Source organism: Lentzea sp. JNUCC 0626, assembly GCF_043632865.1.
Classification (GTDB): Bacteria; Actinomycetota; Actinomycetes; order Mycobacteriales; family Pseudonocardiaceae; genus Lentzea.
Window position 1 is genome coordinate 7,710,791 of record NZ_CP171635.1, and the last position, 110,373, is coordinate 7,821,163.

Consider the following 110,373-nt stretch of genomic DNA (forward strand, 5'->3'; position numbering starts at 1 on the left):
GAGCACGATCAGCCACAGGTGCGGGTTGATGCCGTGGTCGGTGACGAACAGTCCGGCCGCGGTGAGCACGGCCGTCAGCACGCAGCCGGTCAGCAACGCCTGCTGACGGAATCTGGACATGCGTCGAATCATGACGCACCGCATCCGCCCGGGGTCGATTCAGTGACCCGTGTCGTGACGTTTGGTTGTTGATCACAGATGCCAGTGCAGTTCGCCCAACGTGAGGTGCTGGGCGTCGCCGGTGATCGTGATCCCGAAGTCCGCGCGGCGGGGTTCGCCCAGGTCGTGCCACTGCGCGGCGGCCTGCTCGGCGAGGTCCCAGAGCCGGCGCGGGCCGCCCTGGTCGACGTGCGAGCCGCGGTGATGCACCCACGAAGAGTCCGAATGGGCTAGCCAGTCCTGACCCGCCACGACGCCGGGCAACGCGATGCCGGCGAAGAACTCGAACGGGCTCGCCGGATCGGTGACGGTGTTCAGTCGCATCGAGGTGGCGCGACGGTCGTAGTCGCCTGCTCCGGCGAGCGCCGTCGGCAGGGCGTGCGCGCGCAACGGCATGAACCGGCCGTCCTCGTTGAGCACGCGGCCCTCGCCGGTGCCGTCGCCGTTCGAGACGATCCGGACCAGGCCCGCGCCGATCGGGCGGTGCAGCGTCGTGACGACCAGGCCGCCCGGCCGCGTCTGTTCCAGCCAGGCGTTCGGGACGGTCGCGACGGAACAGGTGGCCAGCACGCGGTCGTAGGGCGCGTGCCCGGGATGGCCCCTTGCGCCGTCACCCGTCACGCAGGTTGGGTGGAAACCGTTGGCGTGCAGGCGTTCGCTGGCCCGTCGCGAGATGTTCGGGTCGACGTCGATCGTCGTCACGTTGCCGGAACCCACGGCGTGGCAGAGGAGAGCCGCGTTGTAGCCCGTGCCGGTGCCCACCTCGAGCACCGACTGTCCGTTGTGGACTTCCAATGCCTCCAGCATGATCGCCATGATCGTGGGCATGCTCGACGAGCACGTCGGTGTGCCGCCGGTCACCGTGTCGTCGCCGTCGAACTGGGTAACCCAGACCCGGTCGGCGTAGACCAGGTCGAGCCAGCCGGGATGGGCGCTGGTCACCCGTTCCCAGTCGCCGGTGTGCAGCTGGCGGTAGAACCGGGGCAGGAACACGTGCCGCGGGACGGCCTTGAAAGCCTTGTGCCACTTGGTTTCGTGCAGGGCTCCAACGCCGAGCAGGTGGTCCGCCAGCTCGGCGCGCAAGGCCCCGGCGTCGTCCATGACACCTCCCACGGTAACGCTGTGGCGGAGCCCACGCAGCGATTGCTAGCAGGGTGCTTGCAACTGCTAGCACTCGTCGCTAACGTGGTTGGTGGCACGAGGAACGGGAGCGGGAACAGTGGACAAGTCCATCGACAAAGCAGTCGCGGACCTCGGCCGCAACATCGGTGAGTACATCCGCGAGCAGCGCAACACCGCCAAGATCTCCTTGCGGGAGTTGGCAAAGCAAGCAGGTGTCTCCAACCCATACCTCAGCCAGATCGAGCGAGGACTGCGCAAGCCCAGTGCGGAGATCCTTCAGCAGATCGCCAAGGGGCTGCGCATCTCGGCCGAAGTGCTCTACGTCGAGGCCGGGATCCTCCAGCAGCGCGAAGGCGGTGCGTTGGCGGACGCCATCGTCGCCGCGACCGATCTGACCGAGCGGCAGAAGCAGGTGCTGCTCGACGTTTACGAATCTTTCCGGCGGGAGAACACCGCCAACCAACAGGAGGACTGATCTCCATGCCGAAGCTCACCCAGGACGACGTTCGCAAGGCCGCCGAGCAGGGCGCCCACGCCGCACGCCAGGCGCTGCTCGCCGCTCTCGGAGCCGGTGACCTCGCCGCCAAGGCCGTGGTCGAGGCCCTGAACAAGGCCAAGGAGCGTGCCGACGAGGCCCGCAGCCAGGCCGTCGACATCCCGAACGAGCTCAAGGACCTGCGCGAGAAGCTGCAGCCGGCCGAGCTCAAGAAGCTCGTCGACGCCTACACCGCCTCCGCGGTGAACCTGTACACCTACCTCGCCGACCAGGGCGAGCAGACGCTGGAGCAGATCAAGGCCCAGCCGCAGGTGAAGCAGGCCGTGGAGCAGGTCGAGCAGGCCGTCGAGGCCGCGCAGAAGCGCGCCGAGTCCGCCGCCGCCGACGCCAAGGTCCTCGCGGACGACGTCCTCGGCAAGGTGACCCGCCGCACCCGTTCGGTCGGCGAGAAGGTCGCCCACGAGGTCGAGGACGCCGCCGAGAAGCTGGCCGAAGAGGTCGTCGAGGCCGGTGGCGAGGTCGCGCACGAGGTGCGCAGCACCGCCCGCAAGACCGCGAACCGCACGGCGCCGCGCAAGCCGGCCACCACGACCCGCACCACCACCGCGGCCGCCGCGAAGAAGACCACGCCGACCACCGCCAAGTGAGTCGCGCGGCGGCCTCGGATCGAGCGGGTCGCCGATGAGTTGATCTAGAGGGGAGCGGTCCTACCAGGGCCGCTCCCCTCTTCGCGTACCGGCACGTAGGGTGGTCCTGTGTTCTACCTGCCGCCACTCAGCATCTGGTACCTCGACTACCTCGTGCTCTTCCTCGCCGATGTGGTGTTCAGCTTCTTCGGCCTGTTCGCGTTCTTCCACGCGGTGAGCCAGCGGCCGGACGCGTACACCGCGATCGAGAAGATGACGAAGCCCGCCTGGCTCGGCATCACCGGCGGTGGGACAGCGGCGTTGCTGCTGTTCGAGCCGCGCGGCGCCGGTTCGATCTTCTGGCTCGCCGGCCTGATCGCGGTGCTCGTCTACATGGTGGACGTCCGCCCGCGCCTGATCGAGGTCCAGCGCGGCCCTCGCTGGTGATCACGCACTCCTACGGCTCCGGCTCGCCGGTGACCCTGGTCGCCCACGGCCTGGGAGCCACACCCGGCGAGGCGCGCATTCCGGCCTCCGGCCTGCCCGGCACCCGCGTCGTCGTGACGTTGCCGTCGCACGGGGCCGCGCCCGACGCGCCTCCTGGGTACTGGGACTACGGCACGATCGCCGCCGACCTGGGCTCGGTTGCCGCCTCGCAGGCCGTCGGGGTGTCTCTCGGGGCCGGTGCTCTCGTTCGGTTGATGTCTCTTGAGCCCGACCGGTTTTCGCGGGTGGCTCTGTTGCTGCCCGCGGTGCTGGACCAGCGGCACGAGTCGTTCACGTTGCAGCAGCTCTCGGACCTGACCGTCGGGCCGCCGATCTACGTGGCGGAGCGGCGGGTGGCCTTGAAGCGGTTGGAGGCCGCTGCCTCGCAGTTGCCCGGTCAGGTCGCGGTGGCCGACGTGTCGTTGCTGGCGGCTGTTTCGACATCGGTGCTGGTCATTGGGGCTGTCGGTGATCCGTTGCACCCCGAGTCGGTGGCCAAGGCGACGGCGGCGGCGTTCCCGCACGGCGAGCTGTGGTTGATCGACTCGCCGTCGCCGATGATCACCCATCGGAACGACATCAGGCATCGGTTGGTCTCGTTCTTCGGCGGGTAGCCGAAGTGCATGGCTGAACAGAAGAAGATCGCGTTCCTGGTCGCCGCGGAAGGCATCGAGCAGGTCGAGCTCACCGATCCGTGGGCGCACGTCGAGAAGGCGGGCGGCGTACCGCGCCTGCTCGCGCCGAAGCTGGGTGAGGTGCGCGGCTTCAACCACCTGACGCCCGCGGACGCGTTCCCGGTCGACACGACGTTCGCCGACGCGAGCGCGGCCGACTACGACGGCGCGGTGATCCCCGGCGGCGTCGCCAACAGCGACTTGCTGCGGATGGAACCCGAGGCGGTCGAGCTGGTGAAGGCCCTCGTCGCCGCCGGCAAGCCGATCGCGGCGATCTGCCACGGGCCGTGGCTGCTGGTCGAGTCCGGTGTGGTGCGCGGCAAGATGCTGACCTCGTTCCCGAGCCTGCAGACCGACATCCGCAACGCGGGCGGCGACTGGGCCGACGAGGAGGTCCGGGTGTGCGACATGAACGGGTGGACGCTCGTGACGTCCCGCAACCCCGATGACCTGCCGGCGTTCAACCGCGAGGCCCTGAAGGCGTTCGACCTGGGCTGACTTTCGAAGGCCGTGCTGCCTGGGTGATGCGGGATCTGCAGCTCCCGCACCCCGGCTAGGCCAGCCGCGTCTCGGCGTAGTGGGCCATCGCGTCACGAACCCACTCGGCCATGTTGTCCCCGCCGACCTCGAAGTTGACCCGGAACTCGTCCGAGTCGACGTACAGGTCGCCGAGGCCCTTGTAGGACTCCCGGTTGGGCGTCCAGCTCAGGCAGATCCAGTGGTAGTGGCGGTCGATCAGCTCCTGCGTCTGCGCGGCGTCGACCGCCGTGCCCGCGACGAACAGCGCACCGAGACCTTCGGCGATCTCCCGCCACTGGGCCATGAACTGGTCCGCGTCGGCCCTGGTCCAGCCCTTGAGCTTCTTCTTGCTCTCGGCGAGGTGCTCCTTGACGCCCTCGCCGTAGCGCTCGACGAGTTCGGCCTCGTGCCGTTCCTGCTTCTTCGCGTCGAAGCCGTCGAACAGCTCTTCCATCTTCACTTCGTCCCCTCCTTCCAGTTCTTCGATCGTCCGCGCGACGGTGTTGGCGAGCCGGTCCAGTCGTTGCCGCTCGTCCTGGAGCCACCGGTGGTGGTTGCGCAGGACGGTCAGCTGGTTCGTGCCGTTCAACATGTCCGCCACCACGTCGAGGCCCAGGCCGAGGTCGCGCAGCAGCAGGATCTGCTGCAGGCGATGCACCTGTTCCTTCTCGTAGTAGCGGTAACCGTTGTCGCCGATCCAGGCCGGCGGCAGCAGGCCGATCGAGTCGTAGTGCCGCAGCGTCCTGGACGTCACCTTCGACATCCGGGCCACCTGGGCAATCGACCAGGCCATTTCGGTTTCCCCCTTCGCGCTCTGAAATCGAAGGTAGAGGTTGACGCAACGTCAAAGTCAAACAGCATTTGGCAGGATGGTGCGAACTCGCGCTGGTCGTCCGGTCGCCCCTTCGTCGTGATTCGGCGGAGCCCAATCGCGGCGAAGCGGTGGCCGGACGACCAGCTGCCAGGCGAGTTCGCCGGAGTCTGCGGAGCAGCGACAATGGATACCGTGTGGACCATCGCCGGGTCTCTCGAACCCGTACCTGTGCTTTCCCGCCTCGACCTGGTGCCCGAGCCCGTCGCGGCCGCGCTCAAGACTTTGGACGGCGCCGACCGCGTCGCCGTCGCCGAGATCGATCCGACGCTCGCTGACACCGCGGAGTTCTGCGCGCACTACGGCTCGCCGCTCGAAGCCTCGGCCAACTGCGTGGTCGTCGCGGGCAAGCGCGGCGACGTCGTTCGTCATGCAGCCTGCATGGTGCTGGCGACCATGCGCGCGGACGTGAACGGCGTCATCCGCAAACGGCTGGACGCGCGCAAGGCGTCGTTCGCGCCGATGGACGAGGCCGTGGCGTTGACGGGCATGGAGTACGGCGGCATCACGCCCGTCGGGGTGCCGGCGGACTGGCCGATCCTCGTGTCGCCGGAGGTGGCCGCCGCCCCCGAACTGATCGTGGGCAGCGGCATCCGGGGCAGCAAGATCCTGATCCCCGGCGACGTGCTGATGAAGCTCACCGGCGCCGAGGTGTTGCCGGAGCTCGCCCGCTGACCGCAATCCTCACCGGCCGAGTTCGACGCTCAGCAGGGCACCACGATGCACCCGTCTGACCGCCGAACTCGGGCGGTAAGGGTTAGCTGTCAGCGGGCACCCGCGTACTTGGTCAGCAGTGCGATCGCCTCGTCGATGTCGTCCGTGACGAGGATCCACTGCTCGGCCTCCCGGCCCGCCGCGAGCTTCTGCACGAGCGGCGCGGCCGGGACCTCGTCGGTCCAGAAGTCCCTGCCCAGGAAGATCATGGGCGCGGCCGGGCCGACGCTGCCGTAGTAGTTCTGCGTGAAGTCCTGGAAGACCTCCTGGACCGTGCCCGCCTTGCCCGGCGTGTAGACGATGCCGCCGGTCGCGACGGTCAGCAGGCCTTCTTCGCGCACCGAGTTCGCGAAGTACTTCGCGTGCAGTTCGCAGGCCGGGTTGGGCGGTTCGTGGCCGTAGAACCAGGTCGGGATGCCGATCGTGCGCGGGGTGTCGAAGCTGCGGATCTCGGGGAACGCCGCGAGCCAGCGGCCGATCGACTCGTCGTCGTGGCCGAACGAAGGGGCCCGCGCCAGCAGTTCGAGCACGTCGGAGTCGGCGGAACCCAGGCGCACGCCCAGCGGCACCGCTTCCATGGCGCCCGGTCCGCCGCCGGTCAGGACGGTGAAGCCCGCGTTGCCCAGCGCCGCGCCGAGCGTGACGGCGTTGCGGTAGCCCTCGGAGCCGCGGGCCAGCGCGTGGCCGCCCATGACCGCGACCGGCGAGCCCGTCAGCGTCTCGTCGAGGGCCTCGGTGATCGAGTGGTCGTGCAGGCGTTCGGCCAGCGCGTGCAACGGGTCGGGGTGGTGGCCCTGCTGCTTGCTGTGCTTGTAGATGGCCGCGTCGGGGGTGTCGGCGTAGGACTTCGGGTCGGCGGGGTCGAAGCCCGCGAACAGTTCCGCGGGCGTGTAGAGGGCGGAGCGGTACACGTCGTAGGGCAGGTCGGGGATGACCGGGAAGATCAACGCCCCGGCGGCCTCCGCCCTGCGCTGCATGGTCTCGCTGAGGGTGCATCCGAGCAGCAGGGCACCGTCCATCGGCACCCGCACGTCCTCGCGATGCAGGTCCAGTCCGATGATGACGGCTTTGCGCAGGTCAGGGGCTGCGCGCAGCTGGTCGAGGTCGGTGATTTCGGTCCGCACGGGAAAAAGCCTATGCCCCGGGCGAACCAACAGGGCCCGGGATCCGAATCTCTTGGTGGGAACTCAGGTCCGCTCGCCATCCCGAGACGAGCGGCCGCGGGCCGCGCTGCCCGAGAGAGGTCCCCGCAATGGCTACCGAACAGCTGACCGGTTGCGCCGCCAGAGGCGCCCGAGTGGTAGATCCCCACCGAGTCGAGTACCTGGACTGCGGCGGGTACGGAGTCCCCCTGCTCGGCCACGCCCACCCGGCCGTGGTGCAGGCGGTGGTCGGCCAGGTGCGCCGGCCGTCCCTGCTGGACCGCCTGATGCTCGACCTGGTCACCCCCAACGGACTCGACCACATCCACACTTTTCCCTCGGCCTCCGAGGCCGCCCAGTTCGCCGTCGCCCTCGCCCAGGCCAACGGCCGCCCACGTGTCCTGACCACGGGCGAGGTCCCGTACGGCGGCATCGACTCGCTGCGCGCCGTCCTCGCCTCGGGCCCACCGGCTTGCGTGCTGGTCGAACCGGTCCGCGGCGTCGCCCTCCCGCCCACCGGCTACCTGAGCAACGTCGCCGAGGCGTGCCGCGAGGCAGGCGCACTGCTCGTCGTCGACGAGACCCGCTCCGGCCTGGGCCGCCTCGGCGTGTGGTGGGGCGTGGACCTCGACGGCGTGACCCCGGACATCATGCTGGTGGGCGAGGGCCTGTCCGGCGGCGTGCTGCCGATTGCCGCGGTCGTCGCCTCGGCCGCCGTCGAGGTGCCGCTGTGGCGAGGCCACGACGCGGTCTCCCCGCTGGCCTCCGCCGCCGTCAACGCCTGCCTGCGCGTCACGGCCTCCGAAGGCCTGGTCGAACGGGCCAAACTGCTCGGCGACGAGCTCCTGTACGGCCTGCGCGCCGTCACCGCCGGCAAGGCGCATGCGACCGGCCGCGGGCTCCTGCTGGGCGTCGAACTGCCCGACCAGCGGGCGGCGGACGTCTTCACCGCCGAACTGCTGCGGTCCCGCGTGCTCGCCGACTTCCGCGGCCGCACGGTCAGCTTCACCCCGCCCGCCGTGATGTCGGCGGCGGACGCCGGGTGGCTGGTCGAGGCGGTGGGCATGGCGGCGAACAAGATCTGAGTTCGCCGGGCACGCGTCACGCACCCCTGCCAAGATCCACGGCGGGGGTGCTCGATGCTCAGACTTCTTCCTGTCCTCTTGCTGCTGACCGGGTGCAGCGTGCTCGAGAACTTCAACGCGGACGTCAACGACGTCGGCAAGCAGATCGTCGCCCACTGGAAGGAACGACCGGACGTCGCCGCAGCCCAGTTCGAGTACCGGCACGGCCTCGACCTCGGCGAGGGCCTGACCGTCGAGGTCCTGGTGCACGCGGACAAGATCACCCTGACCACCGTCGGTGAAATGGTCGAGATCGCGAAGCGCGACTACTGGCGTGGCACCTCGCGTGACATCGGCGCCGGCTACCTCGTCTACTCCACCGACGACCCGCCCTACGCCGACAAGCCGGGAGAAGCCGAACCCATCAGCCAGGGGCGGCTCGAGTTCGACGGCGATCCCACCGCCAGCTACGGCCCTCGACCGACGCAGCCGAGCAAGTGAAGCGCCTCGCGCTCCTGGCGCCGTTGCTGCTCCTCACCGCGTGCGGCACGTCCGACGACACGGTCGAGGACCTGGGTGACCGCATCGAGTCCGACCTGATGTCGCAGGACGGCATCTCTGCGGTCGAGGTGGAGTACACGACCGGCATGGACCACCGGCAGAACCTCAGCGTGACGGCTACCGTCGCGGACAAGGCGAAGGCCGACGAGGCCATGGAGATCATCCGGCGCGACTACTGGACGGGCACCGGTCGCCGGGTCGACTTCCGCGTCCGGCTCCGGGCATCCACCGGTGCAGAGCTGTTGACCAGCGACGACGTCAAGTTCAAGCTCGGCGACGTCGTCGAGATGGAACGCCGCTACGGGCCGCGTTCGGAGGCAGGCGAACTCGAACCCGGCCGCTGAGTAGTTCCGCTCATCTTCGCCGGTTCGCCGGGCGGGTCTCCCCTCCGCTGTGTTTTGCTCACTCCGAGTGAACGGGGAGTGGGCATGTACGGCAATCCGGACGAGCTGGACCGCATCGCGGGCGAGATCGAGAAGCGCGCCGACTCGGTGCGCACGCGCGGCACCGACATGAACGACGCGGCGCGCAGGATGCAGTGGCAGTCGATCGCGGCCGACCGGTGCCGCGACACGGTCGAGGGCGACAAGCGGCAGCTGTTCAAGGCAGCGGAAGGCCTCGACGGCGCCGCGGCGGTGCTGCGGCAGCACGCTCAGGAAGTGCGCGAGATGATCGCCGCGATCAAACGCATCGCGGAGGCCGTCACCGGCTGGTTCAAGAGCGCGATCGACACGTTCAACCGCGCCGTCGACGCGTTCAACAACGCCGTGAAGGACATCGCGAACGGCGTCGCCGACGCGCTCGGTTTCGGTGGTGGCCAGCAGCCGCAACCACCGCAGGCGCCGTGGACCGGCTGGAAGTGGGGCCCGGACAACCTGCCGCCGCACGGCGACAAGGCGTGGCTGGAAGTCGGCGAGTTCATGCGCGGTCAGGGAGTGCCCGCGTGACGCCGGCACCGCACCGCCTGGTGCTGTCGTCCGGAGAATTCGCTTACCTGGTCTCGAAAACCGGTGTAGACCTGCCCCCGGACTGGATGCCATCAGACGTCCACATCGGACCGGCTGAGTCCGAGCTCACCAAGAAGCGCGTCGTGACCGGCGTCGGCGACGAGGCCGAGGTCCATCCTTCGGTCGAGCGGAATCTCCAGATCCTCGCCAGGCCAACGGTTCTGCTCGACACCATCGCGTCCGTCGGCGCCAAGGCTTCGCACAGCGTGCACGCGGTGAACGGACCGTTGGGCGCCTCGTTGTTCGCGTTGGGTGACGGCGCGGTGGAGCTATCGATGTTCGCCTCGGTCGACCTCGGCAAGGAGCTGATCCGCGCCGTGCCAGAGCCCGAAGCCGCCGTGAGCCTCGAAGCACGCCTCGGCGGCGTCCAGGACGCCGAACCCCTGCGCGGCCGCCTGCCGTTGGTGGCGTTGCAGGAAATGGGCGCTGCCAGGCTCTTCCGCGCAACCGACCCGGATGGCCCTGCAGCCGTGGTGGACGCGCTGAGCCTGTCCGGCGACGAAGCCTCGCTGGCACGCGACGTGGCCGGACAGACCGACGGAGCGTTGCGCTGCCTCGTCGTCTGGACCGGCGGAACCTCCCAGGTCAACTGGGTGCACACGGCCGGTGGCTGGAGCGGTCTCGACCCCGAACCCGATGGCACGGACCGCCGCATGGTGCGGATCGAACCGGCTGACCGCGAGGACCTGGGCACCTGGGTGGCGCCCGCAGTGGCGGGAGCACTGGCATGACCATCTCGAACATCGGCGTCAGCGGCGGAGCGGGCGGCGTCACCGCCAAGTACGACGACCTGGCCGCGCTCGGCGACCTCACCGGTGACGTCGCCGGCGACACCCTTAAGACCGCCGTCGCGGGCCACAAGTTCCTCGTCGAGCCAGACGTGCTCGCGTCGTCGCTGCTCAACCCCGGCGGCGTGGTCAAGTTCGAGGCGGCCATGGCCGTCGCACTCGACGGTCCGAACGGCCTGACCGCGACGTCCGCGGGCATCGGCCTGCGCGGCGAAGCGTTGAAGGCCACCCGCATCGCCTACGAAATGGCCGACGAACTGGCGGCCAAGGGCCTGGACGCCAGCCGCTGGTTCGCAGGTCTTGCGGTGGCCACCAACCCGGCCGCCGCCGCGCTCTTGGGCGGCGGCGCGATCGCGACCGACGTGTACCTGAACTACGACGGCGACTGGCAGAAGTGGCTGGTCAACCATCCCGGCATGGTCGACACGCTCGTCGGGATGTCGCCGGGCATGCTCAGCGCCCTGGGCATCCCTGTCGACCTCGCCACCAACCTGGACCTGCTGGCAGCGACCTACCCGGACAGCGACGCGGTCGTGACGGACTCACGGACCACGAACCCGGACGCGCCCGGCAACCTGGGCGACCTCCTCGATGGTTTGGCACGGCGCAACAGCTCCGACAAGTTCGAGGACAAGTTGAGCCCGGATCCGGCCAACCTGGACGTCCAGATCATCCGGGATGCCAACGGGAAGGTGACCGGCTACGTGGTGGACATCCCAGGCACGAAGGAGTGGAACGCACCCTTCACGACGAAGGGTGCCAACGACCTCGGTACCAACGTCGACGCCATGGCGGGCAACAACACCGTGCTGCAGAAGGGGATCGAGGAGGCGTTGCGCCGGGCGGGGGCGCAGGACACTGGCGCGCCCGTGATGTTGGTCGGCCACAGCCAAGGTGGCATCGTGGCCGCGCAGGCGACCACGGACCTGGTCTCCAACGGATACAACGTGACGCACGTGCTCACCGCAGGTTCTCCGGTAGGGCGGATCGAGGTTCCGGGGGCTGTGCAGGTGCTGTCCCTGGAGAACCGCAACGACATCGTCCCGCACCTCGACGCCTCCGCGAATCCGGACAGCCCGAACCGCACCACCGTGGAGTTCGACAACCAGCAGAACACCGTTGGTGGGAATCATCAGATTCAGGAGAACTACACGGACGCGGCCCGGGAACTGGATCGCGGATCGGATCCGTCCGTGCAGAGGTACAAGGACGGCCTGGGGGCGTTCATCGGCGGGAGTTCGTCCGAGATGCGCACTTACCGAGTTGACCGTGAAGGTGAGAAATGAGATTTCGCCACACCCTGGCGACGCTGTCCGCGCTCGTTCTGCTGACGAGCTGCGGCGGAGAGGGAAAGGAGTCCTTCACCTTCGTCAAGGAGGACGACGACCTGGGCAAGAAGATCGAGGCCGAGTGGCGAGCGGTGCCAGGTGTCGCCGAGGCCCGGTACGAGTACACGCATTCGATCGACAGCTCGGGCATCGGGTTGGAGGCCGCCCTGAAGCCGGAGACCGCATCTGACGAGCTGGTCCAGGAACTGGTCGAGATCGCGAAGAAGAACTACTGGCAAAGCACCACGACCGTCGCGCTCGCAGCAGGGATCGTGAAGGGCGAAGTGATTCCGCCGAAGCCGGTAACGGACAAGTCGATCATCATGTTCAACGGTCCGATCAAGATTGACAAGTACGACGAAGCGCAAGTGGCTGAGCTGAACCAGAAGTACGGCCCTCGTCCCACCAAGAAATGAGCAGCGCGATGACCCCCGACGAATGGCTCGCCGACTTCGAGGCCAAGACGGCTGAACTCCAGCGCAACGCCACCGCGTTTCGCCGCAACATCGAATCCGCCGGCACGACCGTCACGAGCGAGGACAAGACCCTCACCGTCACGGTCGCGGCGAACGGCGCGCTGCTCGACCTCAAGATCGAGGGCAACGCCGAACTGGCTGCGAAAGTCCTCGCGCTGGTCCGATCCGCCCGTGAAAAGGCCGCGACGAACGTGCTGGGAGAGTTCCAGCAGGTAGTCGGCAGCCACGCGAACCAGCTGGACACCGACGTATCGGTCCCCGCGCCGGAAACCCGGCTGCCGCAACAGAAACCGCAGCGCGAGGACGACGACTTCGCGGAGAAGTCCGTCTACCGCAAGGAAAGCTGGTAACGGCTCAGAAGATCACCGTCTGGTTGCCGTGCACCAGCACGCGGTCCTCGAGGTGCCACCGCAACCCGCGCGCCAGCACCACCTTCTCGATGTCGCGGCCCTTGCGCACCATGTCCGCCACGGAGTCGCCGTGGTGCACGCGCATCACGTCCTGCTCGATGATCGGGCCCGCGTCCAGGTCGGCCGTGACGTAGTGGCAGGTGGCGCCGACAAGCTTCACGCCTCGGCGGTGTGCCTGGTGGTACGGGCGGGCGCCGATGAACGACGGCAGGAAGCTGTGGTGGATGTTGATGGTCTTCCCGGACCAGGTCGCGCACAGTTCGGGCGGCAGGATCTGCATGAAGCGGGCCAGGACGACGGCGTGCGGGTTGTGCTTCTCGACCAGGAGGCGCAGTTGGGCGAACGCCGCCTGCTTGCCCTCGGGGTCGTTGACCGGGAACGGCACGTGGTGGAACGGGATGCCGTGTGCGCGCGTGATGTCGCCGAGTTCGGGGTGGTTGCCGATGACGGCGGAGATCTCCACGTCGAGTTCGCCGGTGGCCACGCGGGCCAGCAGGTCGTAGAGGCAGTGGCCCTCGCGGGACACCAGGATCACCACGCGCTTGCGGGAGCCCGTGTCGGTGACCGTCCACGTCGACTGCGCGCCCAGGGACGCGGCCACGTCGGCGAACCTCGAACGAAGATCCTCCACGCCGAACGGCAGGGAGTCCGCGCGGACCTCCTGGCGCGTGAAGAACCAGCCCGTCTCAGGGTCCGTGTGGTACGCGGCCTCGACGATCCAGCCGCCGTTCTCCGCGAGGAACGACGAGATCCTCGCGATGATGCCGGTGCGGTCCGGGCAGCCGAAGGTGATCACATAGCGACGCTCAGGCGATGACACGCCGCAGAAGTATTCACGGCCTGGGCAGCGCCGCCAACAGCGACTCGTCTCCGGTCACGATCGCGTGGCTCGGACGGCCGTAGAGGTGGCGGTAGAGCGCGTCCGCGGTGCCCGCGAGGGTGGCGTCCTCCTCGAACGCGGAGTCCTGCGGGGCGCTGACGACCAGCGGCTCGTTCTCGGTCAGCCGGACCTCCCAGGTGCGGCCCGCGTCGGCGGCGTGCACGAGCAGCCTGCCGGTCCCGGTGACGGGGAAGCCCAGTTCGATCCTGCGGCCCACCAGCACCGTGAGGTACTCGTCGACGCCGTCCGCGGCGAACTCCGGGTCGAACGTCAAGGCCGGCAGGTCGCGGCCGGTGGCCAGTTCGGCGTCGAGGCGGTGGATCGACGTCTCGTGGGCCTGCCTGCGTGCCCAGAAACCGGCGAGCATCGGGCCCTGGAACGTCCACGCGGGACGGTCGGCCGGCGTTTCGCGCAGTCGGTCCAGGAGCAGCGAAAGGCCCGTCTCCCACCACGAGAGCGCCTCGTCGAAGCCCTCGGGCGCGTGCGGCCACTTCGGCCTGCCGTTGCCGGGGGTGGTGACCAGGGCCTCCGCCGCCCAGGTGTGCACCTCCGCCTGGTGCCGCACGAGGTCGCGCACCGTCCATTCAGGACACGATGGAACCGGGGCGTCCGGACCGGCCTGAACAACGGCCGAACGCATCGAAGAAGCCTGGGTCTCGACCTGCGCGACGAAGTCCACGCACCCCACCCTAGTGCCGCGTCAGCCGACCTTCGCCGCGTTTTCGGCGCTCAGCAGGTCGCCTCGCGGCGCCGGCCCCGCGCCCCGGTACAACCAGTACAGGGACGCGGGGCCGGCACCACGATGCGACCGTCTGAACACCGAACACGGGGCAAAGGCCGACTGACGCGGCACTAGGGGGCGACGGCCGCCCATTCGAGCGTGATTTCGCCGAGCCGCCAACGCTTCCGGTCGTCGAGCACCGGCCAGCCGCGTTCCACGAGCAGCCGCACCGACTCCACCCACCGGGCACGCGGCCCGAACGGGGCGAACGGCGCCGCGGTCGCCCAGCAGGCGTCCAGCTCGGCCAGCAGGGCGTGCACGCGCTCACCCGGCACGTTCTTGTGGATCAACGCCTTGGGCAGCCGCTCGGCCACGTCGGACGGCACCTCGATCGCGGACGGCTTCACCGCGAGCGTGAACCGCAAAGGTCCCTCCGCCGACAACGTCACCCACGTGCAGCGACGGCCGATCTCGTCGCACGTGCCCTCGACGACCAGGCCGCCGGGCGCCATCCGCGACAGCATCGTGTCCCACGCCTCGAACGCCTGCTCCTCGGTGTACTGGCGCAGCACGTTGAACGCGCGCAACAACACCGGACGGGCCCCGGCCAGTTCGAACCCGCCGCGCCGGAAGTCCAGCCAAGGCGGATCAGCCACCGCCTTGCCCGCCTCCACCCGGTCGGTGTCGATCTCCAGCCCGAGCACGCGCACGTCGGGGCGGACGACCCGCAGCCGCGCGGCCATCTCGACGGTGGTGATGGGCGTGGCCCCGTACCCGAGGTCCACCACCAGCGGGTCGCTCGCATCCCTCAAGAAGGAACCAAGCGTCCCGGCCATCCACCGGTCGACCCGGCGCAGGCGGTTCGGGTTGGTCGTGCCGCGCGTCGGCAGGCCGAGCGCTCGGGCCCGGCCGGCCGCTAGCCGCGGTTTGCGAGCCATTCGGACGTGAACTCGCTCTCCTTGTCGAGCAGCACGGCGACCTGCTCGGCGATCAGCTTCTCGATCTTGCCGCCGAGGAACGGGATGCCGACCTTGACCTCCCCCGAGAGGGTGAGCTTGGAGCCGGATCCGTTGTCCAGGACCGTGAACGAGCCTTCGAGACGGCCAGGAACGCCCTGGACCAGCACCTCGACCGTGCCGGCGCCCGCCGCCCACGTCTCCGTGCGGTTGATCACGAGGTCACCGCCGAGCGCGGCCTTGATCGCCGACGGCACGTGCTCCGCGGGCACACCCTGCTTGAGCTGGTACGACGTGCGCTCGTCGGTCTGGTCGAACGTCACCAGGGTCGAGCCGGGGCCACCGATCGCGGCCAGCCGGTCCCGCAGAAAGGTCTCGTCGGTCAACGCGCCGAAGACCTTCTCCGCCGAATGGGGTGACGTGGTGTGGTGCTCGATGCGGCGTGCCATGTCGCGGAGGCTACCGTTGACGTCTGTGACCACCACGCAGTCCGTACCTCTGGCCGAGCGCACCACGCTCCGACTCGGTGGCCCGGCCGCGCGGTTCGTCCACGCCACGACCGCCGCTGAGCTGGTCGAAGCCGTGCGAACAGCCGACGCCGCCGTCGACGAGAAGGTCCTCGTGCTGGGCGGCGGGTCCAACCTCGTGATCTCCGACGGCGGGTTCGACGGCACGGTCGTGCACGTCGCCACCAAGGGCTTCCGGCTCGACCCGCTGGGCGGCGGCATCGTCCAGTTCACCGTCGAGGCGGGCGAGGAGTGGGACTCCGTCGTCGCCGAGGCGGTCGCGCAGGGCCTCGGCGGGCTCGAGTGCCTGTCCGGCATCCCGGGCCTGAACGGCGCCACGCCCGTGCAGAACGTCGGCGCGTACGGCGTCGAGATCTCCCAGGTGCTCCAGTCGGTGGACCTGCTGGACCGCCGCAGCGGCAAGGTGCACCAGGTGCCCGCCGCGAAGCTCGGCCTCGCCTACCGCACCAGCACGCTCAAGGGCACCGACAACGCCGTGGTGCTGCGCACCCGGTTCGCGCTGACCTCCGGCGGCATGTCCGCGCCGATCCGCTACGGCGAGCTGGCGCGCGTTCTCGGTGTGCCGCAAGGGGAACGCGTCCCGGCCGACGCGGCCCGCAAGGCCGTGCTGGAGCTGCGCCGCGGCAAGGGCATGGTGCTCGACGCCACCGACCACGACACGTGGAGCGCCGGCTCGTTCTTCACCAACCCGATCGTCGACGACGCGACGTTCAACGGCGTGCTGATCCGCATCGCCGAGCGCCTCGGCGCCGACGTCGACGTGCCGAGCTACCCGGCGGGCCACGGCCAGAAGAAGCTCTCGGCCGCGTGGCTGATCGAACGGGCCGGGTTCCGCAAGGGACACCAGGGCGCCGGCGGCCGGGTTTCGTTGTCCGGCAAGCACACCCTCGCCCTGACGAACCGCGGCGGCGCGTCGACCGAGGACCTGCTCGACCTCGCGCGTGAGGTGCGCGACGGCGTGCGGGCGGCGTTCGGTGTGGAACTGCACCCGGAACCGGTGTTCGTAGGCGTTCAGCTCTAGCGGCATAACGGCTGTTCGGGTGACTCCGTGTGACGAACCGCTACTTGGCGTGTTTCATGGAGTCACAAGGGAACGGAGGTCGCTATGAGCTACCTCGACGACAACGCGCGCGAGGTCATCAGGCCGATCAAGCGCCTGGTCGAAGACGAGTTCCTGGCCCGGCCGGGCGTCATCGGCGTCGACATCGGCGAGAAGGTCACGGCGGGACGCCCGACGGGCAAGGCCGCGATCGTGGTCTACGTGTGCGCCAAGGGACCCGACCAGCCGCAGCAGATCCCGGTCGAGGTCAGCGGGGTGCCGACGGACGTCGTGGCCGAGTCGATCGTGCTGCACCGCGCCCGGATCATCCGCTCCGAGGACGAGCAACCCGTTGCGGTGGAACGGCATCAGGTGCTGCGCGGCGGCATCGGCATCGGGCCCGCGCGGTCGTTCCGGGTCGTGCCGCCGGAGGTGCCGAAGGCCGGTGAGTTCGTGATCGCCGGCACGCTCGGCGCGTTCGCGGTCACGAAGGACGAGGCCCGGAAGGTGCTGGGGCTCACCACGTTCCACGTCGGGTGCGTCGACGACTCGTGGTCGGTGGGCGACGAGTTCGTGCACCCGTCCAGAGTGGACGGTGGCATCCTCGGCGAGGACCAGATCGCCGTGCTGGACCGGGCGGCGCTCGCGGGCGCGGTGTGCGCGGCGGGGCTGAGGATGGGCGAGAGGCCGTTCCGCGCGGAGGTGCTCGACATCGGCGCGATCACGGGCAGCGCCCAGGCCACCATCGGCTCGACCGTCCGCAAACGCGGCCGCACCACCGGACTCACCTACGGCGTGATCGAGTCCACGGACTCCACGCTGCGACTGGACTTCGGCGACGGCATCGGCGTGCGGACCCTGCGCGACCAGATCCGCGTGCACTCGGCCGAACGCTTCGGCGACCACGGGGACAGCGGCGCGGTCCTGGTCGACGCCGACAACCGGGTCATCGGTCTCTACGTCGCCGGATCGGGCTCGATGGGGTTCGCGAACCCCATCGAGCCCGTCCTGCGTCAGCTGGACGTGGAGTTGCTCACTCGCGGTGTGCCCGAGTCGCGGAGGCCTGGGCCCGCGGCTTGAGCACGATCGTGTCGAGGTTCACGTGCGAGGGCCTCGTCACGGCGAACGAGATGACGTCCGCCACGTCGTCCGCGACCAGCGGCGTGATGCCCTGGTAGACCTTGGCCGCGCGCTCGGTGTCGCCGCCGAACCGGTTGGCGGAGAAGTCCGTCTCGACCATGCCCGGCTGGATCTCGGTGATCCGCACCGGCTGGCCGAGCAGTTCGCCGCGCAACGTCCGGTGCAACGCCGACTGGGCGTGCTTGGCGCTCGTGTAGCCCGAGCCGTTGTCGTAGGCCTCGTACGCCGCGATAGATGTCACAGAGACGATGTGCCCGTCCCCGGACGCGATCAGCTTCGGGATGAATGCCCTGGTCACGAGCAGGGTGCCGAGGACGTTCGCCTCCCACATCCAGCGCCACTCGTCCGCGTTCCCCTCCGCGACGGTGGAGAGCCCGCGAGCGCCGCCCGCGTTGTTCACCAGCACGTTCGCGTGCGGCACCTGGTCCGCGAAGGCAGCGACCGACGTCTCATCGGTCACGTCGAGTTCGAGGGCCGTCCCCTCGATCTCCTTCGCGATAACGTGGAGGAGGTCAAGACGTCGTGCACCCAGCACGACGTGGAAACCCTCGGCGGCCAACCGCCGCGCGGTGGCTTCGCCGATTCCCGCGCTGGCTCCGGTCACAACTGCGACAGGTCGATTCACGACTTCGATCGTAAGCTGCCGATGCGGGTGTGACCGACGTCACTCACACCCCGCCGGGGTTCTGGACGTCCACCATGGTGGGAGGTCGAAACCGTGAAGAGAACACTTGTCGCGCTGGTCGCTGGACTGACGCTGCTGACCGGCTGCTCGAGTGTCGAGGCAGGCACGCCCAAGGCCGACAGCTCGCTGCCGTCGGCGAAGGTGACCCTGTCCCCGGTCGACGGAACCAAGGACGTGCAGGTCACGACCCCGGTCCAGGTCACCGTGGTGGACGGCAAGATCGAGTCCGTCGCACTGAAGTCACCCGAGGGCGCCGACGTCAAGGGCACCCTCACCGAGGACAAGTCGGGCTGGACGACGGCCGAGCCGCTGGGCTACGGCAAGACGTACAGCTTCACCGGCAAGGCCGTCGGGTCCGACGGCAAGCCCGTCGAGCTCAAGGGCTCGTTCACCACCGTCGCGCCCGGTTCGCAGACCCGCGCGACGCTCTGGCCCTCCGACAACCAGACCGTGGGCGTCGCGGCGCCGATCATGGTCAAGTTCGAGGCGCCGGTCGAGGACAAGGCGACCGTCGAGAAGGCCCTGAAGGTCACCAACTCCGCGAACGTGCAGGGCTCGTGGGCGTGGCTGAACGCCCAGGAGGTGCACTACCGGCCGGAGAAGTACTGGCCCGCCAACACCACGGTGAAGGTCGAGGCCAAGCTCTACGGCGTCAACTACGGCGGCGGCGCGTTCGGCAAGGCCGACGTGACCAGCGACTTCACCATCGGCCGCAACCAGGTCGTGAAGATCGACAACCCGACGCACCGGCTCAAGGTGTTCCGCGACGGCCAGCAGACGGCCGACTACCCGGCCTCGTTCGGCAAGGACGCGGACCCCGAGCTGACGACGCCGAACGGCACGTTCGTGGTCATGTCGAAGAACGACACCTTCTCGTTCGACAACCCGCGCTACGGCTACACCAACGTCGTGAAGAAGTGGGCCGTCCGGTTCTCGAACCACGGCGAGTTCATCCACGAGAACAACGACAACGCGGCCAACATCGGCAACAACAACACCTCGCACGGCTGCGCGAACCTGCTCGAGGCGGACGCGAAGGCGTACTACGACTCGGCGCTGGTCGGCGACCCGGTCGAGGTGACCGGTTCGATCACCACGCTGCCGGCCCAGTTCGACTGGTACGACTGGCAGCTGTCGTGGGACCAGTGGAAGGGCAAGTCCGCCATCAAGTAGCACCGGCGGGAATGCGTCCCCCGGCCTGGTCGTTCGCACCTGTGTGCAGCTGACACACGTGACGACGACGGGCGGGGGACGTCTTGCGTTGCGGGAGTCAGGTCCGGCAGCCGCGCCGCCGGTGGTGCTGATCCACGGCTGGGCGCAGACGGGCGAGGTCTGGGACCTCCCTGATTTTCACACTTACGCCGTCGACCTGCGCGGACACGGCGAATCCGACGACTTCGGCGACTACCGCGACTCCGCTCGGTGGGCCGCGGACCTGAGGGCCGTCCTCGACCACACCGGCCCCGCGACCGTCGTCGGCTGGTCCTACGGCGGGCTCGTCCTCGCCGACTACCTCCGCTGCCACGGCACCGCGGACGTCACCGCGCTGGTGTTCGTGAGCGCGATCACCGAGATCGGTCGCGGACGCCCGGGAGGCGCCACCGGTCCGGTCATGCGGGCCGCGTTGCCCGGCGCGATCACCGACGACGCCGCGATGGCGACGTTCTGCGCGGCCATGGCCCCCGTCCTGCCTGCTGAGACGGTCGCGAAGCTCACTGCCGCCGCCACCTCGGTCAGTCCTAAGGTGCGGGGTGAGCTGTTCCGCAGGGACGTGGGCAGCGCGGACGTGTTGCAGGCCGTGGACGTGCCGACGCTGGTCGTGCACGGAACTCAAGACGAGGTGGTGGCCCCTGCCGCCGCCGAGTACTCCGCCGCCCTGATCCCCGGAGCCGAGTTGAGCCTCTACCCCGACACCGCCCACGCGCCGTTCCTCGAACGGCCGGAGCTGTTCGCCGCCGACCTCCTGCGAGTCGCCCGATGAAGCGCGTCGCGGTGCTCTCAGTGCACACCTCGCCGCTCGAACAGCCGGGGACGGGTGATGCGGGCGGGATGAACGTCTACATCGTGCAGACGGCCACTCGGATGGCTCAACGGGGCGTCGAGGTGGAGATCTTCACCCGCGCCACGTCGTCGGAGCTGCCGGCGGTCGCCGAACTCGCGCCGGGCGTGCGCGTCCGGCACGTCGCCGCCGGGCCGTTCGAGGGCCTGGGCAAGGAGGAGCTGCCCGGTCAGCTCTGCGCGTTCACGGCCGGTGTCCTGCGCGCCGAGGCACGGCACGAGCCGGGCTACTACGACGCGATCCACTCGCACTACTGGCTGTCCGGGCAGGTCGGCTGGCTCGCGCGGGAACGGTGGGGCGTGCCGCTGGTGCACACCGCGCACACGCTCGCCAAGGTCAAGAACCTCGCGCTGGCCGAGGGCGACGCGCCGGAGCCCCGGATGCGGGTGATCGGCGAGGAACAGGTCGTGAACGAGTCGGACCGGCTCGTCGCGAACACCGACATCGAGGCCGGCGAGCTGATCAAGCTCTACGACGCGGAACCGTCGAAGGTGGCCGTGGTGCCGCCCGGCGTGGACCTCGACCGCTTCACGCCCGGCGACCAGGGCGCCGCCCGGCAGTGGTTCGGCATCCCGCAGGACGCGATCGTGCTGGCGTTCGTCGGCCGGATCCAGCCGTTGAAGGCCCCTGACGTGCTGCTTCGCGCAGCCGCCGAGATGCTCGTGCGCGATCCGGGACTGCGGTCGCGGCTGGTCGTGCTGATCGTGGGCGGGCCGTCGGGGTCGGGGACCGAGCGGCCCAAGGCGTTGGAGGAGCTGGCCGCGGAGTTGCAGATCACCGACGTCGTGCGGTTCCTGCCGCCGCAGCCGGGGCCGACGCTCGCCGAGGTCTACCGGGCCGCCGACCTGGTCGCGGTGCCGAGCTACAACGAGTCGTTCGGGCTGGTGGCGCTGGAGGCCCAGGCGTGCGGGACGCCGGTGGTCGCGGCGGCCGTCGGCGGGTTGCCGGTGGCGGTGCGGGACGGGGTGTCCGGGGTGCTCGTGCACGGGCACGAGGCCGGCGAGTGGGCCGTGGCGCTGGGCGAGCAGGCGCTGCCGCAGCGGGAGCACCTGGCGAGCAACGCCGTGGGGCATGCGCGACGCTTCTCCTGGGATCGCACGACTGATGCCCTGCTGGCGGGGTATCAAGAGGCGGCAGAGGTGTTCCGCCGGGAGGTTTTCGCTTGAGCGTGGATGGGGTCATCAAGGAGTTCCTGGACGAACGGGAGCTCAAGTACGACCGCCGGGAGCCCGGCAAGTTCTTCGTGACGCTGCCGGGGACCAAGAAGCTCCAGACCAACGTGTGGCTGGTCGAGACCGCGCACGCGCTGGTCGTCGAGGCGTTCGTGTGCCGACGGCCGGACCAGTCGTTCGAGGACGTGTACCGCTTCCTGCTGCGACGCAACGCACGGCTGTACGGCGTGCACTACACGATCGACGCCGAGGGTGACATCTACCTGGTCGGACGGGTCGGCAAGCACGCCGTGACCGCAGACGAACTCGACCGCGTGCTCGGGCAGGTGCTGGAGGCGGCGGACGGCGACTTCAACCCGTTGCTCGAGATCGGGTTCGCCGACGCGATCCGGCGCGAGTGGGCGTGGCGGGTGTCGCGCGGGGAGTCGCTCGCCAACCTGGCGGCGTTCCAACATCTCGTTTCGGACTAGCCGCCGACTCGTTTCGGCGTAGACGGCAACCTCTCGGTTCCCTCACCACGTCCGACTGGCATGCGTAGACCAGTGCTGTGGGTGGGAGTCGCGTTGCTGGCCCTGGTTTCGACGGGGTGTGGCAGCAGCAATTCGGGTGGGGGCATGTCGGCGAAGGACGCCGCCGCGCCTCCGCAGGCGGAGCGGAACGTCGCGCCGCAGCAGAAGCCGGGCCAGGAGCCCGCGCAGGAGAACGCCGGGCAGGCCGTGCAGCCGGTGCAGGACCAGGAGCGTCAGCTGGTCCGCACGGCCACCGTCGACCTGCGCAGCGACGACGTGCTGAAGGCGATCGGCGAGGTCAAGAGCCGGGCGACGGCGGTCGGCGGGTTCGCGGGGCAGGAGAACTCGACCAAGAAGTCGGGGTCCGTGACCGTGCGGGTGCCGTCGGCCGAGCTGGACCGGGTCGTGCGGGACCTCGCGAGCGTCGGGGAGGTCACCCGCAGCGAGGTGCGCAGCGAGGACGTCACCGACCAGCTGGTCGACACCGAGTCGCGGATGGCGACCGCCAGGGCCAGCGTGGAACGGCTGCGGGTGCTGTTCGAGCGAGCCGGGTCGACGACCGAGATCGCGCAGGTCGAGGCCGAGCTGACCAAGCGGCAGGCCGACCTCGAGTCGTTGCAGCGGCGGGCCGAGTCGCTCAAGGGCAAGGTCGCGATGGCGACGCTGACGGTGCAGGTGGCGACCGTGCCGATCGCGCCGCCGGAGCCGGAGAAGGCCGGGTTCCTGAGCGCGCTGTCGGGCGGCTGGAACGCGCTGCTGACCGTCCTGAACGGGATCTTGATCGCCTTCGGCGCCCTGCTGCCGTTCCTGGTGGCCCTGGCGTTGCCCACGGCGGCGGTGATCTACCTGCTGCGGCGACGTCGTCGCGTCACTCGAATGAACGAAGCAGCGTGATCAAGTTCTACTGAGAGTTGCCTTTGATGATGCGCGGAACGGCTCGGGAGAGAGGGGGAGTCGCTTCGAGCCGTCCCGCGTCAAAGGTCCCCGCTGCAGGGGATTCGCGGACGGGGGGAGCCTACGAATCCCAGGCGGGACACGCGATTCGACGGGGGATGACGAATCGCGCAAGGTGCCTCGCGCTCGTCGAGTAAGCGTGGGAGCCGACTCGCGGAGGCGGTATCAACTTCTCAGATACATCCTTGCGATCACAAGTGCTTGTATTACTCCATTCGAGTGTATTTAGCCGCGCAAAGTAACGTATCCGTAGCGATCGAGCGGTCCTTGACCTGCTCAGTGGGCTGGATCACGATGAGCCCACAGGCAGGGTGTACAGCGATGTACAGCGATGTGAATGAGGTCGCCGCATGGTCTTTCGCAGTCCGTATCCCGACGTCGAGATCCCCGATGTGTCGCTGCACCAGCTGTTGTTCGGCGACATCGCCGACCGGGTGGACCGGGTTGCGCTGATCGACGGCATGTCCGGCGCCACGCTCACGTACGGCCAGTTGGCGGCGGCGATCGACCGGATGGCGGCAGCGCTCGCCGCGCGAGGTATCGGCAAAGGTGATGTCGTCGGCATCCTCAGCCCGAACACGCCGTACTACGCCGTCGTCTTCCACGGCATCCTGCGCGCGGGCGCCACGGCGACCACGATCAACGCGCTCTACACGCCCGACGAGGTCGCGCACCAGTTGCACGACGCGGGCGCCAAGATGCTCTTCACCGTCTCCGTGCTGCTCCCGAACGCCGCACCGGGCGCCGCGAAGGCGGGCGTGACCGACGTCGTCGTGCTGGACGGCGCCGAGGGCTACCCGTCTTTGCCGGAGCTGCTGAACAACGCGCACCCGGTGCCCGAGGTGGAGATCAATCCGGCCGAGGACCTGGCCGTGCTGCCGTACTCGTCCGGCACCACCGCCCTGCCCAAGGGCGTCATGCTCACGCACCGCAACCTGGTCGCGAACCTCGTGCAGTGCGGGCCGATCCTGTCGGACGTCGGCGCCCACACCCGGATCCTCGCCGTGCTGCCGTTCTTCCACATTTACGGCATGCAGGTCCTCATGAACAACGGCCTGTACATCGGCGGTGTCGTCGTGACGCTGCCGAAGTTCGAGCTGCCGGAGTTCCTGCGCGTGATCGCCGAGCACAAGACCGACCGCGTCTACATCGCGCCGCCGGTCGCCGTCGCCCTCGCGAAGCACCCGATCGTCGACAACTACGACCTGTCGCCGCTGCACACCCTCTTCTCGGGCGCCGCGCCCCTGGACGAGGACCTCGCCGCCGCGGTTCGCAAGCGCATCGGCTGCCGGGTCGTCCAGGGCTACGGCATGACGGAGATGTCGCCGGTCTCGCACGCCATCCCGGACGGCCGCGACGACATCTCGGTCGGCACCGTCGGCGTGATCATCCCCAACCTCGAGTGCCGCCTGGTCGACCCGGCCACCGGCGAGGACGTGGGCGTGGGCGAGCGCGGCGAACTCTGGTGCAAGGGCCCGAACATCATGAAGGGCTACCTGAACAACGCCGAGGCCACCGCCGCCACCATCGACGACGACGGCTGGCTGCACACCGGCGACGTGGCCGTGATCGACGCGGACGGCATCGTCTCGATCGTCGACCGCGTCAAGGAGCTCATCAAGTACAAGGGCTACCAGGTGCCGCCGGCCGAGCTCGAGGCCGTGCTGCTGACGCACGAGGAGATCGCCGACGCGGCGGTCATCGGCGTGCGCGACGCGGACGGCGAGGAGGTGCCGAAGGCGTTCGTGGTGCGCCAGCCCGGTTCCTCTGTGGACGGTGCCGCCGTGATGGCGTTCGTGGCGTCACATGTCGCGCCGCACAAGAAGGTTCGCGTCGTGGAGTTCATCGAGGCGATCCCGAAGTCGGCGGCGGGCAAGATCCTGCGCAAGGACCTCAGGGCGCGCGAACAGGCCTGAGCAGGGAAGCTTCGAGGGTGCTGGCCAGCCAGTCGCGGTAGCGATCGGCTGGCCAGTCCAGCACCTGGTGCACGTGCGGCGAACACATCGTCACCAGCACGTCCGCCACCGCCACCACGTCGAACTCCGCTCGCACCTCCCCGGTCGCCACCAACGCCTCCGCGACCGCCAGGCAGTTGGCCCGCATCGCCCGCTCGCCCTCGTCCGAGATCCGCCGCATGTCGGCATCGGCCCCGGCGGACTCGATCCCGGCCATGATCAACGCTCCGGCGCGCTCCTGCACGATCCCGTTGCGCCGCACCAGTTCCGCGATCAGCCCGGACGCGGCCGGCATCGCGAGCACCTCGGTGAACTCGGGCCGGTCCCGCATCGCCACGGGCTCCTCGTCGCCCGCGATCGCCACGTTCAACGCGTCCTGGAAGAGCTCCACCTTGTTCCGGTAGTGCGTGTAGACCGTCCGCTCGGACACCCCGGCCTCCGCGGCGATCGCCTTCATCGACGTGGCCACGAACCCGTTCCGCACGAACAGCCGGTGCCCGGCCGACCGCACCAGCACGCGCGTCTGGGCGGCAGCCCGCTCCCGCAGGGGAGAGCTGTACGAACGCTTGACTTCCTCACTCATCGAGCGCAGCCTACCAACATTGGTTACACAACGACTGCAACCAACTGGAGGAATCCGCGATGGCGCAGCTCAGAGGCATCAGAGGCGTGAAGATCCCGGTGACCGACCTGGCCAGGAGCATCGACTGGTACGGCCAGGTCTTCGGGTTCGCGCCCGAGTGGGAGTTCGAGGACGCGGACGGCGTCGTCCGGGGCGTCGCGGGCTACGTGAGCGGCGGCGCGGCGGGCCTCAGCCTGCGGCTCAACCCCGAGAAGGCCGAGGCGCTGAAAGGCTTCGACCCGGTCAACTGGGCCGTCGCGACCAGGCAGGACCTGAACGACTGGATCACGCACCTGGACGGCCTGAACATCCCGCACTCGCCCGAGATCGAGGCGAGCATCGGGTGGCTGCTGGTCTTCAACGACCCGGACGATCTGGAGATCCACCTGTACACCGACGAATCCCATGGCGTGGATCACGGTGACCTGCCGGGGTACGGCCGGAGGGTCGGCATGGCAGGCTAGCCGCCATGTCTGTCGGAACCTTGGTGCTGCTCCGCCACGGCGAGAGCACGTGGAACGCGGAGAACCTGTTCACCGGCTGGGTGGACGTTCCCCTGTCGGAGAAGGGCGAGAAGGAGGCCCGCCGCGGCGGCTTGCTCCTCAAAGAAGCCGGTGTGCTGCCGGAGATCCTGCACACGAGCCTCATGCGCCGGGCCATCATGACCGCCAACCTGGCGCTCGACGCCGCCGACCGGCACTGGATCCCGGTCAAGCGCGACTGGCGTCTCAACGAACGCCACTACGGCGCGTTGCAGGGCAAGAACAAGAAGCAGACGCTCGAGGAGTTCGGCGAGGAGCAGTTCATGCTCTGGCGCCGGTCCTACGACACCCCGCCGCCGCCCATCGCGCCCGGCAGCGAGTTCAGCCAGGACACCGACCCGCGCTACGCCGGTCTCGGGCCCGACCTGCCGCTGACCGAGTGCCTGCTCGACGTCGTGAAGCGGATGATCCCGTACTGGGAGTCCGACATCGTGCCGGACCTGCGGAGCGGCAAGACGGTGCTCGTGGCCGCGCACGGCAACTCGCTGCGCGCGCTCGTGAAGCACCTCGACGGCATCTCGGACGAGGCCATCGCGGGGCTCAACATCCCCACCGGCATCCCGCTGCGCTACGACCTCGACGAGGACCTGAAGCCGCTCAAGCCGGGTGGCGAATACCTCGACCCCGACGCCGCGAAGGACGCCATCGCGGCCGTCGCGAACCAGGGTCGCTGATTTTCTGCCGCGCCTCCGGCGCGGCGGCGAGTTCGCCTCGAAGTCGGCCGTCCGGCCGACTCGCGCACGCCGAAATTGGGCTCCGCCGAATTTCGGCGTGCGCGGGTGGCCGGACGACCGACGCGAACTCGCGACTCGGTCGAGCCCTGTTTCAGGCTCTTCCATCACGGTTGGGTGAACGGGGCCTGACCAGGTTCGGAACAACGGTCCTCTGAGGTGTCGCGGGCGTCACGGTTCACGCTCTCGTACTAGGCCAGGACACCTCTGAGCTGCTTACCATTCGCTTCGTGACCACAACGGGTTACCTCGCTGTGTCGATCGGCCTCGCGCTCATCGGCGTGATGGCCGCTTTCTTCATCGGCCGGTTCACCGCCCCCAGGCAACCGAAGAAGCCGGAAGGCTTGACGGTCGCCGAACTGATCCAGCAGATCATTCACGACTCCCACGACGGCATCGTGGTGCTGAACCACTTCGGCGACGTCGTGCTGCACAACCCCCGCGCCGAAGAGCTCGGGATCGTCCGCAACAACCGCGTGGACGACCGGGCGCGCAAGGCCGCGGAGGGCGTCCGCAACAGCAACGAGGTCGTCTACGTCGACCTCTCGCCGCTCGAGGGCTACCGCACCGGCCGCCAGCCGGAGGCCGTGCACGCCGAGGTGCGGTTGCTGATCGAGAACTTCACCGTGGTCGACGCGACCGACGAGTCCGAGGCCGTGCGGCTGGAGAAGACCCGGCGCGACTTCGTGGCGAACGTCAGCCACGAGCTCAAGACCCCGGTCGGCGCGCTGGCGCTGCTCGCGGAGGCCGTGCTGGACGCGAGCGACGACCAGGACGAGGTCCGCCGGTTCAGCGCGAAGATCATGCAGGAGGCGACCCGCCTCGGCGCGCTCGTCACCGAGCTGATCGCGCTCTCACGGCTGCAGGGCGCGGAGAAGCTGCCGGAGCTGGCCGACACCGAGATCGACGTCGTGATCAACGAGGCGCTGTCGCGGTCCAAGCTCGCCGCCGAGTCGGTCAACATCACGATCACCACCGACGAGCCGAGCGGGTTCGTCGTGCCCGGCGACCGGTCGTTGCTGGTCACGGCGCTGACGAACCTCCTGGACAACGCTGTCGCCTACTCGCCGCCGGGCAGCCCGGTGAGCGTCAGCCGGCGGCTGGTGGACGGGCACGTCGAGATCGCCGTGACCGACCGCGGCATCGGCATCGCCGAGGACCAGCAGATCCGAGTCTTCGAGCGGTTCTACCGCGTCGACAAGGCCCGCTCGCGCGCGACCGGAGGCACCGGTCTCGGCCTCGCGATCGTCAAGCACGTCGCCGCCAACCACGGCGGTGAGGTGAAGCTGTGGAGCCTGCCAGGAACGGGCTCCACCTTCACGCTGCGGCTCCCCGCCGCGGCGACCGAACCCAACCCGACCCTCGTCCCCACCGGCGCGGGTGACACTGGAGGAGAGCTGTGACCAGGGTGCTCATCGTGGAGGACGAGGAGTCCTTCGCCGATCCGCTCGCCTTCCTGCTGCGCAAGGAAGGGTTCACCGCGGCGCTCGCGGCCACCGGCCAGGAGGCGCTCGAGGAGTTCGACCGCAACGGCGCCGACATCGTGCTGCTCGACCTGATGCTGCCCGGCATGAGCGGCACGGACGTGTGCAAGCAGCTGCGCCAGCGCTCCGCCGTCCCCGTGATCATGGTGACGGCCCGCGACAGCGAGATCGACAAGGTCGTGGGGCTCGAACTGGGCGCCGACGACTACGTCACCAAGCCCTACTCGGCCCGCGAGCTCATCGCCCGCATCCGCGCGGTGCTGCGCCGCGGCGGCGAGTCCGAGGACCTGCTGCCGCAGATCCTGGAGGCCGGTCCGGTGCGGATGGACGTGGAACGCCACGTCGTCACCGTCAGCGGCCAGGACATCAGCCTGCCGCTCAAGGAGTTCGACCTCCTCGAGTACCTGCTGCGCAACGTCGGCAGGGTGCTCACCCGCGGTCAGCTGATCGACCGGGTGTGGGGAGCGGACTACGTCGGCGACACGAAAACGCTGGACGTGCACGTCAAGCGGCTGCGTTCGAAGATCGAACCCGACCCGTCGGCACCGCGTCACCTGGTGACCGTGAGGGGTCTGGGTTACAAGTTCGAGTCCTGACGGACACGACCAGGTACCGTTTCCGGCGTGCGCCTGGGCGTTCTCGACGTGGGTTCCAACACCGTCCACCTACTGGTGGTGGACGCGCATCGTGGTGCCCACCCAATCCCGATGACGTCGGAGAAGACGATCCTGCGTCTCGCCGAGCAGCTGAACGACAAGGGTCAGCTCACCAAGGCGGGGGCTGACCAGCTGGTTCGTGCCGTCGCCGCCGCCAAGGCGTCGGCCAAGCGGTCCGGCTGCGACGACCTGATGGCGTTCGCGACCTCGGCGGTGCGCGAGGCGGGCAACTCCGCCGAGGTGCTCGACCGGGTGCGCGCCGAGACCGGGGTCGATCTCAAGGTCCTGTCCGGCGAGGACGAGGCGAAGTACACCTTCCTCGCGGTCCGCCGCTGGTACGGCTGGTCCGCGGGCAAGTTGCTCTCCCTCGACATCGGTGGCGGCTCGCTGGAGCTCGCCATCGGCCGTGACGAGAACCCGGACCTGGCCTTCTCCGTGCCGCTCGGCGCGGGCAGGCTCACCAGGACGAGGTTCAAGAAGGACCCACCCAGGCGCTCCGAGGTCCGCGAGACCACCGAATGGCTCGCCGATCAGCTCGCGCCCGTGGCGCGGAAGCTGAAACGCGCGGGTGAACCCGATCGAGTGGTTGCGACCTCAAAAACTTTCCGAACGCTGGCGCGGCTCACCGGGGCCGCGCCATCGTCTGCCGGGCCCAGGGCACGACGCGTGCTCACCGACGCGGGCCTGCGGCAGCTGATCGCGTTCATTTCCCGGATGTCGGCCCATGACCTCGCGGAGCTGGAAGGCGTGAGCACGTCTCGCGCCCATCAGCTCGTCGCGGGCGCATTGGTCGCGGAGGCCACAATGCGAGCCCTGTCACTCACCCAGCTGGAGATTTGCCCCTGGGCACTCCGGGAAGGTGTCATCCTCCGACGGCTGGACCACACTGACGGGACGGACCAGAGCGATACTGGACGGACTGGCCAGACCGGGGCACGGTGGAGTTGATGAGTCGAGAGAGCGGATCGGACCAGACGCAGCGCACAGTCGCTGAGCTGCTCGCCCAGTACGGGGGCAGCGCAGAGAGTGCGCCACGTCGGCGACGCCGCCGGGCGGCTGACGAAGAGGACGACGTCCAGCAGCCGGAGACCGCGCCCCAGACGATCATCGAGCGGGTCCTGTCCGACAGCGGCCGGCTGTTGGCGATCCGCGACGACGACGTGGCACCGCAGCCCGGCCGTCGCGCTGCCCCCGAACCTCCCTCGGCACCGCCCCCCGCGGCCGCCGAGCGCACGGCGTACCAGCCGAAACCGCAGGTAGCGCCGAAGCCTCAGCAGCCGTTGCCGCAACCGCCTCAGCCGTCGCAGCAGATGCCGGTGCCCGCGCCGCCGCCGCTGGTCCGCAGACCCCCGAAGCAGGCGCCGCCCGCCGCGCCCGCGCCGCCGCCCGCTGCCGCCGAGCAGACCCGGCAGGTGCCTCAGGTCCGCGACCAGCCGTCGCGCTCCGACATGCCTCGGCCCGAGGCCCGCCCGGAGGCCCGCCCGGAGGTGGCGCGCCCCGAGCCCTCCCGCTCGGACCTGCCGCGCCCGGAGGCGCCCGGCAGGCTGGAAGCGCGCCTCGACCAGGCGACCTCGACGCCCGCCGCCGCGCGCACCAGCATCGTCCGCCCGCCGAAGCCCGGCCAGCCGTCGGTGTCCATGCCGATCCCCGGCCAGCCGCCGCGCGAGGCGATGACCGAGCAGCTCCCGCGCATCCCGGCCAAGGCGCCGGTGGACAAGATCGCCGCACTCGAAACCGAGTCCGTGCTGATCGTGCCGCCGGCCCCGCCGAAGCTGCCGGAACCGCTGCCCGGCAACCAGCCCGACGCCTGGTTCGGCGACGACGACCCGAACGCGCACACCGACCTGTCGATGCCGCCGATGGAGTCGACCGCGGCGCACCCCGGCCCGTACGTGGACGACGACTCCCAGGAGTACGAGGTCTACCGCGCCGAGGACGACTACCTCGCCGACAACGACGAGGAAGAAGACGACGACGAGGGCCCCGCAGGCCTCGACGACGCCGCGGAGGCCGAGGACGAGGAACCGGCGGAGCAGCGCTCGGCCGGCAAGGAATGGCTGATCATGATCGGCCAACTCGCCGTCGGCGTCCTCGGCGGCGCGGCGCTGTGGCTGGCGTTCAACTACCTCTGGCGCTCGGTACCCGCCGCCGCGCTCGTCGTGGCGCTCGCGGTCACCGTGGGTCTGGTGCTGCTCGTGCGCAAGATCCGTCGCGCGGACGACCTGCAGACCACCGTCCTGGCTGTCCTCGTGGGCCTCATCGTCACCGTGTCACCAGCGGCGATGCTGCTGGTGAAGAGTTGACGGCCCGCATCCCGGTCGGGCTTTCCACGGCATCGGTCTACCCGCAGCCCGCCGGGGCGGCGTTCGAGATCGCGTCCGACCTGGGGTACGACGGGGTCGAGCTGATGGTGTGGGCCGATCCGGTGTCGCAGGACATCCGCGCCGTCGACCGGTTGTCCGTTCGGACCGGGATGCCGGTGCTGGCGGTGCACGCGCCTTGTTTGCTGATCTCGCAGCGGGTGTGGTCGCCGGATCCGGGTGAGCGGTTGCGCCGTGCCGTTGCGGCTGCTGGGGATCTTGGGGCGCCTACCGTCGTGTTGCACCCGCCGTTTCGGTGGCAGCGGAAGTACGCGGACGGGTTCGCCGAGCTGGTTGCCTCTTTGGAGGATTCCAGCGGGGTTGCCATTGCTGTGGAGAACATGTTCCCGGTGAAGCGGCCGCTCGGGCGGGGGCGCTCGGTGGAGATGAACGCCTTCAAGCCTTCGGTGGATCCGACTGATGTCGGGCATCGGAACTACACGTTGGACTTGTCCCATTCTGCTGCTGCGCACATGGATGCGTTGGAGTTGGCCAAGCGGATGGGGGACGGGCTTCGGCACGTTCACCTGGCTGATGGGTCCGGGGCGCCCAAGGACGAGCACATGGTGCCTGGGCGTGGGGATCAGCCCTGTGCTGAGCTTTGCGAGATGTTGGCCCGTGGGGGGTTTGACGGGCAGGTGGTGTTGGAGGTCAACACTCGGCGGGCTGGGACTCCGGCGGTTCGGCGGGAGATGTTGGCTGAGTCGTTGTTGTTCGCTCGGTTGCATTTGGATTGGGACGTGGACTCCGGTTCCCGGGGCTAGTTCGGGGCTAGTTCGGGGCTAGTTCGCGGGTCGTGACGAAGAGCGGGGTTGCGATTGGGGCTTGACCTTGAGCCTCTAGCTGGATGCATTCGCGGCCTTCAAAAGCCGGAGTGAAAGCGCCCCGGCCGGACCGGACAGGTTGGCATCCAGCCCCTCAAGGTCAAGCCCCAATCGCCATGAACGGCGGACCCGGTTCCCAACGTGGTAGCAGCCCGTTCGGGCTCGCCTTCGGCTTCGCCACGCCAGGATTCGTAGGTGGGCGGCTTACGTCTTCGGCTGTCCGGTTGGCACCTCGCGCCGGGCCAAGACGGTGGTCGCCTTGCGTTGGCGAGTGCGGTTGCGTGCGTGCCTGGCCAAGACAGTGGTTGCCTTGCGCTCGGCCTGTGCTGCCTTGTGGCTTGGCAAGTGTTGGCAAGGGTCGTTCGGCACTGTTGCGGCTTGGCCGGGTTAGGGTTCGTGGTGTGAACCCGCTGCGAGCGTTGATCATGGCCGCGTCTCGCAACGAGACGGTCCGCCAGTTGGTGGCCAGTGCGCCCATCAGCCGCGATGTCGTCAAGCGGTTCGTCGCGGGGGAGAGCACCGAGGACGCCGTCGCGGTGGTGCGCGGGCTCGGGCTACCGGTCACGCTGGATTATTTGGGTGAGGACACGACCGACAAGGCTCAGGCCGAGAAGACCGTTCAGGCGTACCTCGAGTTGCTTGATGCGTTGCACGCTGCCGGATTGGCCAAGGACGCGGAAGTCAGCGTCAAGTTGTCGGCGGTCGGGCAGACGTTGGACGAGGCCCTTGCCCTGACGAATGCCTCGCGGATCTGTGCTGCCGCCGAGCAGTGCGGGACGACTGTGACGTTGGACATGGAGGACCACACCACCACGGACTCCACGTTGCGGGTGCTGGCCGAGTTGCGGCGGTCGTGGCCTTGGGTTGGTGCGGTGTTGCAGACGTACCTGCATCGGACGTTGGACGACTGCAGGCTGCTCGCGGGGGTCGGGAGTCGGGTGCGGTTGGTCAAAGGGGCCTATGCGGAGCCGCCTGACGTGGCGATTCAGGACCCGCACGAGGTGGACCTCAACTACGTGCGGTGTGCGAACGTGCTGCTTGCCGGGGAGGGGTATCCGATGTTCGCCACGCACGATCCGCGGCTCATCGAAATCATTGGCGAGCGGGCCCGTTGGTATGACAAAACTGACTTCGAGTACCAGATGCTCTACGGCATCCGGACCGAGGAGCAGAGGCGCCTCGGCACTCGCGTTTATGTTCCTTACGGTGAGCAGTGGTACGGATATCTCATGCGGCGACTAGCAGAACGGCCTGCCAACGTGACCTTCTTCCTGCGGTCGCTGGCCAGCCGCTCATGACCTTCTCGAAGTCCAGTGCGGTGCGGTCGCTCGGTGACGGAACCTTCACCGCGTCCCTGCCCGCCGAGTGGACCGTGGGGCCCAAGCCTCACGGTGGGTTCCTCCTCGCGGTGATGACCCGGGCTGCCGCTGCGGTGGCCGAGGGCGATCCGTTGGCCGTGTCGGCCCAGTTCCTGCGTGCGCCCGAAGTCGGGCCCGTGCTGGTGCGGACCGATGTGCGGAAGGCCGGGCGGACCGCGACGGTGATCAACGTGTTGCTGGAGCAGCGCGGGCAGGTGTGCGTCGAGGCCTCGGTGACAACGGGGCGGATACCCGAGCACCGGGCCGACTACGTGAACCTCCCGGCGATGCCCGCGTCGCCTCCGCCCAACGCGGTGGAGCTGGCCACGTTCCCAACAGGTGGGAGCTACAAGGTCGGTGCTCTGTGCGATCTCCGGGTGGATCGGGAGTCCGCGAGCTTCCTCGATCGGCGGACCGACGGGCCGTTGACGTTGAAGCTGTGGGCCCGGCCGACGGACGAGCAGCCCGACCCGTACTTCGCGTTGCTGGCGGGCGATCTGTCCATGCCGGTGACGTTCAACCTGGGGCGTTTTGGCTGGTCGCCGACGGTGCAGCTGACGGCGCTGCTGAGGGCGCGGCCGGCGCCGGGGTGGTTGCGGATCCACGTGACCTGCCAGGCCGTGCACGGGCAGTGGTTCGACGAGGACGCGACGGTCATCGACGCCGCCGGACGGCTGGTGTGTCAGGCACGGCAGTTGGCGTTGACGCCCGCTGTGTGAGACTTGACCGATGACGAAGATCGCGGTGCTCGGCGCGGGCAAGATCGGTGAAGCGCTCCTGTCCGGGCTCTTGCAGGGTGGTCGTCCGGCCTCGGATCTGCTGTTCACGGAGAAGCACGAGTCACGGGCTCGCGCGCTCACGGAGCAGTACGGGTTCGAGGCCGTCACGGTTGCCGGGGCGGCGGCCAAGGCCGACGTGCTCGTGGTGGCGGTCAAGCCGCAGGACATCGAGCCGTTGCTGACCGAACTCGCGCCGGTGCTGCGGGCCGGGACGTTGATCGTGTCGTTGTGCGCCGGGTTGCCGACGGCGCTGTACGAGCGCCGGCTGCCCGAGGGCACGCCCGTCGTGCGGGTCATGCCGAACACGCCGATGGTCGTCGGCGAGGCCATGAGTGCCGTGTCGGGCGGGTCCAACGCCACCGCCGAGCACCTGAAGACGGTCGAGGAGTTGCTGTCGACCGTCGGCAAGGTCGCGGTGGTGCCGGAGTCGCAGCAGGACGCGGTGACGGCGTTGTCCGGGTCCGGACCCGCCTACTTCTTCTTCCTGGTCGAGGCGATGATCGACGCCGGCATCCTGCTCGGCATCCCGCGCGACCTGGCCTCGCAGCTGATCATCCAGTCGGCCGTGGGGGCCGCCACGATGCTCAACGAGGGCTCGAACCACCCCGTGATCCTGCGCGAGGCCGTGACGTCGCCCGCCGGCACGACCATCATGGCGATCCGCGAGCTGGAGAAGCACGGAGTTCGCGCGGCACTTCTCGCGGCGATCGAGAGCGCGCGTGACCGGTCCGTTGAGCTGGGCAAGCAGCACGAGGACTGAGCCGATCGAGACGCCAAGTGAGGGAACGTCCCCACTTTGGCCGTCGCAGGAGTCACACCAGTCCCGCTACTCTCAGGGCAGCACGTGCGTGTCGATCCGTCGGTGGGGAAGACCGGCGGCACGACACGTGTCGAAGGATGCGGTGATTTATGCCTGCGAAGGAGAACGAACGAACAGGTCTCGCTCAGGTGCAGTTCCTGACCGTGGCCGAAGTGGCCTCGATGATGCGGGTCTCCAAGATGACCGTGTACCGCCTGGTGCACTCCGGCGAGCTCCCCGCGGTGCGGGTCGGCAAGTCGTTCCGGGTACCGGAAAAAGCGGTGCACGCCTACTTGGAGAACGCGTACTTCGACGCTGGCTGAAGGCTGGCGAACCCCGTCGGGTAGCCTGGTAGGCCGATCGTGCTTACCGGCGCGCCGTGCTTGACACGGCCAAGGCTGGGGCGCGCCAGTCAAAGCAACGTCTAGAGCTAAGGAACCCGCATGGGCTCGGTCATCAAGAAGCGCCGCAAGCGCATGTCGAAGAAGAAGCACCGCAAGCTGCTGCGCAAGACCAGGGTCCAGCGCAGGAAGCGCGGCAAGTAAGCCCGCATGCGCTCTGCCGCCGTCGGTCTCCTCTCGCAGGAGACCGGCGGCGGTTGCGTTTTTTCCAGGACCGGAACCTGTTCGGGTGCTTGCGCCGACACGGAATATCACTCCGTGAGACAGCGTGGCACAACCACGGGAACGGGGGCCGCCGTTCGGGTGATTAGCCCGTAAAGCCTGCGTGACCTGCGTCAAGACGGCGTTCCGGCCCCCTCCGGTTTCACATCTGGTCTGTAGCATCGACCAATCGCAGAGCCCTTCGTGCTTGGAGTCGCATGACGCCCAAGGTCGTCCTCGTCACCGGAGTCAGCCGCTTCCTCGGCGGCCACCTCGCCGCGCGCTTCGCCGCGAACCCGGACATCGAGCGCGTGCTCGGTGTGGACACCGAGCCGCCGCCACGCGATCTGCTGCGCCGCATGGGCCGCGCCGAGTTCGTGCGGGCCGACATCCGCAACCCGCTGATCAGCAAGGTCATCTCCACCGCGAACGTCGACACGGTCGTGCACGCGTCCGTCACCGCGAGCCCGGCCGGGCCCACCGGCCGCACGGTGATGAAGGAGATGAACGTCATCGGCACCATGCAGCTGCTGGCCGCGTGCCAGAAGTCGCCCAAGGTGCAGAAGCTCGTCGTGAAGTCCACCAGCGCCGTCTACGGGTCGAGCAGCCGCGACCCGGCGGTGTTCACCGAGGACATGGGCCCCAAGGACCTGCCGTCGTCCGGCTACGCCAAGGACGCCGTCGAGGTCGAGGGCTACGTGCGCGGGTTCGGCCGCCGCAGGCCGGACGTCAACGTCACGACGTTGCGCTTCACCAACTTCATCGGCCCGCGCATCGACACGGTGCTGACGCGCTACTTCGCCCTACCGGTCGTGCCCACCGTCCTGGGCTACGACGCTCGTGTGCAGCTGCTGCACTCCGAGGACGCCCTGGCGGTCCTGGAACGCGCGACGCTGCACGACCTGCCCGGTGTGTACAACGTGGGCGGCGACGGCGTGCTGCTGCTGTCGCAGGCCATTCGGCGGGCGGGCAGGCTGAACCTGCCGGTGCCCAGCATGGCCGTGCCCACCGTCGGAGGCTTCTTCCGGAGCGCCCGGCTCGTCGACTTCTCGCCCGACCAGATGAGGTTCCTCAACTGGGGGCGCGTGGTCGACACCACCCTGCTGCGCAAGGAGTTCGGGTTCACGCCGCGGTGGACCACCCAGCAGGCGTTCGACGACTACGTGAACGGCCGAGGCCTGAAGCCGCTCATCGACCCGGAGACGGTCGGTGCCGCAGAGCGGACCATTCTCGAAGCGGCCGCACGTTTCCGCTGATCTTTGCTATGAGGAGATGAACGCAGTGGCAGGAGCACGCGTTATCCCGCTGCACGACCCGGAACGCGACGCCGCGCGCAGATCGCGCCACGTCGAGGTCGTTCCCGAGCCGGAGCAGCAGCAGTCCGGGACACCGGACTGGGAACGCAGGCTGACCGACCTGCTGGCGTTCGCGCGCAGGCGGATCGCCGGCGACTACCGGATCGACGAGTTCGGGTTCGACCAGGACCTCACCGAGAACGTGCTGATGCCGCCGCTGAAGCCGTTGTACGAGAAGTGGTTCCGCGTCGAGACGATCGGCCTGAACAACATCCCGATGGCGGGCGGCGCGCTGATCGTCGCGAACCACTCCGGCACCGTGCCGCTCGACGCCCTGATGACGGCGTACGGCATCGCGTCCGAGCACCCGGCGCACCGGCCGTTGCGCGGCCTCGGGGCAGACCTGGTGTTCCGCACGCCGCTGCTCGGAGCGTTGGCGCGCAAGGGCGGCCAGACGCTCGCCTGCAACGCCGACGCCGAGCGCCTGCTGTCGTCCGGCGAACTCGTCGGCGTGTGGCCGGAGGGCTTCAAGGGCATCGGCAAGCCGTTCAAGGACCGCTACAAGCTGCAGCGCTTCGGCCGCGGCGGCTTCGTGTCGGCGGCCCTGAAGACCGGCGTGCCGATCATCCCGGTGTCGATCGTGGGCGCCGAGGAGATCTACCCGATGATCGGCGACATCAAGGCGCTGGCCCGCCTGCTGGGCTTCCCGTACTTCCCGGTGACACCGTTCTTCCCGCTGTTCGGCCCGCTCGGCGCCATCCCGCTGCCCTCGAAGTGGTACATCGAGTTCGGCGAGCCGATCCGCACCGACGTCTTCGGCGAGAACGCGGCCGACGACCCGATGCTCGTCTTCAACCTCACCGACCAGGTGCGCGAGACGATCCAGCAGACCCTCTACCGCCTGCTCACCCAGCGTCGGAACGTGTTCCTCGGCTGACCATCTCCTGGACCTCCTCGTAGCCGAACGCTCTCGGGGTGCCGCCGTCGCGCACGGCTTCGGCGGCCTCGACGGTGTGCTTGAGGGCTGCCCTGAACAGCAACGACCCGGTGCTGATCCGCTTCACGCCCAGGTCTCCGAGCTCCTTCGGGGTGCGCTGCTGCGCGAGGACGTTGAGCGGGGCGATCTTCGCCAGCTCCTCGATCTCGCGCGGCTCGGTCAGCCCTGCCACGAAGATCCCGTCCGCGCCGGCGTCGACGTACCGGCGGGCGCGGTCCGCGGTCTCCTCGTGCGCTTTGCCCAGCCAGTGGGTGTCGATGCGGGCGTTGAGGAAGACGTTCGGCGCGCTTCCCTTGACGGCCGCGATCAGCTCCGCCTGCTCCTGCGGGGTGGCGAGACCGTGCGGGCGGCCGTCTTCGAGGTTCACGCCCGCGACGCCGAGGTCCTGGACGATCTCGGCGACCTCCTGGGGTGGCTTGCCGAACCCGGACTCCAGGTCGGCGGTCACGGGAAAGGGCAGGTCAGCGAGCATCCGTGCCAGCGCGACGGCCTGATCGCCCGCCAGGCCTGCGCCGTCCGGGATGCCGTGCGCCGCCGCCACGCCGAGGCTCGTCGTGCCGACCGCGCGGAACCCCGCCGCGTGCAGCGCCACGGCCGAGGCGAAGTCCCAGGCGTTGGGCAGGACCAGCGGACCGTCCTGGTGGTGCAGGGCCCGGAACGCCGTGTTCTTCGCGATCCGCGTGCCCAGGGCTCTGCCCGGACAGGCGTGCGGCCCGTGGCCGAACGGGTGATCTTCGAGGCTGACCACGATGCCCCCGGCCCGGCGGGTGACCGGCACGGGCGGCGCCGGGTCACCGGTCAGCAGTCGCTCGGCGAGGGCGTGGGTGGCCGCCCAGGCCTGGACCAGCACCCCGATCCTGGCTGCCCGTTCCTCGTCGTGGCCGGCGGCCAGGCGCTCCTCGGCCGCGTCCGCCTCGGCCGTGACCGGCTCGGCGGTGATCGCGAGTTGTCCACAGGCTTCCGGCTCGCTGAACTGCGGCGATCCGACTTCGGCTAGCCTGTGGACAACGCGGGAACCAAAACCGAGGATCGCGCGTTGCGTCATGAGGAATCGCGCGGGGAGCGGCACGCCTGCGGTCGTGATCGTGGCTGTTGCCGAGCTTGACCACGGCCGGCCCCAGCCAGACCACCCGCGTCCCCTGGCAGCACCGGCAACGGCAACGGCATCGGCAACAGCAGCTCTTCGCTCATGCCCGCCGACGCTAGGGCCGGAACGCTTCGGCGCCGGCCGAAGTGTCCCGGCCGCAGAATGGGCGTCGTGGAAGCACTCGCCCAGGTCGCCTCACTGCTCGCGGACTCGACCCGTGCCGCGATCTGCGGCGCCCTGCTGGACGGACGCGCCTGGACGGCCCGGGAACTGGCCCAGCACGCCGGAGTGGCCGCCTCGACCGTCAGCGAGCACCTCACCCGGCTTGTCGAGGGTGGGCTGCTGGTGGAGCACCGGCAGGGACGGCACCGGTACGTGGCGCTGGCCGGTCCGCACGTGGCGGAGTTGCTGGAGACGATGGCCGCGTTCGCCGGGCCGCGGGTGGCGCCGCGGGGGTTGCGGGCGGCCGCGGTGTCGGAGGCGATGGCGCGCGGGCGGACCTGCTACGACCACCTGGCCGGGAGGCTGGGGATCGCGCTCAGGACCGGATTGGTGGATCTCGGGGTCGTGAACGCCGAACTGGCGATCAGTGAACCGGGGATGGTCTGGTTCAAGGAGCTCGGCTTCGAGCCGGGCAAGCGCGTGCTCAGCCGCGCCTGCCTCGACTGGACCGAGCGCGTCCCCCACCTCGCGGGAGCCGCAGGCGCGTTCCTGTGCGAGGCGTTCTTCGAGCGTGGCTGGATCCGCAGGATCGGCACCAGCCGAGCCGTGCTGCTCACCGAGACCGGCGAGCAGGGGTGGCGCGATCTCGGACTGGTGAACAGGGCTGACGTGACCGCGGGCTGCTGAGCGCTACTTGACCCGACGCCGGTACGCCATCGTCGCCGCCACCGCACCCGCCAGCGCCCCGGCACCCAGAATCGACGGCACGCCGATCTTCGCGGCCTTGCGGCCGGTCCGGAAGTCGCGGATCTCCCAGTCCTTGCGGCGGGCCACGTCACGCAGTTGCGAGTCCGGGTTCACGGCCACCGCGGTCCCGACCACGGACAGCATCGGCACGTCGTTGGACGAGTCCGAGTAGGCGGTGCAGCGGCGCAGGTCGAGGCCCTCCTTGGCGGCGAGGGAGCGCACGGCCTGGGCCTTGGCCTTGCCGTGCAGCAGGTCGCCGACGAGGCGGCCGGTGTAGATGCCGTCCTCGGACTCCGAGACCGTGCCCAGCGCGCCGGTGAGGCCCAGGCGGCGGGCGATGATCTGGGCCAGTTCGACGGGGGTCGCGGTGACGAGCCACACGCGTTGGCCTGCGTCGAGGTGCATCTGGGCGAGGGCCTGGGTGCCCTTCCAGATGCGGTCGGCCATCAGTTCGTCGTAGATCTCCTCGCCCAGCGAGACGAGTTCGGCGACGCTGCGGCCCGCGACGAAGGACAGGGCCTGTTCGCGCGAGGCCTTGACCGACTCCGGGTCCTCGCGGCCGCCCACGCGGAACTTCATCTGCTGCCAGACGAAGCCCGCCAGGTCGGACGACGAGAAGTACTTGCGCGCGGCCAGGCCGCGGGCGAAGTGGAAGATCGACGCGCCCATCATCATCGTGTTGTCCACGTCGAAGAAGGCCGCGGCGGTCAGGTCTGGGGGGACCGACAGCGACGCTTCGAGCTCCGGCGCCATCGCGGCGGCCTGGATCGCCGCCTCTGCCGATGCCTCGCCGGCCAGCTCGGCCAGCCGGTCGCTCTCCACGTCACGCTTGCCCATGTCCCAAGCGTAGCGATCAGGTCGTCAAACCCGCTCGGACCTGGTCGAGAACGCGTGGTGTGCGTTTGGTCCCATATCAGTAGTTACTTGGAGTGTTCACAAAGGCACGGTGTGTTGTACTCCGTTCGGCGTACCGAAGATGATCTACTGGCGCCGTGAACATGATCATCTCCGCATTACCCGAGCTCGCCGAGACCTGCGACGTCACGTCGTGGCGGCCGGAGCTCCTCGATGCGGCCCAGCTGCCGGACCTGTTCGCGAACTGCCAGGTCACGGCCGTGCACGACCGCATCGACGACCAGTTGGAAGAACTGATCTCCGCCCGCGAACCCGGACGGGTCCGCACTCCCGGCGAATGGGCAGCGGCCAAGGCCGAGGTGCTCGGCGGGCGGCAGCAGGTCGATTACGGAACGTGGGCGTTCTATCCCTGGATCGGGCGGTTGGTGCACGTGCTGCCCCGCGACGAGTTCCGGTTCGTCCGCACCGACCGCAACCGGAACAAGATCACGCGCGAGGAGCAGACGGCCATGCTCGGCAAGCGGGTCGCGGTGGTCGGGTTGTCCGTCGGCAACAGCGCCGCCCTCACCGCCGCGATGGAGGGCGTCGGCGGTGCCTTCCGGCTCGCCGACTTCGACCGGCTCGGCCTCTCCAACCTCAACCGCCTGCGCACCGGCGTCCACGACCTCGGCGTCGAGAAGACCGTGCTCTGCGCGCGGCAGCTGTTCGAACTCGACCCCTACCTGGACGTCGAGATCTGGCGGGCCGGCCTCACCGGCGAGAACCTCGACGGCTTCCTCGACGGCGCGGACCTGGTCGTGGAGGAGTGCGACACCGCCTGGGTCAAGATCGCCATCAGGGAGCAGGCCAGGCACCGCGGCATCCCGGTGCTGATGGACACCAACGACCGGGGCCTGCTCGACGTCGAGCGGTTCGACCTCGAACCCGACCGCCCGTTGCTGCACGGCCGCATCGGCGATGTCACGGCCAACGAAGTAGCGGGCCTCGACCGCGCGGAGATGGTGGCCCTCATGGTCCAGATGGTCGACGGCACCCGGATCAGCCCGGCGCTCACGCAGGCCATGACCGAGATCGGCCGCACGTTGAGCAGCTGGCCGCAGCTCGCCTCCGGCACGATGCTCGGCGGCGCACTCGTCACCGACGCCGCCCGCCGCGTCCTGCTCGGCAAGCCCCTGCCCTCCGGTCGCTACTACGTCGACCTCGAGACAATCGTCGGCGGTGCGACATGACCGTGCTCATCGGCCCGAACGTCCGCCTGCGTCCCCTCGACGACGGCGACCTGCCCGTCTACCAGCGCATCTACTGCAGTCCGGTGCTGACCCGCTACCTCGGCGTGGACCGGATGACCCCGCAGAAGGCCATCGCCTCGTTCTACACCCCGACCCCGCGCAAACTCGTCTTCGCCATCACGTCGCACGACGACGACCGGATGGAAGGCATGATCGGCCTGCTGCTGGAGGAGTACGGCAGCAACGCCATGTGCACCGGCCTGGTGATCCTGCCCGGCTCACCACTGAAGGGCTGCGGCGCCGAAGCGGGCAGGCTCCTGTTCGCGCACGCGTTCGGTCCGCTCGGCATCCACCGCGTGTGGGCGGGCCACCGCGCCGACCACGGCCTGATGAGCGGTGTCATGACCGAAGCAGGCCTCGAACCCGAGGCGACCCTGCGCGAGCTGTTCCACACGCAGGGCCGCTGGCACGACGTCACGACCTACTCGGCCGTCGCCGGCCGCTGGCGCGACCAGGCCTCCCCGCTGGAACTCGCCATCGCGGAGGGTGCCGTGCTCAGCCGAAGCTGATCCCCGGCAACAACGGCAGCGAGATGCTCGGCAACGGCAGGGGCAGCGGAATCGTGATTCCCGGCTTCGACGACGCGGGCGGTGTGGTCGTGCCCGGCTTCGAGGCCGGGGCCGACGACGAACCCGGCGCCAACGACTGGGTCGGCTGCACCGAAGGCTGTGCCGAACCCGACTGCGCGGGCAGGCCCGACGGGGTCGGCACGACCGTGGACGGCCTGCTCGGCGACGAACTCGGGTCGGTGACGACCGACGCGCACTCGTCCTTCGCCGGCAACGGGCCGAGCGTGTCGGACAAACCACTGGTCACGGCGTTGCAGCTGGCGCGGGCCGCCAGGTCGTGTGCGCGCTGGGCGATGCTCGCGAGCAGCCACATCGTCGTGTCCGCGTGGGCGCGGGCGTCGTCGGGCAGGCGGGTGCGCAGGGTGCCGAGCTTCACGTACTGCGCCAGCGCCCACTCGTTGAGCGCGGGCAGTGCCGTCTTGTCCGACGACGTGGCGTAGGTGGTCAGCTGGCGGGAACCCTCGACCGCGTCCGCGTCCAGGTCGGCCAGCGCCGTGAGCTGGGCGGACGAGTCCGCGGCGCGGTCGGCCAGCGTCTCCATCTCGGTGACCCTGGACGTGGCGAACTCCAGGTGCTTGTAGGCCCGGTCCTCCTCGTCGAAGGTCAGGCCCAGCGAAGCGCTCTCGGTCGTGCGCTTGATGCCGTAGAGCGGGTCTCCCGGGAGCGCGTCACGGCTGAGCAGCACGCTCATGCCGGCGAGTGACAACAACAAGCACAGGACCGCGGCTGCCGCGACTGCTACTCGTGCGCGCGCTCCCACCCGTCTTACCGACGAGAGCACCAATGGCTTCTCAGGTGGGGGCGCGGTGAGGACGCGCTGTTTCATCCGTTCGCGCGCCTCGGCGTCCGGGCCGACGTCCATCCGCCGGAGGAGTTCGACGATCGCGAGGTCCTCAGCGAGGTCGTCGTTGCCCACCGGCTGTGGGCCGCCTTCAACGGCACGAGCGAATCGCTCGTGCTCCGTCTGCCGCCACCGCGGTGTTCTTCCCTTGCCGTCCATCTCAGCCCGAGTAACGAAGTTGATCTGCTTTGGGTTACGCCCCTGCGATCGCGATCACCGCAACCAGGACGGGAGGATCTGTGCGAGCCGCCGGACGGCCCGGTGTTGCAGTGCCTTCACGGCGCCCTCGTTGCGGTCCATGATCTGCGCGACCTCGGACACCGACTTGCCTTCGATGAACCTCAGCACGATGCAGTCGCGCTGATCGTCACCCAACTGGGAAACGCACCGGAGCAGCTCCGCGTTGGTCGCCTCGGTCATGACCTCCTGCTCGGGTCCGCTCGTCTCCTCGCGGTTGTCCTGCAGCTCGGCGGTCGTGACCTCCAACCGGTAGCGGCTCGACTTCACGTGGTCGAACACGATGTTGCGGGCGATCGTGACGAACCACGCCCCGACGTCGCGGCCCTGGTAGCTGACCGATCCGATGCTGCGCAGAGCCCGCAGGAACGTCTCACTGGTCACGTCCTCGGCGAACGCGCGATCGCCGCCCACCCGGAAGAGGACATAGCGGAACACCATGTCGACGTACTGGTCGTACAGCACTCCGAACGCCTGGGTGTCACCCTCTTGGGCGGCCTTGACGAGCTGCCACGGCTCGTCGGCGGCGTTGTCGTGCTGACCCCCCGTCATGGTTCGGGTGGTCCTGATCGTGTTCGGTCGTGCCCGCGCGGTCATCGGCTCGCGGCACCTCCACAGAGTCGCCGTGGCGGCAGCATACGTGTTGTTACTCCGTAGTAGGTAGCGGATGAGGTTGTGAAGTGAAGACGCGCGAACCGCCGCTTCATGACGCCCGTCACGCGTGGAAGACTGCCCCAAGCGTCCAGTTGTTCATGAGGAGGCCATGTTGACGTCCGCTCGCAATGTTTCAGACCTTGTCCGTGCTTCGGCGCAGCGGGGACCCGGCCACGTCGCCTTGGTCGACGTAGCGAGCGGTAAGAGCCTCACGTGGGAAACCATCGACGGTGCGACCGATGCTTTCGCCCGCCGTTTGGCCGATTCCGGACTGGAACCGGGCGACCGAGTGGCGGTACGGCTGCCCACGAGCCCCGAGTTCGTGGTCGCCGTGTTCGGAATTCTCCGCGCAGGCGGAGTCGTGGTGCCCACCGGCCCCGGCAACCCGCCGCGCGAACTCCAGCGCATCCTCGCCGACTCGGGTGCCACGTTGCTCGTCGGCGACGGCGAGGGCTCCGACGCCACCGTGATCGACGTTCCGGACGTGCAGGCCTCGGCCGAGCCGTTCGAGGCCGTCCGCGGCGGCGAGGACCTGGCCGTCCTTGGCTACACCTCGGGCACCTCCGGCGTGCCGCGCGGCGCGATGCTGTCCCACCGCGCGCTCCTCGCGAACGTCACCCAGTGCGCCTCGCTGCGCCCCGCACCCGTCACGGCGGGCGACCGCGTGCTGCTCGCGCTGCCGCTGTTCCACGTCTACGGCCTCGGCCCTGGCCTGCTGCAGGTCGCGGGCGCCGGCGCCACCGCGATCCTGCTCGAGCGCTTCGAGCCGTCCAACGCCCTCGACGTCATCGAGGAGCACCGCGTCACCACGATGGTCGGCGTGCCGCCCATGTACCGGGCGATCCTGGCCCACCCGGTCGAACTCCTCCGCGAGAAGCTCGCCACCGTCCGCCTGTTCACCTCCGGCGCGGCCCCGCTGCCCGCGGGCGTCATCGCGGAGATGAAGGGCGCCATCGGCATCCCGATCTACGAGGGCTACGGCCTGACCGAGACGGGCCCGGTGCTCACGTCCACCCTGGTCGGCGGCACCCCTAAGCCCGGCTCCGTGGGCCAGGCCCTGCCCGGCGTCGAGATCCGCCTGGTCGACACCGACGGCTCCGTCCTCGACATCGACGAGGACGAACCCGGCACCGGCCTGGTGTCCGCGAAGGGCGACAACCTCTTCAGCGGCTACTGGCCCGACGGCGCGCACGGCCCGGACTCGTCCGGCTGGTTCCGCACCGGCGACGTCGGCTTCATCGACGCCGACGGCGACCTGCACCTCGTCGACCGCGCGGGCGACCTGATCATCGTGAACGGCTTCAACGTCTACCCGCACGAGGTCGAGCAGGTCGTCGGCGAGCTGCCCGAGGTCCTCGAAGCCGCCGCGGTGGGCGTCGCGGACGAGAAGACCGGCGAGTCGGTGAAGGTCGTCCTGGTCCTGCGCGACGGCCAGGACCTCACGGTCGACCAGGTCGTGGCCCACTGCGCGGCCAGGCTCGCCAAGTTCAAGGTGCCGACGGTGGTCGAGTTCGCCCCGGCCCTGCCGCACTCGCCGACCGGCAAGCTCGCCCGCGCGGTGCTCCGCAGGCCTTTGGGAGCATGACGGGCATGACCCACCACGTGACGTTGATGAGCCGGGTGTCGTGCCACTCCTGCGAGGAGGCCGCCGTCGAGATCGAGCGGATCTGCGCGGAGCTGGGCGCCACCTGGTCCGTCGAGGACGTCGACTCCGACCCGGAGCTGCGCGCGGAGTACGGCGACCGGGTGCCGGTGTTCCTGGTCGACGGGGCGGAGCACGGCTATTGGAAGGTGGAGGAGGACCGCCTGCGGGCGGCCCTCGCCTGACCGGCTGAGCCGGCGAGGTCGAAGGCGGGCAACCCTTCTGCCCAACGCGATGGCGAAGCCGAGGCGTCTCTCCTCGAACCTCTGTGCAAGCGGTGTGGTGACGTGCCTGCCCAACTCAGCCACGTACGCGTGGGATTGGGGCTTGACTTTGGGTGCGAGGTGCTACCACTCGTGGCTCGGCCGGGCGCTTTCAGCCCGGCCTTTCCGGTCCGACCAGCGCCTCGCAAGGGCCCCGAAGTCAAGCCCCAATCCCTATCGACGCGCCAGCGGCGATGACGCAACCAGAGCTCGTCTCAAGTCTTTGCACCAACCCGGCCGACAGCTCTGGTGACCTTTCGTGGTCGCGAGGGCTCAGGCGCGGGCGACGTAGCCAGGGTAGTCGGGTGGCGGCTCCGGCACCGGGTGCGTGTGCCAGAACGGGTAGTCGCAGCCGGCCATGATCCGCTGCATCGCCCAGTCCCAGGCGAGGTCGTGGAACACCAGTCCGCGATGTGGAGCGTCCGGGGCTTCGTACTCGTAGAACTCGAGAGCGGCCTGGCGAGCCTCCGCCGCGGTCAGCCCACCGAAGTGCTCCAGGGCCCAGGCGTAGTGCAGGCGTTCGGTTTCGAGGTAGGCGACGTACGCGTCCTCGGACCAGCTGTCCTCTGCCACGCCGTCCAGCCTAGGAAGTTTGATTACCGAGGGCTTACGACCTGAGCGAACCAAGCCCGCGTGGGTGTCGAATGGAAGGCATGAAGCCCGTCAAGGCCGCCCTGACCGGACTCCTCGCGCTCCTCGCCGCCCTCGCGGCCGGGCACCTGGTGGCGGCCTTCGTCGGCCTGAGCGCCTCCCCGTACCTGGCCGTGGGCAACGCCGCGATCGACCTCACGCCGTCGTGGCTGAAGGACTTCGCGGTCGAGACGTTCGGCACCGCCGACAAGCTCGTCCTGCTCACCGGCATGGCGATCGTGCTGGCGGGCATCGGCGTCGGAGCGGGCCTGGCCAGCCGGAACAGCCCCGCGCCCGGCTCACTCGTGGCCGTGCTCCTCGGGTTCGTCGGCGTGGCGGCCGTCGCGACCAGGCCCGATGTCGGCGCGCTGGCGATCCTCGCCCCGGTGGCCAGCACGGCCGCAGGTGTCTACGTCTTCCGCTACCTGCACAAGGAAGCCGAGGAGAGCGACAGCCGCCGGACCTTCCTGATCACCGCGGGCCTGGCCGTCACGGCCGCCACCGCGGGCCAGCTCTTCGGCAACCGCACGGACGTCGAAGGCTCCCGCCAGGCCGTGGGGCCGCTGACGCCGAAGACCAAGGCGCCGGAGATCCCGTTCAACGCCGACTTCGCCAAGGACGGCACCCCGAGCTTCATCACCAGCGGCAAGGACTTCTACCGCATCGACACGGCGCTCAGCGTGCCGCGAATCCGCGCCGAGGACTGGACGCTCAAGATCCACGGCATGGTCGACAGGCCGGCCGAGCTGACGTTCGACGACATCAGGAACATGGACCTGGTCGAGGAGACGATCACGCTGACCTGCGTCTCCAACGAGGTCGGCGGCCCGTACATCTCGACCGGCAACTTCATCGGCGTGAAGATCGGCGACGTGCTCCGGCAGGCCGGCGTCAAGCAGGGCGCCGACCAGCTGTTCAGCACCAGCGACGACGGCTTCACGGCCGGCAGCCCGCTCGACTACGTGCTGGAGAACGGCCTGATCGCCATCGGCATGAACGGCGAACCGCTGCCCACCGAGCACGGCTTCCCGACCAGGCTCGTCGTCCCCGGCCTCTACGGCTACGTGTCCGCGACGAAGTGGGTCACCGACCTCAACGTCACCACGTTCGCCCAGGACCAGGGCTACTGGATCCCCAGGGGCTGGGCCACCAGGGCGCCGATCAAGACCTCCTCGCGGATCGACCGGCCCCAGCGGATGGCGAAGGTCCAGGGCAAGGTCGTCATCGCGGGCACGGCGTGGGCGCAGCCCCGAGGAGTCGCCAAGGTCGAGGTCCGGATCGACGGCGGGGTGTGGCAGGAGGCCGAGCTCGCGGCCGACGTCAGCGACAGCACGTGGCGCATGTGGAAGATCGAGCTGGACCTGGCCAAGGGCAGTCACACGGTCGAGTGCCGGGCCACCGACAAGTCCGGCCAGACGCAGGACCAGGCGCGCCTCGACCCCGTTCCCGACGGCGCGACGGGATGGCACTCGGTCACCTTCACCGCGGAGTAGGCGCTCACTCCGTAGTGATCATGAACTGAGGAAGCGCTGGTCACGCCCTGTGACCGGCGTCGTCGCAATGGATCATCGACTTTGTGCGTGCGTTCACAAGCGGTACGGTGTGGGTATCACCAACGCCGCGGGTCCCTGCGGTGAAGCACACCCGGAGGTCGGAGAGCGTGGCTGCACAGCGGGGCGAAGGTGAGACGACCACCACCCCTGCCGAGCCTGCCGACAGGGAGCGCGCCCGTGCGATCCCCGAGGCGGCCGTCGCCCGGCTCGCCGTCTACCTCCGCGCGTTGTCCGGCATGGCCGACCAGGGCGTGACGGCGGTCTCCAGCGAGGAGCTCAGCCAGGCCGCGGGCGTCAACGCGGCGAAGCTCCGCAAGGACCTGAGCTACATCGGCAGCTACGGCACGAGGGGCGTCGGCTACGACGTCGAGGTCCTCGTGAGCCACATCGAGCGCATCCTCGGCCTGACTCGGAACCACTCCGTGGCCGTCGTCGGCATCGGTAACCTTGGTCACGCTCTCGCCAACTACGGCGGCTTCCCCGGCCGCGGTTTCCCGGTCACCGCCCTCTTCGACGTGGACGCCGATCTCGTCGGAATCCCTGTTGGGGGCATCCCCGTCAACCACATCGACGAGATCACCGCGATCTGCCTCGAGCGCGAGGTGTCGATCGGCGTCATCGCGACGCCGCCACCGGCCGCTCAGTCGGTTTGCGACCGTTTGGTATCTGCGGGCGTCCAGTGCATTCTGAACTTTGCACCGGTTGTTCTTCAGGTTCCAGACAACGTCGAGGTGCGCAAGGTTGACTTGGCGGTCGAGATGCAGATCCTGTCGTTCCACGTCGCTCGACGTGCGGACGAGGCTGCCGGCGTCTCTGTCGACAACAACGGACTCGGTGTGGACGGGATGGTGAGTCGCCCGTGAGCGTGAGCCAGCTGGCTCCGGTGAACGTGGTGAGTGCATGAGCGTGCTCGTAGTCGGGCTTTCGCACCGCACCGCCCCAGTCCCGGTCCTGGAACGCGTCACCGTGGCCGAGCCGAACCTGCCCAAGGTCCTCGGCCAGCTGCTCGCCGCCCCCAGCGTCTCCGAGGCGATGGTCCTGTCGACCTGCAACAGGGTCGAGGTCTACGCCGTCGTCGAGTCGTTCCACGGCGGCATGTCGGAGGTCGTCGAGGTTCTCGCGCAGCACGCGCAGATCGAGCCTCAGTCCCTCTACGAGAACTTCTACGTCCACTACGCCGCCGCTGCCGTCGAGCACCTGTTCTCCGTCGCGGCGGGCCTCGACTCGATGGTCGTCGGCGAGTCCCAGATCCTCGGCCAGCTGCGCGGTGCGTACGCGGCGGCGGACGAGGCGGGCACGGTCGGCAAGACCGTCCACGAACTCACCCAGAACGCGCTGCGCGTCGGCAAGCGCGTGCACAGCGAGACCGGCATCGACCAGGCCGGCGCGTCCGTCGTCTCCGAGGCCCTCGGTGACGCGGAGGCCCAGCTGGGCACGCTCGTCGGCAAGCGCGCGCTGCTCGTCGGCGCCGGGGCCATGGGTGGCCTGGCCGCCGCGCACCTGCGCCGGGCGGGCATCGGCGAGGTCGTCATCGCGAACCGGACGCAGGCCAACGGTGTGCGTCTCGCCACGTCGCTGAAGTCCGAGGGCGTCCCCGCGACGGCCGTGGACCTGTCCGCGCTGGCCGCCGAGATCGACCTCGCGGACATCGTCTTCGCGTGCACCGGCTCGATCGGCATGACCGTCCGCGCGGACATGATCGGCCCGCGCTCGCGGCCGTTGGTGATGTGCGACCTGGGCCTGCCCAAGGACGTCGATCCAGCGGCCGCCGAACTGCCGAACGTTCGTGTGGTGGACCTGGAAACGCTGCAGCGGCGCCTGTCCGACGCGCCCGCAGGTCAGGACGCCCGCCTCGCGGCCACGCTGGTCGCCGACGAGGTCAAGGCCTACCTCGCGGGCCAGCGGTCCGCAGAGGTCACGCCGACCGTCACGGCCCTGCGCAAGCGGGCCGCCGAGGTGGTCGACGCCGAACTGCTCCGTCTTGATTCGCGTTTGCCCGAACTGGACGCCGCGACACGCGGTGAATTGGCCAAGACGGTGCGCCGCGTTGTAGACAAGCTCCTGCACACGCCGACCGTCAGGGTGAAGGAGCTCGCCTCCGCCCCTGGTGGTACCGGCTACGCGGAGGCTCTCCGCGAGTTGTTCGGGCTTGACCCCCAGGCTCCTGGGGCCGTCAGTCAGACCAAGTCTTCTGTGGATGGTGAAACGCGGTGACCCGCACCCTACGGATCGGTACCCGAGGCAGCGCACTGGCGCTCGCGCAGACGGGGACCGTGGCCGAGGCGCTGAAGGCTGCCGGAGCCCAGGTCGAGATCGTCGTCATCAAGACGGCGGGCGATCTCTCCAGCGCTCCGATCCCCGAGATCGGCGTCGGCGTCTTCACGACCGCCCTGCGCGACGCGCTCGCGAACGGCGAGATCGACGTCGCCGTCCACTCCTACAAGGACCTCGCGACCGCGCCGGACCCCCGGTTGACGCTCGCGGCGGTGCCTCCGCGGGAGGACCCGCGCGACGCCCTGGTGGCGCGCGACGGTCTCACGCTCGGTGAGCTGCCGCCGGGGTCCACGGTGGGCACCGGTTCGCCGCGCCGCAAGGCCCAGCTGGAGGCTCTCGGCCTCGGGCTGGAGATCGTTCCGTTGCGCGGCAACGTGGACACGCGGATCGGCAAGGTCCGCAACGGTGAGCTCGACGCCGTGGTGCTGGCGCGCGCCGGCATCTCGCGGCTCGGCCGCGCGGCGGAGATCACCGAGAACCTGGAGCCCATCCAGATGCTTCCCGCACCCGCGCAGGGTGCGTTGGCAGTGGAGTGCCGGGTCGACGACGTCGACGCCGAGCACCTGATCCAGTCCACTCTGGACGATTCGGCCAGCCGGGCCGCTGTGACCGCTGAGCGCGCCATGCTGGCCGCACTCGAAGCGGGCTGCAGCGCGCCGGTCGGCGCGCTGGCCGATGTGGTGGAAGACCTCGACGACGAGGGCAAGGTCGTGTACCGACTTTCCCTGCGCGGGGTCGCAGCGACGCCGGAGAACGATCTCCTCCGCGCGTCCGCCACCGGTGACTTGACCGAAGCTGAGGGACTCGGCCGGGCGCTGGCCGCCGAGTTGCTCGACCTCGGGGCCGCTGTGCTGAGCGGCCCAGAGGCGTAATCGATGGGGAGTGCCCTGATGACCCGCGCACGCAAGACCCCCGGACGCGTCGCTTTCGTGGGCTCCGGCCCCGGCGACACCGGGTTGCTCACGGTCCGGGCCCACGACTTGCTCACCAGGGCTGAACTCGTGGTCACCGACCCGGACGTCCCCGCGGACGTCCTCGCGACCGTGGCCGAGGGAGTCGAGGTCCGCCCCGCTGTCGGTGAGTCCGCCGACGTGGCCAAGGACCTGGTGAACGAGGCGCGCAACGGCGCCACGGTCGTCCGCCTCGTCGCGGGAGACCCGCTCACCCTCGACTCCGTCGTGAAGGAAGCGCAGGCCGTCGCGAAGTCGACGATCCCGTTCGACGTCGTCCCAGGTGTGCCGTCGGGCACCGCGGTCCCCGCCTACGCGGGTGTCGCGCTCGGTGGTGTGCACACCGAGGTCGACGTGCGAGCGGTCTCCGACTGGGCGGGCCTCGCCGCCTCGCCCGGCACGCTGGTGCTGCACGCGACCGGTTCGCACCTGGCCGAGGCCGCGTCGAACCTGGTCGAGAACGGCCTCGCGCCGCAGACGCCGGTCGCCGTGACCGCTGAGGGCACCGGCTTCCAGCAGCGCACCATCGACACCACGCTGGCCTCCGTCGCGGCCGACGCCGGTGAGATGGGTGGCCCGCTGGTCGTCACGGTCGGTGCCGCCGCCGCCAACCGCTCGAAGCTCTCCTGGTGGGAGTCGCGGGCGCTGTACGGCTGGCGCGTGCTGGTCCCGCGGACCAAGGAGCAGGCCGGCGCGATGTCGGAGCGTCTGCACTCGCACGGCGCGATCGCCGTCGAGGTGCCGACGATCTCCGTCGAGCCGCCCCGCAGCCCCGCGCAGATGGAGCGCTCGGTCAAGGGTCTCGTCGACGGCCGCTACCAGTGGGTCGTCTTCACCTCGACCAACGCCGTTCGCGCGGTGTGGGAGAAGTTCCGCGAGTTCGGCCTGGACGCCCGTGCGTTCTCCGGCGTGAAGATCGCCTGCGTCGGCGAGGCCACGGCCGCGAAGGTGCGTTCGTTCGGCATCATCCCCGAGCTCGTGCCGTCCGGTGAGCAGTCGTCCGAGGGGTTGTTGAACGACTTCCCGCCGTACGACGACATCCTGGACCCGGTCGACCGCGTGCTGCTGCCGCGGGCCGACATCGCCACCGAGACGCTGGCCGCCGGCCTGCGCGAACGTGGCTGGGAGATCGACGACGTGACGGCGTACCGCACCGTGCGTGCGGCCCCGCCGCCCGCCGACACCCGCGAGATGATCAAGTCCGGTGGCTTCGACGCGGTGTGCTTCACCTCGTCGTCCACGGTCCGGAACCTGGTCGGCATCGCGGGCAAGCCGCACGCCCGCACGCTCGTCGCGTGCATCGGCCCGCAGACCGCCGAGACGGCGCGGGAGTTCGGCCTCCGGGTCGACGTGCAGCCCGAGGAGGCGAACGTGCCCGCGCTGGTCGACGCGCTGGCCGCGCACGCCGCCCGGTTGCGCGCCGAGGGAGCGCTGCCTCCTCCGCGCAAGACCAAGCGTCTGCGCCGTTCGTAGACAACTGAAGCCGTCGGGGCCACTCAAGATCCTTTGAGTGGCCCCTTCGACTCTCTCCGTCAGGGAGTCAGAAGATGTACCCACTGCACCGGCCGCGTCGTCTGCGCACGACGCCCGCCATGCGCCGCCTCGTCTCCGAGACCGAGGTGCGCCCTCGCCACCTCGTGCTGCCCATGTTCGTCAAGGAAGGCGCTTCCGAGGCCGCTGAGATCAGCAGCATGCCGGGCGTCTACCAGCACACCCGCGACTCGCTGCGCAAAGCCGCCGTCGACGCCGTGCAGGCGGGGGTCGGCGGCATCATGCTGTTCGGCGTTCCTGCCGAGCGCGACGCCGTCGGTTCCGGTGGCACCGACCCGGACGGCATCCTCAACGCCGCCCTGGGCGACCTGCGCGCCGAACTCGGCGACAGCACAGTGCTGATGTCGGACTGCTGCCTCGACGAGTTCACCGACCACGGCCACTGCGGCGTGCTCGCCGCCGACGGTTCGGTCGACAACGACGCCACGTTGGAGGTCTACGGCGAGATGGCCGTCGCGCAGGCGCGCGCCGGTGCTCACGTCGTCGGCCCCAGCGGCATGATGGACGGCCAGATCGCGTTCATCCGCAACGCTCTCGACGTCGCGGGCTTCCAGGACACCGGCATCCTGGCCTACGCGGCCAAGTACGCCTCGGCGTTCTACGGCCCGTTCCGCGACGCCGTCGAGTCGCAGCTCTCCGGCGACCGCAAGACCTACCAGCAGGACCCGGCCAACGCCCGCGAGGCGTTGCGCGAGGTGCAGCTGGACCTCGCCGAGGGCGCGGACATGGTCATGGTCAAGCCCGCCCTGCTGTACCTGGACGTGCTGCGCTCGGTCGCCGAGATCTCGGACGTTCCCGTTGCGGCGTACCAGATCTCGGGCGAGTACGCGATGATCGAGGCGGCTGCCGCGAACGGCTGGATCGAGCGCGAGCGGTCGATCCTCGAGTCGCTCACGTCCATCCGTCGCGCGGGCGCGGACATCGTGCTCACGTACTGGGCCGTGGAAGCCGCTCGATGGCTGGACAGGTAGAGAAGGCCCCGGTCCCGAAGCTGATCGACGTCGCGCGCTGGCTGTGGATCGCCAGCGCGTGCGTCGGGATGCTGCGGTTCGTCGCGCAGCTCTTCGACCGCGAGATGCTCGTGGCCGAGGTGCGCCGGCAGAACCCGGCGATGGGCCAGGACCAGATCGACGCGGGCGTGAACGGCGGAGTCCTCTTCGGACTGCTGATCGCGACCGCCGTGCTGATCGCGTACACCCGTTTCGCCAACGCGATGGCGCGCGGCCGCAACTGGGCGCGCATCTTGCTGACCGTGCTGGGTGGCGCGTCCGTCGCGTTCGGACTGTTCCGGCTCGGCGCGTGGGCCAGTGGCGCGGCGGCGGCACTCGGCGTGGAGATGCGGCCGGTGGACCTCGCCGTCACGTTCGTCACGGCGGTGCTGGACACGTCCGCGCTCGTGCTGATGTACCGGGTTCCGTCGTACTTCCGCAAACGCGTCACGGTGGACAGCGACTTCCTGCGGACCTAGGTTTCGATCGTGACGTCTCCGAAGGAATCGGGCACCCCCCGCACGATCACCGTTGGCTACTGGCTGGTCCTCGTGGGCGCGGCCCTCTGCGTGGTGGCCGGCGTGTTCCAGTTCGCCGCCCGGCAGGCCCTGGTCGACGCGATCAAGAGCAGGAACACCGACCCGGCGCTCACGACGGAGATGATCGAGTCTTCGGCGACCGTGACGCTCGGCGCGGTCATGGTCGTCACGGCCGTGGTGGCTGCGCTGATGGTGTGGTTCGCCGGCAAGGTCAAGGCGGGCACCAGGAAGAGCCGCACCGGCCTGATGATCGCGGTGCTGATCAACCTGTTCTTCCAGATGGTCGGCAACGGCTACGCGCTCGTGCCGGCGTTGATCGCGATGTCCGGCCTGGTGCTGTTCTACTTCCGGCAGTCGTCGGACTTCCTCACCGAACGCGAGCAGCTGGCGTGAACGAGGCTCCTCGCCCGGTCCGCATCGCCGTCGGCCTCTGGCTCGCCATCGCGGTCTTCGTGTTCCTCACCACCGCGGGGCTGTGGTTCCAGCGCGACGAGGTCCGCGAACTCACCAAGTGGTCGTCCGGGCAGATCACCAGCTTCCTGACGACGGTGTCGGTCATCACGCTGATCTTCGTGGTGGCCTACGTGCTGCTGGTGTGGCAGTTCCTCAAGCGCAAGAACTGGCCGCGGGCCGCGTTGTCGTTCACCGCCATCGCGCACATGATCTGGATCCTGTACGTGGGCGTCAGCGCGTCGAGTTTGGTCACATTGCTGCTCATCTGCGTCGCGATCGTCTTCACGTGGCAGGCGCGTACGGCACAGTGGCTCGCGGAGGTGCGTGAGCAGTGAGCCAACCGCAGGACCCGAACCCCTGGGACCCGACCCCGCAGCCAGGCCAGGCCGGGGCGTACGAGGTGACCACGGGGTTGCCCGCCGCCCCGGTCCCGCCGGAACTGGCCGCGCCGCCCGACCACGGGCAGTGGCAGAACCCCGCGCCGTCCTTCCCGGCCCAGCCCGACGTGGCACCGCCGCTGGACCACGCCCAGTGGCAGAACCCGGCCGGCGCCTACCCGGTGCAGCCGACGAGCCAGTACCCGGTCGACGGCCAGTACCCGGGCCAGTACCAGGTGAACCAGGTCGGGGGCGGCAGCTTCGCCATGGCCCCGCTCTCACCCGTGCTGCCGCACGAGATGGCACCGCCGCGGCCCGCCACGATCACCGCCGCGATGTGGATCTGGATCGCCGCCGCCGTGCTGTCCGTGGCCGTGCTGCCGGTGCTGTTCCTCGTCAACACCGACGTCGTGCTCGGCCAGGCCGACGTCGTCACCGAGCAGGACCGGCAGGCGACCGAGATCGGCATGAAGGCGTTCGCCGTCATCTCCGGGTTCGGCATGCTCGTCGCGGCGGCGCCGTACGTGGCGTTCGCGATCGTGCTGCGCAACGGTCACAACTGGGCGCGCGTGCTGCTCACGGTCCTCGCGGTGCTCGGCCTGCTGGTGATGATCTCGATCCTGTTCTTCTCGATCGCCGCGACGGTGTGGATGCCGAGCGTGGCGATGGCCATCCTCGTGATCGGGCTGTCCGTCGCGGCCGTGGTGCTCCAGTTCCTGCCCGCGTCGAACAGGTACGTGCGCTAGTGCTCTACCGCGAGTCCGGCAGCAGCTGGTGGCCGCTCCTGTGGGGTCCTGCCTTCGCGGTCGCCGGCTACCTGGTCGAACTGGTCACCGGGCCCGCGTCGGTGACGTTGTGGCTCGTCGCCGGGCTCGTGCTGACGCTGTCCGCGGTGGTGTGGGTGAACCTGCGGATCAAGACCGGCAGCATCGTGCTCACGACCGAGGAAGCGCAGTTCGGGCGGGAGAAGCTGCCGGTCGCGATGATCGAGGCCGCGCAGGACGTCGGTGCGCCGACCGGGGCGCGGGTGCTCGGCGGTGGCTGGTCCGCGCCCAAGGGCACGACCACGGTGCCGTTGCGGCTGGTCGACGGCACGGTGGTGCTCGCGTGGGCACGCGATCCGGAAGCCTTCCTCGCGGCGTTGCGCCGGGTCGTGAGAGGCTGAGCGGTGTGACAGAGGCCGTGACCGAACCGGACACCGTGGTGGCCGAGCCCGCCGAGGCGCCGCCTGCCGAATCCGGTCTGCACCAGCCCAGGCGATGGCTCATCGCGGCGGGCGAGATCGTCGTGGTCGTGCTGCTGGTGGTCCTCGCGATCTGGTGCTGGAACCGGGGCGTCGTGCGGCTCGAGTACCCGATCGAGGGTCGCGACCCGTTGATCTCGACGCGCTACCACGGCAACTGGCTGGGCACGTCCATCGCCTCCGCCACGCTCGCCGTGGTCCTCGCGCTCGACGCTGTGCGGCAGATCATGCTCGCCGTGCGCACCCGGCCGCAGAAAGCCGCCGACTCCGACATGTGAGACTGGGGTACGTGACTGCGAGTCGATCCCAGGCCCTGTTCGAGCGCGCGTCGACGCTGACCCCCGGCGGGGTCAACTCTCCGGTGCGGGCGTTCCACTCCGTCGGCGGCACCCCGCGCTTCATGGTCCGCGGCGAAGGTCCGCACCTGTGGGACGCGGACGGCAACCGCTACGTCGACCTGGTGGCGTCGTGGGGCCCGATGATCCTCGGGCACGCGCACCCGGCCGTCGTCGAGGCCGTGCAGAAGGCGGCTTCGCAGGGTCTGTCGTTCGGGACGCCCACCGAGGGTGAGATCGAACTCGCGGCCGAGCTGATCGACCGCGTCGACCCGGTCCGGCAGGTCCGCCTGGTCAACTCGGGCACCGAGGCGACGATGAGCGCGATCCGCCTCGCGCGCGGCTTCACCGAGCGCCGCAAGGTCATCAAGTTCGCCGGCTGCTACCACGGCCACGTCGACGCGTTGCTCGCCCAGGCGGGCTCCGGCGTCGCCACGCTCGGCCTGCCCTCGTCGCCCGGCGTCACGGGCGCGCAGGCCGAGGACACGATCGTGCTGCCGTACAACGACATCGAGGCCGTGCGCGCGGCGTTCGCGGAGAACCCCGGCGAGATCGCGTGCGTGATCACCGAGGCGGCGGCGGGCAACATGGGTGCCGTCGCCCCCGGCCACGACTTCAACCAGGGCCTGCGCGAGATCTGCGACGCCGACGGCGCGTTGCTGATCATGGACGAGGTCATGACGGGCTTCCGCGTCTCCCGCGCCGGCTGGTTCGGCCTGGAGCGCGTGGCGGGCGACCTCTACACGTTCGGCAAGGTCATGTCCGGTGGCCTGCCCGCGGCGGCGTTCGGCGGCCGCGCGGACGTGATGGCGCGCCTCGCCCCGTCCGGCCCGGTCTACCAGGCGGGCACGCTGTCCGGGAACCCCGTCGCCGTGGCCGCCGGTCTCGCGACCCTGCGCGCGGCGGACGACGAGGTCTACCAGGCACTCGACCGCAACGCGGCCCGCCTCGGCGCCCTGTTCACCTCCGCCCTGACCGACGCCGGTGTCGAGCACCGCGTGCAGTTCGCCGGGAACCTGGTGAGCGTGTTCTTCGGTTCTTCCGAGGTGAAGGACTACGCGGGCGCGCAGGCGTGCGAGACGTGGCGCTTCCCGCCGTTCTTCCACGCCCTGCTCGAACGGGGCGTTTACGCACCTCCCTCTGCGTTCGAGGCGTGGTTCGTGAACGCTGCCATGGGTGAAGAGGAGTTCGCCGTGATCGCCGACGCACTGCCGCACGCGGCTCGTGCCGCCAAGGAGGCCCGCAAGTGAGCCGCACCATCGTTCATCTCCTGCGTCACGGCGAGGTGCACAACCCGACCGGGATCCTGTACGGCCGCCTGCCCGGCTTCAAGCTGTCCGAGCGGGGCCAGAAGCAGGCGCTGACCGTGGCCGAGCACCTGGCCGACCACGACATCGTGCACGTCGTCGCGTCGCCGTTGGACCGGGCCCAGCAGACCGCGGCCCCGATCGCCGACTCGCACCGCCTGGAACTCGCGACCGACGAGCGGCTGATCGAGGCCGCCAACCAGTTCGAGGGCCTGAAGGTCGCGGTCGGCGACGGCGCGCTGCGTTCTCCGCAGCACTGGCCGAAGCTCGTGAACCCGTTCAAGCCGTCGTGGGGCGAGCCGTACCTCGAGATCGCGCACCGGATGCTCGGCGCCGTGCAGAAGGCCCGCGCCGCCGCCGAGGGCCACGAGGCCGTGTGCGTCTCGCACCAGCTGCCCATCTGGACGGTCCGCCGGTTCCTCGAGGGCAAGCGGATGTGGCACGACCCGCGCAAGCGCGAGTGCTCGCTGGCCTCGCTGACGTCGTTGATCTTCGAGGGCGAGCAGCTGGTCCGGGTCTCCTACTCCGAGCCCGTCGGTGCGACCAACCCGCGGGTGACCGGGGCATGAAACGACTGCTCGTGCTCGTGCTGCTGCTCGCCGGCTGCACGACGGGGAAGGACGCCGCCCAGATCGGCGGCGGCGACTTCTCGCTCGTCGCGCCCGGCGGCAAGGTCGAGATCCGCTACGCGCCCGCCGAGCGCAAGGAGCTCAAGGGCCTCGAAGGCGAGTCGCTGATGGAGGACGGCAAGACCATCAAGCTGTCCGACTACGCCGGCAAGCCCGTCGTGATCAACATCTGGGGAGCCTGGTGCGGACCGTGCCGCACCGAGGCGCCGGAGATGCAGAAGGTCTTCGACGACGGCACGCAGGTGCTCGGGATCGACGTCAAGGAGACCTCGAAGGAGCACCCGCAGGACTTCATGAAGAGCAGGTCGCTGACCTATCCGTCCATTTACGACGCTTCGGCGCGGAGCTTCGTCAACGTCTTCCGGGGACTTGCGCCGAACGCCGTGCCGTCGACGTTCATCGTGGACAAGAACCACAAGGTGGCGGCGGCGTTCCTCGAACCGGTGCTGGCCACGGACGTGCAGAAGGTGCTCGACGAACTCGCGAAGGAATGACAAAGGGGCCTCCGTTTGGAGGCCCCTTTTTGTTGTGCGGTAAGGCTTTACGGCGTTGCGGGCACGACCGGCGGCGTCACCGGGTTGTTCAGCGAGGGGATCTTCGCCTTGAACGCCTTGACCATCGCGTCGCGGCCGATGGAGTTGAACTCCTTGCCCAGCGTGCGCATGATCGAGTTGGCGGTCGGCCGGTACAGCCCGGACTTGTAGTACCGCGCCCCCTCGACCGGCCCGATCACACCGCCGTCCGGCGAAGGCTGCCCGAGGTACTCGCCCCACTTGGCGCCCGTCGGGTCCTTGGTCACGTTGATCTCACGCGGCTCGCTGCCGGTGTAGGTGGCGTACGGGTAGTCGTACTCGTCGGCGAGGCCGCCGATCGAGTGCCCGAGTTCGTGGATCGCGATCTGCCCGGCCTGCGCGTTCGACCCGGACGCCGTGGCCACCGACCCGCCCGCACCGCCGTACTTGGAGGTGTTGCCGAGCGCGATCACCTGGTCGGCCTGCGGGGCGAGCGCCGCGAACTCCTTGGCCTTGGTCTCGTTGACGCAGAGCAGCCGCTCGGTCTGCGGATCCCGGCCCTGGCACCAGAAACCCATGTCCAGCGCGGTGTTCTTCAACAACCCCTTGGTGGGGTCGTGGTCCACACCGGACTCCGGCGAGATCACGTTGACCTGCCAGACGTTGAAGTACTCCTTGTAGCTCTTGAAGGGCTCCACCGCGGAGAGCTCTTCCCACTTGCTCTTCACGTTGGCGGAGTAGGTCTCCAGGTCGTCGGCCGTGTACCCGTCACCGACGAACACGAGGTCGAACCGGTCCGCCGAGTCACCGGTCTTCTGCACCTCGACCACGTCGGCCGCCGCGAGCAGCCGGAACTCGCTGGACTTCTCCTTCGGCGCCTTGGGCGTGAGCGCCTGGGTGATGCTGCCGTCTTCGTTGAAGACCTCGCGCCACTCCATCGCCGGGGCGGCGCCGACCGGAACCTGCGCGAACAGGGCCAGCGCTGCCATCGTGAGCGCAGGGAGGACGAGCCGGGTGCGTCGCATGCGCTGACGCTAAGCAACCATGATGTCACCCACAAGCGGCAATCGTACGTACTTTTGGCCCAATCGTTGTCTCAACTGATGGCCTGGTGGAGGAACAAGATCGACCCACCGGCCGCGGTGAGGCCCGGCCTGCAACGAGGTGGGAAGGTTGGACGATGCGGAGTCGCGGAAGACCCGCGGCTGGTCACGTGGATGCGCCGCCGGCGACAGCGGATGACGACGAGTCCCAGGAGCGGCGCTGCCACGATGCCCGGTTGTACCTTCCTCCGGAGGCCACGTCGGATCAGCGTCGTGCGAACAGGTTCGAGTTCCGCGGTTCGACCAGCGTGTCCTACTCGTCCGAAGTGGCCGACCGATGACTGCCTTAAAGGAACCTGAAAACGGACGCCGGTCGTCACGTGATCTGGGCAACTACCTACTCTGAACTCCGTGAACCCCACCGATCTGGCGATCTCCGGGCCGTTGCTGCTGGCCACCGGGGTCGCTCTGCTCGCGGGCTTTATCTCCTTCGCGTCCCCCTGCGTCGTCCCGCTCGTCCCCGGCTACCTCGCCTACCTGGCCGGCCTGGTCGGCGCGGAAGCCCCGAGGGTCGAGGCGAACGAGCCGGCGAAGCAAGGCCGATGGCGGGTCGCCGGCGCGAGTCTGCTGTTCGTCGCCGGGTTCACCGTCGTGTTCGCGCTGGCCTCGATGGCCATCCTCGGCGCGTCCGACGCCCTGTTCCTCAACGCTGATCTGTTCCAGCGCATCGGCGGGGTCGTCACGATCCTCATGGGACTCGTGTTCCTCGGCCTGGTTCCGGCGCTGCAGAAGGACGTGCGGTTCCACACCAAGCCCAGGGCCGGGCTCCTCGGGGCGCCGGTGCTCGGGGCCGTGTTCGCGCTCGGGTGGACGCCGTGCCTCGGGCCGACGCTCGCCGGGGTGCTGGCCGTGGCGCGCAGCACGGAGATCGGATCGTCGACGGCGCGCGGGGCCGTGCTGGTGCTCGCGTACTGCCTCGGGCTCGGGTTGCCGTTCGTGGTGCTCGCGCTCGGCGCGCGGTGGGCGTTGGGCGTGACCAAGTGGCTGCGCACGCACGCCCGGCAGGTGCAGATCTTCGGTGGCGTCTTGCTGATCCTGGTCGGGATCGCGCTCGTCACCGGGCTGTGGGGCGAGTTCGTCGGGTGGCTGCGCTACTCGTTCGTCGACGTCGTGAGGCTGCCGCTCTAGTGATCGCCTTCCTCCGCAACACGTGGCGCGGCCTCACCTCGATGAGGACCGCGCTGACCCTGCTGTTCCTGCTCGCGCTCGCGGCGATGCCCGGCGCGTTGCTGCCGCAGCGGTCGTTGAACAGCTCCAAGGTCAACGAGTACGTCGCCGAGCACGGCTGGTGGGGCGAGCTGCTGCTCAAGCTCGGGTTCTTCGAGGTGTACGGCACGCCCTGGTTCGCCGCGATCTACCTGCTGCTGTTCACGTCCCTCGTCGGGTGCCTGCTGCCCCGCACGTGGGAGTACTTCAAGCAGATGCGCGCGAAGCCGGTGCTGACGCCGCGCAACCTCTCGCGCATGCCGCACCACGTGCAGGCCGAGCTCGACATCACGCCGGACGAGGCGATCGGCAAGGCGCGCAAGGCTTTGCGCGGCTGGCGGATGGAGACGGGCGAGGACACCGTCAGCGCCGAACGCGGGTTCCTGCGCGAGACCGGCAACCTTGTCTTCCACTTCGCGCTGCTGGGCCTGCTGGTGTCGTTCGCGCTGGGCAAGATGTTCAGCTACGAGGGCCAGGTCATCGTCCAGGCCGACGGCGGCCAGTTCTGCAACGGCGGCATCTTCAACTACGACACGTTCCGGCCCGGTCTGCGCATCGACGGCACCGACCTCACGCCGTTCTGCGTCGAGATCGGCAAGTTCTCCGCCGAGTACCTCGAGAACGGCCAGCCCGTCGGCTTCCAGGCCGACATCCGCTACCAGTCCGGCGACGACCTCGCGGCGAACGCGTGGAAGCCGTACACGCTCCAGGTCAACCACCCGCTGCGCACCGAGGGCGACCGCGTCTACCTGCTCGGCCACGGCTACACGCCGACGTTCACGGTGACGTTCCCCAACGGCGAGAAGCGCACGCAGGGCATCCAGTGGCTGCCGAGCGACCAGATCACGCTGGCCTCCGAGGGCGCCACCAAGTTCGACCCGCCGGGCATCACCGACTCCGAGACGCGCCGCAAGAACCAGATCGCGGTCACCGGACTGCTGGCGCCCACGCCGTTGCTGCACGGCAACATCCTGAACTCGAAGTTCCCGGCCCTGAACAACCCGATGGTCGCCGTCGACGTGTACCGCGGTGACCTCGGCGTGGACGACGGCCGCGGCCAGTCCATCTTCTCGATCGACATGAAGATGGTCGACCAGGGCCGGTTGGCCAAGGTCGCGCGCAAGAACCTCGCGCTGGGCGAGGAGATCGCGCTCGACGACGGCACCAAGGTGCGCTTCGACGGCGTGAACGACTGGGTGTCGTTGCAGGTCTCGCACGACCCCACCCAGACGTACGTGCTCGCGTTCGCCATCCTGATCATCCTCGGCCTGGGGGTCTCGCTGACCGTCAAGCGCCGCAGGGTGTGGGTGCGTGCGACCCGCATCGAGGACGGGCGTACGTTGGTCGAGGTCGGTGGCCTCGCCCGCACTGACCAGGCCGGATACGGCGAGGAGTTCACGCGGCTCGCCCGCGCGGTTCTGAACGAGGAGAAGTCCTGATGCCGGTCAACGAGACACTGGCGACGTACAGCGACTGGCTGTACCGCAGCGCGCTGGGCATTTACCTCTTCGCGATCATGCTCTACGCGGTGGAGCAGGCCTTCACCCGCGCACCGCGCAAGGCGGAGGCGCTGGTCGGAGCCGGTGGCCCGACGATCCTCACCGACGAGCCGAAGAGCGAGCTCACCCGGTCCGAGCGGATCGGCCGCATGGGCGCCGCGCTGACGGTCCTGGGCGCCGTGCTGCACCTCGGGTCGCTGGTCATGCGCGGTCTGTCCGCCGGCCGGGCGCCCTGGGGCAACATGTACGAGTACATGTCGCTGCTGTGTCTCGCGGCCGTGGTGACGTGGATCGTGCTGATGGTGAAGTTCCCGATCCGCCGCCTCGGCGCGTTCGTGCTCACGCCGATCCTCGTGCTGTTGTTCCTCGGCGGCACGGTCCTGTACGCCGAGTCCGCGCCGGTCCAGCCCGCGTTGCGGTCGTATTGGCTGGTCATCCACGTCTCGGTGATCTCGATCTCGTCCGGCGTGCTGCTGATCCCGGGCGTGACGTCGATCCTCTACCTGCTCAAGGACCGCAAGTCCGACCGCTTCCCGAAGCTGCCGTCCGCCGACGTGCTCGACCGCATGTCGTACCGGACCACCGTGCTCGCGTTCCCGCTGTTCACGGCCGGGATCATCTGCGGCGCGATCTGGGCCGAGGCCGCGTGGGGCCGCTTCTGGGGCTGGGACCCGAAGGAGACGGTCGCGTTCGTCTCGTGGGTGGTCTACGCGGCGTATCTGCACGCGCGCGCGACGGCCGGCTGGCGTGGTCGCGGGGCCGCGTGGATCAACGTCGCGGGCTTCGCCCTGAACGTCTTCAACCTGTTCTTCATCAACTTGGTTACTACCGGGTTGCATTCGTACGCCGGTCTCTAACGAGTTAAGCCCCCAGGTCGATGGAACCGCTGACGGGTGCGTACCGTCGCAACCTGGGGGTCGGGGAAGTCTCGGTCTCTCTTGTTCAGGGAGGGCCACAGCGGTGACATGGCAGCAACCACCGGGTGAGGAACAGGGCTCCGGCCCGCAGCACGTCGGCGGCGGCCAGTCAGGCTCGCACCCGGTCCCCGACTACCAGGTGCCCGATCACGCCTCAGGCGCGTACCAGGTCCCCGAAGGCTCGTCCGGCCCTTACCCGGCACCCGGCTCTCAGTCCGGCGGTTACCAGGTCTCCGGCGGCCCGTCCGGCGCGTACCCGGCACCGGGTTCGCAGTCCGGCGGTTACCAGGTCTCCGGCGGCGCGTCTGGCCCGTACCCGGCACCGGGCTCGCAGTCCGGCGGCCACCAGGTGGGCGGCGGCCAGTCCGGTCCCCACTCCACCGGCGGCGGCAGCACGGCCCAGTACGGCCACTTCGCCGGACAGCAGTACCCGAACAACTTCCCGCAGCAGCAGTACCGCTCGCAGGCCGAGCAGGTGTCGTCGCAACAGCTGATCAAGAAGGAGAAGCGCCCGCCGTCGTCGGGCTGGCGCAAGTCGCTGCACTCGGTCACCGGCGGCATGATCAACCTGGGCGAGAGCCCCGCTGACGTGCGCCGACGTGAACTGATCGCGCGGATCAACCAGCCGCTGCGCGGGTGCTACAAGATCGCGATGCTGTCCCTCAAGGGCGGCGTCGGCAAGACCACGACGACCACGACGCTGGGTTCGACGTTCTCGTCGCTGCGCGGCGACAGGGTGATCGCGGTCGACGCGAACCCGGACCGCGGCACGCTCGCGTTGAAGATCCCGCGCGAGACCACCGCGACCGTGCGGCACCTGCTGCGCGACGCCCCGAAGATCACGAAGTACAGCGACGTGCGCGCGTACACCTCGCAGTCGCCCGCACGGCTCGAAGTGCTCGCTTCCGAGCAGGACCCGTCCGTGTCGGAGGCGTTCAGCGAAGAGGACTACCGGCGCACGGTCGACCTGCTCGAGCACTTCTACAACATCGTGCTCACCGACTGCGGCACCGGCCTGATGCACTCCGCGATGAAGGGCGTGCTCGACGAGGCCGACTCGCTGGTGCTCGTGTCGTCCGGCTCGGTCGACGGCGCGCAGACCTCAGCGGCCACCCTCGACTGGCTCGAGGCGCACGGCTACCGCGACCTGGTCGCGAAGTCCGTGTGCGTGATCAACTCGGTGCGCCCGAAGTCGGGCAAGGTCGACCTCGACAAGCTCGCCGCCCACTTCCAGCAGCGGTGCCGTGCCGTGGTCCGCCTGCCGTTCGACGAGCACCTCGAAGAGGGCGCCGAGATCGCGCTGGACCAGCTCGCGCCGGAGACCCGCCTGGCCCTGCTGGAACTCGCTGCCGTCGTGGCAGACGACTTCCCGCACGCCTGAGCGGTACTGCTTCGGTACTGCTACGGACGACCGACAGTGGCGGAAAGGGGTCCTGTGATCAGGGCCCCTTTTCCGTTCACTCGTCGCGCTTGCGCTGCTCGTCGAGCTTGCGCAGGAACTCCGGGTCGTCGTCCGGTGCGATCACCTTGCGGCCTGGGGTGTACTCCGAGTGCTGCGGGGCGAACGCTCGCCACACGAGCACAGCCACGGTGAGCGCACCGATCACCGCCAGCAGGTAGATCATCGTGTCGCCACCTCCCTTTGCCACGAGATTACCCGCGGCACAGGGATTACTACGGTTTCAGTGGCGGACGGGTTCAGTTGCCTCGGTCGTCAGCTCCGACAGGAGCTGCTTCACCTCGGTCTCACGGAACCTGCGATGTCCTCCAGGGGTGCGAATCGAGCCGATGCGACCTGCGGTGGCCCATCGGGTCACGGTCTTCGGGTCGACCCGGAACAGATTGGCGACTTCCCCAGGCGTCAAGAGCCGCTCGGTGGCTGCAGTCACTCGTCCTCCTCAGATCAGACGTTCCGGTCTGATCGTGGCATCTGACCCATCGGGTACTCGAACGCTTGTTTTTTGGTAAAGAGGTAGTAATGGGACGAGGGGTGCGAACCGGACACGGCGTCAGCGGCCGCTCCGCCTCGGACAACGCCGCTACCAGCGCGAACTCGCTGCCCGTGTGACCGGGGCAACCCGCACACGTGCGCGAGGCATAGGGTGTCGCGGGTGGATGCTCTTGATCGACAGATCATCGCCGCACTGCGCGCCAACGGTCGTGCCACCTACGCCGACCTCGGACGGCAGGTGGGCCTCTCCGCCTCCGCCGTGCACGAGCGGGTCGGCAAGCTCGAGTCGAGCGGCGTGATCGTCGGCTATCACGCGGTCGTGGACCCCAGCGCGGTCGGCCTGGGCGTCACCGCCCTGATCGGCATCCACCCCACCGACATCGCCGACGACAACGAGGTCGCGGTCGCGTTGGGCGAGCTCCACGAGGTCGAGTCCTGCTACCGGGTGGCGGGCGACGAGTCGTTCATCGTCAAGGTCAGGGTCTCGACGGTCGACGACCTGGAGCGCGCGCTCGGGCGGTTGCGGCGCATCCCCGGTGTGGCTCGCACGCGCACGACCGTGGTGCTCTCCACAAGGTTCGAGGGGCGCCCGAACACCGGCGACGAAGACGGCGACGTAACCTGAACGGGTGCTCGCTCGTGATGTGACCCTCTACGTCCTCGCCCGCCTCGGCCTGGTCGCGGTGGTGACCGGCGCGCTTCTGTTGTTCAAGGTTCCTTTGCTGCCCGCCCTCGCCGTCGGCGTGGTCGTGGCGCTGCCGGCGTCGTTGTTCATCTTCAAGACCCTTCGGCAGCGCGTGGCTGTGGGCCTGAACACGCACCAGCAGACCCGCAAGGCGGAGCGCGACAAGCTCCGTTCGGAACTGCGTGGTGACGAAGGTCCTCTCACCCGGGCATAGGGCCTTTGCGCCGTTATCGTCCCTGGTTGTGAGTACCTCCGTTGACCGTGTTTGCAGCCGGACCAGGCACTGGGTGTGCGAGGCCGTCGGGATCATCGAGGCGGACGCGAACCGTTCCGCCGACACGCACCTGCTGCGGTACCCGTTGCCCCTCGAATGGGGCATCGACCTCTACCTGAAGGACGAGTCGACGCACCCCACGGGGTCGTTGAAGCACCGGCTCGCCCGGTCGCTGTTCCTCTACGCGATCTGCAACGGCTGGATCACCGGTGGCACGCCCGTGATCGAGGCCTCGTCGGGGTCCACGGCGGTGTCGGAGGCGTACTTCGCGCGGCTGCTCGGGTTGCCGTTCATCGCGGTCATGCCCCGGTCGACGTCGGCGGAGAAGGTCGCGCTGATCGAACGCCAGGGCGGCAAGTGCCACTTCATCGACGAGCCGTCGGCGTTGTACGACGAGTCGCGCCGCCTCGCCGCCGAGCTCGGCGGCCACTTCATGGACCAGTTCACGCACGCCGAGCGCGCGACGGACTGGCGGGGCAACAACAACATCGCCGAGTCGATCTTCGAGCAGATGCGGCTGGAGCCGTCGCCGGAGCCCGACTGGATCGTCGTCGGTGCCGGTACGGGCGGCACGTCGGCCACGATCGGCCGGTACATCCACTACCAGAAGCTGAACACGCGCCTGGCCGTCGTGGACCCGGAGCACTCGGTGTTCTTCGACGCCTGGCGGGACGGCAACCCCGACCTGGTGGCGACGCGCGGGTCCGGCATCGAGGGGATCGGGCGGCCGCGCGTCGAGCCGTCGTTCATCGCGGCCGTGATCGACCGGATGATCAAGGTGCCGGACGCGTCGTCGGTCGCGACGATCCGGTACGTCGAGGACCTGCTCGGGCGCCGCGTCGGTGGATCTACCGGCACGAACCTCTGGGGAGCGTTCCAGATCGTCGCCGAGATGAGGCAGTCGCGGGCGCGCGGGAGCGTTGTCACCCTGCTGTGCGACGGCGGGGAGCGTTACGCGAACACCTATTACGACGACACATGGGTAGCTGCTCAGGGCATGCACCTCGATCCGTGCCTTGAACGTCTGGACAACTTCCACCGCACGGGGAACTGGTGACGAGAGCTGTGCGTCACAGCGTGACCTGAGCACCTGAGTCCGCAGGGGGGACGCTGTGTCGTCGCTGTACACCGACGCGGCCGAGTTGCGCGCGTACGCCGAGTACCTGCGCACCGAAGCGCAAGAGTTCGACACGATCCGCAAGTACGTCCACGCCACGGCGTGCGACAAGGCGGGCTTCACCGGCCTGCTGACGTTGCTCCAGCCGGGCGTGGACATCGTGCGGGCGTTGTTCGACGAGACGCTCGACTTCGGCAAGTCCAAGCTCGAGGGCGCCGCCTCGGCGGTGGACGCGACGGCCAAGACGTACGACGACATCGACGCCATCCAGCGCCGCATCCTCGACGGGCTGCTGAAGTGAGCACCGCGTACCACGACCCGCGTCCCGTCGCGGCGTCCCTGAAGCAGCCCGACGTCGACACGGCGTCCCTGAACGACGTCCTGCGCGACCAGGGCTGGGGCGTCCAGGCCGTCAACTGGGTCTTCGAGGCCGTGACGGGCGAGTCGCTGGTCTCCACGATCATCACGCCGATCACCGGCGACTGGTCGAAGATCCGCGCGGACGGCGACGCCTGGCGCATGGTCGGCAACGCCATGAACGACGTCTCGTACAACCTGACCGACGCCGTGGGCAAGGTCCGCGGCCACTGGGACGGCGACGCAGCCCGCGCCCACGAGAAGTACATCGCCCTGGGCTGGAAGGCGGGCCTGCTGGCCGAGATGGGCGTCGCCCAGCTCATCGCCAAGGGCTTCGACACGGTCGCTTCGGGCGCCGAAGCCCTCGGCAAGCAGGCCGCGCGCCTGCTGGACTACCTGGTCAACAAGCTCCTGGAGGCCGCCGCCACCGTCTGGATCCCGGTGGCGGGCTGGATCAAGGCCGCCGAGATGGTCTGGAACGCCTACCAGATCTACCGCCGCGTCATGGACATCATCGACACGGTCCAAAAACTCATCGCCGACGTGAAGGCTCTCTTCGACGCCGTCGGCCGAGTCTTCTCCGCGATCGGCAAGCTGAAGGACGCCGACTCCCTGGCCGAGGCGATGAACGCCACGCAGGAGGTTGCCGAGGCGGGCCGCGACGTCCGCAACGCCGTCCGCGACATCAGCGACGACGCCGCCTCCATCAAGGACTCGGTGACCGAGATCGCCGACCGGGGCCGCGACGTGGGCGAGAGGGCCCGCGAGATCTACACCCCACCCGGCGGCACCGACGAGACCAAACCAGCCGCCGTCTCCGCCGTGGCCCCAGGAGGAGCCCCGGCAGCCGCCCCACCAACCCTTCCGCACGCCCCGGACACCCCGGCCACCACCCACGCCGCCACCACGACGGGCCCAGCAGCCGCAGCCCCACCGACCCTGGGCGGCGGAGGCGGCGCCTCGCCAGGCGGCACCCCGATCCCGTCAGGCGCCTCAGGCTCCTCGGGCGGCGGCGGTGGCGTCCCGCAAGGCGGCCACGGCCCAGCCCCCCGACTGGACAACACCCACGCGGCAGCAGCGGCCCCCGCCGCAGCCCCACCGGCGCCCCACCAAACCCCGATGGGCGGCGCCATGCCCATGGGCGCCCCGATGGCGCCAGGAGCAGGCGGCGGCGACCAAACCCGAAGCTCGGGCTCGCGCCCAGGAGCAGGCGGCGTGCCGGCGTTCCCGAGCGCAGGGGCCCCGACCGGCACCCCCAAGCCCTCGGGCCTGCCCACCCCACCCGGCCACGGAGCGGGCCTCCCGACCCCGCCCACCACGCCGAGCACGCCAGGCACGCGTCCGAGCGGCTCCGGCCTGCCGACGCCTGCGGGCACCGGCACACACGGAAGCCCGAGCTCGCACCCGACGCCGGGTTCGCACCAGACCCCGGGCTCGCACCCATCGCCGAGCGGTTCGGGCGGCCTGCCCACGCCTCCGGGAACGCATCCGAGTCCGGGTGGTTCGGGAAGCGGCTTGCCGACGCCTCCTGGATCGCACGGCGGTTCGGGCTTGCCGACCCCGCCCGGAACGCACGGCGGTTCAGGCTTGCCCACGCCGCCTGAAACGCACGGCGGCTCCGGCCTGCCCACCCCGCCCAGCCACGGCTCCGGCTTGCCCACGCCACCCGGCCACAGCTCGGGCCTGCCCACGCCGCCGGACCACCCGACCGCGAGCACGGGCACCGCAACGGCACCGTCCCCGACCAACACGGGCGGCGGCCTGCCTTCGCCTCCGGGACACCCGTCCCCGAGCACGGACCACCCGACGCCGTCCGGCACCACGCCGCACGACCCGTCGACCCCGCGCCCGCACGACACCACTCCCACGGGCTCGCACGACCCCAAGCCCCACGACACCACCCCGAGCGACCCCGGCACCAAGCCGCACGACACGTCCGGCCAGCCGCACACCGCCGACCCGAAGCCCCACGACAGCGACACGAAGCCGCACGACGGCGCCCCCAAGCCCCACGACGCCGATCCCACGCCTCACAACGCTGACCCCAAGCCTCACGACGCGGACCCGAAGCCTCACGACGCCGACGCGAAGCCTCACGACGCCGACGCGAAGCCTCACGACAATGACGCGAAGCCTCACGACGCGGACCCGAAGCCTCACGACAGCGACGCGAAGCCCCAGGACGCCGACCCCAAGCCGCACGACACCGACACCAGCGGCGCCGACGACTCCAAGCCCCACGACACCCACCCCGACACCGACCCCACCCCGCCCCAGCCGGACCACGACTCCACCCCGGACCCGAAGCCGCAAGACCACACCGGCACCCCCGACCACACCACCGACGGAAACGGCAGCGGCGACGGCGACGGTGGCACCCCGCCGCCTCCCTCCGGCCCCGACCTCAAGGGCCACTTCGACGCCGCCGCCATGTCCGCGCAAGGCCAGGGCTACCAGCACCAGCTGGAGCAGATCCTGCCCAACCAGGCCGACCGCGACCGCTACGTCGAGCTGAGCCAGCGGCTGTCCACCAACCTGACCGCAGACGAGGCCCAGCACGTGGCCGACGTCCGCAACCAGATCAAGGTCGACACCGGCGACATCGTCACCAAGGCCCTCAACCCGGGCGCCGTCAGCACCTATCTGCCCGACCAGCCGCACGCGGCCGGCAGCAAGCAGGAGAACTGGCAGAACCAGATGGGTGGCTCGATCGCCCGCGGTCAGGACGTGGTCGGCGTCAACACGCCGCAGGGCCTCCGAGATGGCCTGGCGCTCGACGACAAGGGCCAAGGCTGGACCCCGATCCCGCAGGGCGCGCAGCAAGCAATGCAGCTCAGGTACGAGATCACCGACCAGAACCAGGGCGCGCACAACGTGCCGTTCGGCGGCCCGAAGAAGGACGTGCCGGACTTCACCCAGCCCGGGCCGTACGGTGCGAACGAGTACCAGAGCCCGCAGGAGAAGCAGCACTACGAGCAGTCGCAGCAGCAGATGGCGGCGGCCGGCGGCACGACGAAGACGTACGACGGGTACGACCCGTTCACCGGCACGGGCTCGACGATGGGTGGCATGCCGGAGTGGCGGGTCGACGGCGGCACTCCGTTGCCGGATCGTGCCGAGATCTGGCAGGTGAACGCGGACGGAACTGAGAAACTGCACGCCGTGTACGACCGCAAGTTCGGCTGGACGAAGCTCTGATGACCCACTACTCCCAGGAGATGGCCGAGTACCGCGGCGAGACGTTCTTCGCCGGCGCCGAGGACGCGACCAACGTCTGGCTGCGCAAGATCCCCGGCCAGACGTACGCGAACAACGAGGGCTTCCAGACGTACGGCAACCGCGAGCTCAAGACGGTGCCAGCGGAGGACCTCGAAGCCTGGTACCAAGAGACGTGTACGGCGACGTGGCGCGGGCAGCCGTTCAACGTCGTCCACACCCACAACGGCAAAGCGGAAGCCGGGTACGCGGGCGGCGAGTACGTGTGGGCCCAGCAGAACGGGCTCGAAGGCGACCAGTACAACGGTTTCACGGCCACGCTCAGCACCGGCGAGCTGGCGAACGTGCAGGTCGTCCGCACCGACTTCCTGAAGCGGTGGAAGGAGAAGCACCAGGTATGAGCACCCCGCAGGCAGTGCGCAAGGCGGCAGGCATCGGGCCGGAGACGATCCTGCAGAAGATCGTCCACCCCGCGGTCGCGCAGCTCTACCTGGGCAACGTCGTGGTGCCCGGCAAGTTTGAACCGCACCGCGCGGCCGGGTTCGTGACGCGTGGGCAGGACTTCCCGCAGGGCACGAGCGACCAGTTCGCCGAGGCGTTCGGCGTCGACAAGGTCGCGGACTGGCCGAGGGGCACGCAGTACCTGTTGCGCTTCCTGGCCCACACCACCGAACTCTTCGACACGAGCTTCGGCGGTCCCACGTTCGAAGGCGCGCAGAAGATGGGCACCACGCGCGTGTACCCGGTCCCGTTCACCGGCACCGGGTACACGCCGAGCGCGAACCCCATCCCCGAGTACGTCATGGACCTCGCCGAACTCCCCGCGGGCACGGAACTCTGGCGCTTCGACCCGGACGGCAGCGGGCGCAGCGTCGGCAAGTACGTCCACCGCCAGACGGGCTGGATCCCCACGGGTGACGTCGGCTTCGGGCCCGGAAGGTATTGGCAGGCCCCGATTCCGCACCGCCCGACCGTCCGTCGTGGACTGATCGGCCGGTATCGCGGCCAGGACTTCGACATCGACTTCGGCCCCACCCCCGGCGGCGTCCTGCTGCACCCGCTCGTGGGCCAGTCGGCGCCGGAGGACTTCAACCAGGACGGCTACCTGGAGGTCCCGGACGCGCTCGTGGAGGACCTCCAGCTGGTTCGCACGATCTGCACGTACCGGGGCGCGGAGTTCGAGATCATCGGTGTCCTGGGCGACCAGGCCGTGCTGCACTTCCTCGGTGAGAACTACGAGGTGGCGCAGGAACTCGGACTGTCCGAAGTGGACTTCCGGCAGTGGCGCACGACGGCCCAGCGCGCCGAGGTGAGCGACATCCGCGGTGACGCGAGGCCGATCCGGCGCGGCCTCTTCGGCAGGGAGAACTGAGAGCATGACCACCCCGAACGACAGCTGGAAGTCCCCGGAGCTGCGCGCCGCCGAGGCGCAGGTCGACGCGCGCTTCAAGGAGGCGCAGGACCTCGCGAACCGCCTCAAGGACACGCCGCTGCCGCCCGTCCCGCCGGTCGACTTCAAGGCCATCGCGCAACAGGTCGAACGGGCCGCGCAGGAGAAGGACGCGCCCGAGCAGCTCAAGGCCCTGAAGCGCAAGGTCGACGCGGGCGAGTTCACCTGGGAGGACGTCGTCTCCGGCAAGGCCGCGCAGGACCCGGACGTCCAGGCCGCGCAGCAGGAGAACGTCAAGAAGATGAAGCAGGCGTTCCAGATGCTCCAGGAGGGCCTGACCCCCGACGAGATCATGAACGCCCAGGACCCGCGCCGGAACCGGGGTGACGACGGCGACGAGAACGCCCCCGACATCTTCACGGAGGACAAGTGGTGATGACGGCCTGGCGGACACCGGACATCCAGGCGGCAGAGGACTTCCTGACCAACGCCGTCGCCGAGGCGGACCGCGCGATGCGCACCGCCCAGCAGGGCCTCAGGGGCAAGGAACCGTCCACTGAGGACATCCGCAGGGTCATGCAGTTCGCCAAGTCCGGCGACGCGTCACCGGCCATGCGTCAGCTCGCCGACCGCATCGCCAGGGGAGCTGGCCTGAGCTGGCGTCAGGTCCTCACCGGCGAGGCGAGCCACGACCCGTTGGTGCGCCAGGCACTCGAGGCCGACCGCGCGAAACTCGACGAGCTGATCGTCGGCGAGGCCGCCCCGCCGCCACCGCCGCGCAAGCCCAAGCCGCGCGACGACGACGAGCCGATCCAGTTCACCGAAGACGCCTGGTAGTTCCCCGAAACGCCGGGCAGAGCTCTAGTCGAGCACGAGCCCGACGCTGACCAGGACGGCCCACGCGAGCATCGCGATCCCGGTGAACTGGAGCACCGGGATCAGGTCCCGCCCACCCCGGCCGGCCGCCACCCGGCGCACGGCGGGCAGCAACACGGGCGCCGCGAGGAACGCCAGCAGCGCGTACGGCACCCGCACGACCATCCCCAGTGCGATCAGGAACGGCACCGCGATCAACGCCAGGTAGAGCCGCCGGGTGTCCTTGTCGCCCAGCACGACGGCCAGGGTCCGCTTGCCCGACACGGCGTCGGTCGGGATGTCGCGCAGGTTGTTCGCCACCAGCACGGCGGCCGAGATCGACCCCATCGCGATGGACGCCCCGATGCCGATGCCGGTGATCTCCCCGGTCTGCACGTACAACGTCCCGAGCACCGCGGCCGGTCCGAAGAACAGGAACACCGCGATCTCGCCGAGCCCCGCGTAGCCGTACGGCCGCTTGCCGCCCGTGTAGAACCACGCCCCGGCGATGCACACCGCGCCGAACGCGAGCAGCCACCAGTGCCCGGACATCGCGACGAGGGCCACGCCGGCCAGCGCGCCGACGCCGAGCGCGATGAACGCCGCCAGCCGCACCTTCGCGGGCTCGGCCGCACCCGACCCGGTGAGCCGGAACGGCCCCACCCGGTTGTCGTCGGTGCCGCGGATGCCGTCGGAGTAGTCGTTCGCGTAGTTCACGCCGACCTGGAACGCCACCGAGACGATCAGCGCGAGCACCGTGTACAGCGCGTTGAACTCGTCGATGTGGTGCGCCGCGGCACCGCCCACGACCACCGGGGCGATCGAGTTCGGCAGCGTGCGCGGGCGGGTCCCCTGGATCCACTGGACGACTGAGGCCATGCCTCCATCCTCCGGTATGGCTCCTGAGGACCCGCCGAAGGGGTGTATCAGCAGCCGACGTATCAGCAGGCAGGTGCGCCGGACACGCCCGCCACGTACGCCTTGGCGACGTGCTTGCCGGACGCGATGCGGTACCAGACGTTCGACGTGCCCTGCGTGCCCGACACCGACTCACCGGTGAGCTGGCAGGTCACCCTGACCTGGGCGTAGTTCGCGGCCAGACCCACCTGCGAGGACGAGGAGTTCGCGCCGCTGCGGACGTTCACCGTGCCGTTGGCCGCCGAGGTGCGCACCGTCCCGAGAGGACCGGAGCCGGTCCACAGGTACGTCACGGTCACCCAGGCGTTGTTGGTGAGCTTGAGGCCGTCCCAGAACGTGCCGTCGGCGAGGTCGATGCCGGCCGGGTTCGCGGGCTTGCGGCCGAACTCGTCCTTGCCGCCGTTGTAGCCGTCCTCGTACGCGGCCTGCGCCTCGGGCTTGCCCTGCGGCAGGTCCTTCCACATCTGCCGGGTCGCGGCCGGGTTCCAGTAGTCGTCCTTGGTGTTCCACGGGCCGACGTCCCACACGGGCGCCCACTCACAACGGCCGTTCGACGCGCACACCTGCACGCTGTAGTTGCCGGAGTTCTTGTTGGCCAGCCCACGACGGGACGGCAACGCCACGAAGTGGTCGCGCGAGACGATCTTGTGGCCGTTCGCCGTGGTGCCGCCGACAAGGCCCTCGCGCGTCGCGTACACGCGGTACGCACGTCCAGCAGCAGCAACGGAAACGTCGTCGGCGGCCACGGTCGCCGGAGCCTGCGACGCCGTCAGCTTCACGCGGGAAGCCTTGCCGCTGCTCAGAACCACGCGCGTCTCGATCGTGGACGTGGTCACCGGCAGCACCACCGGCTGGGTCGCCGACGCCTCCAGCCACTCGGTCCACTGCCCGTCCGCACGCAGACCGCGCACGTCGACGACGCCGTCGCCGGTCACCGCCGCCGTGACCGCGTTGGCGGGCTGAGCGAGTCTGTGCGTGCCGAGCGGGATCAGGCCCGTGCTCGGGGAACCGCCCCACGTGACCTCGCGGCCGCTGACGTCAGCGGTCCACTCGTTCGACGCGGGTGCCGCCTGGGCGGGTGACGCCAGCCCGGCCACCAAAGCGGCGCCGGCGACCAGCGGTAACAGGTAGCGCATGAAGAAACCCCCATCGCTAACGCGCACGGCCTGGGTCCGTGCGCTTCGCGGCGAGGGTTGTCCTCAGCGGTAAAGGTTCACCTAAAAGTGGCGGCTACCGCGGTCCGATCGACTTTGCCGGGCCCGCGCAACGGCAGTTCGTGCACGAACCGCACCAGCTTCGGCGCGGCCGCCCGGCCCACGGCCTCGGTCACCGCCGCCTTCAACTCCTCGACGGACGGCTCGACCCCGCGCGTCACGACAGCGGCGGCCACCACGGCACCCCACTCGTCGTCAGGCACGCCCACGACGCACGCCTCCAGCACGCCCTCGACGGTCGCCAGGGCCCGTTCCACCAGCACCGGAGGCACCTTCTCGCCGCCGGTGACGATCACGTCGTCCGCCCGCCCGAGCACCTCCAGGCGTCCGTCGCGCAGCCGCCCGAGGTCCCCGGTCCGGAACCACTCGCCGAACGGCTCGGCGCTGCCGCGGTATCCCAGCGCCAGCGTCGGCCCGCTGATCTCGATCACGTCGTCGGTGCGCACCGACACCCCGCGCAACGGTTCGCCGTCGTACACGCACCCGCCGGCGGTCTCGCTCATGCCGTACGTCGTGACGACCTGCACGCCCAGAGCGCGCGCCTGCTGCAACAACTTCGGCGGCGTCGCGGCCCCGCCGATCAGCACGCCGTCGAACTGCCGCAGCGCCTCCAGCCCCGGCCCCTCGGTCACGACGAGCCGCGAGAGCTGCGTCGGCACCAGCGCCGTGTAGTGGCGGCCGGGCTGGGCCAGCACCGGCCGGGCGGCGTGCGCGAACCCCATCGCGCGGAAGCCGCCCGCCGGGTCGAGCACGCCGGGCGTGGTGCCGGCGACGATCGACCGCACCAGCACCTGGGCGCCCGCGATGTGGCCGACCGGCAACGCCAGCAGCCACGTGCCGGGCCCGCCGAGCCGCTCGTGGGTGGACTCCGCGGACGTCGTCAGGGCGTCCGCGTCGAGCAGCACGGTCTTGGGTTCGCCGGTCGACCCGGAGGTGGGCACGCCGAGCACGGCGCGCTTCTCCCAGCCGTCGAGCGGACCGTCGACCAGGGGTTCGCCGCCGGTCAGCGCCGCGCGCAGTTCGTCGAGCATGTGCACCTGCCTAGCCGGGGGCTCAGAAGTAGTACGGGTAGTTCGACCAGTCGGGGTCGCGCTTCTCCAGGAAGCTGTCGCGGCCCTCGACGGCCTCGTCGGTCATGTACGCGAGCCGGGTCGTCTCGCCGGCGAAGATCTGCTGGCCCACCAGGCCGTCGTCGATCAGGTTGAACGCGTACTTGAGCATCCGCTGAGCCGTCGGCGACTTGCCGTTGATCTCGCGCGCCCACTGCAACGCCGTCGTCTCGAGCTCGGCGTGCGGCACGACCTCGTTGACCGCGCCCATCTTGTACATGTCCTCGGCGGAGTACGTGCGGCCGAGGAAGAAGATCTCGCGGGCGAACTTCTGCCCGACCTGCCGCGCCAGGTACGCCGACCCGTAGCCGCCGTCGAACGAGCCGACGTCCGCGTCCGTCTGCTTGAACCTGGCGTGCTCGGCGCTCGCGATCGTGAGGTCGCACACGACGTGCAGGCTGTGCCCGCCACCCGCGGCCCACCCCGGCACGACCGCGATGACGACCTTGGGCATGAACCGGATCAGCCGCTGGCACTCCAGGATGTGCAACCGCCCCGCGCGCGCCGGGTCCACGCTCTCGGCCGTCTCACCGGAGGCGTACTGGTAGCCGCTGCGCCCACGAATCCGCTGGTCACCACCACTGCAGAAGGCCCAACCGCCGTCCTTGGGGCTCGGCCCGTTGCCGGTCAGCAGCACGCACCCGACGTCCGACGACATCCGCGCGTGGTCGAGCGCCCGGTACAGCTCGTCCACCGTGTGCGGCCGGAACGCGTTGCGCACCTCGGGCCGGTTGAACGCGATGCGGACCGTGCCCTGGTCGAGCGCGCGGTGGTAGGTGATGTCGGTGAAGTCGAAGCCCTCGATCGGCTTCCACAACGACGGGTCGAAGAGCTCCTGATCTGCCACGGTCCGAGACTCTAAGCGCCCGAGGCTGAGACCAGCGGGCGACCTCTCAGGTGTCCCGGTGACAATTGAGGGATGAACGGGTCAACTGCGCACGCGAGGGTGATCGTCGACGAGTTGGTGCGCAACGGCGTGCGGCACGTCGTGCTGTGCCCCGGCTCGCGCAACGCCCCGCTGTCGTTCGCGCTGCACCAGGCCGAGCAGAAGGGCCTGCTCACGGTGCACGTGCGGATCGACGAGCGCAGCGGTGGCTTCCTCGCGCTCGGCCTCGCCAAGACCGGCGAACCGGCGGTGGTGACGTGCACCAGCGGCACGGCCGTCGCGAACCTGCACCCGGCGGTCATCGAGGCGCAGCTGACGAACGTGCCGTTGATCGCGCTGACCGCCGACCGCCCGGTCGACCTGTACCGCACCGGCTCCAGCCAGACGATCAACCAGCACGACGTGCTCGGCATCCCCACGCTGCACATGCCGGAGGGCGCCGACGAGGCCGTGACCAGGTCGTTGATCTGCCGCGCGATCGCCACTGACGGCCCGTCGCACGTCAACGTGCCCTTCCGGCCGCCGCTCACGCCGTCCGACACCGCCTGGCCGGAGTCGAAGGAAGGCCCGTGGACGGAGACGGACCGCGCGTTCACCGTCGAGACGCGACCGGGAGATCTGCCCGCCCGCACGCTGGTGCTGCTCGGCGACGACCGGCCGGAACGGCTGCTCAAGGCGTCGCAGCTCGGCTGGCCGGTGATCGCCGAACCGACCGCGCCCGGCGGGCTGCGGCACGGGTCGTTGCTGCTCAACGCGGGCCTGCCGGAGCACCTGCGGCCCGACGCCGTGCTGGTCGTCGGCCGCGTCACCCTGTCGAGGGGGCAGCAGGCGTTGCTTGGAGCCACTCCAATCGTGCACGCGGTGGGGGACCAGGCTCAGTGGCCGGACGTCCAGTTCACCGCGACCCGCGCGTCGACGTGGCTGCCGGAACCGCGGGCGCTCGACGGTGAGTGGCTTCAGACGTGGCAGAGCGCGGTGAAGAACGTCAGCGTGGCCGTCGACGACCTGCTCGACGCCGAGCCGTGGCCGACCGGCCTGCACGTCGCCCGTGACCTCACGCAGGCGATGCCGTCGGGATCGCTGCTGTTCGTGGGCTCGTCCAACCCGATCCGCGACGTCGACTTCGCGGGCGAGCGGCGGTCGGACGTCGCCGTGCACGCCAACCGGGGTGCGGCGGGCATCGATGGAAGCGTGTCCACGGCGATCGGGCTGGCGCTCAGGCACGACGGGCCGTCGTACGCGTTGATGGGCGACCTGACGTTCCTGCACGACAGCAACGGTCTGCTCGCCGACCGCCTGCCAGACCTCACGATCGTCGTGCTGAACGACGACGGCGGCGGCATCTTCTCGTTGCTGGAACAGGGTGCTCCGGAGTACGACGCGAGTTTCGAGAGGATTTTCGGCACGCCGCACGGGACTGATCTGACCGCTTTGTGCGCGGGCTACCGAATTCCGCACTCCACTGTGGACGGTCAGGAGGAGTTCCGTAGCGCGATTGCGCCGACGAAGGGCCTCCAAGTGGTCGAAGTGCAGGCGAAACGTGACGAACTGCGCGCGCTGCACCAACGTCTCAAGTCGACGGTGTCAACGATTTTCAGCAGGTAGGAAACCTACGGAAGTCGGTGGCTCGTCCAAGATCGTCTGGATAGCGTCCGCCGCATGTCGATCAGAACCAAGGCGACGGCCGCGGTGGCGTCCGCGGCCGCGATGACGCTCTTCGCGGGGACGGCGCTGGCGGCGTCTCCGGGTGCTCCTGGTGCCGGTGACCCGTACTTCCCGACCTACGGCAACGGCGGGTACGACGTCTCCCACTACGACATCAGGCTCAACTACAACCCGAACGGCGACCAGCTGTCCGGCACCACGACGATCCTGGCGAAGGCCACCCAGGACCTGACGCAGTTCAACCTCGACTTCCTGCTCAAGGTGAAGTCGGTGCGGGTCAACAACGTGCCGTCGTCGTTCGTCTCCGACGACGGCGAGCTCACGCTCACCCCGCGAGGTGGCGTCCGCAAGGGCCAGGACCTCACGATCGTCGTCACGTACGCCGACAGCCCGTCGACCGTGAAGGACCGCAACGGGTTCACGGCGTGGACGAAGACCCCCGACGGCGCGCTGGCCATCGGTGAGCCGGAGATCGCCTCCTGGTGGTTCCCGTCCAACGACCACCCGACCGACAAGGCCACCTTCGACGTCAACGTCGCCGTGCCGAACGGCGTCGAGGCCATCTCGAACGGCACGTTCGTCGGCCAGACCCGCCAGATCAACGGCTACACCCGCTGGAACTGGCGCAGCACCAAGCCGCAGGCCACCTACCTGACGTTCCTCACGATCGGCCAGTTCGAGATCCGCCAGGCCACGGCGCCGAACGGCCAGCCCGTCGTGAACGCCTACTCCGAGCGCCTCGGCGAGAACGGCGACGCGGCCAAGGCCAGCGTCGAGCGCACGCCAGAGGTCGTCGAGTTCCTCGCGGAGAACTTCGGCCCGTACCCGTTCGAGGCGCAGGGCGGCGTCGTCACCCCGAACCTCGGCTACGCGCTCGAGAACCAGACCCGCTCGACCTACGACACGGCCTTCTTCCGCCGCGGCGCCAACACCTACGTCGTCGCACACGAGAACGCCCACCAGTGGTTCGGCGACTCCGTGTCGGTGCACCACTGGCGCGACATCTGGCTGAACGAGGGCTTCGCCTCCTACGCGGAGTTCCTGTGGTCCGAGCACGTCGGTGAGGGCACGGCCCAGGAGAACGCCGACTTCGTCTACGACTCGTACGCGGCCGACGACCCGTTCTGGAACGTGCTGCCCGGCGACCCCGGTGCCGCGAACGTGTTCGACGGCGCCGTCTACGACCGCGGCGCCCTCGCCGTGCACGCCCTGCGTGTGGCCGTCGGCGACGAGAAGTTCTTCGAGATCCTCAAGACCTGGGTCGCGGAGAAGACGTACTCCGACGCCACGGTCGAGGAGTTCATCGCCCTCGCCGAGCGCGTCTCCGGTCAGCAGCTGGACCAGCTCTTCCAGACCTGGCTCTTCACCAAGGGCAAGCCGGCCGAGGCCCCTGGCCGTTCTGCTGACGTGGCCGCGAAGTCCCTCTCGGTGCCGGTGGCCCCGAAGTCGCGCGCCAAGATCGACCTGACCCACCAGCTCCTGGACGCCCACAAGTAACCAGTTGGCCCGGACGCCCGGTGACGAGCACGATCAAGAGATGACCTCTCGTGTCGCACTCGTCACCGGCGCCGGCTCCGGAATCGGCGCCGGAACGGCCTCCGCCCTAGCCGCCCTGGGCCACCGCGTGGCCCTGCTCGACCGCTCCGACTCGGTGCACGCCGTCGCCTCCCAGATCAGGGAGTCCGGCGGCACCGCGCTGTCCGTGCTCGCCGACATCAGCGACCCGGACACCGTGACGTCGGCCGTGGACCAGGTGGTCGCCGAACTGGGCCCGGTCGAGATCCTGGTCAACAACGCCGGTTTCGCCCGCGACAACCACGTCCTCGACATGCCCCTGTCCGACTGGGACGACGTCGTGAACACCCACCTGCGCGGCAGCTTCTTGTTGCTCAAGGCCACCGCGCCGGCCATGAGCGCCGCGGGTTGGGGCCGGATCGTCAACATCTCCAGCATCTCCGCCCTGGTCGACAGCGACCGCGCCAACTACGTCGCCGCCAAGGCGGGCATCGAGGGCTTCACCCGCGCCACCGCCCTGGACCTCGCGCCACACGGCATCACCGTGAACGCCATCGGCCCCGGCGTGATCGTGACGGAGATGACCAAGCGTTCGGCCGAGCGCCGCAACCGCACCCTGGACGACCACGTCGAGGTGATGCGCCAGTCGATCCCGCGCGGGCGCGTCGGCACGCCCCATGACATCGCACGGGCCGTGTTGTTCTTCGCAGCGGAGGACGCGGACTACGTGACGGGCCAGGTCATCTACATCAGCGGCGGCCCGCACGGCTGAGCCGCTTTCGTGGCCGCCGTCCTCGCCGAACCGGACAGTCAGACCGGTGACGCAGGGGTTCCCGATCAAGGCGGTACCCCTGCGTCAGCCGTCGATCAGTAGGCTCCCCAGTACTGGTCGGTGAATCCGGGCGTGCAGGTGAAGAGGAAGACGTTCCCATTGGTGTGCCCGGCCAGACAACGCCCCGGGTGTTCCACGTTCTCGAGCATTCCGGGGATTCCCTGGTAATTTCTCCACAGGCTGTCGCGGAATCGCGGACCACAGTCGAACGTGAACACGTTGCCGGCGGCATGTGCCGTCAGGCAGCCGCCGTGGTGGTAGTTCACGATCTGCGAGTACGCGTTGACGGTCCAGTACTGGTCGTTGTACTGGCCGGTGCAGCCGCCGAAGTTGAACACCCTCGGATGCTGGTTGGCCAGGCAGAAGTCCGGGTGGGCGCGGTTGTACAGCACGGACCAGACGGCATCGGCGCCCACGCCACCCAGTCGCGGCGGCTCAGCGGCCGACGCGGCTGGGGTGAGAACGGTGAACAGGAGTGCGAAAACCGCAAAAGCATAACCTGATTTGCGCAGCACGAGAAAACCCCCAATAATTCCCCAGGCTACCCGACTCGGTCGGGAGCTGAATCGACCGTAGCGCAGGGTCGATGGTTCTCACCACGGTTTCGTGGTCGACCGGAATTGCTTGTGCGACGAATTAGGTCAGAGACCTTCGAGTGCTTCCCTCATTGGACGCATCTTGGCGTGCGCCTCCTGCACCTCGATGTCCGGATCCGAGTCGGCCACCAGCCCGCACCCGGCGAACAACCGCGCCGTCGACCCCGAGATCTGCGCACACCGCAGGGCGATCCCGAGCTCCCCGTCCCCGTTCCCGTCGATCCACCCGACGGGCCCGGCGTACCGCCCGCGATCCATCCCCTCCAACTGGGAGATCAACCGAGTCGCGTCCAACCGGGGCGTCCCGCCGACAGCAGCGGTCGGGTGCACCGCCTCCCCGAGCCTCAACAGCGAGGTGGAGGACTCCAGCGTGCCGATCACGTCGGACGACAGGTGCGACACGTTGGGCAGCCGCAGCACCGACGGCCCCTCGACCGACATGGTCGTGCAGAACGGCCGCAGAGTGTCGGCGAGCGACCGGATCGCGTAGTCGTGCTCCTCGAGGTTCTTCTCCGACGACATCAACGCCGAAGCCAACTCCTCGTCCGAAATCCCGTCGTGCGGCCACGTCGTACCGGCCAGCACCCGTGAGTCGACCACGGAACCCGTCCGCCTCAGCAGCAGCTCGGGCGTGGCACCGACCAGCCCGTCCACGGCGTACGCCCAGCACTCCGGGTACCGGCGCGCGAGGCCCTGCAACACGAACCGCTGGTCAAGGGCACGATCCGTCACGGCGAGCAGGTCGTGGGCGAGCACCACCTTGTCCAGGTCGCCCGCCCGCATCCGGGCGACGGCCGAGCGCACGGCCTCGCGGTACTGCGTGACCGGCAGCTGGCCGTTCGAGTAGCGCACCGACGTGGGCCGGGACAACGGTGCGACATGAGGTGCCGGGTCGGAGGCGCCGATCGTGGTGACCCACTGCTCGCCGTTGCGGCGGCCCACGACGACCTCGGGCACGATCAGCACCGAGTCGCCCGGCGAGTCCGCGAAGGCCATCGAGATGAACGCCACCGGCCCGCTGCCCGGCACGCCCAGCGGGTCGTCCACGTCGAGGTGCGCGCAGAACTCCTGCCACCACTTGTCCGCCTGCGCGAACCGGTCGGGGCCGCTGACCTCGAACCGCGCCGCCTCGCCCCAGCCGACCAGGCCGGACCCGTCGCGCACCCACGCGAGGGCGTGCTCCGGCGACGGCAGCAGTCCGAGCAGGTCACCGGCGGTGTCCCGCCTCGACCGGACGCGGATTCGCTGCCGTGCTCGCGATGTCGGTGCAGAGGTCACAGTCCGACTGTATGGACCTCAACCTGAAAGCGCGGCATCCGCCCGGCTCTAGACTTCTCAGTTGTGGTGGAGGACGCAGTGACCAAGACGCCCCGCGGTGTACGCGTCCGCCGTGCGGCCAGCAAGACGTTGTTCGTCGTCGGTGGCGTGATCACGCTCGTGTGCGTGCTCTTGCCGATCGCGTGCTGGCGGGACGACGTGGCCATCGAGAAGTCGATGGGGCAGGCGGTCGCGCAGGTCGACTCCGTCGCCTTCAACCGCACGGTTGTGCGCTACGCCACACCGGACGGGCGCGTGATCATCCCGTCTCAAGGCGTGCTCTACCCGGCCGGACTCAACGTCGGGGACAACGTGAGGGTCGAGTACGACCAGACGAACCCCGAACTCGTGCGCGTCGCGGGCCGGACGGCGGTGCTGAGCCTGCTCCCCGTCGGAACGTTCCTCGTGTCCGTCTGGATCGTCATCGCCGCCGTTGTGACAGTTCTACGCAGATTCGGCACGCGGGTGTAACATCGGGGCATGGCGGATGACCTGGAGCTGCGCTTCGAGCGCACCGTGCAGGCCGAAGCGCGCATCGAGCCGCGCGACTGGATGCCCGACGGCTACCGCAAGACCCTGATCAGGCAGATCGCCCAGCACGCGCACTCCGAGATCATCGGGATGCAGCCGGAGGGCAACTGGATCAGCCGCGCGCCCTCGCTGCGGCGCAAGGCGATCCTGCTGGCGAAGGTGCAGGACGAGGCGGGCCACGGCCTGTACCTGTACTCGGCGACCGAGACGCTCGGCGCCGACCGCGAGGACCTGACGACCAAGCTCATCGAGGGCCGCCAGAAGTACTCCTCGATCTTCAACTACCCGACGCTCACGTTCGCCGACGTCGGCGTGATCGGCTGGCTGGTCGACGGCGCCGCGATCTGCAACCAGGTGCCGTTGTGCCGCACGTCGTACGGCCCGTACGCGCGCGCCATGATCCGCATCTGCAAGGAAGAGTCGTTCCACCAGCGGCAGGGCTACGAGCTGCTGATGACGATGATGCGCGGCACGCAGCAGCAAAAAGACATGGTCCAGGACTCGGTGAACCGCTGGTGGTGGCCGGCGCTGATGATGTTCGGCCCGCCGGACGCCGAGTCGACGAACACCGAGCAGTCCATGGCGTGGCGGATCAAGCGCGACACCAACGACGAGCTGCGGCAGAAGTTCGTGAACATGAGCATGCCGCAGGCCGAGGCCCTCGGCGTGACGTTCCCGGACCCCGAGATCAAGTGGAACGAAGAGCGCGGCGAGTACGACTTCGGTGCGCCCGACTGGGACGAGTTCTGGCAGGTCGTCAAGGGTGGCGGCGTCTGCAACGAGCAGCGCATCGCCCACCGCCGCAAGGCGCACGAGGACGGCGCGTGGGTCCGCGAGGCCGCGGCCGCGCACGCTGCCAAGAACGCTGTGAAGGAAGGTGCCGCGTGAGCACGTCTTGGCCGCTGTGGGAAGTGTTCGTGCGGGGCAAGCGCGGCCTGAACCACGTGCACGTCGGTTCGCTGCACGCGCCGGACGCCGAGATGGCGCTGCGCAACGCCCGTGACGTCTACACGCGCCGCAACGAGGGTGTGTCGATCTGGGTCGTGCCCGCCACGTCGATCACGGCCTCCTCGCCGGACGAGAAGGACCCGTTCTTCGCGCCCGCCGGCGACAAGGTCTACCGGCACCCGACGTTCTACGCGATTCCCGAGGACGTGCCGCACCTATGAGCTTCGACAACGCCTACGAGTCGCTGCTCGGTGGTGAGGACGCGCACTGGGCGTTCGGAACGGGCTTCTCGGAGGCCCTGACCGGCGTCGACCGCGAGTTCCCCGCGGGCGTCGACCGCGAAGCCCTGGCCGCGTACTGCCTGATGCTCGGCGACGACGCGTTGATCTACTCCCAGCGCCTGTCGGAGTGGTGCTCGCGCGCGCCTGAGCTGGAAGAGGACATCGCCCTCGCCAACATCGCCCTGGACCTGCTCGGCCAGGCCAGGATGCTGCTGACGCGCGCCGGTGAGGTGCTCGGCCGCGACGAGGACTCGCTCGCGTACCTGCGCGACGAACGCGAGTTCCGCAACGTGCACCTGGCCGAGATCGATTGCGGCCCCGGCCCGGGCGGCGACTTCGCGACGACCGTCGCGCGCCTGCTGGTGTTCTCCTCCTGGCGCCTCGCCCTGTTCTCGCGGCTGCGCGGTTCGGCCGATCCCGTTCTGAAGGCGATCGCCGAGAAGGGCCTTAAGGAGCTCGCGTACCACCGCGACCACGCCGCTCAGTGGACCGTTCGCCTCGGCGACGGCACCGACGAGTCGCACCGCCGCATGCAGGCGGGCATCGAGCGCGTGTGGCCGTTCGTGGACGAGCTGTTCGCCACGCACGCCGTCGAGGCCACGTTGGCCGGTGTCGCCGTGGACCCGGCGTCGCTGCGGTCCGAAGTGGACGGTGTGCTCGGCGCTGTGCTGGACGCCGCCGGCCTGACGCGCCCGACCGACACTCGTGCGGCTCGCGTCGCGGGCATGGCGGGCCGCGACGGCGTGCACACCGAGGCCATGGGCTACCTGCTCGCCGAGATGCAGCACCTGCACCGCTCGCTGCCGGGAGCGGTCTGGTGACGACGGCACTGGAGGTCGCGTCGGCCGTGCGGGACCCGGAACTCCCGGTCCTCACGCTCGCCGACCTCGGCGTGCTGCGCGACGTGTCCGTCGACGACGGCCGCGTCGTGGTCACCATCACCCCGACCTACTCGGGCTGCCCCGCGATCGACGAGATGGGCGCCGACCTGCGCCGCTCGCTCGTCTCCGCCGGTTTCGCCGACGTCGAGGTGCGCCTGTCGCTGTCCCCGGCCTGGACCACGGACTGGATCAGCGACGAGGGCCGCTCCAAACTCGCGGCCGCGGGCATCGCACCCCCGTCCCGCATCGGCCCGGTAGCCGCGGGCCCGGTCCCGCTGAACCTGGTCCCGCCGTCCCGCCAGGTCACCTGCCCCCAGTGCGGCTCGCCGAACACCTCGGAGATCTCGCGCTTCGGCTCGACCGCGTGCAAGGCCCTGCGCCGCTGCCACGCCTGCGCCGAACCGTTCGAGCACGTCAAGGAGATCTGAGTTGTCGCGCCGAGCCGCCTTCCACAAGCTCACCGTCGCGCACGTCGACCGCCTCTGCGACGACGCCGTGGCCGTCACCTTCGACGTCCCCGCGACCCTGACCGACGACTTCGCCTTCACCGCGGGCCAGTACCTGACCCTGCGCCAAGGCGACGAACGCCGCTCGTACTCGATCTGCGCCCCCGTGGGCGCAGCCCCGCGCATCGGCGTCCGCCGGGTGGACGGCGGCCAGTTCTCGACGTGGCTGGTGGACCGCCTGGTCCCCGGCGACGTGATCGAGGTCCTGCCCCCGCTCGGCAAGTTCACGCCCACCGGCACCGGCACCCACCACGGCCTGGTCGTGGCCGGCTCCGGCATCACCCCGGCGTTGTCGATCGCGGCAACGGTGCTGGCCACCGGCGCCCGCGTGACCCTGATGTACGGCAACCGCAGCACCAACACGGTGATGTTCGCCGACGAACTGGCCGACCTGAAGGACCGCTACCCGGCCACGTTCCAGCTGATCCACGTCCTGTCCCGCGAACCCCGGGACGTGGAACTCTTCACCGGCCGCCTCACCGCCGAGAAGCTCACCGCGCTGTTCGGGTCCGTGGTCCCGTTCGACGCCATCGACGAGTGGTGGCTCTGCGGCCCCTACGAGATGGTCCAGGACGCCACGGCCGTGCTCCGCGACCGAGGTGTGGCCCCCGAACACGTCCACCACGAACTCTTCTACGTCGACGAGCCGCCGCCCCCACCGCGCCGAGCGGAAGCCGTGATCGACGCGGCCGCCTCGGTGACCGTGGTGCTGGACGGCAAGTCGACCACCCTTCCGCTGCCTGCGGACGAGCCGATCCTGGACGCTGCCCAGAGGGTGCGCGCCGATCTCCCGTTCGCCTGCAAGGGCGGGGTGTGTGGGACGTGCCGTGCGCTCGTCACGGAGGGGACGGTGGAGATGCGGCGGAACTACGCGCTCGATCAGTCCGAGGTGGAGGCCGGGTTCGTGCTCACCTGCCAGGCGCTGCCGACCAGCGAGTGCGTCACGGTCGACTTCGACGCCTGATCGGAGTAGCTCGTTACTCCTTTGAGACCATATGGTCCATGTGGCATGGATTTGTGGACGAGTCACGCCGAGGTGCGACCTACCTCGTCGCGGTGACTCTCGTTCGTTCGCGGGACCTCGATGCGATGCGATCGGTCATGCGAGGCCTGGTGAAGCGCGGACAGCGCCGAATCCACTTCAACGACGAGGGTGACCGCCAGCGCAAGGAAGTGCTCGCCCAGATCAGCGCACTCGGCGTGCGCGCTCATGTGTGGGCGTGCAAGCACAACAACGATGCTCTCGCGCGCTCCGCGTGCCTGTTCGACATGATTCCCAAGCTGGTCGAACTCGACGTTTCGCGTCTCGTGCTCGAAAGTTGTCAGCACCAAGACGCCGCCGATCGCCGTGTGCTCGCGGCCGGCATTCGCAAGTTCGGTGGAACGTTCACGTACGAGCACCTGCGGCCGACTGAGGATCCGCTGCTGTGGATCAGCGATGCGATCGCGTGGTCGTACGGCGCGGGCGGTGACTGGCGCAGGCGGGCCAGCGACTTGATCAGCGAGGTGTCGGCGGCAGAAAGCCCCTAGACAGCGCGAAACCCGGCAACCCGTCGTCCGGCGGGTGAACCGGGTCCACTTCCGGCTCCTACTGGAACCGACAAGAAGAACAATAGCACGCATAGATAGCAGCCCGAGATCTCAGACGCCTCACGAACAGCTGGTGGACGTGGCACCATCGAAGTCATGGTCGTCGTCCGTTCAGCTCTCTGGGGTGCCCTGATCGGCACCCTGCTCATGGGCGTCCTCACCACGGTCATCGAAGTGACGACCCCGAGCGAGACGTCGTCCTCCTTCTTCATCAGCTTCATCGCCATCGGCTTCGTCTCCTTCCTCTTCGGCGGCATCCCGGGAGCGGTCGTCGGCACGGTCGTCGGCGCCATCCGCAACGCCGCCCAGCGCCCGAAACACCCCGTGCGCCCGATGCACCCGCCGTTCCCCCAGCAGCCCTACGACATGTGGTCCGACCTGGTCGAACGGTGCGCCGAATCAACGCGCAGGGTCGCCGCGGCCGTGCAGACGGTGCCGAACTCGCCCGCCAAGGAGTGGCTGCAGCGCATCAGCGAGCAGCTCGCCACCGAACTCGACGACGTGCGCGGCATCGCGCAGCTCGGGCGGGCACTCGGTGCGGTGGACCGGCAGCACCCCGTCTACCAGCGGTTGCTCAAGGCGACGCACGACTTCCACGCGTTCGAGAACGAGGTCGGGCGGGTGGCGTTGCAGATGTTCGACCACCCCGAGCTCGACCAGGCGCGCACGCACCTCGAGGTGTTGGAGAAGCAGCTCCCTCAGCTGTCGACCTGAAGCGCCGACTGCCACCACGACAGCACCTCGTCGGCCACGTCCGGGGCCGCGACCAGCAGGCCGTCCACCGGCAACGACGCACCCGCACCACGTCTGTCGAGCACGACCGCACCCGACTCCACGGCCAATGACACCGCACCGGCGACGTCCCACTCGTGGTAGCCGTGCAGCACAGCAGCAGCGACGTGGCCAAGAGCCACCTGCGCCACGGCCAAACACTTCGACCCAAGGACGCGCACGCCCGTGCCTGCTATCGCGGCCGTGGAGATGAACTCGCCCATGCCGGGCCATGGACCCGTGCGCGTCATCTCGGTGCACACGACCAGAGAGTCGCCTTGGCGTTCGGTGAGGCGCACGGGCGTGCCGTTCGCGCGCATGCCACGGCCTCGTGCGGCGGCGTAGATCTGCGACCTATAAGGATCAGCGACCACCCCCACCACCGGGCCCCAGCGGTCCACCAGGGCGAGGCTGTAGGCGCACCACGGCATGCCCGCCGTGTAGTTCGCGGTGCCGTCGACGGGATCGACGACCCAGCGGAACTCGGAGTCACCGGTGACGTCGTCGGAGTTCTCGCAGAACACCGGGATCGTGGGGAACTCCGCGGTGAGCACGCGCCGGGTGTGGCGTTCCAGGGTGCGGTCGGTGTCGGTGACCCAGTCGAACGGCGACTCGTCGGAGTCGGGACGCACGCCGCGGCCGGCGGTGGCCATGATGACGTCCGAAGCGTCGTTCGCCAGGCGACCGGCCACTTCCAGCGCGATGGACACCAGGCCGGGGTCTACCGGGTGCGCGGGACGGGACGACAAGACGGTCATGCTGGCCTAGTTTCACCGCGTCTCATGACCGGGAACCTAAGCGCAGATGACGAATCGACGATCACCTGGCCACGACGTGAGGTGTTCCGTCCACGTCAAATCACGCGTCACGCGGACTTCATACGAGCACCTCAAGGTGTGCCTGTGCGCGTAGCGATCGTGACCGAGAGCTTCCTGCCCCAGGTGAACGGAGTCACCAACTCGGTGCTCCGGGTCCTGGAGCACCTGCGCCGCAACGGACATCAGGCGATGGTCGTTGCGCCCGGCGCGGGTGCCGACGAGCACCACGGCACGCCCGTCGTCAGAGTCCCCTCCGTCGACGTGCCGTTGGTGACGAGTCTTCCCATCGGCGTGCCGGGCCCGAGAGTGCTGCACGCCCTCGCCGACTTCCAGCCGGACGTCGTGCACCTCGCGTCGCCGTTCGTGCTGGGCGCCTACGGCCTCAGAGCCGCGCGCAAGATCGACGTGCCGACCGTCGCCGTCTACCAGACCGACGTGGCGGGGTTCGCCGGCAACTACGGCCTGGGCCTCACCAAGCGCGCGGCGTGGCGGTGGACCAAGCGCCTGCACACGCTGGCGGACCGCACGCTCGCGCCGTCCAGTTCGGCGGTGGAAGCCCTGGAGCAGCACGGCGTTCCCAGAGTGCACCGCTGGGGCCGGGGCGTCGACATCGACCTCTTCCACCCGCGTCCCCGGCAGAACGACGAGCTGACCATCGGCTACGTCGGCCGCCTGGCACCGGAGAAGCAGGTGCACCGTCTCAAGGAACTCCACGACCTGCCCGGCGTGAAGCTCCGCATCGTCGGCGACGGCCCGGACCGCGAGCAGCTCGAGAAGGACATGCCGAACGCCGAGTTCCTCGGCTTCCGCACCGGCCACGACCTGGCGGAGGCCTACGCCTCCCTCGACGTCTTCATCCACACGGGCCCGCACGAGACGTTCTGCCAGGCCGTCCAGGAAGCCCTGGCCACCGGCCTGCCCGTGCTCGCCCCGAACGCGGGCGGCCCGCGCGACCTGGTCCGCCACGGCCGCACCGGCTACCTGTTCGAAGAGGACATCACCCAGTACGTGGACCTGCTGCGCGACCCGCTGCTGCGCAAGCGCTTCGGCATCGCGGCCCGCAAGTCCGTCCTGACCAGGACGTGGCCGGCGATCTGCGATCAGCTGATGGGTCATTACGCTGCCGTGATCGGACTAACGCACCAGGCGGCCGCTTGAGGATCGTTCAGCTCGCCAACTTCTACGGGCCCAAGTCGGGCGGTCTGCGCACCGCCCTGCACCACCTCGGCACCGGGTACGCCCAGCTGGGCCACGAGGTGGTCCTGGTCGTCCCCGGCCCCCGCCACGCCGACGAACGACTCGCCGGCGGCGTGAGGCGCATCACCCTGCCCGCGCTGAAGATCCCGTACACCGGCGGCTACCGGGTGGTCGACCCGTGGCGCGTCAAGGCGTTGCTGGAAGGCCTGAAACCGGACCGCCTGGAGGTCTCCGACCGCCTGACCCTGCGCGGCATGGGCGCCTGGGCGACCGAACGCGACATCCCGAACATCGTCATCTCCCACGAACGCCTCGACCGCCTGCTCCGCTTCGTGCTCCCGGAAACCCCGGCCGAACGAGCAGCGGACTGGGCGAACCGCCGCATGGCCGCCTCCTACGACACGGTCGTCTGCACGACGGGTTTCGCCCGCGAGGAGTTCGACCGCATCGGCGCCACGAACGTCGCCCAGGTCCCGCTCGGCGTGGACCTGACCACGTTCACCCCGGCCCGCCACTCCGCAGATCTCCGCAAGGACCTCTTGCAGGGCAGGGAAAGCCTGCTGATCCACTGTGGACGCCTCTCCCCGGAGAAGCACGTCGAACGCTCCGTGGACACCCTCGCCGAACTCCACGAGCAGGGCCACTCGGCACGCCTGGTCATCGCGGGCGACGGCCCCAGACGTGCCGCCCTGGAAAAGCGAGCGGCAGACCTCCCGGTCACATTCCTGGGCTTCGTGAAGTCCCGCCTGGACGTAGCCGACCTGCTCGCCTCAGCCGACCTCTCCCTGGCCCCGGGCCCGCACGAAACCTTCGGCCTGGCCGCACTGGAAGCCCTCGCCAGCGGCACGCCAGTAGTCGTCAGCCAGAGCAGCGCCCTGAAGGAGATCGTCCAACCGTCCTGCGGCGCCGCCGTCCAGGACCACGCCGAAGCGTTCGCCACAGCCGCCACCACCCTGCTCCGCACCGGCTCCCGCGAAGCGGCCCGCGCCAGAGCCGAGCAGTACCCCTGGCACGCGGCGGTGGGCGGCATGCTCACCGCCCTGAAGGTGCCCTGAAGAAGATCTCAGCACCTCTGACCTACTCTCATGTCATGTCGCGAGCCGGCCTGGACAAGAACCCCCGCGAAGTAGCCGAGATGTTCGACGGCGTGGCCAAGGGCTACGACCGCACGAACTCGGTCATGACGCTGGGCTTCGACCGCCGCTGGCGGGAGTGGAGCCGCCGCGTGCTCGACGCCCGCCCCGGCGAGAAGGTCCTGGACCTGGCGGCAGGCACCGCCGTCTCCACCGTCGAGTACGCAGCCTCAGGCGCCTGGTGCGTGGCGGCCGACTTCTCCGTGGGCATGCTCGCCTCAGGAGCACACCGCCGAGTCCCCAAGGTCGCCGCCGACGCCCTCCGCCTCCCGTTCAAGGACAACTCCTTCGACGCGGTCACGGTCTCCTTCGGCATCCGCAACTTCAACGACACCGTCGAAGCCCTCCGCGAGATGGCGAGGGTCACCAAGCCGGGCGGCCGCATGGTCATCTGCGAGGTCTCGACGCCGGTCTGGAAGCCGTTCCGCTTCGTCTACATGCGCTATCTCCTCAAACTCCTGCCGCTGATCGCGAAGTTCGTCTCCAGCAACCCGGTCGCGTACTCCTACCTGGCGGAGTCGATGGCGAGCTGGCCGAACCAGCGCGCACTGGGCGAGCTCATCTCGCAGGCGGGCTGGGAGGACGTGGCGTGGTTCAACCTGACCGGCGGCATGGTCGCCCTGCACCGCGCGACGAAGCCGAAGCCGAAGGCGGACGAGCCCGCCGAGTAGGCGGCCAGGCGCAGGGCAGGCTGAGCGCGCGGTGTCAACCGCCAGCCACCAACGCAAGCCCACCACCTACGAGACCTGGCGTGGCGAAGCGAAGCGAGCCCGAACGGGCTGCTACCGCGTTGGGAACCGGTTCCGCCGTTCATGGCGATTGGGGCTTGACCTTGAGGGGCGGGATGCCAACCTGTCCGGTCCGGCCGGGGCGCTTTCACCCCGGCTTTGAGGCCGCGAACGCATCCCGCCAGAGGCTCAAGGTCAAGCCCCAATCGCAACCCCGCTCATTCGTCACGACCCGCGCGCCCACCCTCGCAACCGCAGCCCAACCAACCGAACGCAACCCACCCCGCTGGAACCGGAACAGACCGCACGCAACCGGACCCCCCAGAACCCTCAGCAACGGCCGGTTAGGCTCGGTGACGGAGTCACGGCACACGTTAGGGAGTCTGGATGAGCAGGCGCGGGATCAACGAGGACGCCGACGTCATCGTCGTAGGCGCGGGACCGGCGGGCTCGACCGCGGCCACCTACCTCGCCAGGGCAGGCCTCGACGTCCTGCTCCTCGAGAAGAGCACCTTCCCCAGGGAGAAGGTCTGCGGCGACGGCCTCACCCCACGAGGCGTCAAGCAGCTGATCGACCTCGGCATCGACACCCGCGAGAGCGCCGGCTGGCTCCACAACAAGGGCCTGCGCGTGGTCGGCGGCGGCGTCACGATGGAGCTGGACTGGCCGGACCTGGCCACGTTCCCGAACTACGGCGTGGTCCGCCCCCGCATGGACTTCGACGAGATGCTCGCGAACGCCGCCAAGCAAGCCGGCGCCCGCATGCACGAGAACACCACCGTCACGAAGGCCATCATCGAGAACGGCCGGGTCGTGGGCGTCGAGGCCAAGCAGGGACCGGAAAAGAACCCGGTCACGTACCGCGCCCCGATCGTCGTGGGTTGCGACGGAGTCAGCGCACGACTCGCCCTCAGCGTCGGCCTCCAGAAGGACGACGCCAAGCCCATGGGCGTGGCCGTCCGCCGCTACTACGACAGCCCCCGCTCGAAGGACGACTACCTCGAGAGCCACCTCGAGCTGTGGGCCCCGGACGGCAAGCTGCTGCCCGGCTACGGCTGGATCTTCGGCATGGGCGACGGCACGGTGAACGTCGGCCTGGGCATTCTCAGCACGTCAAAGGCCTACGGCACCACCGACTACCGCCAACTCCTCCGCAGCTGGCTCGACGCCACCCCGGAGGAGTGGGGCTTCCGGGAAGAGAACGCGACCAGCCGCATCGGTGGCGCCGCACTCCCCATGGGCCTCAACCGCAAGCCGCACTACCGGGCGGGCCTCGTGCTCGTCGGCGACGCCGGCGGCATGGTCAACCCGTTCAACGGCGAGGGCATCGGCTACGCCATGGAGTCGGCCAAGATCGCGTCCGAGAGCATCGTCCAGGCCCTCGCGCGGACCGGCGTCAACCGTGAACGGGCGCTGCACGGCTACCCCGTCCGCATCGAGGAGGCGCTCGGCAGTTACTACCGTTTGGGCAACGTCTTCTCGAAGCTCATCGGTAATCCGGCGATCATGCGGACCGCAACGAAGTACGGAATGCCGCGGAAACGCCTGATGAAACTGGTGCTCAAGCTGCTCGCGGGCCTCTACGACCCCAAGGACGGCGACGCAATGGACAAGCTGATCGTGGCCGCCACGAAGCTCGCGCCGACCGCTTAAATTACTCCGAATAGGTGACGGCACCGGCCCAATACGGGTCGGTGCCGTTTCGTATATCCAATCGAGACCAAAGGCCCAGGTCAGACCCTGTGATCTAGGTCATTTACAGGCGTTCTACACTGGCGAGCGACCTTGTGAATCACTTCACAACAGTCTGAAGAAGCTTGTGAACTGTTTCACAAGCGTTTGTTAGGTTCGCCTAACAAACGAGTCGGAGAACAACACCCTTAGGGTGCGGTCGACCGCGAGGAAAGGACGACGGAGCGTGCTTGACCCTTACCTCCCCCTCGTATTGATGTTCGCGCTTGCCGGGGCGTTCGCACTGTTCTCGGTGACCGCAGCGCCGTACATCGGACCCCGCCGGTACAACAAGGCGAAGCTCGACGCGTACGAGTGCGGCATCGAGCCGAGCCCGCAGCCGGTCGTGGGTGGTGGGCGCATGCCCGTCGCCTACTACCTGACGGCGATGCTGTTCATCTTGTTCGACATCGAAATGGTCTTCCTCTACCCGTTCGCCGTAGCGGCCGACAAGCTCGGCCTGTTCGGGCTGGTGGAGATCGTGCTGTTCGTCGCAACGCTGGGCTTCGCGTACATCTACGTGTGGCGCCGCGGCGGCCTCGACTGGAACTGAGGAAGTCATGGGTCTCGAGGAGAAGCTCCCGAACGGCGTCCTGCTGGTCAGCGTCGAGAAGCTGGTCAACTGGACCCGCAAGTCCTCGCTCTGGCCTGCCACCTTCGGCCTGGCCTGCTGCGCCATCGAGATGATGACGACGGGTGCGCCGCGGTACGACCTGGCCCGCTTCGGCATGGAGGTCTTCCGGGCCTCACCGCGCCAGGCGGACCTGATGATCGTGGCCGGCCGCGTCACCAACAAGATGGCGCCGGTGCTGCGGCAGATCTACGACCAGATGCCCGAGCCGCGCTGGGTGCTGGCCATGGGCGTGTGCGCCAGCAGTGGCGGCATGTTCAACAACTACGCGGTGGTGCAGGGCGTCGACCACGTCGTGCCGGTCGACATGTACCTGCCGGGCTGCCCGCCCAGGCCGGAGATGCTCATCGACGCGATCCTCAAGATCCACGCCAAGATCATGGACGAGCCGCTGAACGCCGTGCGCGCCAAGGCACTCGCCGACTCGGGCTACCGCACCGATCTCATCCCGTCCTCCGAGCGTTTTGCGAGGAAGAAGTGACCGAGCCAGGGGGAGAGCACTCCAGCGCCCAGCGCGCTGTCGAGGGCCTCGAAACCAACGGCGCCGAGGCAAAGGCGCCGATCGTCGCGGGCAAGGAGCGCAAGGGCCTCTTCGGCGTCTCCGGCTCCGGTGACACGTCGGGCTTCGGCGGTCTGCGCCTGCCCGCCCACGTCTCCGCGCCCGCCGAGCGCCCGTACGGCGGCTGGTTCGACGAGGTCGCGGACGAGCTGTTCGCCTCGATCAGCGAGAAGGGCCTGCCCGCCGACACGGTGCAGCAGGTCACGGTCGACCGCGGCGAGATCACCTTCTACCTCCGCCCGGAGACGCTGCTGGAGGTGGCGCGCATCTGCCGCGACACCCCGTCGCTGCGCTTCGAGCTGTGCAGTTCGGTGTCCGGTGTGGACTACGGCGCCGACGTGCCGCAGCGCCTGCACTCGGTCACCCACCTCACGTCGATGACGTACCGCCGCCGCATCCGGCTGGAGGTCGCGGTCGACGTCGAGCACCCGCACGTGCCGAGCCTCATCGAGGTCTACCCGACCTCGGACTGGCAGGAGCGCGAGACCTGGGACATGTTCGGGATCATCTACGACGGTCACCCCGGACTGACCCGCATCCTCATGCCGGACGACTGGGACGGCCACCCGCAGCGCAAGGACTACCCGCTGGGCGGCATTCCGGTCGAGTACAAGGGCGCGGAGATTCCTCCGCCGGACCAGAGGCGGTCGTACTCATGACCGAGCGGCTTTCCGACGTCACCACGGGCACCGACACGAGCGGCCCCGGCCGTGACAGCGTCGAGCCCCGCGAGACCCCCGAGATCGCGGACTCCAGGAAGACCACCGAGGGCACCGTCTACACGGTCACCGGCGGCGACTGGGACGAGGTGCTCGCGGACGCGGTCCACGACGAGCGCATCGTCATGAACCTCGGCCCGCAGCACCCGTCGACGCACGGTGTGCTCCGCCTCGTGCTGGAGCTCGAGGGCGAGACGGTCACGCACGCCCGCAGCGTCATCGGCTACCTGCACACCGGCATCGAGAAGAACATCGAGTACCGGAACTGGGTCCAGGGCGTCACCTTCGTCACGCGCACCGACTACCTCGCGCCGCTGCACCACGAAGCGGCGTACTGCATGAGCGTCGAGAAGCTGCTCGGCGTCACGGTGCCGGACAAGGCGCAGGCGATCCGCGTGCTCCTGATGGAGCTCAACCGGATCAGCTCGCACCTCGTCGCGCTCGCCACCGGCGGCATGGAGCTCGGTGCCCTCACCGGCATGACCTCCGGCTTCCGCGAGCGCGAGGAAGCGCTGCACCTGCTGGAGCACCTCACCGGTCTGCGCATGAACCACGCGTTCATCCGCCCCGGCGGCCTCGCGCAGGACCTCCCGACGGACGCGGTCGAGAAGATCACCTCGTTCGTCAAGATCATGGAGAAGCGGCTCCCGGACTACGACAAGCTGCTCACCGGCCAGCCGATCTGGCGCAACCGCCTCGCGGGCGTGGGCTACCTGCCCGTCGACGCGTGCCTCGCGCTCGGCATCACCGGCCCGATCCTGCGTTCCGCCGGCCTCGGCTGGGACCTGCGCAAGGTCGAGCCGTACAGCGGCTACGAGAACTACAACTTCGACGTTCCCACCTCGAACGCGGCGGACTGCTTCGCGCGGTACCTGCTGCGCCTCGAGGAGATGCACCAGTCGCTGAAGATCATCAAGCAGGTCGTGAAGAGCCTGCCGACCGGTCCGGTGATGGTCGAGGACGCGAAGATCGCGTGGCCCGCGCAGCTCACGATCGGCAGCGACGGCATGGGCAACTCGCTCGAGCACGTCCGCAAGATCATGGGCCAGTCCATGGAGTCCCTCATCCACCACTTCAAGCTGGTGACCGAGGGCTTCAAGGTTCCGCCGGGCCAGGTCTACGTGCCGGTCGAGTCGCCGCGCGGCGAGCTCGGCTACCACGTCGTCTCCGACGGCGGCACCAGGCCGATGCGCGTGCACCTGCGCGAACCGAGCTTCGTGAACCTCCAGTCGATGCCCGCGATGTGCGAGGGCGGCATGGTCGCCGACGTGATCGCGTCCGTCGCCTCGATCGACCCGGTGATGGGTGGTTGCGACCGATGACTCAGGCAGCTGAGAACACCACGTTCGACCAGTCCACTGTGGACCGCGCGCAGGCGATCATCGCCCGCTACCCGCAGTCCCGCAGCGCGCTGCTCCCGATGCTGCACCTCGTGCAGTCCGTGGAGGGCTTCGTCTCCCAGGAGGGCATCCGGTTCTGCGCCGGGCAGCTCGACCTGAGCGAGGCCGAGGTCAGCGCGGTCGCGACGTTCTACACGATGTACAAGCGCCGCCCGTGCGGTGAGCACCTGGTCAGCGTGTGCACCAACACGCTGTGCGCGGCGCTCGGCGGCGACGCCATCTACAAGTCCCTCAAGGACCACCTCGGCGTGGGCCACGAGGAGACCGCGGGCGAGCCGGGCACGCCGGGCTCGATCACCCTGGAGCACGCCGAGTGCCTCGCCGCGTGCGACCTCGGCCCGGTTCTCCAGGTGAACTACGAGTTCTACGACAACCAGACGCCGGAGACGGCGCTGGGACTCGTGAAGGCGTTGCAGTCGGGGGAGAAGCCCGCCCCGACGCGCGGCGCGCCGCTCACCGACTTCAAGCAGGCCGAGCTCCAGCTCGCCGGGTTCTTCGAGGGACGCGACGCCGACCTCGACGGCCCGTCGGCGGCGCCGGAGACGCTGGCCGGTGCGCAGATCGCCAAGGACCGCGGCTGGGACGCGCCGAAGGTGCCGTCCAACGCCGAGTTCCCTGCCCTGCCGGAAAAGAAGTAGGGACACCATGGTTGACCCGCTGACTCCCGTTCTCACCAAGCGCTGGACCGAGCCCAGGTCCTGGACGATCGAGACCTACGAGCGCACCGACGGCTACACCGCCCTGCCCAAGGCGCTCAAGGCCCACCCGGACCAGCTCATCCAGCAGTGCAAGGACTCCGGACTGCGCGGCCGCGGCGGCGCGGGCTTCCCCACCGGCATGAAGTGGGGCTTCATCCCGCAGAACGACGGCAAGCCGCACTACCTCGTCATCAACGCCGACGAGGGCGAACCGGGCACCTGCAAGGACATCCCGCTGATGATGGCGGACCCGCACTCGCTGATCGAGGGCGTGATCATCACGTCGTACGCGATCCGCGCGAACTTCGCGGCGATCTACGTCCGCGGCGAGGTCCTGCACTGCATCCGCCGTCTCAACGCGGCGGTGCGCGAGGCGTACGCCAAGGGCTACCTGGGCAAGGACATCCTCGGCAGCGGGTTCGACCTCGACGTCGTGATCCACGCCGGCGCCGGCGCGTACATCTGCGGCGAGGAGACCGCGCTGCTCGACTCGCTGGAGGGCCGTCGTGGCCAGCCGCGGCTCAAGCCGCCGTTCCCCGCGACCTCGGGCCTCTACGCGTCGCCCACTGTGGTGAACAACGTCGAGACCATCGCTTCGGTTCCCTTCATCGTCAACGGTGGCGCGGACTGGTTCCGCGAGATGGGTCGCGACCGGTCGCCCGGTCCGAAGATCTACTCGCTGTCCGGTCACGTCGAGCGCCCCGGCCAGTACGAGGCGCCGATGGGCACCACGCTCCGGCAGCTGCTGGACATGGCCGGCGGCATGAAGGACGGCATTCCGATCAAGTTCTGGACGCCGGGTGGTTCGTCCACCCCGCTGTTCACCGCGGAGCACCTCGACGTGCCGCTGGACTTCGAGGGTGCCGCCGAGGCCGGGTCGATGCTGGGCACCACCGCCCTGCAGATCTTCAACGAGACCGTGTCCGTGCCGTGGGCCGTCATGAAGTGGACGGAGTTCTACAAGCACGAGTCGTGCGGCAAGTGCACGCCGTGCCGCGAGGGCACCTACTGGCTCGTGCAGATCCTGCAGCGGATGGTGGCGGGCAACGGCACGGCGAGCGACATCGACACGTTGCTCGACGTCTGCGACAACATCCTCGGCCGCTCGTTCTGCGCGCTGGGTGACGGTGCCGTCAGCCCGATCACCAGTGGCATCAAGTACTTCAAGGACGAGTTCCTCGCCCTGTGTTACGAGAACTCTCCCAAAAATGAGGCTGGCACTGTCCTGGCTGGAGCGAACGCATGACCATCGCGCCTGACAAGTCCACCACCGACGACATCGTCGTGCCCGAGGGTCACGTCAAGCTCGTCATCGACGGCGAAACCGTTGTGGCGCCCAAGGGTGAGCTGCTGATCCGCACGGCCGAGCGCCTCGGCACGGTCATCCCGCGCTTCTGCGACCACCCGCTGCTGGAGCCCGCGGGCGCCTGCCGCCAGTGCCTCGTCGAGGTCGAGATGGGCGGCCGGCCGATGCCGAAGCCGCAGGCCTCCTGCACGATGACGGTCGCGGACGGCATGGTCGTGAAGACCCAGCTGACCTCGCCGGTCGCGGACAAGGCCCAGCAGGGTGTGATGGAGCTGCTGCTCATCAACCACCCGCTGGACTGCCCGATCTGCGACAAGGGCGGTGAGTGCCCGCTGCAGAACCAGGCGATCGCCCACGGCCGCAGCGACTCCCGCTTCCACGAGCACAAGCGGACGTTCCCGAAGCCGATCAACATCTCCACGCAGGTGCTGCTCGACCGCGAACGCTGCGTGCTCTGCCAGCGCTGCACGAGGTTCTCCGCGCAGATCGCCGGCGACCCGTTCATCGAGCTCCTCGAGCGCGGTGCACACCAGCAGATCGGCATCGCCGAGGAGAAGCCCTTCCAGAGCTACTTCTCCGGCAACACCATCCAGATCTGCCCGGTCGGCGCTTTGACGAGTGCCGCCTACCGCTTCCGCGCCCGGCCGTTCGACCTCGTGTCGACGCCGAGCGTCTGCGAGCACTGCTCCTCCGGTTGTGCCGAGCGCACCGACTGGCGGCGCGGCAAGGTGCAGCGCAAGCTCGCCGGCGACGACCCGCAGGTCAACGAGGAGTGGATCTGCGACAAGGGCCGGTTCGCCTTCCGCTACGCCACGACCGGTGACCGCTTCAAGCGGCCGCTGGTGCGCGACGCGGAGTCCGGTGAGCTGCGCGAGTCGTCCTGGACCGAGGCGCTGCAGGTCGCGTCCGCCGGTCTGCTGGCGGCCCGGGACGCGAACGGCGTCGGCGTGCTCCCCGGTGGCCGGCTGACCGTCGAGGACGCCTACGCGTACTCGAAGTTCGCCCGGATCGCGTTGCACACCAACGACATCGACTTCCGCGCCCGGCCGCACAGCGCCGAGGAACTGGAGTTCCTGTCCGGCACCACGGTGTTCACGAACCCGGACAACGGCGTCACCTTCCAGGGCATCGAAGCCGCACCGGCCGCGCTGCTGGTCGCGTTCGAGCCGGAGGAAGAAGCGCCGATCGTCTTCCTGCGCCTGCGCAAGGCCGCGCGCACCGGCAAGACGAAGGTGTTCCACCTCGGCCAGTTCACGACCCCGGCCGTGGAGAAGACCTTCGGCACGCTGCTCGCCTGCGTGCCCGGTGCCGAGGCGAACGCGATCAACGCCCTGGCGGAGCACGCGGCCGACGTCGTCGACCTGCTGTCCCAGCCCGGCGCGGTGATCCTGGTCGGCGAACGTGCCGCCGTGATCCCCGGCGCGTTCACCGCGGTCGCGCGACTCGCGGAGCGCACCGGCGCCAAGGTCGCGTGGATTCCCCGCCGTGCCGGTGAGCGCGGCGCGCTCGCGGTCGGTGCCACGCCGAACCTGCTGCCCGGCGGCCGCCACGTCGCGAACGCCACCGCGCGCACCGAGGTCGAGCGCACCTGGGGCGTCGAGGAGGGCTCGCTGCCCGCGACGCCCGGCCGCGACACCACGGGCATCCTCGAGGCCGCCGCGAACGGCGAGCTGTCCGGCCTGGTGGTCGGCGGCGTCGACCCGTTCGACCTGCCGGACCCGCGACTCGCGGAGAAGGCGTTGGCAGGGGCCGGTTTCATCGTCAGCCTGGAGATGCGTCCGAGCGCGGTCACCGCGTACGCCGACGTCGTGCTCCCGATCGCCCCGGCGGTCGAGAAGGCCGGCAGCTTCCTCAACTGGGAGGGCCGCCGCCGTGAGTTCGGGCTGACGCTCGAAGGCACCGGCGCGCTGCCGGACTGCCGCGTGCTCGACACCCTCGCGGTGGAGATGGACGCGGACCTGTTCACGCAGACGCCCGCCGCCTCGGCCGCCGACCTGGCCCGGCTCGGCGAAGGTGCCGTCACCGGCTCCTCGCTGAACGTCGCCGCGCCGCTGGTCTCCCCGGCCGGTCCCGGCCAAGCCGTCCTCGCCACCTGGCACCGCCTGCTCGGCAACGGTTCGCTCCAGATCGACGAGCCGAACCTCGCCGGCACGGCACGCCCGGTCGTCGCGAAGGTCGCCGAGGCCACCGCGCAGCAGTTCGGGCTGGTCTCCGGCGGTCAGGTCACCGTGTCCACCGACCGCGGCGCGATCACGCTCCCGGTCGAGACCGACGACCTCCCCGAGGGCGTCATCTGGCTGCCCACCAACTCGGGTGACGTGACCGTTCGCCGCACGCTCGGCGCGGGCCACGGTTCGATCGTCTCCGTCAGCGGAGGAAACTCATGATCCAGCACGTCCTCGCGGCGGAGAACGGGAAGACCGCGGAGTTGCTCGCGGACGACCCGGTCTGGCTGATTCTGATCAAGGTCGTCGCGATCTTCGCGTTCCTCGTGGTCATGACTCTGTTCATGATCAACTGGGAACGCAAGGTCGTGGGGCGGATGCAGCAGCGCCCCGGCCCCAACCGGGTCGGCCCCGGCGGCTGGTTGCAGTCGCTCGCGGACGGTCTGAAGCTCGCGTTCAAGGAAGACATCCGCCCCGTCCTCGCGGACAAGTGGGTCTTCTTCCTCGCGCCGGTGATCTCCTGCATCCCCGCGTTCCTCGCGTTCTCGGTGATCCCGCTCGCGGGCGAGGTCAACCTGTTCGGTGAGCAGACGGCGCTGCAGCTCGTCGACCTCCCGGTCGGCGTGCTGGTGGTGCTCGCCTGCTCCTCGATCGGCGTCTACGGCATCGTGCTGTCCGGCTGGGCCTCCGGCTCGCCGTACCCGCTGCTGAGCTCGCTGCGCGCCGCGGCACAGGTGATCTCCTACGAGATCGCGATGGGCCTGTCGATCGTCGCGGTGATCATGTTCACCGGCTCGATGTCGACCGGTGACATCGTGGGTGCCCAGGCGACCACGGTGCTCGGGTTCGCACCCGGCTGGTTCGGCCTCCTGCTCTTCCCCAGCTTCGCGATCTACGTCGTGTCGATGGTCGGCGAGACCAACCGCGCCCCGTTCGACCTCCCCGAGGCCGAGTCGGAGCTCGTCGGTGGCTTCCACACGGAGTACAGCTCGCTGAAGTTCGCGCTGTTCTTCCTCGCCGAGTACGTGAACATGGTGACCGTCTCGGCGCTCGCGACCACGCTCTTCCTCGGCGGCTACCACGCCCCGTGGAGCGGCGAGTTCATGAACACCGGCTGGTGGGGCCTGCTCTGGTTCGTCGGCAAGACGCTGAGCTTCCTGTTCCTCTTCATCTGGCTGCGCGGCACGCTTCCCCGCCTGCGCTACGACCAGTTCATGAAGCTGGGCTGGAAGGTGCTGGTCCCGACCAGCCTCGTCTGGATCATGGCCGTGGCGGTCATCCGCACCGGCGCGATCCAGCAGCTCTCCACGGCACAGCGGCTCATCGCGCTCGGCGTGATCGTCGGGCTCGTGCTGCTGGTCTCGTTCCTGCTGCCGGACAAGAAGGTGCAGGACACCAAGGGCGTTCCGCTCGCGGGTTCGGGCTTCCCCGTCCCGCCGCTCGACCTCGCGGTCCCCAAGTCAGCGCCCAAGCGCAAGGTCAAGGTCGCCACCATTCCTTCGGAAACGGCAGCCGTCACCACCGGTAAGGAGGCTGAGTAGGGATGTTCGAGTCCCTGAAAGGCTTCGGCGTCACCTTCGGCACCATGTTCAAGAAGGTGGTGACGGAGGAGTACCCCGAGGTCAAGAAGGTGACCGCGCCGCGGTTCCACGGTCGTCACCAGCTGAACCGGCACCCGGACGGGCTGGAGAAGTGCGTCGGCTGCGAGCTGTGCGCGTGGGCCTGCCCCGCGGACGCGATCTTCGTCGAGGGTGGCGACAACACCGAGGAAGCCCGCTACTCACCGGGTGAGCGCTTCGGTGCCGACTACCAGATCAACTACCTGCGCTGCATCGGCTGCGGCCTGTGCATCGAGGCCTGCCCGACCCGTTCGCTCACCATGACGAACGAGTACGAGCTCGCCGACGACAACCGCCAGGACCTGATCTTCACCAAGGAAGACCTGCTCGCCCCGCTGCTGCCCGGCATGGAGCAGCCGCCGCACCCGATGCGGCTCGGCGAGAACGAGCAGGACTACTACGTGAACGGACCGCAGTTGGCGAAGGTGGCCCAAGAAGGCAAGGGGGCACAGCAGTGAGCCTCCTCGTCAGCTTCCTCGCGCAGCAGCAGCCGGAACCGGTGCAGCGCGTGGTCGACACGGTCACCACGGGCGAGGCGATCTCGTTCTGGGTGCTCGGCCCGCTGGCTCTGGCCGGCGCGCTCGGCATGCTCTTCGCGCGCAACGCCGTGCACTCCGCGCTGTGGCTCGTCGTGACGATGCTCAGCCTCGGTGTGCTGTACATGGTCCAGCAGGCGCCGTTCCTCGGCTTCGTGCAGATCATCGTCTACACCGGCGCGATCATGATGCTGTTCCTGTTCGTGCTGATGATGGTCGGCCGCGACAGTTCGGACTCCGTCGTCGAAGTCATCCGGGGACAACGACTCGCGGCCGCGTTGCTCGGCATCGGGTTCGCGATCCTGATGGTCGGCTCGGTTGCCCGCGCGCTCACGTCGGTCGAGCCCCGCGGTCTCGCCGAGGCGAACACCACGAACGGCGGCAACGTCGTCAACATCGGCACGAAGCTCTTCACGGACTACCTGTTCGCGTTCGAGCTCACGTCGGCGCTGCTGATCACCGCCGCGCTCGGCGCGATGATCCTGGCCTTCGTCGGCCGCGACGGGAAGCCCGCCAAGAAGACGCAGAAGGAACTCGTCGAGGAGCGCTTCCAGGAGGGCAAGCGGGTCGGCTCGCTGCCCGGCCCCGGCGTCTTCGCCACCGCGAACTCGGTGGCCACCCCCGCACTGCTGCCCGACGGCACGGTGTCCGAGGAGTCGCTGTTCGACGTCATCGAGGCGACCGACAAGTCCAAGCTCTCGGACGACATCGCCGAGGTGGCCGGCACCGCCCACGAGGCGGACGCGCACGCGCTCAAGGGAAGTGAGTCGTGACCCCCACCTACTACCTGCTGCTGTCGGCACTGCTGTTCAGCATCGGCGCCGTCGGCGTGCTGGTGCGCCGCAACGCCATCGTGGTCTTCATGTGCGTCGAGCTCATGCTCAACGCGGTCAACCTGAGCCTCGTGACGTTCGCGCGGATCAACGGCACGCTCGACGGTCAGGTGATGGCGTTCTTCGTGATGGTCGTCGCCGCGGCGGAGGTCGTCGTCGGCCTCGCGATCATCATGTCCATCTTCCGGACGCGTCGCTCGGCCTCGGTCGACGACTCGAACCTGCTGAAGTACTGAGGGGTCACCGGTGACGGAACCTGTTGTCGCCAGCGGGGTCGCGAGCTTCGCCTGGTTGTTGCTCGCGCTGCCCGCTCTCGGTGCGGCAGTGCTGTTGGTCAGCGGCAAGCGCGCTGACAAGTGGGGTCATCTGCTCGGCAGCGGCACGCTGCTGGCGTCGTTCGCGTACGCCGTCGTGTTGTTCTTCACGACCGTCGGGGTCTCGAACCCCGAGGAGCGCGTCCAGAACCTCAAGCTGTGGGACTGGATCGACGTCAACGCGCTGACCGTCGAGTTCGGACTGCGGATCGACCCGCTGTCGCTGACGTTCGTGCTGCTGATCACCGGTGTGGGCTCGCTGATCCACATCTACTCGATCGGCTACATGGCGCACGAGGAAGGCCGGCGGAAGTTCTTCGCCTACCTGAACCTCTTCGTGTCCGCGATGCTCCTGCTGGTGCTGGGCAACGGTTTCGTGACCCTGTACTTCGGCTGGGAGGGCGTCGGTCTCGCCTCGTACCTGCTGATCGGCTGGTACCAGTACAAGCCGGAAGCGGCGTCGGCGGCCAAGAAGGCCTTCCTGATGAACCGCGTCGGCGACCTGGGCCTCGCCATCGCGATCTTCCTGATGTTCAACAAGCTCGGGACCACGCAGTACACCGAGGTCTTCAGCCGCGTCGGCGAGTTCTCCTCGGCCGAGGTCCTCGCGATCACGCTGCTGCTGCTCCTCGGCGCCTGCGGCAAGTCGGGTCAGTTCCCGCTCCAGGCCTGGTTGCCGGACGCGATGGCCGGCCCGACCCCGGTGTCCGCGCTGATCCACGCGGCGACCATGGTCACCGCGGGCGTGTACCTCATCGCCCGCTCGAACCCGCTCTACAACCTGAGCGAGGACGGCCGCCTGGTCGTCATGATCATCGGTGCCGTCACGTTGCTGATCGGCTGCATCATCGGTTGCGCCTACGACGACTTCAAGAAGGTCCTGGCGTACTCGACGGTCTCGCAGATCGGCTACATGATCCTCGCCGTGGGCCTCGGCCCGATCGGCTACGCACTCGGCATCATGCACCTGCTGACGCACGGCTTCTTCAAGGCCGGGCTCTTCCTCGGTGCCGGTTCGGTCATGCACGGCATGAACGACGAGGGCAACATCCGCCGGATGGGCGGGCTCTACAAGTTCCTGCCGATCACCTTCGTCACCTGGACGCTCGGCTACCTCGCGCTGATCGGCATCCCGCCGTTCGCGGGCTACTTCTCGAAGGACGCCATCATCGCGGCGGCGTTCACGGGTGAGGGCTGGCGGCCGTGGGTCTTCGGTGGCGTCGCTCTGCTCGGTGCCGCGCTGACCGCGTTCTACATGACGCGCCTGCTGATCCTGGTCTTCCTGGGCAAGCCCCGCTGGAAGGACCTGAAGGCGGAGAACGGCAAGGAATACCACCCGCACGAGTCCCCGGTGTCGATGACCATCCCGATGATCATCCTGGCGGTCGGCTCGATCGGTGGCGGCTGGTTCCTCTCCTCCGGCGGACGTCTCGCCGGGTGGCTCGAGCCCTCGCTGGGCGAGCTGAAGGAAGAGCACGGCGTGATCTCGCACGGCATGGTCGGGATTCTCACGGTCGTGCTCGCGCTCGTCGGCGCCGGTCTCGCGTTCCTGCTCTTCGGCCGCGGCAAGCAGCCGGTCGAGCGCCCCGTGCGGGTGGCCTGGCCGGTGCGCGCGGCCCGTGCGGACCTCTACGGCAACGCACTGAACGAGGCACTGTTCGCGCGGCCGGGCACCTGGCTCACCCGCGCGCTGGTGTTCCTCGACCTGAAGGGCGTCGACGGTGCGGTCAACGGCACCGCGGCGCTGCTCGGCGGTAGCTCCGGCCGGTTGCGCAGGCTGCAGACCGGGTTCGTCCGCTCCTACGCACTGTCCATGCTGCTGGGCTCGATCTTCGTGCTCGGAGCGCTCCTGGTGGTGAGGTTCTCGTGACCTGGGTTCTGATCGCACTGCTGGTGGTGCCGCTGGTCGGCGCACTGGTGGTGGCGTTCCTGCGCAAGGACGACAAGAAGGCCAAGTTCGTCGCGCTGGCGTTCTCGCTCGTCGAGCTCGTGCTGGCCGTCCTGCTGTGGACCGCGTACGACCCGGACGGTGAGCGCATCCAGCTCAAGTCCGCTGTGGACTGGATCCCGGCGTTCGGCGTCCAGCTCTCGTTCGGCATCGACGGCATCGCGCTGGTGATGATCGCGGTCATCGCGCTGCTGATCCCGCTGGTGATCGGTGCCGGCTGGACGGAGAAGCTGCCCGCCGGGCGTTCGCAGGGCGGCTACCTCTCGCTGATCCTGATCCAGGAGGCCGTCACGGTCGCGGTGTTCGCCGCCACCGACGTCTTCCTGTTCTACGTCCTCTTCGAGGTCATGCTCATCCCGATGTACTTCCTGATCGGCGGCTACGGCGGCGCGCGCAGGCAGTACGCGGCGGTCAAGTTCTTCCTGTACTCGTTCCTCGGCGGCCTGATCATGCTGGCCTCCGCGATCGGCGCCTACGCGATGGCGTCGGACGAGCTGGGCAAGGGCACGTTCGACTGGGCGACCCTCGTGACCGTGGTCCGCGACGCCGACTCGACGACGCAGACCTGGCTGTTCCTCGGCTTCTTCCTGGCGTTCGCGATCAAGGCGCCGCTCGTGCCGTTCCACACCTGGCTGCCCGACGCGGCCGCCGAGGCGCCCATCGGCGTCACGGTCATCGTCGTCGGCATCCTGGACAAGGTCGGCACGTTCGGCATGCTGCGCTACCTGCTGCCGATGTTCCCGGAGGCGTCGAAGAACCTGGCGCCGCTGGTGCTCGTGCTCGCGGTGGCCGGTGTCCTTTATGGATCGCTGCTCGCCACGGGCCAGCGGGACATGAAGCGGTTCCTCGCTTACGTCTCGATCGCCCACTTCGGCTTCATCGCGCTCGGCATCTTCTCGTTCACGTCGCAGGCAGGCGTGGGCTCGGTGTCGTACATGCTCAACCACTCGATCTCGACCGGCATGCTGATCCTCGTGGTCGGCATGATCATCGCGCGCGGTGGTTCGTCGCTGATCTCCGACTACGGCGGCATGTCGAAGGTGGCGCCGCTGCTCGCGGGCATGCTGCTGCTGTCGGGTCTGACCACGCTGTCGCTGCCGGGCACGAACTCGTTCGTCTCGGAGTTCCTCGTGCTGATCGGCTCGTTCCCGACGCAGCCGGTGTTCACGATCATCGCGACGGTCGGCATGGTGCTCGCGGCGCTCTACGTGCTGTGGCTGTACCAGCGGATCATGACCGGCCCGCTGCGCGGCGACGCGCTGCTGGGTGCGGCCGCCGGTCCGGGTGCGGTCGGCGACCCGGAGAAGAAGACCACGATCGGCGACCTCACCAAGCGCGAGATCGCCGTACTGGCACCGCTCGTTGTCATCGTGCTGGCACTCGGGTTCTACCCGCAGCCGGTGCTCGACGTCATCACCCCGACTGTCGGGGCGACGCTGACCGAGGTCGGCGTGACCGACCCGGTCACCGTGCAGGAAGGCAAGTGACGTGAACCTTCTCGTCGCTCAGGCGCAGACGATCGAGGCGCCGGAGATCGAATACGGCGCCATCGCGCCGCTGCTGATCGTGCTCGGTGCGGCGTGCATCAGCGTGCTGCTGGAAGCGTTGCTGCCCAAGCACCAGCGGTGGGCCGTGCAGCTCGTGCTGACGCTCGTGACGTTGGTGGGCGCGGTCGGTTCGCTGATCGTCTACTCCACGTCGGACCGCCCGGAGACGGGCGTCGCGACGCTGGCGGGCGCGATCGCGGTCGACTCGCCGTCGCTCTTCCTGTGGGCCACGTTGCTGGTGCTGGCCTTCGGGTCGGTGCTGCTGATCGCCGACCGGTCGGTGGAGCCCGGTGGCGCGTTCGTGGCGCAGGCCGCGATCCGCCCCGGCACCGTCCAGGACCGCGCGCAGGCGACGAAGACCGGCATGCAGACCGAGGTCTTCCCGCTCACGCTGTTCGCACTCGGCGGCATGATGACGTTCGTCGCGGCGAACGACCTGCTGACGATGTTCATCGCGCTGGAAGTCCTGTCGCTGCCGCTGTACCTGCTGTGCGGCCTGGCTCGCCGCCGTCGCCTGCTCTCGCAGGAAGCGGCCGTGAAGTACTTCCTGCTCGGCGCGTTCGCCTCCGCGTTCTTCCTCTACG

At 69.2% G+C, this 110,373-nt stretch carries 123 protein-coding genes (2 of these 123 only partly in view); 98 read left to right on the plus strand and 25 right to left on the minus strand.

Annotated elements, in window-relative coordinates; translation table 11 throughout:
* Positions 1-120, minus strand: partial view of an NACHT domain-containing protein gene (locus JNUCC0626_RS35655; RefSeq protein ID WP_394615119.1) — the 5' end (the start) only. Its footprint begins 1,908 nt before the window's first position; the window shows 120 of its 2,028 coding nt (coding positions 1-120); its start codon is at positions 118-120; the stop codon falls past the left edge of the window.
* Positions 121-192: 72 nt separating this feature from the next.
* Entirely contained in the window at positions 193-1,260 is a 1,068-nt protein-coding gene (locus JNUCC0626_RS35660; protein ID WP_394615120.1) for a methyltransferase domain-containing protein, read from the minus strand.
* Positions 1,261-1,378: 118 nt separating this feature from the next.
* Here JNUCC0626_RS35660 and JNUCC0626_RS35665 point away from each other — a divergent pair, with 118 nt between their 5' ends.
* The 5 genes from JNUCC0626_RS35665 to JNUCC0626_RS35685 all read left to right on the plus strand — a co-directional run bounded on the left by JNUCC0626_RS35665 (position 1,379) and on the right by JNUCC0626_RS35685 (position 4,061).
* The gene (locus tag JNUCC0626_RS35665) at positions 1,379-1,756 is read left to right on the plus strand and encodes a helix-turn-helix domain-containing protein (protein WP_394615121.1); all 378 of its coding nucleotides are present in this window, start codon (positions 1,379-1,381) and stop codon (positions 1,754-1,756) included.
* Positions 1,757-1,761: 5 nt separating this feature from the next.
* Positions 1,762-2,424, plus strand: a complete 663-nt coding sequence (locus tag JNUCC0626_RS35670; protein ID WP_394615122.1) for a hypothetical protein — start codon at positions 1,762-1,764, stop codon at positions 2,422-2,424.
* A 132-nt stretch (positions 2,425-2,556) separates the two neighbouring features.
* A complete protein-coding gene (locus JNUCC0626_RS35675) occupies positions 2,557-2,850 on the plus strand; it encodes a DUF2516 family protein (protein ID WP_394622177.1) in 294 nt (97 codons plus the stop codon).
* Positions 2,847-3,503: an alpha/beta fold hydrolase gene (locus JNUCC0626_RS35680; RefSeq protein WP_394615123.1), complete on the plus strand. Its 657-nt coding sequence runs from the start codon at positions 2,847-2,849 to the stop codon at positions 3,501-3,503. The genes JNUCC0626_RS35675 and JNUCC0626_RS35680 overlap by 4 nt, the downstream gene beginning before the upstream one ends.
* Before the next feature lie 9 nt (positions 3,504-3,512).
* Entirely contained in the window at positions 3,513-4,061 is a 549-nt protein-coding gene (locus JNUCC0626_RS35685; RefSeq protein ID WP_394615124.1) for a type 1 glutamine amidotransferase domain-containing protein, read from the plus strand.
* A 55-nt stretch (positions 4,062-4,116) separates the two neighbouring features.
* Here JNUCC0626_RS35685 and JNUCC0626_RS35690 read toward each other — a convergent pair whose 3' ends face one another.
* A complete protein-coding gene (locus JNUCC0626_RS35690) occupies positions 4,117-4,875 on the minus strand; it encodes a MerR family transcriptional regulator (protein WP_394615125.1) in 759 nt (252 codons plus the stop codon).
* Between the two features lie 204 nt (positions 4,876-5,079).
* On the opposite strand from JNUCC0626_RS35690, the gene JNUCC0626_RS35695 reads away from it, so the two are divergent.
* Positions 5,080-5,628, plus strand: a complete 549-nt coding sequence (locus tag JNUCC0626_RS35695) for a YbaK/EbsC family protein (RefSeq protein ID WP_394615126.1) — start codon at positions 5,080-5,082, stop codon at positions 5,626-5,628.
* Between the two features lie 89 nt (positions 5,629-5,717).
* Here the strand turns inward: JNUCC0626_RS35695 and JNUCC0626_RS35700 are convergent, their stop codons facing one another.
* Positions 5,718-6,791, minus strand: a complete 1,074-nt coding sequence (locus tag JNUCC0626_RS35700; protein ID WP_394615127.1) for an LOG family protein — start codon at positions 6,789-6,791, stop codon at positions 5,718-5,720.
* A gap of 128 nt (positions 6,792-6,919) precedes the next feature.
* Here JNUCC0626_RS35700 and JNUCC0626_RS35705 point away from each other — a divergent pair, with 128 nt between their 5' ends.
* The 8 genes from JNUCC0626_RS35705 (at position 6,920) to JNUCC0626_RS35740 (ending at position 12,383) form a co-directional block, all read left to right on the plus strand.
* The gene (locus tag JNUCC0626_RS35705) at positions 6,920-7,894 is read left to right on the plus strand and encodes an aminotransferase class III-fold pyridoxal phosphate-dependent enzyme (RefSeq protein WP_394615128.1); all 975 of its coding nucleotides are present in this window, start codon (positions 6,920-6,922) and stop codon (positions 7,892-7,894) included.
* A gap of 54 nt (positions 7,895-7,948) precedes the next feature.
* Positions 7,949-8,374, plus strand: a complete 426-nt coding sequence (locus tag JNUCC0626_RS35710) for a hypothetical protein (protein ID WP_394615129.1) — start codon at positions 7,949-7,951, stop codon at positions 8,372-8,374.
* Positions 8,371-8,778: a hypothetical protein gene (locus JNUCC0626_RS35715; protein WP_394615130.1), complete on the plus strand. Its 408-nt coding sequence runs from the start codon at positions 8,371-8,373 to the stop codon at positions 8,776-8,778. The genes JNUCC0626_RS35710 and JNUCC0626_RS35715 overlap by 4 nt, the downstream gene beginning before the upstream one ends.
* 84 nt (positions 8,779-8,862) lie before the next feature.
* Positions 8,863-9,381, plus strand: a complete 519-nt coding sequence (locus tag JNUCC0626_RS35720; RefSeq protein WP_394615131.1) for a WXG100 family type VII secretion target — start codon at positions 8,863-8,865, stop codon at positions 9,379-9,381.
* A complete protein-coding gene (locus JNUCC0626_RS35725; RefSeq protein ID WP_394615132.1) occupies positions 9,378-10,172 on the plus strand; it encodes a hypothetical protein in 795 nt (264 codons plus the stop codon). The genes JNUCC0626_RS35720 and JNUCC0626_RS35725 overlap by 4 nt, the downstream gene beginning before the upstream one ends.
* On the plus strand, positions 10,169-11,515 hold the full coding sequence (locus JNUCC0626_RS35730; protein WP_394615133.1) for a lipase family protein: 1,347 nt from the start codon (positions 10,169-10,171) through the stop codon (positions 11,513-11,515). Before JNUCC0626_RS35725 ends, JNUCC0626_RS35730 begins: the two co-directional genes overlap by 4 nt.
* On the plus strand, positions 11,512-11,973 hold the full coding sequence (locus JNUCC0626_RS35735; protein WP_394615134.1) for a hypothetical protein: 462 nt from the start codon (positions 11,512-11,514) through the stop codon (positions 11,971-11,973). Before JNUCC0626_RS35730 ends, JNUCC0626_RS35735 begins: the two co-directional genes overlap by 4 nt.
* Before the next feature lie 8 nt (positions 11,974-11,981).
* Positions 11,982-12,383 (plus strand): YbaB/EbfC family nucleoid-associated protein, encoded by a 402-nt coding sequence (locus JNUCC0626_RS35740; RefSeq protein WP_394615135.1) that lies wholly within the window; start codon positions 11,982-11,984, stop codon positions 12,381-12,383.
* A 4-nt stretch (positions 12,384-12,387) separates the two neighbouring features.
* On the opposite strand, the gene purU is transcribed toward JNUCC0626_RS35740, so the two are convergent.
* From purU to JNUCC0626_RS35760, 4 genes are all read right to left on the minus strand, one after another.
* The gene (gene purU, locus JNUCC0626_RS35745) at positions 12,388-13,263 is read right to left on the minus strand and encodes a formyltetrahydrofolate deformylase (protein ID WP_394615136.1); all 876 of its coding nucleotides are present in this window, start codon (positions 13,261-13,263) and stop codon (positions 12,388-12,390) included.
* 13 nt (positions 13,264-13,276) lie between these two features.
* Positions 13,277-14,002 carry a maleylpyruvate isomerase N-terminal domain-containing protein gene (locus JNUCC0626_RS35750; RefSeq protein WP_394615137.1) on the minus strand — a complete coding sequence of 242 codons (726 nt, stop codon included), beginning with the start codon at positions 14,000-14,002 and terminating at the stop codon, positions 13,277-13,279.
* 173 nt (positions 14,003-14,175) lie between these two features.
* A complete protein-coding gene (locus JNUCC0626_RS35755; protein WP_394615138.1) occupies positions 14,176-14,982 on the minus strand; it encodes a class I SAM-dependent methyltransferase in 807 nt (268 codons plus the stop codon).
* Positions 14,961-15,449 (minus strand): DUF2505 domain-containing protein, encoded by a 489-nt coding sequence (locus JNUCC0626_RS35760; RefSeq protein WP_394615139.1) that lies wholly within the window; start codon positions 15,447-15,449, stop codon positions 14,961-14,963. Before JNUCC0626_RS35760 ends, JNUCC0626_RS35755 begins: the two co-directional genes overlap by 22 nt.
* Here JNUCC0626_RS35760 and JNUCC0626_RS35765 point away from each other — a divergent pair.
* Positions 15,448-16,548 carry a UDP-N-acetylmuramate dehydrogenase gene (locus JNUCC0626_RS35765; RefSeq protein ID WP_394615140.1) on the plus strand — a complete coding sequence of 367 codons (1,101 nt, stop codon included), beginning with the start codon at positions 15,448-15,450 and terminating at the stop codon, positions 16,546-16,548. The genes JNUCC0626_RS35760 and JNUCC0626_RS35765 overlap by 2 nt on opposite strands.
* 84 nt (positions 16,549-16,632) lie before the next feature.
* Complete coding sequence (locus tag JNUCC0626_RS35770) at positions 16,633-17,646, plus strand: hypothetical protein (RefSeq protein WP_394615141.1); 1,014 nt, start codon at positions 16,633-16,635, stop codon at positions 17,644-17,646.
* On the opposite strand, the gene JNUCC0626_RS35775 is transcribed toward JNUCC0626_RS35770, so the two are convergent.
* Positions 17,600-18,331: an SDR family NAD(P)-dependent oxidoreductase gene (locus tag JNUCC0626_RS35775; protein WP_394615142.1), complete on the minus strand. Its 732-nt coding sequence runs from the start codon at positions 18,329-18,331 to the stop codon at positions 17,600-17,602. The two genes, JNUCC0626_RS35770 and JNUCC0626_RS35775, sit on opposite strands and share 47 nt — an antisense overlap.
* 93 nt (positions 18,332-18,424) lie before the next feature.
* Here JNUCC0626_RS35775 and JNUCC0626_RS35780 point away from each other — a divergent pair, with 93 nt between their 5' ends.
* The 6 genes from JNUCC0626_RS35780 to JNUCC0626_RS35805 all read left to right on the plus strand — a co-directional run bounded on the left by JNUCC0626_RS35780 (position 18,425) and on the right by JNUCC0626_RS35805 (position 25,001).
* The gene (locus JNUCC0626_RS35780) at positions 18,425-19,564 is read left to right on the plus strand and encodes a L,D-transpeptidase (RefSeq protein WP_394615143.1); all 1,140 of its coding nucleotides are present in this window, start codon (positions 18,425-18,427) and stop codon (positions 19,562-19,564) included.
* A gap of 58 nt (positions 19,565-19,622) precedes the next feature.
* The gene (locus JNUCC0626_RS35785; RefSeq protein WP_394615144.1) at positions 19,623-20,372 is read left to right on the plus strand and encodes an alpha/beta fold hydrolase; all 750 of its coding nucleotides are present in this window, start codon (positions 19,623-19,625) and stop codon (positions 20,370-20,372) included.
* Positions 20,369-21,616 carry a D-inositol-3-phosphate glycosyltransferase gene (gene mshA / locus JNUCC0626_RS35790; protein WP_394615145.1) on the plus strand — a complete coding sequence of 416 codons (1,248 nt, stop codon included), beginning with the start codon at positions 20,369-20,371 and terminating at the stop codon, positions 21,614-21,616. The genes JNUCC0626_RS35785 and mshA overlap by 4 nt, the downstream gene beginning before the upstream one ends.
* A complete protein-coding gene (locus tag JNUCC0626_RS35795) occupies positions 21,613-22,092 on the plus strand; it encodes a YbjN domain-containing protein (RefSeq protein ID WP_394615146.1) in 480 nt (159 codons plus the stop codon). The genes mshA and JNUCC0626_RS35795 overlap by 4 nt, the downstream gene beginning before the upstream one ends.
* A gap of 144 nt (positions 22,093-22,236) precedes the next feature.
* Positions 22,237-23,025, plus strand: coding sequence for a DUF4349 domain-containing protein (locus tag JNUCC0626_RS35800; protein WP_394615147.1), 789 nt, complete (start codon positions 22,237-22,239; stop codon positions 23,023-23,025).
* Between the two features lie 410 nt (positions 23,026-23,435).
* Positions 23,436-25,001, plus strand: coding sequence for an AMP-binding protein (locus JNUCC0626_RS35805; protein WP_394615148.1), 1,566 nt, complete (start codon positions 23,436-23,438; stop codon positions 24,999-25,001).
* Here the strand turns inward: JNUCC0626_RS35805 and JNUCC0626_RS35810 are convergent.
* Positions 24,979-25,623: a TetR/AcrR family transcriptional regulator gene (locus tag JNUCC0626_RS35810; RefSeq protein WP_394615149.1), complete on the minus strand. Its 645-nt coding sequence runs from the start codon at positions 25,621-25,623 to the stop codon at positions 24,979-24,981. The genes JNUCC0626_RS35805 and JNUCC0626_RS35810 overlap by 23 nt on opposite strands.
* 59 nt (positions 25,624-25,682) lie before the next feature.
* On the opposite strand from JNUCC0626_RS35810, the gene JNUCC0626_RS35815 reads away from it, so the two are divergent.
* From JNUCC0626_RS35815 to JNUCC0626_RS35880, 14 genes are all read left to right on the plus strand, one after another.
* Positions 25,683-26,126: a VOC family protein gene (locus JNUCC0626_RS35815; RefSeq protein ID WP_394615150.1), complete on the plus strand. Its 444-nt coding sequence runs from the start codon at positions 25,683-25,685 to the stop codon at positions 26,124-26,126.
* Between the two features lie 5 nt (positions 26,127-26,131).
* Positions 26,132-26,878, plus strand: a complete 747-nt coding sequence (locus JNUCC0626_RS35820; RefSeq protein WP_394615151.1) for a phosphoglyceromutase — start codon at positions 26,132-26,134, stop codon at positions 26,876-26,878.
* A gap of 287 nt (positions 26,879-27,165) precedes the next feature.
* A complete protein-coding gene (locus JNUCC0626_RS35825; protein ID WP_394615152.1) occupies positions 27,166-28,338 on the plus strand; it encodes a sensor histidine kinase in 1,173 nt (390 codons plus the stop codon).
* Positions 28,335-29,015 carry a response regulator transcription factor gene (locus JNUCC0626_RS35830; RefSeq protein WP_109629061.1) on the plus strand — a complete coding sequence of 227 codons (681 nt, stop codon included), beginning with the start codon at positions 28,335-28,337 and terminating at the stop codon, positions 29,013-29,015. Before JNUCC0626_RS35825 ends, JNUCC0626_RS35830 begins: the two co-directional genes overlap by 4 nt.
* A 27-nt stretch (positions 29,016-29,042) precedes the next feature.
* Positions 29,043-30,023 carry a hypothetical protein gene (locus JNUCC0626_RS35835; RefSeq protein WP_394615153.1) on the plus strand — a complete coding sequence of 327 codons (981 nt, stop codon included), beginning with the start codon at positions 29,043-29,045 and terminating at the stop codon, positions 30,021-30,023.
* Complete coding sequence (locus JNUCC0626_RS35840) at positions 30,023-31,378, plus strand: hypothetical protein (RefSeq protein ID WP_394615154.1); 1,356 nt, start codon at positions 30,023-30,025, stop codon at positions 31,376-31,378. Before JNUCC0626_RS35835 ends, JNUCC0626_RS35840 begins: the two co-directional genes overlap by 1 nt.
* Complete coding sequence (locus tag JNUCC0626_RS35845) at positions 31,375-32,199, plus strand: sugar phosphate isomerase/epimerase family protein (RefSeq protein ID WP_394615155.1); 825 nt, start codon at positions 31,375-31,377, stop codon at positions 32,197-32,199. Before JNUCC0626_RS35840 ends, JNUCC0626_RS35845 begins: the two co-directional genes overlap by 4 nt.
* Before the next feature lie 461 nt (positions 32,200-32,660).
* The gene (locus JNUCC0626_RS35850; RefSeq protein ID WP_394615156.1) at positions 32,661-33,557 is read left to right on the plus strand and encodes a proline dehydrogenase family protein; all 897 of its coding nucleotides are present in this window, start codon (positions 32,661-32,663) and stop codon (positions 33,555-33,557) included.
* Entirely contained in the window at positions 33,554-34,336 is a 783-nt protein-coding gene (locus JNUCC0626_RS35855) for a thioesterase family protein (RefSeq protein ID WP_394615157.1), read from the plus strand. The genes JNUCC0626_RS35850 and JNUCC0626_RS35855 overlap by 4 nt, the downstream gene beginning before the upstream one ends.
* Before the next feature lie 10 nt (positions 34,337-34,346).
* Complete coding sequence (gene proC / locus JNUCC0626_RS35860) at positions 34,347-35,156, plus strand: pyrroline-5-carboxylate reductase (RefSeq protein ID WP_394615158.1); 810 nt, start codon at positions 34,347-34,349, stop codon at positions 35,154-35,156.
* Between the two features lie 149 nt (positions 35,157-35,305).
* The gene (locus JNUCC0626_RS35865) at positions 35,306-35,518 is read left to right on the plus strand and encodes a helix-turn-helix domain-containing protein (RefSeq protein ID WP_030477960.1); all 213 of its coding nucleotides are present in this window, start codon (positions 35,306-35,308) and stop codon (positions 35,516-35,518) included.
* Positions 35,519-35,638: 120 nt separating this feature from the next.
* Positions 35,639-35,740 (plus strand): 30S ribosomal protein bS22, encoded by a 102-nt coding sequence (locus tag JNUCC0626_RS35870; protein WP_015105422.1) that lies wholly within the window; start codon positions 35,639-35,641, stop codon positions 35,738-35,740.
* A gap of 275 nt (positions 35,741-36,015) precedes the next feature.
* Positions 36,016-37,053, plus strand: a complete 1,038-nt coding sequence (locus JNUCC0626_RS35875) for an NAD-dependent epimerase/dehydratase family protein (protein ID WP_382441658.1) — start codon at positions 36,016-36,018, stop codon at positions 37,051-37,053.
* A 16-nt stretch (positions 37,054-37,069) separates the two neighbouring features.
* Entirely contained in the window at positions 37,070-38,029 is a 960-nt protein-coding gene (locus tag JNUCC0626_RS35880) for a lysophospholipid acyltransferase family protein (protein WP_394615159.1), read from the plus strand.
* Here the strand turns inward: JNUCC0626_RS35880 and JNUCC0626_RS35885 are convergent.
* Positions 37,998-39,134: an isocitrate lyase/PEP mutase family protein gene (locus JNUCC0626_RS35885; protein WP_394615160.1), complete on the minus strand. Its 1,137-nt coding sequence runs from the start codon at positions 39,132-39,134 to the stop codon at positions 37,998-38,000. The genes JNUCC0626_RS35880 and JNUCC0626_RS35885 overlap by 32 nt on opposite strands.
* A gap of 204 nt (positions 39,135-39,338) precedes the next feature.
* Here JNUCC0626_RS35885 and JNUCC0626_RS35890 point away from each other — a divergent pair, with 204 nt between their 5' ends.
* Entirely contained in the window at positions 39,339-40,025 is a 687-nt protein-coding gene (locus tag JNUCC0626_RS35890) for an ArsR/SmtB family transcription factor (protein ID WP_394615161.1), read from the plus strand.
* Positions 40,026-40,028: 3 nt separating this feature from the next.
* On the opposite strand, the gene JNUCC0626_RS35895 is transcribed toward JNUCC0626_RS35890, so the two are convergent.
* Positions 40,029-40,922, minus strand: coding sequence for an HAD family hydrolase (locus tag JNUCC0626_RS35895; protein WP_394615162.1), 894 nt, complete (start codon positions 40,920-40,922; stop codon positions 40,029-40,031).
* A 161-nt stretch (positions 40,923-41,083) separates the two neighbouring features.
* On the opposite strand from JNUCC0626_RS35895, the gene JNUCC0626_RS35900 reads away from it, so the two are divergent.
* Entirely contained in the window at positions 41,084-42,169 is a 1,086-nt protein-coding gene (locus JNUCC0626_RS35900) for a ThiF family adenylyltransferase (protein ID WP_394622178.1), read from the plus strand.
* Positions 42,166-42,738: a GNAT family N-acetyltransferase gene (locus tag JNUCC0626_RS35905; RefSeq protein WP_394615163.1), complete on the plus strand. Its 573-nt coding sequence runs from the start codon at positions 42,166-42,168 to the stop codon at positions 42,736-42,738. Before JNUCC0626_RS35900 ends, JNUCC0626_RS35905 begins: the two co-directional genes overlap by 4 nt.
* Here the strand turns inward: JNUCC0626_RS35905 and JNUCC0626_RS35910 are convergent.
* Complete coding sequence (locus JNUCC0626_RS35910) at positions 42,725-43,714, minus strand: DUF5667 domain-containing protein (protein ID WP_394615164.1); 990 nt, start codon at positions 43,712-43,714, stop codon at positions 42,725-42,727. The genes JNUCC0626_RS35905 and JNUCC0626_RS35910 overlap by 14 nt on opposite strands.
* Positions 43,715-43,852: 138 nt before the next feature.
* Positions 43,853-44,428, minus strand: coding sequence for a sigma-70 family RNA polymerase sigma factor (locus JNUCC0626_RS35915; RefSeq protein ID WP_285645541.1), 576 nt, complete (start codon positions 44,426-44,428; stop codon positions 43,853-43,855).
* Positions 44,429-44,639: 211 nt separating this feature from the next.
* On the opposite strand from JNUCC0626_RS35915, the gene JNUCC0626_RS35920 reads away from it, so the two are divergent.
* Both JNUCC0626_RS35920 and JNUCC0626_RS35925 read left to right on the plus strand, forming a co-directional pair.
* Positions 44,640-46,115, plus strand: coding sequence for an AMP-binding protein (locus JNUCC0626_RS35920; protein ID WP_394615165.1), 1,476 nt, complete (start codon positions 44,640-44,642; stop codon positions 46,113-46,115).
* Positions 46,116-46,120: 5 nt separating this feature from the next.
* Positions 46,121-46,357 carry a glutaredoxin family protein gene (locus tag JNUCC0626_RS35925; protein ID WP_394615166.1) on the plus strand — a complete coding sequence of 79 codons (237 nt, stop codon included), beginning with the start codon at positions 46,121-46,123 and terminating at the stop codon, positions 46,355-46,357.
* 351 nt (positions 46,358-46,708) lie between these two features.
* Here the strand turns inward: JNUCC0626_RS35925 and JNUCC0626_RS35930 are convergent, their stop codons facing one another.
* Positions 46,709-47,008, minus strand: a complete 300-nt coding sequence (locus tag JNUCC0626_RS35930; protein WP_394615167.1) for a hypothetical protein — start codon at positions 47,006-47,008, stop codon at positions 46,709-46,711.
* A gap of 80 nt (positions 47,009-47,088) precedes the next feature.
* On the opposite strand from JNUCC0626_RS35930, the gene JNUCC0626_RS35935 reads away from it, so the two are divergent.
* The 15 genes from JNUCC0626_RS35935 to JNUCC0626_RS36005 all read left to right on the plus strand — a co-directional run bounded on the left by JNUCC0626_RS35935 (position 47,089) and on the right by JNUCC0626_RS36005 (position 59,759).
* Complete coding sequence (locus tag JNUCC0626_RS35935; protein ID WP_394615168.1) at positions 47,089-48,558, plus strand: molybdopterin-dependent oxidoreductase; 1,470 nt, start codon at positions 47,089-47,091, stop codon at positions 48,556-48,558.
* A 167-nt stretch (positions 48,559-48,725) separates the two neighbouring features.
* Positions 48,726-49,481: a redox-sensing transcriptional repressor Rex gene (locus JNUCC0626_RS35940; protein ID WP_394622179.1), complete on the plus strand. Its 756-nt coding sequence runs from the start codon at positions 48,726-48,728 to the stop codon at positions 49,479-49,481.
* Between the two features lie 37 nt (positions 49,482-49,518).
* Entirely contained in the window at positions 49,519-50,832 is a 1,314-nt protein-coding gene (locus JNUCC0626_RS35945; RefSeq protein ID WP_394615169.1) for a glutamyl-tRNA reductase, read from the plus strand.
* Positions 50,829-51,764, plus strand: coding sequence for a hydroxymethylbilane synthase (hemC, locus tag JNUCC0626_RS35950; protein ID WP_394615170.1), 936 nt, complete (start codon positions 50,829-50,831; stop codon positions 51,762-51,764). The genes JNUCC0626_RS35945 and hemC overlap by 4 nt, the downstream gene beginning before the upstream one ends.
* An 18-nt stretch (positions 51,765-51,782) precedes the next feature.
* Positions 51,783-53,315, plus strand: coding sequence for a uroporphyrinogen-III synthase (locus JNUCC0626_RS35955; RefSeq protein ID WP_394615171.1), 1,533 nt, complete (start codon positions 51,783-51,785; stop codon positions 53,313-53,315).
* Positions 53,316-53,389: 74 nt separating this feature from the next.
* The gene (gene hemB, locus JNUCC0626_RS35960; RefSeq protein WP_394615172.1) at positions 53,390-54,364 is read left to right on the plus strand and encodes a porphobilinogen synthase; all 975 of its coding nucleotides are present in this window, start codon (positions 53,390-53,392) and stop codon (positions 54,362-54,364) included.
* Complete coding sequence (locus JNUCC0626_RS35965; protein WP_394615173.1) at positions 54,349-54,861, plus strand: hypothetical protein; 513 nt, start codon at positions 54,349-54,351, stop codon at positions 54,859-54,861. Before hemB ends, JNUCC0626_RS35965 begins: the two co-directional genes overlap by 16 nt.
* Positions 54,862-54,870: 9 nt before the next feature.
* A complete protein-coding gene (locus JNUCC0626_RS35970; RefSeq protein WP_394615174.1) occupies positions 54,871-55,314 on the plus strand; it encodes a hypothetical protein in 444 nt (147 codons plus the stop codon).
* Positions 55,311-55,709, plus strand: a complete 399-nt coding sequence (locus JNUCC0626_RS35975; RefSeq protein ID WP_394615175.1) for a hypothetical protein — start codon at positions 55,311-55,313, stop codon at positions 55,707-55,709. The genes JNUCC0626_RS35970 and JNUCC0626_RS35975 overlap by 4 nt, the downstream gene beginning before the upstream one ends.
* On the plus strand, positions 55,706-56,497 hold the full coding sequence (locus JNUCC0626_RS35980; protein ID WP_394615176.1) for a hypothetical protein: 792 nt from the start codon (positions 55,706-55,708) through the stop codon (positions 56,495-56,497). The genes JNUCC0626_RS35975 and JNUCC0626_RS35980 overlap by 4 nt, the downstream gene beginning before the upstream one ends.
* On the plus strand, positions 56,497-56,916 hold the full coding sequence (locus JNUCC0626_RS35985) for a hypothetical protein (RefSeq protein WP_394615177.1): 420 nt from the start codon (positions 56,497-56,499) through the stop codon (positions 56,914-56,916). The genes JNUCC0626_RS35980 and JNUCC0626_RS35985 overlap by 1 nt, the downstream gene beginning before the upstream one ends.
* 5 nt (positions 56,917-56,921) lie before the next feature.
* Complete coding sequence (locus JNUCC0626_RS35990) at positions 56,922-57,272, plus strand: hypothetical protein (RefSeq protein ID WP_394615178.1); 351 nt, start codon at positions 56,922-56,924, stop codon at positions 57,270-57,272.
* Between the two features lie 11 nt (positions 57,273-57,283).
* Positions 57,284-58,579: a glutamate-1-semialdehyde 2,1-aminomutase gene (gene hemL / locus JNUCC0626_RS35995; RefSeq protein ID WP_394615179.1), complete on the plus strand. Its 1,296-nt coding sequence runs from the start codon at positions 57,284-57,286 to the stop codon at positions 58,577-58,579.
* Positions 58,576-59,205: a histidine phosphatase family protein gene (locus JNUCC0626_RS36000; RefSeq protein WP_394615180.1), complete on the plus strand. Its 630-nt coding sequence runs from the start codon at positions 58,576-58,578 to the stop codon at positions 59,203-59,205. Before hemL ends, JNUCC0626_RS36000 begins: the two co-directional genes overlap by 4 nt.
* Positions 59,202-59,759 carry a TlpA family protein disulfide reductase gene (locus tag JNUCC0626_RS36005; protein ID WP_394615181.1) on the plus strand — a complete coding sequence of 186 codons (558 nt, stop codon included), beginning with the start codon at positions 59,202-59,204 and terminating at the stop codon, positions 59,757-59,759. The genes JNUCC0626_RS36000 and JNUCC0626_RS36005 overlap by 4 nt, the downstream gene beginning before the upstream one ends.
* Positions 59,760-59,806: 47 nt before the next feature.
* On the opposite strand, the gene JNUCC0626_RS36010 is transcribed toward JNUCC0626_RS36005, so the two are convergent.
* The gene (locus tag JNUCC0626_RS36010) at positions 59,807-60,802 is read right to left on the minus strand and encodes a M64 family metallopeptidase (RefSeq protein WP_394615182.1); all 996 of its coding nucleotides are present in this window, start codon (positions 60,800-60,802) and stop codon (positions 59,807-59,809) included.
* Positions 60,803-61,222: 420 nt separating this feature from the next.
* On the opposite strand from JNUCC0626_RS36010, the gene JNUCC0626_RS36015 reads away from it, so the two are divergent.
* From JNUCC0626_RS36015 to JNUCC0626_RS36030, 4 genes are all read left to right on the plus strand, one after another.
* Positions 61,223-62,008, plus strand: coding sequence for a cytochrome c biogenesis CcdA family protein (locus JNUCC0626_RS36015; RefSeq protein ID WP_394622180.1), 786 nt, complete (start codon positions 61,223-61,225; stop codon positions 62,006-62,008).
* Positions 62,009-62,049: 41 nt separating this feature from the next.
* Positions 62,050-63,525 carry a cytochrome c biogenesis protein ResB gene (resB, locus tag JNUCC0626_RS36020; protein ID WP_394622181.1) on the plus strand — a complete coding sequence of 492 codons (1,476 nt, stop codon included), beginning with the start codon at positions 62,050-62,052 and terminating at the stop codon, positions 63,523-63,525.
* Positions 63,525-64,442 (plus strand): c-type cytochrome biogenesis protein CcsB, encoded by a 918-nt coding sequence (ccsB, locus tag JNUCC0626_RS36025; protein WP_394615183.1) that lies wholly within the window; start codon positions 63,525-63,527, stop codon positions 64,440-64,442. The genes resB and ccsB overlap by 1 nt, the downstream gene beginning before the upstream one ends.
* Before the next feature lie 103 nt (positions 64,443-64,545).
* Complete coding sequence (locus JNUCC0626_RS36030) at positions 64,546-65,883, plus strand: MinD/ParA family ATP-binding protein (protein ID WP_394615184.1); 1,338 nt, start codon at positions 64,546-64,548, stop codon at positions 65,881-65,883.
* Between the two features lie 76 nt (positions 65,884-65,959).
* Here JNUCC0626_RS36030 and JNUCC0626_RS36035 read toward each other — a convergent pair whose 3' ends face one another.
* Positions 65,960-66,127 (minus strand): hypothetical protein, encoded by a 168-nt coding sequence (locus JNUCC0626_RS36035; protein WP_086667950.1) that lies wholly within the window; start codon positions 66,125-66,127, stop codon positions 65,960-65,962.
* 57 nt (positions 66,128-66,184) lie between these two features.
* Entirely contained in the window at positions 66,185-66,391 is a 207-nt protein-coding gene (locus JNUCC0626_RS36040) for a BldC family transcriptional regulator (RefSeq protein WP_089915625.1), read from the minus strand.
* 222 nt (positions 66,392-66,613) lie between these two features.
* Between JNUCC0626_RS36040 and JNUCC0626_RS36045 the strand changes: the two genes are divergently transcribed.
* From JNUCC0626_RS36045 to JNUCC0626_RS36085, 9 genes are read left to right on the plus strand one after another with little or no spacing between them, the layout of a single operon-like run.
* Positions 66,614-67,078, plus strand: a complete 465-nt coding sequence (locus JNUCC0626_RS36045; protein WP_394615185.1) for an Lrp/AsnC family transcriptional regulator — start codon at positions 66,614-66,616, stop codon at positions 67,076-67,078.
* Positions 67,079-67,082: 4 nt separating this feature from the next.
* Positions 67,083-67,352 carry a DUF4229 domain-containing protein gene (locus tag JNUCC0626_RS36050; protein ID WP_394615186.1) on the plus strand — a complete coding sequence of 90 codons (270 nt, stop codon included), beginning with the start codon at positions 67,083-67,085 and terminating at the stop codon, positions 67,350-67,352.
* 28 nt (positions 67,353-67,380) lie between these two features.
* A complete protein-coding gene (locus tag JNUCC0626_RS36055; RefSeq protein WP_394615187.1) occupies positions 67,381-68,469 on the plus strand; it encodes a PLP-dependent cysteine synthase family protein in 1,089 nt (362 codons plus the stop codon).
* 55 nt (positions 68,470-68,524) lie between these two features.
* A complete protein-coding gene (locus JNUCC0626_RS36060; protein ID WP_394615188.1) occupies positions 68,525-68,830 on the plus strand; it encodes a hypothetical protein in 306 nt (101 codons plus the stop codon).
* Positions 68,827-72,084 carry a hypothetical protein gene (locus tag JNUCC0626_RS36065; RefSeq protein ID WP_394615189.1) on the plus strand — a complete coding sequence of 1,086 codons (3,258 nt, stop codon included), beginning with the start codon at positions 68,827-68,829 and terminating at the stop codon, positions 72,082-72,084. Before JNUCC0626_RS36060 ends, JNUCC0626_RS36065 begins: the two co-directional genes overlap by 4 nt.
* Positions 72,084-72,503, plus strand: a complete 420-nt coding sequence (locus tag JNUCC0626_RS36070) for a hypothetical protein (protein WP_394615190.1) — start codon at positions 72,084-72,086, stop codon at positions 72,501-72,503. The genes JNUCC0626_RS36065 and JNUCC0626_RS36070 overlap by 1 nt, the downstream gene beginning before the upstream one ends.
* Positions 72,500-73,474: a hypothetical protein gene (locus tag JNUCC0626_RS36075; protein WP_394615191.1), complete on the plus strand. Its 975-nt coding sequence runs from the start codon at positions 72,500-72,502 to the stop codon at positions 73,472-73,474. Before JNUCC0626_RS36070 ends, JNUCC0626_RS36075 begins: the two co-directional genes overlap by 4 nt.
* 4 nt (positions 73,475-73,478) lie before the next feature.
* On the plus strand, positions 73,479-73,928 hold the full coding sequence (locus tag JNUCC0626_RS36080; protein ID WP_394615192.1) for a hypothetical protein: 450 nt from the start codon (positions 73,479-73,481) through the stop codon (positions 73,926-73,928).
* Positions 73,928-74,329, plus strand: coding sequence for a hypothetical protein (locus JNUCC0626_RS36085; RefSeq protein ID WP_394615193.1), 402 nt, complete (start codon positions 73,928-73,930; stop codon positions 74,327-74,329). Before JNUCC0626_RS36080 ends, JNUCC0626_RS36085 begins: the two co-directional genes overlap by 1 nt.
* A 24-nt stretch (positions 74,330-74,353) precedes the next feature.
* Here the strand turns inward: JNUCC0626_RS36085 and JNUCC0626_RS36090 are convergent, their stop codons facing one another.
* The 4 genes from JNUCC0626_RS36090 to JNUCC0626_RS36105 form a co-directional block, all read right to left on the minus strand.
* A complete protein-coding gene (locus JNUCC0626_RS36090; protein WP_394615194.1) occupies positions 74,354-75,226 on the minus strand; it encodes a 1,4-dihydroxy-2-naphthoate polyprenyltransferase in 873 nt (290 codons plus the stop codon).
* A 62-nt stretch (positions 75,227-75,288) separates the two neighbouring features.
* Positions 75,289-76,401 (minus strand): hypothetical protein, encoded by a 1,113-nt coding sequence (locus JNUCC0626_RS36095; RefSeq protein ID WP_394615195.1) that lies wholly within the window; start codon positions 76,399-76,401, stop codon positions 75,289-75,291.
* A 77-nt stretch (positions 76,402-76,478) separates the two neighbouring features.
* A complete protein-coding gene (menE, locus tag JNUCC0626_RS36100; RefSeq protein WP_394615196.1) occupies positions 76,479-77,510 on the minus strand; it encodes an o-succinylbenzoate--CoA ligase in 1,032 nt (343 codons plus the stop codon).
* A gap of 22 nt (positions 77,511-77,532) precedes the next feature.
* Positions 77,533-78,435 (minus strand): 1,4-dihydroxy-2-naphthoyl-CoA synthase, encoded by a 903-nt coding sequence (locus JNUCC0626_RS36105; RefSeq protein WP_394615197.1) that lies wholly within the window; start codon positions 78,433-78,435, stop codon positions 77,533-77,535.
* A gap of 72 nt (positions 78,436-78,507) precedes the next feature.
* On the opposite strand from JNUCC0626_RS36105, the gene menD reads away from it, so the two are divergent.
* The 3 genes from menD to JNUCC0626_RS36120 are packed head-to-tail and all read left to right on the plus strand — an operon-like array spanning position 78,508 to position 82,426.
* Entirely contained in the window at positions 78,508-80,079 is a 1,572-nt protein-coding gene (gene menD, locus JNUCC0626_RS36110; RefSeq protein WP_394615198.1) for a 2-succinyl-5-enolpyruvyl-6-hydroxy-3-cyclohexene-1-carboxylic-acid synthase, read from the plus strand.
* Positions 80,080-80,133: 54 nt separating this feature from the next.
* Entirely contained in the window at positions 80,134-81,636 is a 1,503-nt protein-coding gene (locus tag JNUCC0626_RS36115) for a M1 family metallopeptidase (protein ID WP_394615199.1), read from the plus strand.
* 40 nt (positions 81,637-81,676) lie between these two features.
* Entirely contained in the window at positions 81,677-82,426 is a 750-nt protein-coding gene (locus JNUCC0626_RS36120) for an SDR family NAD(P)-dependent oxidoreductase (RefSeq protein ID WP_394615200.1), read from the plus strand.
* A 95-nt stretch (positions 82,427-82,521) separates the two neighbouring features.
* Here JNUCC0626_RS36120 and JNUCC0626_RS36125 read toward each other — a convergent pair whose 3' ends face one another.
* Entirely contained in the window at positions 82,522-83,001 is a 480-nt protein-coding gene (locus JNUCC0626_RS36125) for a ricin-type beta-trefoil lectin domain protein (protein ID WP_394615201.1), read from the minus strand.
* 126 nt (positions 83,002-83,127) lie between these two features.
* On the minus strand, positions 83,128-84,360 hold the full coding sequence (locus JNUCC0626_RS36130) for an isochorismate synthase (RefSeq protein ID WP_394615202.1): 1,233 nt from the start codon (positions 84,358-84,360) through the stop codon (positions 83,128-83,130).
* Between the two features lie 78 nt (positions 84,361-84,438).
* Here JNUCC0626_RS36130 and JNUCC0626_RS36135 point away from each other — a divergent pair, with 78 nt between their 5' ends.
* The 8 genes from JNUCC0626_RS36135 (at position 84,439) to JNUCC0626_RS36170 (ending at position 89,850) form a co-directional block, all read left to right on the plus strand.
* Entirely contained in the window at positions 84,439-84,870 is a 432-nt protein-coding gene (locus JNUCC0626_RS36135; protein WP_394615203.1) for a DUF3592 domain-containing protein, read from the plus strand.
* Between the two features lie 9 nt (positions 84,871-84,879).
* Positions 84,880-85,818, plus strand: coding sequence for a 1,2-phenylacetyl-CoA epoxidase subunit PaaA (paaA, locus tag JNUCC0626_RS36140; protein ID WP_394615204.1), 939 nt, complete (start codon positions 84,880-84,882; stop codon positions 85,816-85,818).
* The gene (gene paaB, locus JNUCC0626_RS36145; RefSeq protein ID WP_285645464.1) at positions 85,815-86,099 is read left to right on the plus strand and encodes a 1,2-phenylacetyl-CoA epoxidase subunit PaaB; all 285 of its coding nucleotides are present in this window, start codon (positions 85,815-85,817) and stop codon (positions 86,097-86,099) included. The genes paaA and paaB overlap by 4 nt, the downstream gene beginning before the upstream one ends.
* On the plus strand, positions 86,096-86,980 hold the full coding sequence (paaC, locus tag JNUCC0626_RS36150) for a 1,2-phenylacetyl-CoA epoxidase subunit PaaC (RefSeq protein WP_394615205.1): 885 nt from the start codon (positions 86,096-86,098) through the stop codon (positions 86,978-86,980). The genes paaB and paaC overlap by 4 nt, the downstream gene beginning before the upstream one ends.
* Positions 86,977-87,468 (plus strand): 1,2-phenylacetyl-CoA epoxidase subunit PaaD, encoded by a 492-nt coding sequence (paaD, locus tag JNUCC0626_RS36155; protein WP_394615206.1) that lies wholly within the window; start codon positions 86,977-86,979, stop codon positions 87,466-87,468. Before paaC ends, paaD begins: the two co-directional genes overlap by 4 nt.
* A gap of 1 nt (position 87,469) precedes the next feature.
* Complete coding sequence (gene paaE, locus JNUCC0626_RS36160) at positions 87,470-88,510, plus strand: 1,2-phenylacetyl-CoA epoxidase subunit PaaE (protein WP_394615207.1); 1,041 nt, start codon at positions 87,470-87,472, stop codon at positions 88,508-88,510.
* Positions 88,511-88,548: 38 nt separating this feature from the next.
* Positions 88,549-89,076: a hypothetical protein gene (locus JNUCC0626_RS36165; RefSeq protein ID WP_394615208.1), complete on the plus strand. Its 528-nt coding sequence runs from the start codon at positions 88,549-88,551 to the stop codon at positions 89,074-89,076.
* A gap of 156 nt (positions 89,077-89,232) precedes the next feature.
* Positions 89,233-89,850: a hypothetical protein gene (locus JNUCC0626_RS36170; RefSeq protein WP_394615209.1), complete on the plus strand. Its 618-nt coding sequence runs from the start codon at positions 89,233-89,235 to the stop codon at positions 89,848-89,850.
* Here JNUCC0626_RS36170 and JNUCC0626_RS36175 read toward each other — a convergent pair.
* Positions 89,835-90,665: an inositol monophosphatase family protein gene (locus JNUCC0626_RS36175; RefSeq protein ID WP_394615210.1), complete on the minus strand. Its 831-nt coding sequence runs from the start codon at positions 90,663-90,665 to the stop codon at positions 89,835-89,837. The genes JNUCC0626_RS36170 and JNUCC0626_RS36175 overlap by 16 nt on opposite strands.
* A 144-nt stretch (positions 90,666-90,809) precedes the next feature.
* Between JNUCC0626_RS36175 and JNUCC0626_RS36180 the strand changes: the two genes are divergently transcribed.
* The 18 genes from JNUCC0626_RS36180 to nuoN all read left to right on the plus strand — a co-directional run.
* The gene (locus tag JNUCC0626_RS36180) at positions 90,810-91,883 is read left to right on the plus strand and encodes a glycosyltransferase family 4 protein (protein ID WP_394615211.1); all 1,074 of its coding nucleotides are present in this window, start codon (positions 90,810-90,812) and stop codon (positions 91,881-91,883) included.
* Positions 91,880-92,977, plus strand: coding sequence for a glycosyltransferase (locus tag JNUCC0626_RS36185; protein ID WP_394615212.1), 1,098 nt, complete (start codon positions 91,880-91,882; stop codon positions 92,975-92,977). The genes JNUCC0626_RS36180 and JNUCC0626_RS36185 overlap by 4 nt, the downstream gene beginning before the upstream one ends.
* Before the next feature lie 35 nt (positions 92,978-93,012).
* Complete coding sequence (locus JNUCC0626_RS36190; protein WP_394615213.1) at positions 93,013-93,726, plus strand: demethylmenaquinone methyltransferase; 714 nt, start codon at positions 93,013-93,015, stop codon at positions 93,724-93,726.
* A gap of 444 nt (positions 93,727-94,170) precedes the next feature.
* On the plus strand, positions 94,171-95,436 hold the full coding sequence (locus tag JNUCC0626_RS36195) for a geranylgeranyl reductase family protein (protein ID WP_394615214.1): 1,266 nt from the start codon (positions 94,171-94,173) through the stop codon (positions 95,434-95,436).
* 265 nt (positions 95,437-95,701) lie between these two features.
* A complete protein-coding gene (locus tag JNUCC0626_RS36200; RefSeq protein ID WP_363778714.1) occupies positions 95,702-96,067 on the plus strand; it encodes an NADH-quinone oxidoreductase subunit A in 366 nt (121 codons plus the stop codon).
* Between the two features lie 7 nt (positions 96,068-96,074).
* On the plus strand, positions 96,075-96,626 hold the full coding sequence (locus JNUCC0626_RS36205) for a NuoB/complex I 20 kDa subunit family protein (protein WP_382441721.1): 552 nt from the start codon (positions 96,075-96,077) through the stop codon (positions 96,624-96,626).
* Positions 96,623-97,363 carry an NADH-quinone oxidoreductase subunit C gene (locus JNUCC0626_RS36210; protein WP_394615215.1) on the plus strand — a complete coding sequence of 247 codons (741 nt, stop codon included), beginning with the start codon at positions 96,623-96,625 and terminating at the stop codon, positions 97,361-97,363. The genes JNUCC0626_RS36205 and JNUCC0626_RS36210 overlap by 4 nt, the downstream gene beginning before the upstream one ends.
* Entirely contained in the window at positions 97,360-98,745 is a 1,386-nt protein-coding gene (locus tag JNUCC0626_RS36215; RefSeq protein ID WP_394615216.1) for an NADH-quinone oxidoreductase subunit D, read from the plus strand. Before JNUCC0626_RS36210 ends, JNUCC0626_RS36215 begins: the two co-directional genes overlap by 4 nt.
* On the plus strand, positions 98,742-99,461 hold the full coding sequence (gene nuoE / locus JNUCC0626_RS36220) for an NADH-quinone oxidoreductase subunit NuoE (RefSeq protein WP_394615217.1): 720 nt from the start codon (positions 98,742-98,744) through the stop codon (positions 99,459-99,461). Before JNUCC0626_RS36215 ends, nuoE begins: the two co-directional genes overlap by 4 nt.
* Before the next feature lie 7 nt (positions 99,462-99,468).
* On the plus strand, positions 99,469-100,767 hold the full coding sequence (nuoF, locus tag JNUCC0626_RS36225; RefSeq protein WP_394615218.1) for an NADH-quinone oxidoreductase subunit NuoF: 1,299 nt from the start codon (positions 99,469-99,471) through the stop codon (positions 100,765-100,767).
* Entirely contained in the window at positions 100,764-103,214 is a 2,451-nt protein-coding gene (locus JNUCC0626_RS36230) for an NADH-quinone oxidoreductase subunit G (protein WP_394615219.1), read from the plus strand. Before nuoF ends, JNUCC0626_RS36230 begins: the two co-directional genes overlap by 4 nt.
* Positions 103,211-104,533: an NADH-quinone oxidoreductase subunit NuoH gene (gene nuoH, locus JNUCC0626_RS36235; RefSeq protein ID WP_394615220.1), complete on the plus strand. Its 1,323-nt coding sequence runs from the start codon at positions 103,211-103,213 to the stop codon at positions 104,531-104,533. Before JNUCC0626_RS36230 ends, nuoH begins: the two co-directional genes overlap by 4 nt.
* A gap of 2 nt (positions 104,534-104,535) precedes the next feature.
* Positions 104,536-105,069, plus strand: coding sequence for an NADH-quinone oxidoreductase subunit NuoI (gene nuoI / locus JNUCC0626_RS36240; RefSeq protein ID WP_394615221.1), 534 nt, complete (start codon positions 104,536-104,538; stop codon positions 105,067-105,069).
* Positions 105,066-105,920 (plus strand): NADH-quinone oxidoreductase subunit J, encoded by an 855-nt coding sequence (locus JNUCC0626_RS36245; protein ID WP_394615222.1) that lies wholly within the window; start codon positions 105,066-105,068, stop codon positions 105,918-105,920. Before nuoI ends, JNUCC0626_RS36245 begins: the two co-directional genes overlap by 4 nt.
* The gene (nuoK, locus tag JNUCC0626_RS36250; protein WP_394615223.1) at positions 105,917-106,216 is read left to right on the plus strand and encodes an NADH-quinone oxidoreductase subunit NuoK; all 300 of its coding nucleotides are present in this window, start codon (positions 105,917-105,919) and stop codon (positions 106,214-106,216) included. Before JNUCC0626_RS36245 ends, nuoK begins: the two co-directional genes overlap by 4 nt.
* A 10-nt stretch (positions 106,217-106,226) precedes the next feature.
* Complete coding sequence (gene nuoL, locus JNUCC0626_RS36255; RefSeq protein WP_394615224.1) at positions 106,227-108,164, plus strand: NADH-quinone oxidoreductase subunit L; 1,938 nt, start codon at positions 106,227-106,229, stop codon at positions 108,162-108,164.
* Positions 108,161-109,729: an NADH-quinone oxidoreductase subunit M gene (locus tag JNUCC0626_RS36260; RefSeq protein ID WP_394615225.1), complete on the plus strand. Its 1,569-nt coding sequence runs from the start codon at positions 108,161-108,163 to the stop codon at positions 109,727-109,729. The genes nuoL and JNUCC0626_RS36260 overlap by 4 nt, the downstream gene beginning before the upstream one ends.
* 1 nt (position 109,730) lies before the next feature.
* Positions 109,731-110,373 carry the beginning of an NADH-quinone oxidoreductase subunit NuoN gene (gene nuoN, locus JNUCC0626_RS36265; protein ID WP_394615226.1) on the plus strand. Its footprint extends 935 nt past the window's final position, so only the first 643 of its 1,578 coding nucleotides appear in the window; it begins with the start codon at positions 109,731-109,733; the stop codon falls past the right edge of the window.

Bases quoted from the DNA above. Each gene is read 5' to 3' on its own strand.
- JNUCC0626_RS35660 (WP_394615120.1), bottom strand. From the start codon at position 1,260: ATGGACGACGCCGGGGCCTTGCGCGCCGAGCTGGCGGACCACCTGCTC.
- JNUCC0626_RS35670 (WP_394615122.1), top strand. From the start codon at position 1,762: ATGCCGAAGCTCACCCAGGACGACGTTCGCAAGGCCGCCGAGCAGGGC.
- JNUCC0626_RS35685 (WP_394615124.1), top strand. From the start codon at position 3,513: ATGGCTGAACAGAAGAAGATCGCGTTCCTGGTCGCCGCGGAAGGCATC.
- JNUCC0626_RS35690 (WP_394615125.1), bottom strand. From the start codon at position 4,875: ATGGCCTGGTCGATTGCCCAGGTGGCCCGGATGTCGAAGGTGACGTCC.
- JNUCC0626_RS35695 (WP_394615126.1), top strand. From the start codon at position 5,080: ATGGATACCGTGTGGACCATCGCCGGGTCTCTCGAACCCGTACCTGTG.
- JNUCC0626_RS35705 (WP_394615128.1), top strand. From the start codon at position 6,920: ATGGCTACCGAACAGCTGACCGGTTGCGCCGCCAGAGGCGCCCGAGTG.
- JNUCC0626_RS35710 (WP_394615129.1), top strand. From the start codon at position 7,949: ATGCTCAGACTTCTTCCTGTCCTCTTGCTGCTGACCGGGTGCAGCGTG.
- JNUCC0626_RS35720 (WP_394615131.1), top strand. From the start codon at position 8,863: ATGTACGGCAATCCGGACGAGCTGGACCGCATCGCGGGCGAGATCGAG.
- JNUCC0626_RS35730 (WP_394615133.1), top strand. From the start codon at position 10,169: ATGACCATCTCGAACATCGGCGTCAGCGGCGGAGCGGGCGGCGTCACC.
- JNUCC0626_RS35735 (WP_394615134.1), top strand. From the start codon at position 11,512: ATGAGATTTCGCCACACCCTGGCGACGCTGTCCGCGCTCGTTCTGCTG.
- JNUCC0626_RS35740 (WP_394615135.1), top strand. From the start codon at position 11,982: ATGACCCCCGACGAATGGCTCGCCGACTTCGAGGCCAAGACGGCTGAA.
- JNUCC0626_RS35755 (WP_394615138.1), bottom strand. From the start codon at position 14,982: ATGGCTCGCAAACCGCGGCTAGCGGCCGGCCGGGCCCGAGCGCTCGGC.
- JNUCC0626_RS35765 (WP_394615140.1), top strand. From the start codon at position 15,448: ATGTCGCGGAGGCTACCGTTGACGTCTGTGACCACCACGCAGTCCGTA.
- JNUCC0626_RS35760 (WP_394615139.1), bottom strand. From the start codon at position 15,449: ATGGCACGCCGCATCGAGCACCACACCACGTCACCCCATTCGGCGGAG.
- JNUCC0626_RS35770 (WP_394615141.1), top strand. From the start codon at position 16,633: ATGAGCTACCTCGACGACAACGCGCGCGAGGTCATCAGGCCGATCAAG.
- mshA (WP_394615145.1), top strand. From the start codon at position 20,369: ATGAAGCGCGTCGCGGTGCTCTCAGTGCACACCTCGCCGCTCGAACAG.
- JNUCC0626_RS35800 (WP_394615147.1), top strand. From the start codon at position 22,237: ATGTCGGCGAAGGACGCCGCCGCGCCTCCGCAGGCGGAGCGGAACGTC.
- JNUCC0626_RS35805 (WP_394615148.1), top strand. From the start codon at position 23,436: ATGGTCTTTCGCAGTCCGTATCCCGACGTCGAGATCCCCGATGTGTCG.
- JNUCC0626_RS35810 (WP_394615149.1), bottom strand. From the start codon at position 25,623: ATGAGTGAGGAAGTCAAGCGTTCGTACAGCTCTCCCCTGCGGGAGCGG.
- JNUCC0626_RS35815 (WP_394615150.1), top strand. From the start codon at position 25,683: ATGGCGCAGCTCAGAGGCATCAGAGGCGTGAAGATCCCGGTGACCGAC.
- JNUCC0626_RS35820 (WP_394615151.1), top strand. From the start codon at position 26,132: ATGTCTGTCGGAACCTTGGTGCTGCTCCGCCACGGCGAGAGCACGTGG.
- JNUCC0626_RS35840 (WP_394615154.1), top strand. From the start codon at position 30,023: ATGAGTCGAGAGAGCGGATCGGACCAGACGCAGCGCACAGTCGCTGAG.
- JNUCC0626_RS35855 (WP_394615157.1), top strand. From the start codon at position 33,554: ATGACCTTCTCGAAGTCCAGTGCGGTGCGGTCGCTCGGTGACGGAACC.
- proC (WP_394615158.1), top strand. From the start codon at position 34,347: ATGACGAAGATCGCGGTGCTCGGCGCGGGCAAGATCGGTGAAGCGCTC.
- JNUCC0626_RS35865 (WP_030477960.1), top strand. From the start codon at position 35,306: ATGCCTGCGAAGGAGAACGAACGAACAGGTCTCGCTCAGGTGCAGTTC.
- JNUCC0626_RS35870 (WP_015105422.1), top strand. From the start codon at position 35,639: ATGGGCTCGGTCATCAAGAAGCGCCGCAAGCGCATGTCGAAGAAGAAG.
- JNUCC0626_RS35875 (WP_382441658.1), top strand. From the start codon at position 36,016: ATGACGCCCAAGGTCGTCCTCGTCACCGGAGTCAGCCGCTTCCTCGGC.
- JNUCC0626_RS35880 (WP_394615159.1), top strand. From the start codon at position 37,070: ATGAACGCAGTGGCAGGAGCACGCGTTATCCCGCTGCACGACCCGGAA.
- JNUCC0626_RS35885 (WP_394615160.1), bottom strand. From the start codon at position 39,134: ATGACGCAACGCGCGATCCTCGGTTTTGGTTCCCGCGTTGTCCACAGG.
- JNUCC0626_RS35890 (WP_394615161.1), top strand. From the start codon at position 39,339: ATGGGCGTCGTGGAAGCACTCGCCCAGGTCGCCTCACTGCTCGCGGAC.
- JNUCC0626_RS35895 (WP_394615162.1), bottom strand. From the start codon at position 40,922: ATGGGCAAGCGTGACGTGGAGAGCGACCGGCTGGCCGAGCTGGCCGGC.
- JNUCC0626_RS35900 (WP_394622178.1), top strand. From the start codon at position 41,084: ATGATCATCTCCGCATTACCCGAGCTCGCCGAGACCTGCGACGTCACG.
- JNUCC0626_RS35905 (WP_394615163.1), top strand. From the start codon at position 42,166: ATGACCGTGCTCATCGGCCCGAACGTCCGCCTGCGTCCCCTCGACGAC.
- JNUCC0626_RS35915 (WP_285645541.1), bottom strand. From the start codon at position 44,428: ATGACGGGGGGTCAGCACGACAACGCCGCCGACGAGCCGTGGCAGCTC.
- JNUCC0626_RS35920 (WP_394615165.1), top strand. From the start codon at position 44,640: ATGTTGACGTCCGCTCGCAATGTTTCAGACCTTGTCCGTGCTTCGGCG.
- JNUCC0626_RS35925 (WP_394615166.1), top strand. From the start codon at position 46,121: ATGACCCACCACGTGACGTTGATGAGCCGGGTGTCGTGCCACTCCTGC.
- JNUCC0626_RS35935 (WP_394615168.1), top strand. From the start codon at position 47,089: ATGAAGCCCGTCAAGGCCGCCCTGACCGGACTCCTCGCGCTCCTCGCC.
- JNUCC0626_RS35945 (WP_394615169.1), top strand. From the start codon at position 49,519: ATGAGCGTGCTCGTAGTCGGGCTTTCGCACCGCACCGCCCCAGTCCCG.
- JNUCC0626_RS35955 (WP_394615171.1), top strand. From the start codon at position 51,783: ATGACCCGCGCACGCAAGACCCCCGGACGCGTCGCTTTCGTGGGCTCC.
- hemB (WP_394615172.1), top strand. From the start codon at position 53,390: ATGTACCCACTGCACCGGCCGCGTCGTCTGCGCACGACGCCCGCCATG.
- JNUCC0626_RS35965 (WP_394615173.1), top strand. From the start codon at position 54,349: ATGGCTGGACAGGTAGAGAAGGCCCCGGTCCCGAAGCTGATCGACGTC.
- JNUCC0626_RS36005 (WP_394615181.1), top strand. From the start codon at position 59,202: ATGAAACGACTGCTCGTGCTCGTGCTGCTGCTCGCCGGCTGCACGACG.
- JNUCC0626_RS36010 (WP_394615182.1), bottom strand. From the start codon at position 60,802: ATGCGACGCACCCGGCTCGTCCTCCCTGCGCTCACGATGGCAGCGCTG.
- resB (WP_394622181.1), top strand. From the start codon at position 62,050: ATGAGGACCGCGCTGACCCTGCTGTTCCTGCTCGCGCTCGCGGCGATG.
- ccsB (WP_394615183.1), top strand. From the start codon at position 63,525: ATGCCGGTCAACGAGACACTGGCGACGTACAGCGACTGGCTGTACCGC.
- JNUCC0626_RS36035 (WP_086667950.1), bottom strand. From the start codon at position 66,127: ATGATCTACCTGCTGGCGGTGATCGGTGCGCTCACCGTGGCTGTGCTC.
- JNUCC0626_RS36070 (WP_394615190.1), top strand. From the start codon at position 72,084: ATGACCCACTACTCCCAGGAGATGGCCGAGTACCGCGGCGAGACGTTC.
- JNUCC0626_RS36075 (WP_394615191.1), top strand. From the start codon at position 72,500: ATGAGCACCCCGCAGGCAGTGCGCAAGGCGGCAGGCATCGGGCCGGAG.
- JNUCC0626_RS36080 (WP_394615192.1), top strand. From the start codon at position 73,479: ATGACCACCCCGAACGACAGCTGGAAGTCCCCGGAGCTGCGCGCCGCC.
- JNUCC0626_RS36085 (WP_394615193.1), top strand. From the start codon at position 73,928: ATGACGGCCTGGCGGACACCGGACATCCAGGCGGCAGAGGACTTCCTG.
- JNUCC0626_RS36090 (WP_394615194.1), bottom strand. From the start codon at position 75,226: ATGGCCTCAGTCGTCCAGTGGATCCAGGGGACCCGCCCGCGCACGCTG.
- JNUCC0626_RS36095 (WP_394615195.1), bottom strand. From the start codon at position 76,401: ATGCGCTACCTGTTACCGCTGGTCGCCGGCGCCGCTTTGGTGGCCGGG.
- menE (WP_394615196.1), bottom strand. From the start codon at position 77,510: ATGCTCGACGAACTGCGCGCGGCGCTGACCGGCGGCGAACCCCTGGTC.
- menD (WP_394615198.1), top strand. From the start codon at position 78,508: ATGAACGGGTCAACTGCGCACGCGAGGGTGATCGTCGACGAGTTGGTG.
- JNUCC0626_RS36115 (WP_394615199.1), top strand. From the start codon at position 80,134: ATGTCGATCAGAACCAAGGCGACGGCCGCGGTGGCGTCCGCGGCCGCG.
- JNUCC0626_RS36120 (WP_394615200.1), top strand. From the start codon at position 81,677: ATGACCTCTCGTGTCGCACTCGTCACCGGCGCCGGCTCCGGAATCGGC.
- paaA (WP_394615204.1), top strand. From the start codon at position 84,880: ATGGCGGATGACCTGGAGCTGCGCTTCGAGCGCACCGTGCAGGCCGAA.
- paaC (WP_394615205.1), top strand. From the start codon at position 86,096: ATGAGCTTCGACAACGCCTACGAGTCGCTGCTCGGTGGTGAGGACGCG.
- JNUCC0626_RS36165 (WP_394615208.1), top strand. From the start codon at position 88,549: ATGTGGCATGGATTTGTGGACGAGTCACGCCGAGGTGCGACCTACCTC.
- JNUCC0626_RS36170 (WP_394615209.1), top strand. From the start codon at position 89,233: ATGGTCGTCGTCCGTTCAGCTCTCTGGGGTGCCCTGATCGGCACCCTG.
- JNUCC0626_RS36175 (WP_394615210.1), bottom strand. From the start codon at position 90,665: ATGACCGTCTTGTCGTCCCGTCCCGCGCACCCGGTAGACCCCGGCCTG.
- JNUCC0626_RS36190 (WP_394615213.1), top strand. From the start codon at position 93,013: ATGTCGCGAGCCGGCCTGGACAAGAACCCCCGCGAAGTAGCCGAGATG.
- JNUCC0626_RS36195 (WP_394615214.1), top strand. From the start codon at position 94,171: ATGAGCAGGCGCGGGATCAACGAGGACGCCGACGTCATCGTCGTAGGC.
- JNUCC0626_RS36205 (WP_382441721.1), top strand. From the start codon at position 96,075: ATGGGTCTCGAGGAGAAGCTCCCGAACGGCGTCCTGCTGGTCAGCGTC.
- JNUCC0626_RS36215 (WP_394615216.1), top strand. From the start codon at position 97,360: ATGACCGAGCGGCTTTCCGACGTCACCACGGGCACCGACACGAGCGGC.
- nuoE (WP_394615217.1), top strand. From the start codon at position 98,742: ATGACTCAGGCAGCTGAGAACACCACGTTCGACCAGTCCACTGTGGAC.
- nuoF (WP_394615218.1), top strand. From the start codon at position 99,469: ATGGTTGACCCGCTGACTCCCGTTCTCACCAAGCGCTGGACCGAGCCC.
- JNUCC0626_RS36230 (WP_394615219.1), top strand. From the start codon at position 100,764: ATGACCATCGCGCCTGACAAGTCCACCACCGACGACATCGTCGTGCCC.
- nuoH (WP_394615220.1), top strand. From the start codon at position 103,211: ATGATCCAGCACGTCCTCGCGGCGGAGAACGGGAAGACCGCGGAGTTG.
- nuoI (WP_394615221.1), top strand. From the start codon at position 104,536: ATGTTCGAGTCCCTGAAAGGCTTCGGCGTCACCTTCGGCACCATGTTC.